This window comes from Endozoicomonas sp. 4G (genome assembly GCF_023822025.1).
Lineage (GTDB): Bacteria > Pseudomonadota > Gammaproteobacteria > Pseudomonadales > Endozoicomonadaceae > Endozoicomonas_A.
In genome coordinates this window covers 1,095,761-1,211,103 of sequence record NZ_CP082909.1, presented here as the reverse complement: position 1 = coordinate 1,211,103, position 115,343 = coordinate 1,095,761, and the positions used below count along the sequence as shown (strand labels likewise).

Below are 115,343 nucleotides of genomic sequence, written 5' to 3'. Positions count from 1 at the left end.
CCCTTGCCACCCAACTGCCCGGACCCGGTGGTATTTACCTGTCACAGGAAGTGAAGTTCATGCGTCCTGTCAAAATAGGCGACACGGTAACGGTTGAACTGGAAGTGGTGGAAATCAATGAACGTCGCAAGCGTGCCACTCTCTCCACCAACGTGGTCAATCAGAATGGTAAAACCGTGGTCAAGGGTAAGGCGGAAGTTATGCCCGCTACTGAAAAAGTCGTAGTGGATGAATACCCACTGCCTGATGTAGAACTGGTCAACAAAGCCTGATTATCCAGAAGCCGGGCAATATCCGGCTTTCCTTCTTCAAAGCCATATTGCCTGACTCATATGTACAATCTCCGCTCAGGATGAACGGGGTTAGCAAGAGCCCCGGAAGGTAAGACGATTGGTGAAATTTCACAGCAAGACTGGCAACTGACCTAAAGCAAGCTATTGTGAATTAGCTCAGAAATTGTAGCTATTCACAGGAGTCTGCTTTATGAGCTCTATAAGCTGTAACTCGGTAACGCCAAGCTCAACAATGAAACGGTTGTTGCTTCCCACCCTGATGACTCTGTCATTATTAATAAATGCAACGCCGGTCAGGTCTGAATTAGCTGATTGCTCTCTTACCGTCAAAGCTGGCGGGGCATCTGCCGGATACGGTCGATGCCCGGTCGATAAACGCTGTAGCTCTTCAGATAGTGCAAACGATTGTATACCGGAGTTCGGGCCTAAGCTGAAAAACGGCCTGTTCGGCCCTGCCATTCGTCAATGGGGCAGCTCCAGAATCGGGGGCCTGAATAAACCCTTAGCTTTAGCAGAAAACCCCAGGGCAAAAGGTCAGTTCTTTGTCGTCAACAGTGGCGATGACAGCCTGACCGTCTTTTACTGTCCCGGCGTGAAGACTCCGTATCCGCCGGAACATCGCCAGGACCTGGCTTCCTGTCATTTTATGCACCGACCTACTGATATCGCCTTTGGTGGCTCACCCACTCTGGGCGATGTCCCCGAATTTGAAGGACAGGAAGTTCACAACATCAGCTTTACCGGAACATTTGCTACCACAGGGGGCAGCTGTAATGACTACACGGCATCGGCTTTTATGGGCGATGATTTTACCCAGCGACCCTGCTCGGACTTTATGGGACCGGTGCTTTGGGAAAACAACCTGAAGACCTTTGCTATTAAAAATAATGATTTTTTTCCGGATGATCTCGCCACAAAACCTTTTGGCTCCCATATCGACATGCTTCATCAGGAACCTTTCGCAATGGGGATTGCCTGGGAAGGCAGGGAAGCGGGTTACTGGTCCTGGGACGCAGGCCCGGACTCTAAATATGGAAGCATTGTCTACAGCAATATTACTCGCTCCCATGGATACGGTGGACATGAACATACCTACGCCAACCTGTATCGGTACACCAATACAACCATGGCTATGAAGACTGGCCGCAATCTTGTTCCCGGACATATGGCCAGGTACGGTAAATACCTGTTTGTAGCCAATCCCGCAGGAAGCGTCATCAACATTCTGGATACAGAAAGCGGGACTATAGAAGGCGATGTAAAGCCCGAGAATGAATGGCGTGAAAAATATACCATCTATTCAAAAATAACCGGTGCCAGCTTCACTGAACTCAGTGTCACCGGGCTTGAACTAAAAAGCCCCAGCGGTCTGGTTATTTCTGATGACAAACTGTTTGTCAGCGACGCTGATACCGGAAAGATCCACGCTATTAAACTGGATGCTACAGGAAACCACACCTACATAGGCAGCATTCAAACACCTGCCGGCCAGATTGCCGGTCTCGAAATCGATGGAACCAAACGCATCTGGTTTGTTGACGCAGCAAGGCACACACTGAATGTGGTTGAGCCCCAATGTCAAAGTCGCGATGACTGTGTATCTGAGTCACCCTGGGGTCAGCAATGCGCTCCCGATATCGATGAAAGTGGCAAGACTGTCTGGGAGGTACATCGGGAAAAAGCGAAAAATTGGGAAAATTTTCGAGGTTGTGCCAGATACTACTTTTTGGCCTGCCCTGGCGGCGACTCACATAAAGACAGCAAACTTCCCGTTTGCAAGGCAGAAGGCGGTACATGGGAAGATGCGCAGGTAACCTGGGTTGATGGCATGAGTACCTGCCGATGCATGCCCCCTGAATCAGGCCTGTCCTCTGAAGCAAGGCAGGTCATTGCTTCCACCTGGCTGCCACTGGGTGCTTTGTCAGTACTGGCTCTTTATTACCAGTACAGATAATCATGCTTCACTGGCGGGCATGGCCTTCAATGCCCACCAGTGACCGCTGTGATTCAGATGACCTGACTCAGAAAGGCCTGCAGGCGTTGACTGGCAGGTCGACCACTTCACGGGCAAAGCCCATCATAGAAGACAAAAGCCTTATAAATCACTGACAAAGGCCAAACCGAACAAAGATGTAGTATGGTGTAGAGTTTGAACGCAGTGAAACCATCTGGAGCACACCTACCATGCTGAGTCTGATTCTATACTTCCTGATCAACGGTCTGGCTGTTTTTATTACCGCCAGACTCCTCAAAGGCGTGGAAATTAAAAACTACGGCAGTGCTGTATTGGTATCGATCCTTCTGGCAGTGGTCAACACCTTTGTTAAACCGATTCTGTTTTTCCTGACCCTGCCCATCACCGTATTGACTCTGGGTTTGTTTATCCTGGTACTGAACGCTCTGATGCTGATGATCGTTGATTACTTTATGGACAGTTTCAAGATTAACAATTTTGGCTGGGCGCTGGTCATGAGTATTGTTCTTTCTATTATCAACGCTGTGCTGTTCTTCCTGATACCCGGTGTGGTGATGCTGTGAAGCGAGGGAGCAGGGATTACCTGCTCCTGTTCAGTTTATTTCCCAAAAGCCGGTAACAAACCCAGGGCATCCATGCCGGCCAATGCCATGGCTAGAATACCGAAAGCAAATACCAGAACCATTCGAGGCATCCCACCCGGAACCTGATAACCTTCATCGGATTTTTGTCGTCCAATCCAGGCCATCAGCACGGGGGACAGGACACAGAAGATCACCATCACCAGCCCAGCAAAACCGATTGCCTTGATAAATCCATTGGGTAAGAGCACACCCAGCACTGTTGGCGGTACAAAGGTGACAGCTGCCGTCTTTAATCGCCCCAAGAAGTCGTCGCTGAAACCAAACAGGTCAGAGATATAATCGAACAGGCACAGGGCAACACCCAGAAATGAGCTGGCCACCGCCATATTGGAAAACAGTTGTAACAGGGAAGAGACTTTCAAGTCCAAACCCGTGCCAGCCAGTGCTTCCATGATGTTCCCGATATTACCGCCCGCGGCAATGATGGCAGGAAATTCACCGCGATCAATGTTACCGAAAACAGCTACCTGCCAGAGCACATAGATCGCCAGGGTCAGCAATGATCCCCAGAGCAGCGCGTTGCGTACTTTGCGGCCATCACGGTTGTAGTACTTGGTCAGGCTGGGAACCGCTGTCTGCATACCAAAACTGACGGCCAGGAAACTGATAGCCACCAGCGAATAAGGAATAGCCTCGGACAGACTCAAACCGGGAAACAGTTTTGCTGGTTGGGCGGCACCCACCAACCCGCCTGAAGTCCCAAGGAAAGTGATAATCATCCCCCCCAGCAATACCGTACTGACACGATCCACTGCCCGGGTTCCGGCAAAAACAATAACGGCCAGCACCACTGCAAAAATTAGGCTGGCGGTGCCTGCTGTCAGAGTAATGCCCGCTACCGATTTCAAACTGTAAGTGATGATCGAGCTGCCGCCAGAAATATAGGCGTAAGTCAGGATGTAACAGAGAAAGGCGACAGAGGCACCGTTAAGTATACGACCAATGTTGCCCATTGTAGCCTGCGCCATGGTGTCAAAACTGGCACCACGGGGAAACCGCAAATTGGTTTCCAATAAGTACAGGGCAGAACTGTACATACAGAACCAGGTCAACAGCATAAGTATTATGGAATAGCCAAACCACATGCCACTGGTAGCCACCGGCAGAGAAAACATACCGGCACCAATGGCCGTTCCCGCCACGATGACGGTCCCTCCCAGAAGACTTCCTTCCTGCTCCGGCTTCTGGGCCGGCAGACTTCCTATTACTGCTTCACTCATATATGGCTTCTAAGATCTGTTTGTCCTGTTGATCTAATCTTTTCAGGTAGTTGGAACAGCGAGTAACTTTGGCAATGCTGACGCCAAGGCGTGATGCAATCTCACGCTGCGAAGCTTCTCCTGCCAGCAGTGCTCTCATGATGGCCAGCCTTGAAGCGACGGCTTCTTGCTCTTCCGGAGTCAGTAATACTTCCAAAACCCTGTCCAGCGACTGTCTGCTTGACTGACTCTGGATCAGATCCAACACATCCGACCATGATTTTTCTGACATCTCTGCACATAACTACCTTCAAAGCGTACTGGCGTAACAGTACAGAAGTACAGCGCAATTCAATATTATGGATTCACGGAACCAAGCCTGAGCTTATACCTACGCAAATCCGCATATAACGCAGCACGACTTATGTTTTTTACCTTGCTGTCGAGACATAGTTGCAGAGACTTTGATGAAAGGAACCCTGATGAAAAGGATCACTCCGGTACTGGCCGGCCTCTGCGTCCTGATCATTTCAACACTGACCCAGGCCAGAGCCCAGGAAGCAGCCCTGAACTTTTATTTTCAGGAAGATCCCGCTACCGCGGGTTATGCGGTCACTCTGCCGCTGATGCTGAACCCCTCTTCCCGAGGCGAGCCTGTGGAATTCAATGAATTCCCGGCTTTCAGAGTCTCAATTCAACAGGGTATACAGGGATTGGATATTCTTTTTTTCGATAAACTTTCCGGCAAGCTACTGAACAAGATGCGTTACCCAACGGCAAACCGTCTGAAGAATACTTTTCAGACTCAGGGTTTTACCGGGCTTCAATACATCCACCACCCTAATGGCGCGGTACTGCAATTTATTGGGATGGTGAGATAAAACTCATTGTAAATCAGGAGGTTCATCACCTTCAGGCTCCCAAGACCCGTGAGGACGCTCGACTCTTGAGCAGTTATTGTCAATATGTGCCTGCATAGCGACATTATTACAGCCTTGATTAGTACGCGAACAGAATGGACAAATAGTCAGGCAATGGTAAGACGCCCAATGATTCATCAATGCTTCCAGCGAATCCAGTGGCAGATCAGCCCTAAAACCGGAATCTCCGCAAGGCCGAAGCTGGCCTCCCATCAAAAGCACTCTTAGCACGCTCCCCTCTCCCCCCTCCCCCTGACAGGGAGCGCAGCGGTAAGAATCAACATGAGTCAATAAATGGGCTCGCAAGCCTTGTTGGGTACTGAAGGCGTCAGGACAGAACCCACAGCTGAATCGCAAGTGTCTATTCATGTGGGAAGCAGAAGGTCGAATGTTGGTGAACCGATAAAAACGGCAATCTGTTACCGGACAACCGGCCTGCTCCTGATGAGAACTCTCAAAATGAGCCGAGTTGTCGGCTTCTGCTGTCAAAATATCCTCACAGTCGGTAAAAATACAAGGGGCAGAACAGTGTGATAACAGCGCACTCATAAGCTCTTGCAAAGGAAGATAGAGCGTTATGGGCTCATTACAATGTTGGCAGTGCCGATTGAATATTCCCATGGCCCGCTGATATAGATGCTCTGAACAAAGATGATTTATAACTCCATGCTGACCGAGCTCTATGAGCTGACGACCAGACGGATACAAATCACAGTAAACTCTGGGCCTTCTGCTCTTGCCGCAACATGGACACTCAGCAGGTGATTTTCCAAGCTTCTGATAACAATCCAGACAAACCCTCCTGCCACAACAGGAATATTGCCAGCAAACCCCATTTATCTGACAAAGCCAGCACAGATAAGGGCTTTTTTTATCTTCAGGCATGTCCTTGCGCTTATTGCCGTCATTGCCGTCACTGCCCCTTTGGTCATCGCCCCCAGCCGCAACCAGCATACCTGACTGAGACGCTGCTCCTTGCAGACTGCCGCCTTGAACATAAGCCCACCCAGTGTAACCAGAAGGTGAGTCCTCACCACTGATTCGGCTACTGCCAGCCCCCCACTGCAAGATTCCAGGCACGACGCCAGAAGCCTGAGGAGCGGATTCCTTCGTTTGGATGGTTTTTATCAGACCGGGTTGGACAGGAGCATGAAGGCTAATCAGAGGATGAAGAAAAACCAGCAGCAAGGCTTCGTAACAAGGCACTCCCGGCTGTTCTGCCATTGAAGCCTGAACAGAGTTCCAGCAGACCAGTAACAAAAACATCAGTACCTTCAAAACTGTGTGCACCATGGGAAAGTTGGATTATTTTAATGGGGCAGTGAATGGCAGTGAATATAGTTGCTGAGTTTTTACTCCGCCAATGCAAGTACACTTCTAAACCATCAATTTTCAAAAAATCCTACCAGTCCTTAACACCGACTATACTGCCTTAGCAAATAAAAACATTATCTAACAAAAACAATGGTACCTGCTTGACATTAGGCAGCAGGCATATTTCGAGATGAATAAGTGACTGTCTGTACTAACCGTTTTTGTTCTACGACACTTATTGTGTAATGAGGACGCCATGAAATACTTACTGTCTCTTTGCATTATCGCTTTTATAACGGCTTTGTTTGCTGAATCTTCTTCAGCTTTCCCTACCACCCCATCCAACCTGACCTCTATATCCAATACCTTCACCAACCCCTCCACTCCCCCTGAAACCACCGCCGCAACGGGTGAAATGAAGCTTAATGAACTGTGTTCCGGAACCATCGAACACCTTGATCTACTCACCACGGAGGCCATGAAACAGGCGGCTGTAAAAGCTCTGAAACAGGTTCTTGCCAACACTGAACAAGCCATTGACCGGTGTTTTATCATAACCCCGACTGAGGACAGCTATCTTGACGAGAGCATCAAAGGGTTCAATGATAGTGGACCACGGGAAGGGTCCACCACGGCTTTCCTGCTGGTGGGCTACGGCATGAAGTCACAACCCATCGCAGCCCGTGAGCACTGCGCTGCAAAAGAACCGGTCATGGCCGGGGGCGGCCCAGGCTCGGATTCGGTCCTGCCCGATGGCTGGCAAGAACATTTTCTGGTCAAAAAAACCATCCATCTGAACCCAAGACAGATGCTGATCGGGGTGCCACTGGACAGCAGCAATGGTTCCTTTGCAGAGGGTTATTTTGCTGCCCTGAAGAAAAAATTTGTGCCCACTTATGAATGTGTTCCAAGCTCGTACTGGCCGTGGCGCCACGCATCAATCAAAAAACCCACCTTTAACAAAGAAGAGCTGATTCACTTTAATGGCGCTGGCATCCTGATCACAGGTTTAACCACGTTACCTGCATTAAACAATAACTTTCAGGAATCCGTTGATATCTACACTCAATGTAAAGAAGGTTCGGGCAAAAAGGTTTTCAAAGCATACCCCCACGATGTGCATACCGAAATGCTGAAAGGAATGCTGAACCTGGAGTCACATGAAGTTCCTGCTAATGACTACATGGTCAATATTTTCAGAAATGAATTCTTCCAGATTCTTAAACCTGCCATCAGCCTGTCTTTCTCAGATGAATCCGTCGTAGATCCAAGGTCATTTAACAACAGAACCCTGGTCGGCTTTTCCAACAACAAAGTCTATTCCTGTTACTACAAGGCAAGTCCTGTTGAAACAGCCGTGGACATTAGTCTTGTCTACCGGGATGCTTCAGCACCGGACGAGTATATTCGGGCCATAAATTTCAAGGACAATCACATTCTGGGGAATGCGCCAAAGGCCGTGAACCTCACTCTCCCGGAACACGTTAAAGTCAGCATTGCCAACAGTGAGTTTGCGACGACAAAAGCCAGTGATGTGAATACAAAAGGCATCAGCATTGTTGGTCCAGACCATAGCAGCGAAAGCTGGCAGAACCCATTGACCGTCGATATGACAGGGAATAGCATCCTGGGTTATGACGTGGCACTGTCTTTGACCGGTTATCAAAAGCTGGTGTTGAAATCAAACAGGCTGCTTGGCTGGGATGTGTCCATAGAACGCCTGGGCGACTTGAGTCTGCCTGTCACACTGTCAGGCGACAGCAACAACGTGCCTGGTGAAACGGATGCCTGTCGCGGGCTTGAGTATACGAATATCATCGGTGGCTTTGTGTTTTCTGACGGAAGCACTTGTCCAAACGGGTTCAACATCTCGACAGCACCACCCACCGGAACGACCAGACCGTCGTTCACTTCCATCGACCCCTCTTCAGCCAGTCGTGACGTTTCAGAAAAATCCTCAAAAGCAAGCTATCTGAGCAGTGTTAGAGATTCAATATCACCCAGTACTTCAATGCCTGCTTCATCGTCTCAAAAGCTATACAGCTCCATAGAAACGGGAACACCATCGTCAACCCACTCAACGCCCTCTAAAAAGCGGAGTAACCGCACCAAGGATAAACTATCCGAACATGGCGAGGGTAACAGTACCAGACCTGAGCACCCCTCCATCAGAACCCTGCGCCCCCATTCACAAAGTCAAGTCTACAACCAATCGACTCCGGTACCTTTTGAGCTCTCGGTTGGCAAGAGAATAGGCAGTGCGTCAAGCTTTCCACCTTGGCAAAAAGCATTGGTTGTTTCCGGTGGCGTTTTGGTTTTTGGTGCAGGTATGTCCGCTATCGCCTATTATATGCTCAAAAAGAAACGCTCTTCCCAGCAGGAACCCCTTATCAAAAGCCCTAGTTATGATAGTTGTTCTGCATCTGAGTTAACCGAGCTCTCCCAGTTATAAACCCGTAAACAGAGTACCTGAGTCCTGCATGAAGCTTTCCACATTCGGCACAAAATTCACCCGTCATTCCGGCATACTCCAGCTCATGGACGATCTGGGGCATGCCCTGGCCGATGGTCGGGATACGATCATGATGGGAGGAGGCAATCCAGCCCATATTCCTGAAGTGGAAGAGACATTTCGGCGACGACTTCAGAAAATCCTGAACAGCCAGTCCGAGTTCACCCGCCTGATCGGCACCTATGATCCCCCCCAGGGAGAAAAGGAATTTATTCACGAGATGGCTCGTTTTCTGAACCGTCAGTTTGGCTGGCAACTGAAGTCAGAAAATATCGCCCTGAGCAACGGCAGCCAGGCCGCTTTCTTCATGCTGTTCAATATGTTTGCCGGTCATTATGACGACGGCAGCCATCGTCGTATTCAGCTACCATTGGCGCCTGAATATATAGGCTATGGCGATGCCGGCCTGAGTGATGACTTCTTTCTGGCCAACAAACCTGAAATCAAGATCATTAATGATCATATGTTTAAATACCATGTCGATTTCAGCAGCCTGAAAGTCAATGGGGAGACCGGTGCACTCTGCACTTCCCGTCCGACCAACCCCACTGGTAATGTGCTGACCGACCAGGAAATCAGTCGACTGGACACAATAGCCAGAAAGCATGATATTCCCCTGATCATCGACGGTGCCTACGGCACTCCGTTTCCAAACCTGATCTTCAGCGATGCCAACCCGGAATGGAATGAAAACACGATTCTCTGTCTCAGCCTTTCCAAGCTGGGCCTGCCTGCTGCCAGAACCGGTATCGTTATTGCCAACGAACAGGTTATCAGAGCATTGTCGGGTATTAACGCCATCATGAATCTGGCCCCCAACAGTTTTGGCAGCATGATCGTACTGGATATGATTCGTGACGACAGCATCATTGATCTCAGCAAAAATGTGATCAGACCCTACTATGAAGACAAGGTCAGGTTTGCCATTGCTTCATTGCAAAAGCATCTTGATGGCATCAACTGGAAGGTGCACAAGCCCGAAGGCGCCATGTTCCTGTGGCTCTGGTTTGAAGGGCTGCCCATCAGCAGCCAGAAACTCTACGAACGACTGAAACAACGCAATGTCCTGGTGGTCTCCGGCCACTACTTTTTCATGGGGATTGATGACGACTGGCGGCACAGGCACGAATGCCTGAGGATGACTTACTCTCGTGATAATAAAACCGTAGAGCATGGTATTGCTATTCTTGCTGAAGAAGTTCGCAGGGCTTACAAGGAGCCCGCCTAAAAAATACAATACCGGTGCCCACAAACGTAATTATACGTAGTGCTATCCAGTTTTTGCGAATATACCCTAGGACCTGTCGGAGTCGTATACCACATGAAAAGCAAGAGTAACGCGATGGATTTCAGACTACCCAACCACTCTTTCCTGAAACTGCTCGATTTCACTGCCCAGGATATTGCTTCGCTGCTCGAACTATCCACTCAGCTGAAGCAAGCCAAAAAAACTGGCAATGAGCCTCGCTTCCTTCAGGGTCGCAACATCGCCTTGATTTTTGAAAAAGCATCCACCCGGACCCGCTGTGCTTTTGAAGTGGCCAGCTTTGATCAGGGTGCTAATGTGACTTACATCGCCGGTGGCTCACAAATGGGCAGCAAAGAGTCGGTGAAAGACACCGCCAGAGTCCTGGGAAGAATGTACGACGGTATTGAATTTCGTGGCCACTCACAGCAACACGTAGAAGAATTGGCAGAATACTCAGGCGTCCCCGTTTGGAACGGCCTGACTGATGACTGGCATCCGACTCAGGTTCTGGCTGACTTTTTAACCATGCTGGAACACAGCAAGGGGCGCCCTCTCAGTGAACTTAAACTCTGTTATACCGGCGATGGCCGAAACAATGTAGCGAACTCACTTTTGGTGGGTTGTGCCAAGATGGGTGTTGACTTCAGCATTGCGGCCCCTGAAGGTTACACCCCGGCCCCCGAACTGCTGGAACTCTGCCAGCCACTGGCAGAACAATCCGGAGCCAGAATCACCGTCACCCAGTCCGTTGATGAAGCCGTCCAAGGATGTGACTTTATCTATACCGATGTCTGGGTTTCCATGGGAGAACCGGTAGCGGCCTGGGACCAACGTGTACGACTGATGACGCCTTATCAGGTCAATACCTCCATGCTGGAAAAAACAGGTAACCCTGACGTCCGGTTCCTCCACTGCCTGCCCGCCTTCCACAATGACGAAACCCATATTGGTCGTGAGATTGCCAGCAAATATGGCATGTCGGGTCTGGAAGTGACAGAAGAGGTTTTTGAGTCTGAACACTCTATTGTTTTTGATCAGGCAGAAAATCGTATGCACACCATCAAGGCCGTGATGGTGGCTACGTTGGCAACCTGACAAAATCTGGATACTGAAACATCTGAAATTGTCTACTATTGAGTAAATTTTGCATTGCATTCGGGTTGCTGGCTGACACACTCAAAACCTTCAGCAATCCGGCTATCCCTGGTCGCCAGTCCCTCAACTTTATGGGCGATTAACAGGCGACAGGTCACTGATGGTTGGCCGAGCTCCGAGGTTCTGGCTCGTTCGGTCAATCGTCCCGATTTCTCAGTTCCCAAGCCGTATAGAGGAGCAGCAATGCCCCAGAGTCTATTGCGATACACTAACATTCTCAGCATTGTTGGTGACTTGATTCGCGTCCAAGTGCCTAACCTGACGGAAGGCAATGCCCGGGCCAGCTATGGTGATCTGGCGATGATCGAGCAAAGCGGACAGGTTTACTCCCTGGCCCAGATCATCAAGATCGATCACGAAGAAGTTTCCCTTCAAGTGTTTGCCGGGACCAAGGGCCTGTCCACTCATGCCGCCGTCTGCTTTCTGGGTGAGCCTATGAAGGCTACCTATTCTCCCAACATTCTGGGCCGTATCTTCAACGGTGCCGGAGAACCCATTGATAACGGCCCGGCTCTTGAGCAGGACCCCAAGGTTGAAATAGACGGCCCGTCAGTAAACCCCGTCCGTCGTGTACTGGCGTCAAGAATGGTACGCACCAACGTCCCAATGATTGACGTATTCAACACTCTGGTTGAATCACAGAAGATCCCTGTTTTCTCCGTTGCCGGTGAGCCCTACAACTGTTTCCTGGCCCGTATTGCCATTCAGGCTGAAGCGGATGTGGTGGTGTTTGCAGGCATGGGCCTGATCTTCGACGATTACCATTTCTTCCGCACGGCTTTCGAGGAAGCCGGTGTCTCTTCCCGCACGGTCATGTTCACCAACCAGGCCTCTGACCCCACCGTAGAACGCCTCCTGACACCCGATATGGCTTTGGCAGTGGCCGAACATTTTGCTGTCAACGAAAGCAAGAAAGTTCTGGTGCTGCTCACCGACATGACCTCTTACGCTGACGCCATGAAAGAGATCGGCGTGGCCATGGATAAAATCCCGGCGAACCGGGGTTACATGGGCGACCTTTACTCCCAGCTGGCCAAGCGTTACGAAAAGGCCTGCGATTACAAGGGTGCCGGGTCTGTCACGATCCTTGCGGTGACCACCATGCCGGGCAACGACGTTACGCATCCGGTTCCGGATAACACCGGTTACATCACTGAAGGTCAGTTTTATCTGCACAATGGTGTCATTGATCCGTTCGGTTCCCTGTCCCGTTTGAAACAGATGGTTCAGGGTAAAGAAACCCGGGACGACCATGCTCACATCATGAACACCATGATCCGCTTCTACTCAGACTCGGTGAATGCCCAACAGAAACAGGCCATGGCCTTTGAACTGTCCAGCTACGACCTGAAAGCCATCGCCTTTGGTGAAAAATTTAAAAGCCGTTTCATGGTGCTTGATGCCCGGATGAGTCTGGAAGAAGCCCTGGACCTATGTTGGCAGACACTGGCTGAATGTTTTGAGCCGGAAGAAACCCTGCTGAAACAGAGCCTGTTGGACAAGTACTGGCCCAGCCTCGCCGGCGCAGAAAAGTCTGACTCAGATACCGCAGCTGTTGAGGCATAAACCATGGCCAAGGTAGCCCTCAACAAAAGCTCGCTGAACAAAGAGAAGCGCAGCCTTAAGACTTACAACCGTTATCTGCCGGCTCTGGAGTTGAAGCGCCAGCAATTGATGGCTGAGCGGAAAAAGGCCGAAGAGGCGCTGGCAGAAACCCAGTCCCAACTGGTGGACATCGAGCGTCTGGTCAGGGAACAGCTGCCGATGCTGGCCCGTGAAGACGTGCCTGTAGAAGAACTGGTGAGAGTCACCAACATCACCCTGATCGATGAGAATATCGTCGGTACCGCTGTGCCCAGAGTCAAGAATATCGCCACCAGCGTGAAACCCTACAGTGACCTGGCCAAGCCAGTCTGGGTCGACTTTCTGGTTGAACAGCTTCAGCAGATGGTACGCCTGCGTATTGAATACCAGGTGCGCGTGCTGCGCTATAAAGCACTGGACAAGGCCACCCGGACGACATCCCAGAGGGTCAATCTATTCTCCAAGGTACTGATTCCGCAGACTCAAAAAAGTATCCAGAAAATCCAGATCTACCTGTCGGACCAGGATCGCGCCAATGTCATGAACGCCAAGCTCTCCAAGGGTAAAGTGCTGGCCCAGGAAGCAAGAATGGCCAAGGTCCGGGAACAGGCAGCTGGGGAGGTAGACTTCAATGGCCATTAAACGACTGAACAAACTGACCCTGTACGGACCTGAAGCAGAAAAAACCAAAGTGCTTAAGGGACTTCAGGCGCTGGGATGCATGCATCTGATTCCACTGTCCGACAACACCGTCGATCAAAGCCTGCGTATGCAGCCCGCACAGGCCAGCGAAGCCCTGGCCTGGCTGGAACGTTCACCCCGTACCCGTCGACAGCTCAAAGACAAAAAACAGGCCTGTATTGACCAGATCGTTGCCGAGGTTCTGGACAACAAGGCTTCTGTTCGGGAGCTGTCCGACGCCCGTGACAAACTGACTGAGCGTATCCGTGAAGTTCGTCCGTGGGGGGAATTCTGCTTTCCCACGCTGTCCGACCTGGGTGGCCAGCGTTTCTGGTTCTATGTGGTTCCCTTGGGAGAAATGGAGACCCTCTGCGAGGTTCTGAAACAACATGACCTGCCCTGGGAAGAGATTCACAGGGATTCCCGCGAAGCTTATGTCATCGTTATTGCCAGCGATGAACCAGCCGAAGACCTGTTGTCAGTCCCTCGCTCCCATATCGGCATGGTGCCTCTTTCGAGGCTGGAAATGGAACTGGAAGAATCTGAACAGCTGCTGGAAGAACTGCTGGCGGAGCGTGAAGCGTTAACCCGCTGGAGCTATCTGCTGGGTCAGGCGGTTGCCGCCAGACAGGATAAGGCGGCCCTGGAAGAAGCCACCAGTGGCACCCAGGATGAGGAAACCTTCTTTCTGGTTCAGGGCTGGGTAGCGGTATCGGAAAAAAAAGCCGTGGCCGCTTTCTGTCTGGAAAACAACCTCGCCGCGCTCTTCGAAGAACCCTCTGAACAAGACAACCCCCCTACCCTGCTGGAAAAATCCGACAGCGTGGGTGGCGGTGCGGACGCACTGGGCTTTTTCCAGACGCCAAACTACCGTACCTGGGATCCGGGCAACCTGGTCTTTTACTCGTTCTCACTGTTCTTCGCCATGATCATGAGCGACGCCATGTACAGCCTGCTGTTTGGCGGCATCGTGTTCCTGTTCCGCAAGACTCTGAAAAAAACCGAGGCCGGTTCCCGGCTGATGAACCTGGCTTACTTTATGTCAGCCGCCGGTGTCGTCTGGGGTGTTCTGGTAGGCAGTTACTTTGGTGTCGCGCCGGGCTCGGGAGGTCTTCTCGGACACATGGCCCTGATCGACCTGAATGATTACAACGCCATGATGAAACTGTCCGTCTTTGTGGGTGTAACGCATTTGATCATTGCTAACATTATGACGGCAGTGGTCAATCGAAGGAGCAGCTACGCCCTCGCCCCGATCGGCTGGGCCATTATTATGGGGTCGGGTTTATCAATCTGGCTGGGCATGACCCATACCCTGTCGGCTGTTTTTGCCAATAAGGTTGGACCTGCGGGTTTGATAGTCGGTGCTTTGCTGGTGTTCCTGTTCACCAGTACCCGACCGGTTCGCTCCATCGGCAGTCTGTGCCTGAGAGGTCTGGACGGGCTGAAAGCGGTTTATAACATCACTTCCGCGTTCGGTGACGTGCTGAGTTACATGCGTTTGTTTGCCCTGGGTCTTTCTGGTGCCTCCCTGGCCATCACCTTCAACACTCTGGCTGTGGATGCCCTGGACTCCAGCCCGGTCATCGGGGTTCTGTTCAGCGGTCTGATTCTACTGCTGGGACACGCACTCAACTTTGCCCTTTGCATTATGAGCGGTGTCGTACACGGCATGCGCCTCAATGTTATTGAATTCGTTAACTGGGGTTTGTCCGACGAGGGCTACCCATTCAAATCTTTTAGAAAACAAGAGGATTAACCATGGAAAATCTGATCTTGGCCCTGGGCTGGATAGGCGTCTTTGCACCCGTTGCACTGGGAGCCGTAGGTTCAGCCATCGGCTGCTCAGTCGCTGGTCAGGCAGCCTGCGGCGCGATGCTGGATGTTGAAAGTGGTTACGGTAAATTCATCGGTCTGTCCGCTATGCCTTCTTCCCAGGTTATTTACGGCATCGTGATCATGTTCACTCTCAGCGGTATCGGTGTTTCCGGCAACAGTGCTCCTGGTCTGCTGGGTATTGGCCTGCTGACCGGCATTGCCCTGATGTACTCTGCCATCTACCAGGGTCAGGCGGTGGCCGCCTGCATCAATGCCTCCAAAAACAAACCTGAAGTCTTTGGCCTGTCCATTGCCCCTGCTGCAATCGTTGAAGGCTTTGCGGTATTCGCGTTCGTATTTGCCCTGGTTCTGGGTCAGCAGATTGTGGCCTGAGTGGGCTGTAAACAGTGAACGGTAGACCGTTAACCAGAGGAATACATTATGACAGCAGCAATCAATCCTGGCGGCCAGAACGTCTCTGTTGGCGTCCAGGAGCTGATCGAAAAACTACGTGACCAGGGCGTACAGGACGGTCGTAACCAGGCTGACCGGATTGTCAGAGAAGCCGAAGCCAATGCCGCCATTCTGATTCGCGAAGCCCAGGCCAAGGCCGACACCATCGTCAGCAAGGCCCGGGAAGAAGCGGACTTTATCACCAAAGCCGGTCAGGAAGCCCTGCAACTGGCGGAACGAAATGCCGTACTGGAACTGAAAGACTACCTGCTGGAAAAATTCTCCGGACAGATCGGTGCCCTGGTCAGTAACTCCCTGGAGCAAGAAGAAGTGCTCAAGCAGATGATTCTTGAAGTGGCAGGCGAAAACAACCTGCACAGCGAGAAACATCTGGAAGTCATTCTGCCACGCAGGGTGGTCGGTGTTGATGAACTCCGTGATCCTCCTGACCTGGTTAAACAGGGTCCTCTGCTGGACTTCGTCACCGGCCAGGCCGCTGAAATGCTACAGGAAGGTGTGACCTTCTCGGTTGGCCAGACAACCCAGAGCGGTATCAAACTGCGTCTGCACGACAAAAAGATCGAAGTAGAACTGAGCGACAAAACCGTCACTGCGGTTCTGCTGAGACACCTTCAGCCTCGCTTCCGGGCGTTGCTGGAAGGCATCGTCAAGTAATGAGTCAAGTGTTGGAAGTTAACAGTCAGGACTGAAGACTCCTGACTTTTTGGGAGAATGAAATGGCAGACCATGCCTATTACACTCTGGTGACTTCGCTGCCCCACATTGATTCGCTGTTTGACAGCAAGATCACCCCGATCTCACGTCTGCAACTGGATCGACGCCTCTCCATGCTGAACCAGGAAGACCAGGACACCCTGGTCAAGGTGGAGCAGCTGATGCACTGGAGCCATCTGGGCGATAATGTCGACGAGACCGCCCTGATCAAACTGGCCGCCCGCCTGCACGGGGAGCTTCCCAGCCAGACGCTGCGGGACCTGGTCAACTGGCGGCTGGACATGAGAACCGTCATGGCAGCACTGCGTCGTAAAAGACAGGGCAGGCAGGCACCGGGCGATCCTCAATGGAGCTTTGGTACCCGCTATGCCTACATTCGCCGCAACTGGAGCCATCCGACACTGGGCCTTCAGCACGCCTTCCCGTGGATTCCACAGGCCATTGATTGCCTGAACAGGCAGGATTATCTCACTCTGGAGAAAACCCTGCTGGAAGCCGTATGGCGGCGATTGGACGACGCTGGCAGACAGCACAGCTTCGACTTTGAAGCGGTCGTGATCTACATACTGCGCTGGAACCTGGTCGCCCGCTGGACGACTTACGACGGTGAGCAGGCATTGGAACGCTTTAACGAATTGACCGACCGGGCGCTGGGTGACTTTATCAACCGGTTGCCGGGAACAGCCTTTGGAACAAACTTATGAGTGAACAGACAAACACAGAACCGGAACAACAGGCTTCAGCCCGGGTCGTTGCCGTGATGGGTGATATCATCACCATCAGGAGTCTGGGCAGTAAGCCACTGACCAAAAACGAAGTCGTCTACGTGATGCCCAGCCGCCGTGCCAATGAGCAGGTGGAGGAGCAACTGATGGCGGAAGTCCTCAGAGTTCGCGGCGATATTGCTGACATTCAGGTCTACGAAGATACCCGGGGAGTGGCAGTAGGTGATGCCATTATCCAGACCGGGCAGCTGCTCTCTCTGGAGCTGGGCCCTGGCATTCTTTCCATGATCTACGATGGTTTGCAAAACCCCCTGGAAAGGCTGGCCGCCCTGCACGGTAAATTCCTGCAGCGCGGTGTTCAGATTGACGCCCTTGATCGCAGTCAGAGCTGGGCCTTTACGGCAGTCGCCAAGATTGGCGACAAACTGCACGCCGGTGAAACCTTTGGCACCGTCCCGGAAGGTCGTTTTACCCACAGGATCATGATTCCTTTTAACACCGAAGGTGAAGTGGAAGTGACCTGGATTCAGGAAGGCTCCTTCAGCGTTGACACCGTGGTGGCCAAAGTACGCAACCAGCAGGGTGCCCAGATCGATCTGACCATGGTCCAGCGATGGCCGGTACGTCACTCCATTTCTGAAACCCTGTCCAGAAAAGGTAAAACTGAACGTCAGTATCCTGATACTCCGCTGGTCACTACCCAGAGAATCGTGGACACTTTTTTCCCCATTGCCCGGGGTGGCACCGGTTGTATCCCCGGCCCATTCGGTTCTGGTAAAACCGTACTGCAACACTCTTTCTCCCGCTACTGCGATGCCGACATTGTCATCGTCACAGCCTGTGGTGAACGTGCCGGTGAGGTAGTAGAAACCATTGAAGAGTTTCCACACCTGCAAGACCCAACCACTGGCGGCTCCCTTATCGACCGTACCGTTATCATCTGCAACACCTCATCCATGCCGGTAGCCGCCCGTGAAGCTTCTATCTACACCGGTCTGACACTGGGTGAGTACTACCGCCAAATGGGCTACCACGTCCTCGCTCTGGCAGACTCCACTTCCCGCTGGGCCCAGGCCATGCGTGAGACGTCCAACCGGCTGGAAGAAATTCCCGGTGAAGAAGGTTTCCCGGCCTACATGGACTCTGCCATTAAAGGCGTCTACGAGCGTTGCGGTGTCATTCGTAACGAAGAAGGCGACGAAGGTTCTCTAACCCTGGTGGGCTCGGTATCCCCTGCCGGTGGTAACTTCGAGGAACCCGTGACTCAGGCCACCCTGAGTACGGTCAAAACTTTCCTGGGCCTGTCGTACGACCGCGCTTACAAACGTTTCTACCCTGCTATTGATCCACTGATCTCCTGGTCCCGCTACCTGGATCAGTTATCCCAATGGTACAGCAACAACCTGTCTCATGACTGGGTAGATACCGTTAAGGAGATGCAGGCCCTGCTGGTCAAAGGTGACAGCATTAACCAGATGATGCAGGTGACCGGGGAAGAAGGTATTACTCTGGAAGATTACGTCACTTTCCAGAAATCGTTCTTCCTGGATATGGTCTACCTGCAACAGGATGCCTTTGATGACGTTGACAGCAGTTGCCCACTGAGCCGCCAGCAGGCCTGCTTTGAACTGGTGGTCAGCCTGATCAATCAGCAGTACACCTTTAAGGATAAAGAAATCGCCCGTGACTACTTCGTGAAACTGACCGGCCTGTTCAAGAACCTCAATTACTCACACGACGGTTCCCCTGAATACAACGGCTATCTGCAGAAGATCGAAGAATTAAGAAATCAGTATACCGGGACTTCTGCCGCGGCCTGATGCTGCTGCGGCCTAATCAAAAAGTCGACACTCCCCCTGTCGACTTTTTTCTTGCACCTCACCAACGCTTATCCCATCAGAATTCAGATATTTAGCCTCTTGAACTTGCAGCTCTCCATTTAACTGCTAAAAGTTTTGGGTACTTAAAAATTCTCTCAACAGCATACTGGAACAGCCGTCAGCAACTAGCAGCAATGGCTTTCCTCAGTAATAAAAGCACTCAGCTCTGAGGTAGTAGAATGATCTGTACCCGCCCCAATGCTTTGAGCCTTGCAGTGACCGTTGCAATCAGCTCCTCAATGATTGCTACACAGACACTGGCCGATCGCAAGATTCAGACAAGGTCTGTTGATATTCCAAAGAGGGAATATGCAGAGTATACCCAGAGCGAGTCCGCCGTTAAGCCAACTTCAGGTGATGACCAACAACCCGTACCCAAATCTTTTACAACTACCTACCCTGATCAGAGTGAGGCCAGAGCAGGCTACCAGGTTCCTTCCGAAGGCTTTACAGACGTCCTTTCTGGCATTGCCGGTGGTGTCTCCAGTGTTGATCAGTTTCAAACATACGACGATGGTTCTGCCTGGGAATACGTCAAACTCCTAAAAGTCAGTAATGAGGAGGTCTTCAGGTTCACCCATTACCTTAAAGGCAACAAGCTGCTCATCGAAGTCCTGAAAGAAATGACCCATCCCGATTCCGTTGAGGCTGTTCGTGCTCAATTAGGTGACAACCTGCAATTAGAACCGCTAACGAAAATCGCCAACCCCGAACAACTGGCTGGCGTGCTCAGAGGTGCTTATCAAAGAGCAGAAAGCCTTAGTGCATGTCATTACTATGATGTCCTTGCCACCATTGAGGTAGAGCCCGTTGAAGTGAACGGTCGCACCTTCATGCGTCTTATCGCTGCCGGTGATCAGCCCCCTGAACTGAACAGCCTGGGGCAATCGATCTTTGTTAATGATGAGGCCCTTTTGGCAGCAGCCACCTCTGCCTACATTCAGGTTCATATTCTGGGAAACGACATACAACAGGGAGCCCTGAATGACCTGTTGTCTTACCACAAGCCCGTCGGCTACGTTGTCCACGTTGAGGATGACACACAGGCTTATCCTGTGCCTGCCGGTTACCCGAAACTGGAAGTGTATGAGGATCCGGGAGAGATTATTGTCTTCCACGGACAGAAGCAGAACCCGGCCGATATCGCTTTTGTACAAAACCTCATTAGCCTCGGAGAGCCAGATGAGAGTGATGATCCCATCCCACTAACAGCACAGATAAAAACAGATAAAGTCAAAAGTTACCAGTACATCATTCGCAGCAAGCAGCTGGCGCTGCTGGAAGAATTTGCTGCTGAACTGACTGCACAGCAAGACGCTGAATTCAGCGAAGATAAACTGAGGGCACTGGCATACTATGAATCGCTCCAGCAGGCGCTGGAAAGTGCGACTCCAGAAACAGAAGAGGTATTTGAGTTGAGACCATCACACATCGATTTTACTTCGTGGATCATCACTCCACAGTGGATGCGTACTCAACTCCAAAAATACTTCAGCTTCAAACCAGCACTGAGAGAACTTCTGGCCAGCGAGCATTTTTCTCAGAAATTTACACCTCTGGTAACCGCAGTCGCCGGGGATGTTGATAGCAGCGATGAAAAGTTTACCCGCAATGTCATTGGCACCCTGACCAGACAGCTGATTGAGATGGAATACGAGCTGGAAGCAGCTCGGAAAAAAGAAGTCAAAATCTTCGATCTTAAACGTCAGATAGAGCTTGAGGCGCAGAAAGCCAATGACAATAAAGAAGAGCTGACCAGAATAAAACGACTCTACGCAACAGCAGAGCTTGAGCTTATGGAAGTGAGTACTGAACGGGAAGATCTGGAAAATCGGGTAAACAACCTTCAGCGGGAAGCCGAACAGATTCCAATGCTGAAACAACAAGTGCTTGCTGCCAGAAATACCAGAAACGCTGAACTTGCAAAATACCTTGGCATTCCTGACTGGGATGAAACCATGGCTCCAGAAGATCAGGACAGGATCATAAAGGGCCGGATTAATGAAATATTCAAAGATGGTTTCACGGATGCACAGTCTTTGAAAAAAGCTGAAGAGTTTGTTCTGGCATGTATTGAAGCCGAGATTGCTATGGTTCAACTCGATGTAAACAACCCGACTATTGAAGAGAATACGAAAAAAACTATGCTGGAATATCTGTATACCTTTCCAGACCCGTTAAACGCATCGCTGCAAAAAAAGGCGCTCGCTATCGTTGAGCGTCGCCTTGGCCTGACCCCGGATGACCCAGAAAATATGGAAGCTCGCCTACAGGCCGTTCAATCTAGCTTTCTACCTCTGAGAGAAAAGTTCATCCAGAAACTAACCTCCGGCACAGGGGAAGATGAAATCAAAGCTCGCTTTGCAGCCATCGCCTCACAATTAAATATTGAGGAACTGGATAGCGATGCAGATATTGAAACTCAGCAGAAAACTCTGGTTAAGGCCATGAAGGAAGCCGATATTCAGCGATGGGAAATCCTGATGCAGGATGCCTATGAAGAGGCCCAGCTTCAAAAGCCTGACACACAGAGTACTCAGGGCGAAGAAACAGAGCTTAATCAAAGACCTGGGGTTGAGGATCTACATGAGCCGTTAGCCAAAAGCAATATCGACGGGGTTGACTACCTACTCTTGCATGCAGTTCTGGCCAAGGTTTATGGTCTGGAACTGGATGAGGTCAAACGTATTAAAGACCGGCGGCAACTGCTAGAAGCCGTTCGTAAGAAAGCCAGCAGGTTTAAATATTTGGAAGAGGAACTGGAACGCATCAGAACACCCAACGCCATCACCAGACCTGAAGTACTTGAGGCACTGGATGCCGTAGAAAAAGTTCTGAAGATCGATGACCAGGATAACGCCAATGACGTATATCTCCGTCGCCAGATCATTTTTGAACAAGTACAAAGAACCATGGAAGAAACCAGTCAACAGATTCATGAAGAGGCGCAGCGTGTACTGAAAGCCGCAGAGGAAGCACTCGAGATCAAGGTCAATGAAGGTGACACTAACTTGGAACGACTTAACAAAGTTCGTGCACAGGTTGAGAAGGATGGTGATGCCACCATAAAAATGCTGACTGACAAAGAAACTATCCTCTGGGAAGAAATCCCCCCACTTGAGCACGAAACTAAAATAGAAAAACTGACCAAGCTTCTCGAGCATCTTGCCTTTTATGTCGAGGACGCAGATAACCGAGTCCTGAAACAACAGGACGCAACGCTTAAAGCGTTAGAAAGCGCGCTGGGCATCGACCCGGATAAAACAATAGGTCAGCCCGATACTAATGAGCGTATCACAGCCATTAATGCTGAGCTTGACAGACAAGTAGCTGGCCTGGGAGCTAAACCCCGATACACGCTTGATCGTGAGTTAAACCGAGTCAAAAGTGCAAAACGAACCGCTAAAAATGAGTTGGATGATCTTCACCAAAAACTGAATGATATTCATCTCGACACGGACTCTACCGACGCCAGGGCTGTCATCGATGAAGGCGAGACAAAGCTTGATCAGGTATTAAAACAAATTCAGGCTGAATTCGAGCTGACATCGGACGATGAACAAACCACTTCAGAGCGGGTAGACGACATCAGAGACTTTATTCGGAATAAAGGCTCAGAAAGCCCGGATCAGGTCGTTGACAGGCTCATAGATGCCACCCCGGAACTGAGAATCTATGTTGAGGGTGACCCGGACAGCCTGACAGCAGAGGATTTATTTAATGTCATTGTCAGAAGCTTTGTTGGCAGGGATGAAGTCGATTACGGATCGGGCAAGCTGCCTGAAGCCCGACAAAAGTACGATCGGGGTATGAAATTTCTGGGTGAGCGCACTCTCAAAGAAGCACTGTTGCACAATGCTCAGGCTGAAGAAGAGCAGGCACAAAACCAACTGAAGCTTAAAAACCAGGATTTTGGCAATATCGAAGACTCCAGTGTGGACGATATCACCAAACTTAATCATCAGAGAGAGGTACTGACTTTAATCCTGAATCAGAAAAAAGAAATGACATCAGCCGCACAAAAAGATCTGCAGGCCCATGACGCAACGATTAAGGCTATAGAAGATGATCTGCACCTTAAACCAGACTCGACTGACATCAATGACAACCGAATTAATACCGTGAGAGCCGCACTGCTGGAACTGGGTGGGAATGATGGTACTGGCGGCAGGATCCTGGAACTGACCCAGGAGAAGAGCCGTCTGAAAAGGGAACTGGAAGCCAAGCAAACGGAAATAGAGGCGTTAAATAAAGCCCTTCAGGCAGCAGAGGCTGACATCGAAAATGAGGGAGGCCCTTACCAGTACTCGCCAAAACAGGCAGACATACGGACTGAGATACAAGCCTTCACGCAGGGTGACTCTCTCAAGCAACAAACTCTGAATGCCGTAATAGGTCTGGCAGAATCAGCAGAAAAAAACGGTAAGCTAAGACTGGACCTTCGGTTTTTTAACCTTGACGATGAATTTGCTCCCGTTCGCCTGAAGGGATTGGTCGGAGACGACCTGAGCTTTGATCAGGCCATACGGATCGTGGAAGTCTTCAAAAAATTCAAGCACACAGCCGCGCCCGAAACAGTAGCAGAGCAACCTCTGAACCCTCTGGAGGAAGTCCAGAACCTGGCAGACCGGGCGAGGGTTCAGATCGGAAAGGGGGCAGAACAATACGACCTTGAAATACGGAGTATGGGGGAAACCGCCATTAACTTCGTCGAGCATGAACCAAAGGACCTGAAAAGCTTCTCGGACTACCTGGCCAGCCATTCTGCCAATGGCAACAAAATCATCCAGTTACTGGCTGAGGGTCTGATCAGCAAGGTTGAACTTGAGAACTACATGAAGGCCGTCAGAGGTGTCGATGGTTATCAGGTAGTGGCTGAGTTTGAGCACTTCCTTGTTTACAAACACGGCGTTAATATGCCCCGGTTCAAGATGACTGTGCGGATGTTGTCCGACAAGGATGCTGAGGCGTTCATGCAGCGAGCCTTTACTCCTGTGACCGTCACCGCTACTGGCCCAATAGCCATGCAGGAATCGATTGCCGGTATGAAAGAGTATTCAACGGCGGTCATCGCTAACTACGTTCTTGACGATATCGCCTTTGACAATGGCCGCAAGACGGCAGCGTTCCTGACCAATATCCAGGATACCCTGACACCTTATGCCAATGCCGCTGGCCTAGCTGAATCGGACCTGATCACAATTATCCACAGCACATTGATGCAGGCTCACGCAGCAGCGGTTGAGCACCAGTTGAATGATTACTGGCTCAAGCCTTCAGCCTTCCTGGTACAGGCCGTCACCTGGTACTACACCAGCTACAAGCCGCTACTGGCAATCGATACCGCCTGGCAGGCAAGCAAACAGTCCCTCTCAAACATGGCATTCCTTTATCTTCTGGATCTGACCAACCGGGGTGATTACCTGCACCGGATGCTGACACCTTTTCAGAACTGGCTGGAACGCTACCATGCTGACCTTGACCGGACCGGGCAATATGCCTATCACAGCAGCATTGAACAAATCTCTGAACTAGGCGGGCTGGCCATGCCTGCCGGCAAAGCGGCTTCCTCGGTCATTCTGCTGAAAACCGGCTCCGGGCTGTTTGCCAGACAGCACAGCGCCAACCCCCATATGTATCGCAGCATTTTCCGTCTGGTGCCCGAAATCGTGAAATCCATGGCTTGCAGACAAGGAATACAGGTACCGCTGCTGCATCGGGCAACACCGGAAAAAGTAAAAACACTGGCTTCTGCCACTGCTGGCCTGGTACTGGGCCCGGTTGCCACTGTCGGAGCATACACCCACGGTCTTGTATCCGGGCTTACCCGCGCCCAGAACTTCGGACTTGTCCTGACGTCGACGCTTGCTTTCGACTTCTTTATGAACGACAACAAGATGCTCACTCAATGGCTGGGCGGCCCCCTGGGCCGTAGTCTTGACAAGCTCAGCCGCTGGTGGGGAGCCGGTGAAAAAGACGAGGACTTTGTGAAACGTACTGCCGTTGCCATGCCTCAACGCTTCGATGAAACGGATGATGCCTATGCGGCCCGTGTTCAAGCAACCAACATGATGCTTGGCTGGACTCGACAGGAAAATTACCTGCAATTCCGCGAACGCCGGGATCGCACCATGACACTATACGAGAATGGCTGGGAGAAATACTTCCGGGAAAATGTGCCTAAATGGTCATTCTCCCACGCAGAGAGTGTTCCTTACTCCTACGCTCTGGGAGTCTTCTACAAATGACAACAACGGCCACCCCCGCACCATGATCAATGCTCGCCCCAAGGCATTAATTGCAATAGCCGTTGCTATTGGCTCTTTTATCATTGCTACACAAACACTGGCCGAGTGTAAACTGCAGACACAGTCTGTGGTTTTTCAGGGCAAGGGACGTGTCGAATATATCCGGAGTGAGGTCGTCGTTCGGCCTACCTTAGATGATAATCAGCAACCCATCCCTCACTCTTTTACCACCACTTACCCTGGTCAGGCTCCAGCCACAGAGGGCTATGACGCTCCTTCTAAAGGCTTCACAGATGTGCTTTCTGAGGTCGACAACAGTGTTTCCAGTATTGACCTGTTCAAAACAGATGAGAATGGTGTTGCAAAGCAATACACCAAAGTCCTGAAAGTAGGCGATGAGAACGTCTTCAGATTCACCCATAACCTTGAAGAAGGCGGACTGTTCATTGAAATCAGAAAAGAAATGACCAGTAAATATTCAATTAAGTTTGTTCGTAACCAATTAGGCGTCGTAAAACCATTAGAACCGTTAACGAAAGTCGCCAGCCCGGAACAACTGGCCGGAGTGCTGAACGGTGCCAATGACAGAGCAGGAATGCTTGGTGACAGTGAAGACTATGTCTTCCTTGCCAGGGTCAAAGTAGCCCCCGTGGAAGTCAACGGGCGTACCTTCATGCGTCTTATCACTTCCGACGATCAGCCCCCTGATCCGGAGCGTCTGGGTCAGTCGATTTTTGTCAACGATGAAGCCCTTTTTGCCGCCGCCACCTCGGCTTATGCCCAGGCTTATTTTCTGGAGAACGAACTACAGCAGGAAGTGCTGGATGAACTCTTGTCATACCATCAACCCGTCGGCTACGTTGTCCACGTTAAGGATGACACTCAGGCCTACCCTGTACCCACGGGTTACCCGAAACTGGAAGTGTATGAGGCTCCGGGAGACGTTATTGTTTTCCATGGCCAGAAACAGAACCCGACCGATATCGCTTTTGTACAACGTCTCATTGACTTCAGAGAGCAAATTGAGAGAGCTCAAATCACCCCGGTAACCACAGAGATCAAAACAAACAGGGTCAAAAGTTACCAGTACATCATTCGCAGCAAGCAGATGGCGCTGCTGGAAGAATTTGCTGCTGAACTGACAACACAGCACGATGCACAACTCAGCAAAGATAAACTGAAGACACTGGCATACTATGAATCCCTCCAACAGGCATTGGAGAGTGCTACCCCGGATGCCCTAGATAAATTTGAGTTCAAATCAGCACATATCAGGCTTGCTTCGTGGATCATGACTCCAGACTGGATACGGACTCAACTCGAAAAATGCTTCAGCTTCAAACCAGCACTGAGAAATCTTCTGGTTAGCCAGCACTTTGTTCAGAAATTTACCCCGTTGATAACCGGAGTGGCTGGGGATGCTTATGACAGCGATGAGCAGTATACCAGCAAAATCATTGGCACCATGACCGAACAGCTGATCGAGCTGGAAAGCAAGCTGGAAACGCTACACGCAAAAGAAACCAATATCCTCCAGTTGAGAGAACAGTTAGATGGTGTAGAACATGAAATGACGTACTTAAGTTTCAGTGAACTGGATAAACTGAAAGCAAATCAAGTCAGTCAGCGATTAGAGCGTGAGCTTGCAAAGGTTTATAACGAAATGATACAGCTGTATAACCAGTTAAACTTTCTTAAGCAGCAAGCCAAAATCACCTCTGTGCTGGAACACCAAATTCGTGATGCCCGGAAAACTCACAATGCTGAAGCTGCCGCCCCAGCGACAGCGTCGTCCGGGCAAGAAGCCATTCAAGACCAGGCCAGCAGGCTTGAATACCTGGAAAATGAACTGGAACGCATCAGAACCATGGCCAGGCCTGAAGTACTTAAAAAACTGGGTGCCATAGAAAAAGCCCTGAAAATCAATGACCAGGATAACGAAAATGATGTGTATCACCGTCGCCAGATCATTTCTGAGCAAGTAAAAAAAGACTTGAAAGACATCAGCCAGCAGATTCATGGAGAGGCACAGCGTGTACTGAAAATCGTAGAAGAAGTACTCGAGATTAATGTCAATGAAGGTGATACCAACGCAGAAAGACTTGACAAAATTCGTGCACAACTAGTGAAAGACGACGATGTCACCATGAAAATGCTGACCGACGCAGACTATATGATCTGGGAAGAAATCCGCCCAGAGCACGAAACTAAAAATTTAAAAATTGCCAGGCTTCTCGCGCGTCTTAACTTTCATGTCGAGGATGCAGATCACCGAATTCGGGCCTATCAGGACGTAAGGCTTAAAGCGGTCGAAAGCGAGCTGGGCATCGACTTGAGTGAAAAAGACCAGGATGTCAAAGCTAAACTAATTCGACAGCTAAAACTGGAATATATGAAAGATGCCAGTCTGACTGATCAGAAGTATGCTCTTGAAGACGGAGTTTTGAGCTTGATAGATAAAGTAGAGGCAGACTATATCGATGAAAGTGCCAAAAGAAGCAGTAACAATAAAATTGCTCGTCAACTGGAGATTGAGAACTATGAAAGTGACGCCCCCGTCAAAGATCAGATCCTTCTGATTAAAGTTAAGCTCGAACAGCTGTTAGAACGAGTAGATACAATAGGTCGGCCTGATAATAATGAGCGTATCACAGCCATTGATGCTGAGCTTGACAGACAAGTGGCTCGCCTGGGAGCTAAACCCCGATACGCTTTTGATCTTGAGTTAGCCCGAGTCAAAAGTGCAAAAAGAATCGCTGAAAATGAACTGAAAGATATTCATCTCAACACGGAAGCTACTGCCGGCAAGCTGCCTGAAGCCCGGCAAAAGTACGATCGGGGTTGGAAATTTCTGCATGAGCGCACTTTCAAAGAATCGATGTTGCGCGATGCTCAGACTGAAGAAGAGCAGGCACAAGAGCAACTCAAGCTTAAAAGTCTGGAGATTGACAATACCCAAGGCGCCTGTTTGAGTGATAGCACCAAACTTAAGCACCAGAGAGAGTTACTGGCTTTAGCCCTGAATCAAAAAAAAGAAAAAACATTAAAAGCACAAAAAGCTCTGGCGGCCTATGACACATCGATTAAAGCCATAGAAGATGATCTGGATCTTAAGTCAGGCTCTACTGACAACTATGAAGAAAGGATTAATACCCTGAAAGCCAAACTGGTGGAACTGGGTGGGGATGATGGTACTGGCGGCAGGATCCTGCAATTGGCCTGGGAACAGAGCCATCTGAAAAAGGAACTGGAAGTCAAGCAAACGGAAATAGAGACGTTAAATAAAGCCCTTCAGGCAGCAGAGGCTGACATCAAAAATGAGGGAACCCCTTGCCAGTACTCGCCAAAACAGGCAGACATACAGACCGATATGCAAGCCTTCACCCAGGGTCACTCGCTTAGAAAACAAGCTCTGGAAGCGGCGATAGGCCTGGCAGAATCAGCAAAAAAAAGCGGTAAGTTAAAACTGGACCTTCAGTCCTTTGACCTGAACGATGAGTTTGCTTCCATCCGCCTGAAGGCATTGGCCCCAGACGATCTGACCTTTGATCAGGCCATACGGATCCTGGAGGTCTTCAAAAAATTCAAGCAAACAGCCGCGCCCGAAACGCTAGCAGAACAACCTCTGAACCCTCTGGCAGAAGTCCAGAACCTGGCGGACCGGGCGAGGGCCCAGATCGGAAAGGGGGCAGAAGAATACGACCGTGAAATACAAAGAATGGGGGAAACCGCCATTCACTTCGTCGGGCATGAACCAAAGGACCTGAAAAGCTTCTCGGACTACCTGGCCTCCCATTCTGCCAGTGGTAACAAAATCATCCATCTACTGGCTGAAGGTCTGATCAGCAAGAGTGAACTTGAGCACTACCTGAAGGCTGTCAGAGGCGTCGATGGTTATCAGACAGTGGCTGAATTTGAGCACTTCCTTGGCTACAAACACGGCGTCGATGTGTCCCGGTTCAAAACTGTTGTTCAGCTGTTATCCGACCAGGATGTTGAGGCGTTCATGCAGCGCGCTTTTACTCCTGTGACCGTCACCGCCACCGGCCCGATGGCAATGCAGGAATCCATTGCCGGTATGACAGAGTATTCAACGGCGGTCATCGCCAACTACGTTCTTGACGATATTGCCTTTGAAAATGGCCGCAAGACGGCAGCGTTCCTGACCAATGTCCAGGATACCCTGACACCTTATGCCAATGCCGCGGGCCTGTCTGAATCAGACCTGATCACGATTATCCACAGCACATTGATGCAGGCTCATGCGGCAGCGATTGAGCACCAGTTGCATGATTACTGGCTCAAGCCTTCGGCCTTTCTGGTGCAGGCCGTCACCTGGTACTACTCCAGCTACAAACCGCTACTGGCAACCGATACCGCCTGGCAGGCAGCCGAACAGTCCCTCTCAAACATGGCATTCCTCTACCTTCTCGATCTGACCCACCGGGGTGATTACCTGCACCGGATGCTGACACCTTTCCAGAACTGGCTGGAACGCTACGATGTTGACCTTGACCGGACCAGTCAGTATGCCTACCACAGCGTCATTGAACAAACCGCTGAAATAGGCGGGCTGGTAATGCCTGCCGGCAAAGCGGCTTCCTCATTCATTCTGCTGAAGACCGGCTCCACGCTGTTTGCCAGACAGTACAACGCCAACCCCCATATGTATCGCAGCATTTTCCGTCTGGTGCCCGAAATCGTGAAATCCATGGCTTCCAAACAAGGAATACAGGTACCGCTGCTGCATCGGGCAACACCGGAAAAAGTAAAAACGCTGGCTTCTGCCACTGCTGGCCTGGTACTGGGTCCGATTGCCACTGTCGGAGCATACACCCACGGTCTTGTATCCGGGTTTACCCGCGCCCAGAACTTTGGACTCGTACTGGCATCGACACTGGCTTTCGACTTCTTTATGAACGACAACAAAATGCTGACTCAATGGCTGGGCGGCCCCCTGGGCCGTGCTCTTGACAGACTCAACCGCTGGCGGGGAGTCGGTGAAAAAGACGAGGACTATGTGAAACGTACTGCCGTTGCTACGCCCCAATACCTCGATGAAACAGATGAAGAATATGCAAACCACGTTAAAGAAACCAACCTGATGCATGGCTGGACTCGACAGGAAAATTACCTGCAATTCCGTGAACGCCGGGATCGCACCATGAAACTGTACGAGGATGGCTGGGAGAAATACTTCCGGGAAAATGTGCCTAAATGGTCATTCTCCCACGCAGAAAGTACTCCTTACTCCTATACTCTGGGAGTCTTCTTCAAGCCACTCCCGCCGCCGTAAAGTCTACACAGGCTGATTCCAAGGAATACATACTGGCTTCCTCATGTGAGGTAGTTGAATGATAAATCCTCGCCCCAAGGCATTAATTGCAATAGCCGTTGCTATCAGCTCTTCCATTATTGCGACACCAACACTGGCCGAGCGTAAACTGCAGACAAGGTCTGTCGCTTTTTGGGGTAGTGAACGTGTCGAACCTATCCGGAGTGAGGTCACCGTTCGACCTACTCTGGATGATAATCAGCAACCCATCCCTCACTCTTTTACAACCACTTACTCTGATCAGACTCCGGAGGGCTATGACGTTCCTTTCAAAGGCTTCACCGATGTGCTTTCTGACGTCGACGGCAGTGTTGCCAGTGTTGATCTGTTTGAAACAGATGAGCATGGTGTGGCAGAGAAATACACCAAAATCCTGAAAGTAGGCGATGAAAGCGTCTTCAGATTCACCCATAACCTTGAAGAAGATAAACTGGTCATTGAAGTCAGAAGCGGCATGACGGATCCCGACTCTGTTGAGGCTGTTCGTAACCACTTGGGTGATAACCTGCCGTTGGAGCCTTTGACCAATGTCGCCAGTCCCGAACAACTGGTCGGTGTACTGAAGGGCGCAAATCAAAGAGCAGGCAACCTTGGTGCAGGTCATCACTTTGACGCCCTTGCCACGGTTAAAGTAGAGAGCGTTGAAGTGAACAGGCGCACCTTCATGCGTCTTATCACTTCGGGTGACCAGCCCCCTGAACCGGAAAGCCTGGGTCAATCGATCTTTGTCAATGATGAAGCCCTTTTTGCAGCGGCCACCTCCGCCTATGCCCAGGTTTATGTTCTGGATAAAGCATTACAACAGGAAGCTCTTAACAAGCTGTTGTTATACCATAAACCTGTCGGATACATTGTCCACGTTGAAGATGAGACTCAGGCCTATCCAGTGCCTGCCGGCTATCCAAAACTGGAAGTGCATGAGGCTCGTGAAGAGATGATTGTTTTCCATGGTCAAAAGCAAAATCCGGCAGACATCGCTTTTGTCGAAGATCTTATTAACCTCAGGGAAAACGTTGAGAGTACCCACCCCGATCCGGTCATAACAACGATAAAAAAAGACAAGGTCAAAAGTTACCAGCACATTATTCGAAGCAAACAGATGGCGCTGTTGGAGGAATTTGCTGCTGAACTGGCTGTACAGCACGATGCTGAACCAAGCGAAGAGAAACTGATAACGCTGGCAAACTACGAATCTATCCAGCAGACATTGGAGAATGCTGCTCCAGATGCAGAAGGTGTATTTGAGTTCAAATCAGCACACATCAGATTCGCTTCGTGGCTCATCAATCCAGTCTGGATGCAGTTTCAACTCGAAAGATACTTCCGCTTCAAACCAGTACTCAGAGACCTTCTGGCCAACGAGCATTTCGTTCAGAAATTTATGCCCCTGGTCAGTGCAGCGGCTGCGGATACCGATAACAGCGATGAAAAATTTGCCCGCAACATCATTGCCACCATCACCAGACAGCTGACCAGCAAGCTGGAAGCACTACAGGCGAGGGAAGCCAGAGACTCAGAGATTAAACATCAATTACCGCGCAATCTGGCAGCTGATGAAATAACCACTCGCTTTACCTCCAAAGCTGAAGTGCTCAGGAAACTGACTGCCGTAGAACAAGCCCTGACGATCGATGAGCTCGATGCAGAAGACGATGTGTATTACCGCCACGAGATCATTGCCGGGAGCATGCACAGACACATAAGAGAGGCCAGACAGCGGGTAGAGGAAGAGGCTTTGGAAGTACTGAAAGGTGCAGAAGCAATACTGAACATTGAAATCAGTAAAGGTGATGACAAAACAACAAGACTGGAGAGGGTTTGTGAAACACTTCACGACGACAGCACCACAGAATACCTACTGGATGATATGCAAACCAGACTCTGGAAAAAAAACACTATGCCCCTGAATGCCGATAAAGACACAAAGCTCCGGATACTTACTATACGTCTTAAGCATTATGTCTTAAACCTGGATGAGCGAGCCAAAAAACAACAGACAAGGCTACTTGAACTTATAGAAGATAAACTGGACATCAACACCAGCGAAAACGTTGCTGCCACAGAAAGAGGCGAGAATGTTGCTGAAAAACTGGCCAGGGTTCTAGAAGTAAAATTAAAAAAAAGTGCCCACCTGGATGAGAAGAAGGACAGTCTGAGAGGAAAAGTCTGGGCATTAATGTCTGCAATACACGAATTCTATGACGACGAAGATTCCATAAGAAATACAATCAATGCAATTGCTCGTCAACTCAACATTCAGGACTATAAACATGACGCCGCGGTCGATGATCAAATCAATCACATTGAAGAACATCTCGTACGGCTGGAACAAAAAATATACAGATTAGGTCAGCCCAAGGTTCGTGAGCGTGTCACAGCTATTGATGCTGAGCTTGCCAGACAAGTGAGGCAACTGGGACCCAAACCCCGATACGTTCTGGATCGTGAATTAGCCAGAGTCAGAAAAGCATTAATAGCCGCTGAAAGCGAACTGAAAGGTATTTATCAGAAACAGAAGGATACTTTTGCTAATGTCGCCCCTCCTGTCACAGAGGGCGGGGATGATAGTACGGACGGCAGTATCCTGGACTCCACCCGGGAACAGGATCACCTGAAAATAGCAGCAGAAACCAAGCAAGCAGAAATAGAGATATTAAAGGAAATCCTGAAGTCTGCACAGGACGCCGTCAAAAACGACGACGGCCCTTATCAGCACACGCCGAAACAAGCCAAAATACTAACCGATCTACGCGCCTACAAGCAGGAGAACCCTCTCAGGAGGCAAGCCCTGGAAGCCGCACTGGGTCTGGCAGAATCGGCAGAGCTGAGCGGCAGGCCAATACCAAATCTTCGGACTTTTGACTCAGACGATGAATTTGCCCCCCTTCGCCTGCGGACATTGGCCGGAGACGATCTGACGCTTGATCAGGCCGTACGGATCGTGAAAGTCTTCAAAAAACTTAAGCAAACAGACCCGCCCGTAACGGTAGACGATCAACCTCTGAACCCTCTGGATGAAATCCAGAATCTGGTAGACCGGGTGAGGGCCCAGATCGGACAGGGGGCAGAAGAATACGACCATGAAATACAGACCATGGGGAAAACCGCCATTCACTTCGTCGAGCATGAACCAGAGGATCTGAAAAGCTTCTCAGAATACCTGGCCTCCCATTCTGCCAGTGGTAACAAAATCATCCATCTACTGGCTGAAGGTCTGATCAGCAAGAGTGAACTTGAGCACTACATGAAGGCCGTCAAAGGTGTCGATGGTTATCAGACAATGGCTGAGTTTGAGCACTTCCTTGAATACAAACACGGCGTCGATATGCCCCGGCTCAAGGCTGTTCTCCAGAGGTTATCCGACAAGGCTGTTGAGGAATTCATGCAGCGTGCCTTTGCTCCTGTGACTGTCACCGCCACTGGCCCGATGGGTATGCAGGAATCGGTGATCGGTATGCAGGAGTACTCAATGTCTGTCATCGCCAACTACATTCTTGACGATATTGCCTTTGAACATGGCCGCAAGACGGCAGCGTTCCTGACCAATATTCAGGATACTCTGGCATCTTATGCCAATGCCGCTGGCCTGTCTGAATCAGACCTGATCAAGATTATCCACAGCACATTGATGCAGGCTCATGCCTCAGCGGTTGAGCAGCAGCTCAATAATTACTGGCTCAAGCCTTCGGCCTTCCTGGCACAGGCTGTCTCCTGGTACTACTCCAGCTACAAACCCCTACTGGTGGCCAGTACCGCCTGGCGGGCGACCAAACTATCCCTCTTAAACGTGGCATTCCTCTATCTTCTGGATCTGACCAGTCGGGGTGATTACCTGCACCGGATGCCAACACCTTTTCAGAACTGGCTGGAACACTACCATGCTGATCTTGACCGGACCAGACAATATGCCTACCACAGCAGCATTGACCAAACCTCTGAAATAGGCGGGCTGGCAATGCCAGCCGGCAGGGCTGCCTCGTCAGTCATTCTGCTGCAAACCGGCTCCATGCTGTTTACCAGACAGTACAACGTCAACCCCCGGATGTATCGCAGCATTTTCCGTCTGGTGCCCGAAATCGTGAAATCCATGGCTTCCAGACAAGGGATTCAGATACCACTGCTGCATCGGGTAACACCAGAAAAAGTAAAAACGCTGGCTTCTGCCACCGCCGGTCTGGTACTGGGTCCGGTTTCCACCGTCGGAGCGTACACCCACGGTCTTGTATCCGGGTTTAGCAGCGCGCAAACCTTCGGACTTGCCCTGACATCGACGCTTACTTTTGACTTTTTTATGAACGACAACAAGATGCTTACTCAATGGCTGGGTGGCCCCCTGGGCCGTGGTCTTGACCAGCTCAACCGCTGGCGGGAAGTCGGTGAAAAAGACGAGGACTATGTAAAACGTACTGCCGTGGCTACCCCTCAACGCTTCCATGAAACCGATGAACAGTATGCAAGCCGTGTTAAAGCAACCAACGTGATGCATGGCTGGACTCGACAGGAAAATTACCTGCAGTTCCGTGAACGCCTCGATCGCACCATGAAATTATACGAGGATGGTTGGGAAAAATACTTCCGGGAAAATGTACCTAAATGGTCATTCTCCCACGCAGAAAGTATTCCTTACTCCTACACTTTTGGAGTCTTCTACAAATGACGACATAGCGACGATAAAGATAAGAATGCCCGCAATGAACTGTGTTATCAGAAACCCGTAGAGGATCGAATTTTACTGGCACTGAGTTTTGCCAGTGCAAACTAAATTCACTCATTAGCTTACCGAATTTGCCACTGTGAACTAAATTGACTCAACAGCTTACCGAAACAGCCATTAGCGACTGGAAAGCCATTAGCGACTGGAAAGCCATTAGCGACTGGAAAGCCATTAGCGACTGGAAAGCCATTAGCGACTGGAAAGCCATTAGCGACTGGAAAGCCATTAGCGACTGGAAAGCCCTTAGCGACTGGAAAGCCCTTAGCGACTCAAAGCTTTTCCTCGCCTGGTGTGGAAATCACTTTTCACGGTAACAAAGGTAATCAGCTCTGAGGTAGTAGAATGACAACTGCTCGCCCCCATGCACTAAGCCTTGCAGTGACCCTTGCAATCAGTTCTTCCATCATCGGCACACAGGCACTGGCCGACACCATCGGCATGGCCAATCGCAGGCTGCAAATAAGGTCTGTCGACCCTGCGAACGGTCGTACGGAGTTTATCCGAAGTGAGGTCATGGTTAAGCCAACTTTAGACGACAACCAGCAACCTATACCTAAATCCTTTACCACCACCTATCCTGATCAGGCTCAAACCAGAACGGGCCATAAGGCTCCCTCTCCAAGCTTCACAAATGTTCTTTCCGGCATCGACGGTGGCGTTTCCACTGTGGATCTATTTGAAACAGACGACAATGGCTTTGCTCAGAAATACGTCAAAGTCCTCAAGGTAGGTAACGAGGGAATCTTCAGGTTCACCCATAACCTTGCAGAAAAAGAACTGTTCATTGAAGTCAGAGACGGAATGACCCATGAAAATACCATTGATACTGTCAGTGCTCAATTACTTGCAGTTGACATCGAACCATTTGATCCATTTGATCCATTAACAAAAATCGCCGGCCCCGAACAGCTGGCCGCATTACTGAAAGGTGCCCATCAAAAAGCAGGAAGCCTTGGCGATGCGGATGACTATATTCCCCTTGCTAACATCGACGTGGAACCCGTTGACGTCAAAAAGCGCACCTTCATGCGCCTTATCGCAGCAGCCGATTATCCTCCTGCCCTGCAGCGTCTGGGTCAATCCATCTTTGTCAATGATGAGGTGCTCTTTGCAGCAGCCACTTCAGCTTATGCCAAGGTTCATATCGAGGGAGAAGGTATACAACAGGAAGCTTTGAATCACCTGTTCATGGACGATAAACCCGTCGGCTACGTTGAATACGTCAAGGACAACACGCAGGCTCATCCTGCACCTGAGGGTTATCCAAAACTGGAAGTATATGAGGCTCCGGGGGACACGATTGTTTTCCACAGTCAGAAGCCAAATCCGAGCGATACTTCTTTCGTAGAAGGTCTTTACTACCTATGGCAAATGTACGAAAGAAATGAGAACGCCGACGAGACTGAGGCTCAGGATAAAGCCGAGACTGAGGTTCTGTCTCAGGCTCAGGTTAAAACAGAAAAGGTCAAAAGCTACCAGTACGTCCTTCAAAGTACTCAGATGAGGTTACTGGAGAACCTTGCTGCTGAACTGGCTGCTGATCCCGAAAAGCTTAATCACAATCACATGAGGATGCTGGCAGACTATGAAGTTCTTCAGTGGGCATTGAGCAGCGCCACTCAGGATGGCGCAGATGAATTTCAATTTACAGTAAAACAGATGCAAGTCGCTGAGTCGCTTGTCTCGGCTCCCTGGATCCGGGATCAACTGGCAAAACGCTTCAGCTTCAAACCTGCCTTTATAAACCTTCTGAATGACGAGCGTTTTATTAAGGCATTTTTACCCAGCTTCGGCTCACCGATGGTAGATGCTTTTAGCTCTGACGAAGCATTTGCGATCAAAATGGTTCAAGACATGGCCAGTCAAAAGTCTGATGAGAACGTTCAACAACATGCTCAGCGACGAGAACCGGAAAACCCAAAAATCTGGTTACAGAAACTTAATAAGGAAATCAACCGCATTCCAGGGCTGGAAAAACGAGTTCATGAGGTGGAAAAACGAGTTCATGAAGTGGAAATCGATACCACACTGGCTCACAATGCCAAAATGGCAGCAGTGCTTGGTATTAAAGACTGGGATAATTCCAAATCGCTGACAGAGCAAGACAGGCTCCTCCGGGAGCAGGCTCTTAAAATCCAGCAAACCAATGCCGCAATAGATCAGACCGATGCCGAAATGACAGAAGCAGGATCAGTAGCCATTGGCAGCAAGCGCGACATCACCTTAGTCAATGAAGACGATCTGGAAGTCCTTCAATCCATTCAACAGCAGCTGCAACAAATCACTGGACAACCCGATGAGGTAGTCCGGGAAAAGCTGTCTACCATTGAAGGTCATTTCTCAATAGTTCCACACGACGAAAACGACCTGGCAGCCCGCCACCTGGCTGTTCGGCAACACCTTAAGTTGCAAATCGGTGAGATCAGACAGCGGCACACTGATCACCATCAAGAAGTGGAGAAACAGGGGAACCGGTTGAAGCAAATACAAGATGAAGTCGATCTAATTCCAATAATAATGGAGCAAAAAGCAGATCAGGAAGCAAGAGCGGAAGCCAGGCGATCTATGAACAAAAAACTGGCAAAAGATCTGAGCATTTATGACTGGGATAGTAGTCAGCCACTAGCAAAGCAGGACGAAATCATCGACGCAAGAATCAAGGAATTCAGGCAATCGCCTGCCGCAAGATCGATGATCGCAACACCCAGTATCAGACCACTGATTAGCGCTACATCGATTGCTCCTACATCGATTGCTCCTACATCGATCGCTCCTACATCGATTGCCGCCACATCAATCATCGCCCGATCCATTGCCCCAACACCGGTTACAGCAACACCGGTTGCCACAAAATCGGTTGCTACCAAAGACACTCCAACAGGTACCGCTACAGGGAATTCTGAGGAAGAAGCTGTAAAAGGAACGCTGGCTCACTATGAAAAAAAATTCGGTCTTGTTACAGATAACGAAAACGATCTGAGCGCCCGCTACCAGCTCATTCAGCAGCACCTGCAAGACAATCAAAAACCTAAATCCATCCAGAACACTCTGACTAAAATTGAAGCTAAGCTCGGCCTGCCCTCAGGTAAAAAGAACCCTGAGGATACCCGTCATAAGGCCATTAGCGAGCACCTGAAAGCACAGAAAGAGCTGTTTGATCAAGCGCGCCAAAAACTTGCGGCAGAGGATGACAGACATGAAGAACTCCTTCAGAAAGTTGAGACTTTGAAATATGAAAATCCTTCAGAAGGCTCTGCAACCGATGGCGCAACCGATGGCGTAACCGATGGCGCAACCGATGGCGCAACCGATGGCAAAGAAGAGTATTCAAAAGGCTCTGCAACCGATGGCAAAAAAGATGCCCCGACAGTGACTCCTGAAAATGAGTTGGCTGAAATACCCACACAGGAACAATATTCACTAATGAGCTTGAAGCTGACTGGCAAGATCATCAGGATCGCAAAGCTGGAAGAGGAGCTGGATGATATCAGAACACCAGGCCACCCCAAGGCCATGCCTGATGTCCTTGAGACGATCAGTGATGTGGAAAGAGCCCTTGAGATGACTGACCTCAATGAAAACGATGATATCTACCTCCGTCGCGATCACATTTCTGAAGACATGCAGGAATTCATCAGGGAAGCCAGGGAACGGGTAGAGGAAGGGGCCCTGGAAATACTGGAAAGCACAGAAGAAATACTCTCCATCGAAGTCAATGAAGAGGATGAAAAAGCAACACGATTCAGTAAGGTGCTTGAAATCATTGACCGCGGCGACCTCCCGAATGACAAGATTGAGGAGACAGATAACGCGATATGGGCAGTATGGGTAGATAAAGACGCCGGCCTGGACGATAAGAATCCCAAGCTTATGAAGCTTATTGCCCACCTTCACTATAAAATTGAAGGTTCGGACCTGCATCAGCAAACCCCAGAGCAACAAACCGCCCTGATGAAAGCAGCAGCAGAAATACTCGACATCGAATTCAGTCAAAACGATGATGCAGCAGCAAGGTTTGCCCAGCTTCTTACAACGGTTAAGAGCTATGATGTACCAGAATACGCACTGGATCAGGTATATCAAGGCCTCTGGGAGAAAGACAGCAAAGCTCTCAGCGAGCAGGACCTCAAACTCAGGCAGCTTCGTGCGAGCCTTATCTATACAGTTGACGATTCGTTCCTGGATAAGCAAGCCAGGGAAGAACAGACAAGGATGCTTGACGCTATAGAAAGCGCACTGGAGATCGAAGCGAGTGATAACCGTGCCACCAAAGAAAGAGGCCAGGCTTCCGCTTACAAACCGTCAGACGAGTTAGAAATGGAATTTGAAGAAGGCTCCCTGACTGACCAGAAGAAGGTTTTGACAGCTAAAGTTGATGCTTTGATGGATAAGGCAGACAAAACAAACTATGACGATGCCACTCTCGTCGATCAGAACCGTAAGATTAAAGCAAAACTCAAACAGCTGCACAAAGACATTGCCAATATGGGTGGTAAGCCTGACGTTAATGAGCGTATCGCAGCCATTGAAAAGGCACTTGACAGAGAAATGGCTCATCTCGGGCTTAAACCCCGATACGCCTATGACCGTAAGCTGGCCAGAACCAGACAGGATTTGGAATACGCTGAAAAAGAGCTGTCAGCTGCGAATCACAAACTGAATAAACTTAGTCGCAAACAACTACCATTTTTGATTCGCTCTGATAACCAGCAAACTGACCTGGAGTCGATGAATCAGGAAGTAAAAAAAGTTCAGACCGATTTAGGCCTGCCCGCAGGCGATGAGCAAACCTGTCAAGAGCGAATTGACGATATCAAACAATACCTGCAGGAAAAGGCACCAGAAAGAACAGATGAAATCTATGAAAAACTGGAAGCTGCCGCAAAAGCTCACAACATCTTGACAGACAGTAACCAGGGCTCACTGGAAAAAGATGATGACTCTAATGCCCTTGAAAACCTCGAAGGTCGTCCTGGTCTGGAGGCTTCCCCTGAACCCGATGGCGAACTGACTTTAGCGAGGAAAAATTACGCCCAGGTCACAAGCTTCCTGCATGAGCACGACAGGAAAAATATAGAGGCAGAAAATGCCCGCCTTGCCGAGACGAGTGCACAAAACGACCTTAGCAAACAGCAAGAGGTTGAAGGAGCCGAAGGTTTTGAAAACCTCGATGACAAGACTCAGACCCTGCATAAAGAAGAGATAATCAAACTGACGACAGCCCTGGAGGAGAAAAAAGAAGCTACCTTAAAAGCAGAAAAGGCACTGGCGGATTATCATGAAGCCGCTCTTGAAGCCACTGAAAAAGCCATGGGTCTGACGGACGTTGCTGACACCAATGAAGATCGGATTAATACCCTGAGAAACAGACGGATGCAACTGGGTGGGAATGACGGTGCTGGTGGCAAGATCCTGCAACTCACCCGGAAACAGGATCGTCTGAAAGATGAGATTGCAACCAAAAGAGCTCATATTGAGAGATTAAAGCAAGTCATACAGGCTGAAGAGCAAGCTATCGAAAATGAAGGTGGCACCTTTCAGTACACACCAAGTCAGAAAAAAATACGTACCGAGATGCTCGCCTTCACGCAGTCACATCCGCTCAAGGAGCAGGCTCTGGAAGCGGCAATGGCCCTGACAGAAATGGCAGTAGAGAGCGATAAGGCAGCCTCTTTCATTGATGCTTTAGATTTTGACAATGAATTTGCACCCATTCGCCTGGTGGAAATGACCGGAGATAAGCTGGCGTTCGATCAGGCCGGCGGAATTGTAGAAATTTTCAAACGCCTGAAGGCTCTCCCTGAATACCCTGTTGAGCCCGTGGAAGACCAGCCAATGAATGCCCTGGGAGAAGTGCTGGATCTTGTGCGCAGGGCCAGGAATGAGATGAGAAACGGGCCTCAAGAATACGATGAGGACATTCGCAACATGGGCCTGAGGGTCATTCATTACGTCAGTCATGAACCTGGGGACCTGAACAGCTTCTCAGAATACTTTGCCAGTCATTCTGCCAGCGGTAACAAGATCATCCATCTTCTGCATGAAGGCCTGATCAGCAAGGTTGAACTTGAAAACTACATGAACGCCGTCAGGGGTGTCGCTGGTTATGAGATAGTGAAGGAGTTTGAGCACTTCCTTGACAACAAACACGGCATCGATACGCCTAAGTTCAAAGAGGTTGTCCAGAAGTTGTCCGACAAGGCGGCTGAAAATTTCATGCAGAGTGCCTTTGCCCCTGTGACCGTGACCGACACTGGCCCGACAGGTATGAAAGAATCGGTTGCCGGTATGAAAGAATACTCTGCGGCGGTCATCGCCAACTACATTCTTGACGATATTGCCTTTGAAGACGGTCGCAAGACGACTGCCTTCCTGACCAATATCAAGGATACCCTGACACCTTACGCCAATGCCGCTGGCCTGACTGAAACAACATTTCTTGAGGTTATCAACGACACACTCATGCTGGCTCATGCCGCAGCCGTCGAATATCAGTTACATGAATACTGGCTTAAACCTTCAGCCTCTCTGGTACAGGCGGCCACCTGGTACTTCACTAACTACCGACCTCTACTGGCGACCCGAAATGCTCTGGAAGCCAGCAAGCAATCTCTCGTCAACATGGCGCTCCTCTATCTTCTGGACCTGACCAACCGGGGTGATTACACCCACAGGATGCTGACACCTTTCCAACACTGGCTGGAACGCTATGGCTTTGATCTTGACCGAACCGGGCAATATCGCTATCACAGGGCAATTGAAAGGTTCACCGAGGTGGCCGGGCTGGCGATGCCATTTGGCAAGGCCGCTTCCTCAGTCATTCTACTGGAAACCGGCTCGTCGCTGTTTGCCAGACAGTACAACGCCAACCCTCATATGTATCGCAGCATTTACCGCCTGGTGCCCGAAATCGTGAAATCCATGTCGTCCAGACAAGGGGTTCAGATACCGCTGCTGCACCAGGTGACACCACAAAAAGTGAAAACGCTGGCCTCTGCCACCGCCAGCCTGGTGCTGGGTCCGGTTACCACTGTCGGAGCGTACACCCACGGTTTTTTATCCGGTTTGACCTACGCCCAAACCTTCGGGTTTGCCCTGGCCTCAACGCTCTCCTTTGACTTCTTTATGAACGACAACAAAATGCTGACTCAATGGCTGGGTGGCCCCCTGGGTCGTAGCCTTGACAAGATCAACCGCTGGCGGGGAGTCGGTGAAAAGCGTGGCGCCTATAAGAAACGTACTGCCATTACTTCGCCTCAACGCTTCAATGAAACGGATGAAGAGTATGCAAGCCGTGTTAAAGCAAACGACATGATGTATGGCTGGACTCGACACGAGAATTATCTGCACTTCCGTGAACGCCGCGATCGCACCATGAAACTGTACAAGCATGGCTGGGAGAAATACTTCAAGGAAAATGTACCTAAATGGTCATTCTCTCACGCAAACAGTCTTCCTTACTCCTACACTCTGGGTGCCCTTTACGGGTCTCAGGCTAAGGACTGACCCCTGTTCGAAAACGAACGCTTTCTTTGTCCCTGGGGAACCAGGGCAAAGAAAGTGAATTTTCATCAGAGAAAGCTTTAATCCTCCCGGATCGGGAGCCATACGACAGAACTCAACCATTCTTTTGCCCGGAGCCCTTGTTGCGTTAAGCGGAAAGTTGCGTTAACCGGAAAGTTGCGTTGACAGAAAAATACCGGTAAAAATAGGTTGTTGAGTGTTTAATAACTAAGAGAATAAGAAAGCGGCGCCCATGCCAATTCATTTCAGGGATCGACTGTCATTCAAACAGGCACGTAACACCGTCGCCGTTGCCTTTATCCTCGGGCTGTTCCTGAGTCTTTTCCAGGTCATAGCCGACTACCTGTCTCAGGATCAACAAATTGATGCCACGATAGAGACCCATATCGCCATCGCCAGGACTCCAGCTGCCCGTATTGCCTATAACCTTGATAAAGAACTGGGCAACGAACTGGTACTTGGGCTCATCAAATCACCCACCATCGTCAAGGCAGAAATTATTGAACCATCGGGTGCCATCCTTGCTACCGAGAGCAAAGAACCGCAACAGGATAAAGCCCGCCCCTTTACCAATATGCTGTTTGGGGCCAGCCGAACCTATATCAGGGAACTCAGGGTTCCTTTTGATGAAGATGAACAGCTCGGCTGGCTAAAAATTGTTGCCGATACTCGCCCTATCGGTATTCAGTTTTTTGATCGTTCCATCGTGACCATGGCGGCGGGGCTGGTCAAAACCTTTCTGTTTTCACTGGTGTTGTTCATCATGTTTTATCACATGTTGACTAAGCCGCTGCTGAACATGACGGACAAAATGGTTAAGCATCCGGAAGAGAGGCTGCCAGAGCCCAAAGGCCATGAGAGTGATGAAATCGGCCTACTCAACCGCACGATCAACCGTTATCTGAACAACATTCATCATCATCTGCATCACCGGCAACTGGCTGAAGAGCAGTTACGTGAACATTTGTCTGAACTGGAAACCATTATTGCCCAACGAACCAGAGAAATTCGCAACAACAACGAAATGCTCGAGAAAACCAACCGTCAGCTTGAGAAAGCACGCAGCCAGGCAATGGAGACGGCCAGTCAGCGGGCCAGACAGCTATCCAGCCTGAGTCACGAAATCAGAACACCGCTCAATGCACTGCTGGGCATGCTGAGTGTTGCCCTGGACGAAGAACTGACTGAAGTGCAACGTCAGCGTTTGACCATTGCCAGAGATTCTGGCTGTCATCTGATTCGCCTGCTTAACGATATTCTGGATCTTTCCCGGCTTGAATCTGGCAAGATGGTTCTTGAAGAAATCTCTTTTGACCTCAGGAGCTCACTGGAGGATGTTGTCGTTCTTGCAGGACAATCCACCTTCACTAAAGGGGTTCCGATCCATTGTGATATTGACCCCACCCTGCCAGAAGCAGTGGTGGGTGATCCAACCCGGTTCCATCAGGTCATTAGCAACCTGATCGGCAATGCCGCAAAATTTACCGATACGGGTGAAATTCGTGTCTGGCTCGACTACAGGAAAACCTCTGGAAAGTGCTGTGAAAAGTGCTGTAAAAAGTGCTCTGAAAAGCGTCTTGAAATCATGCTGAACATCAGTGACACCGGTATCGGTATCCCTGAATCCGCCCTGGACGAAGTTTTCAAACCCTTTACCCAGGCCAGCAGTGATACCAGTCGCCGCTTCGGGGGCTCGGGGATGGGGTTGTCTTTGACCCAGGCGATTGTCAATAACATGGGTGGACAACTGTCGGTCATATCAGAGCCCGAAAAAGGCAGCACCTTTTCTGTCCGGTTACCCTTCCGCTATGAGTCAGGAGCAGAAAAAGTGCCGGTGCCTGTGGGCGTCCTCAACAACCAGCTGGTACTCAATGGCTCAGAAGCCCTGCAAAGCTACTGCTCCCATCTCCTGACGCATTGGGGGATCAGCCATCGGCGAAGCTCTGATAACGAGATAGGTGAGCCATCCGCTGACTGGGCCGACATTCTGATTACTGAAAGTGAAGCTCTGGCTAAAAAAGCCAGTCAGGACAATCCTTCACTGAAAGTGATTTATGCTGCCCATACACCTTTGGACAACAGCCCGGACACTCTGGTTTGGTTACCACTCCCCCTGACCCGGTCAACGCTCATCCAGGCACTGGAAAAAACCCGGGGCTCCCTTGACCAGGACTCCCGGGCATTACCTGAACCCCTGAAAATTGAGGATAAAAAAAGCAGCGACTACTCAGTTCTGGTCGTCGAAGATAATTCCATTAACCGAATGGTGGCAGAGGGAATGCTTGAGCAACTGGGCTATAAGGTAGAGCTGGCCCATAACGGTGAGCAGTGCCTGGCAGCCTGTCAGCATAAACGCTATGACCTGATTCTGATGGACTGCAACATGCCGGTTATGGATGGATACACCACCACTCGCAGACTGCGGGACCAGATAGAAACCAGAGAGACGCCCATCATAGCCTTAACAGCCAACGCCCTGAATGAACACAAAAAGCAATGTCTGGATGCGGGAATGAACGACCACCTGGCTAAACCCATTAACAAGGAACAGCTTGAAAGCACTCTGACCCGCTGGTTAGCGGCCTGACATTGAGGGTTGACCGTTGATACGCAATTCAGCTGTCTTCCTTAAACTGAAGAGCAACCGAATTCATACAATACCTCAACCCTGTGGGCTCCGGCCCATCAGGGAACACATGCCCCAGATGGGCATGGCAGGCTGAGCACACCACTTCTATCCGATCCATGCCCAGACTGTCGTCTTTAAGGTATTTTACCGCCTCTTTATCCACCACTTCCCAGAAACTGGGCCAACCACAACCGGCATCGAATTTGGTCGTGGATTCGAACAAAACCTGATCACAGCAGACACAGCTATAACGACCCTTACCATCAAAATGGACGTATTCACCGGAAAATGGCCGCTCGGTACCCTTTTGCCGACAGACATGATACTGCTCATCCGTCAGCTCTTGCTGCCACTGGGCATCGGTTTTTTCAATTTTCATAGTACCTCCAGCTGTTTTAACGAAAATGTCAGAGTTTGAATCGTGCACTGTTGCCCTAAAGCGATCATAATGATCGTCTGATTCCCTGCCAGAGAAAACACTGTTTACTTATTCCTGTCTATTGATGGTTGAGTTGATGATATTCAGGGGAATCATGTAACGACCAAAGAACAAATGCTACTCACTGATGGAAAAATACTCAGGCTGCCCCGAGTAATAACAACTTACATAAAAGACAATTGGCCTGACATCGGCCCACTGGAAAGCACCCATGAAGGATATTGAGAAGTCTCTGAAACTGGAAAACGTCTGCTACGAAATACGTGGCCCGGTGTTGCGTGAAGCCAGAAGATTGGAAGAGGAAGGCCAACGTGTACTGAAATTAAACACCGGCAACCCTGCACCGTTCGGCTTTGATGCACCTGAAGAGATTATTCAGGACGTCATTCTCAACCTCCCTGACTCCCAGGGTTATACCGACGCCAAAGGCTTGTTTTCAGCGCGCAAGGCGGTGATGCACTATTGCCAGCAAAAAGATTTTCCCGGTGTCGAGCTGGAAGACATTTTTATCGGTAATGGCGTCAGCGAACTGGTGGTCATGGCGATGCAGGGCTTACTGAATAACGGTGATGAAATGCTGATCCCGGCGCCGGACTACCCGCTCTGGACTGCCGCTGCCAATCTTTCAGGAGGCAGAGCCGTCCACTACCTTTGTGACGAACACGCTGACTGGTATCCGGACCTGGATGATATTCGAAGCAAAATTACCGCCAAAACCCGGGGCATTGTAATCATCAACCCTAACAATCCAACGGGTGCCGTTTACCCACCCCAGCTGCTACAGGAGATCATTGAGATTGCCCGCCAGCACAGCCTGATTATTTTTGCCGACGAGATTTACGACAAAATTCTTTATGACGGTGCCGAGCACACGGCCATGGCATCCCTGGCAGATGATGTGTTTATGATCTCATTCAACGGACTCTCCAAATCCTATCGTGCGGCTGGCTTTCGTTCTGGCTGGATGGTCGCCAGCGGCCCCAAGCATAAAGCCAGAGATTATCTGGAAGGTCTGGAGATGCTGGCCTCCATGCGCCTGTGTTCCAACGTTCCTGCCCAGCATGCTATTCAAACAGCACTGGGAGGCTATCAGAGCATCAATGACCTGATCCTGCCCGGCGGCAGACTTCTGGCGCAGAGAGATGCCATCCATGAACGCCTGAATCAGATACCCGGTGTCAGCTGTGTAAAACCCAAAGGGGCACTGTACGTATTCCCGAAACTGGATCCGAAAAAGTATCCGATTCACGATGACGAACAGCTGGTGCTGGACTTGTTAATTCAGGAAAAAATCCTGCTGGTGCAGGGTCGTGCCTTCAACTGGCCGGACCCGGACCATCTCAGGATTATTACCCTGCCCAGAATTGAAGATCTGGAAATGGTGGGCGATAAACTAGAACGATTCCTGAGTCGTTACAAACAATAGTGAAGACTAAAGTTCTGAACATGGCTGATATTCACATAGATGACTTTTTTCATGATTGCGCCAGGACGCTGGTGCATCTCTACAATGTCTTTCCAAGACTGACTTCACTGTACGTCGATGACATCATTACCCCCGAGCCAGTGGATGAATTCGGATTACCCGGCAAACGACATCAAGCCTGTTTTGACAGTTTTCTCTGGCTGGCCAGGGAAGGTTATATACACTATTGCGAAAGAGTTCGACTGGAAGGTCTGGATCAGGTGGTGCTGACTGAAAAAAGCTTCCTCAGGCTCTGTATGCCGAGCCTGACCACCGAACCTGAAAGTCTGCCAGAACCGGTGCTTCAGAAACAAAGAACGCTGGGCTGGCAGTTTCGTGAAACATTAAAATCCGGGACCAGCCACCAGCTGAACCAGCTCTGCCAGCACTTTTTTACCGACATTCACCACCCTAATCAGGAATAAATCAACCAGTCCGTGTCAATACATACTGAAACAGACTGCTGCCGTGTGGCCTGACAATGTCCCAATTTTTTTAAATTCTGTTTTCTGTCATTAGCAACCAATGTTCAAGTGTATTTTCCAATTTTTCAAGTTGCTGTTGATGCTTATCCCTGTTTTTAGACAAGCGTTGAATATTCATCAGCTTCCAGCGGATAGCAGGAAGTTTTGCAGCAGAAGGCTCGTCAAATAATGCCCAGTTCGGTTTACCCTGTTTGAAAGATAACAGAAAATCATGATCTCTCTTGGTGAAGCGAGCTTGTAAGGCTGCCACCATACGAGAGCGGGTTTCTATCAGCTCGTTCAATTCCACTGGTTCGTTCGTCATGCCGACAAACTCATCGTAAAAAGTTTGCTCCAACTCTTTCCAGCGTGGCGACATGACTTCATGTATTGGGCGTGGGTGGCTCAGTGTGTAGGTTAGAAAGCCAGTAAATATCTCTCTGGAAATACCACCTGCATTCAGTAGTTGTTGTACATCATACAGGTCTCGTGGGTGTTGGCGATCCATGGCGGCACAGAGTTTTCCGCCATATAAATCAGCCTGACTGACAACAGGTATTTCAGTATAACCAAATTCTTCTTCTACTGATTCGACCACGGGTAGCAGCTCTGGGTCATGCAGTGTGCCTCTGGCAACAGGAGAGACTTCGATTTTGATGGTTGCGGATTCTGTAGTGACAATAATTCTTAATTCGTCTTGCCGATTGCCCTGAAGAACTGCACGGGTTGAAGGCTGTGTATTAATCCGCTCAGCTATACGTTCGAGTGCTGAGCGAACATTTTGCAGGGCTTCATCTCTTGGTTCGAGAGGAAGGTAGGCAAGGTCAATGTCTACAGAAAGTCTGGGGAAATCCTGAACAAACAAATTAATGGCTGTTCCGCCTTTCAAAGCGAAGACAGGCTCGATTGCCACAACCGGAAGCATTCGGATCAACAGGGAAACCTGTCGGTAATAAGCGGATGTTTTGTCCATTAATCTGATCTTCTTTTGCGATGCAGGTTAAGGCAGAGATTGAGGAACAGTGATCTGGTAACGCTCATCGTATCGACCATTAATAACCACCTGACGTTTACCTGAGCCAAGTTGTATTTGAGATTCATCAAGTCTGCCAAACCATTGATGGTCACAGTAATGACTCAAGAATAGAAAAATGCGGTTGGTTTTAACAGCACTGCTGCGATTGAGAAGAGACTGCACTTTTCTTGGACTCAGGTTAACTAATCCCTGAAATAATTCAGCTGCGTGCTCAAAACGAATATTTTTTCCGATAGCGTCGACCACTTCATAAGCTGCAAGTTCCGGGCAGCTGGCTCGAAGCTCCTTTCTTTTTACGGTTACTGTGGTGAAATCTTTGTCATTTAGTTCACCAAGCTTATGGTTGCCACTATATAACCAGGGCCGTTCAGAAAACTCACGAAACCATTTGGGCAGGGCTTGTTTACTTCTGGTTCCAACCCAGACCTGTTCTGAATTCAGTTGCAGGTAATGGCTAAGTCCCTGGTGAGTCAGACTGCTGAGTCCTGCAAGGTGTACCGGCAGTTGTAGCTGTTGAGTGAGAGCTTGTATTGCATCCGGCCATTCAGGTTTGATCTTGCCACTGCTGGGTTCCGGACGATAGTAAACACCAGGGCTGAGCCTCTTCAGCCAGCCGCTTTGGGTATATTTTTGAGCCAGAGAATAACGGATGCCGTTCTCTGTCAGCCATTGCTGGAGCACCAGGGAGCCAGGAGAGGTATGGTTTATTAGCCAGTTTATTTTAGATGACATATTAATACCTAGGGTGTTAATTTTTATTCTATGTTAAACCAAAATAAAAGGACACCCTTATGTTGACAAACAAACCAGCTTGCCTGCTTTCTTCCTGTTGCTGATTTTTAGTTCTGGCAGGAGAGGTTATGACACGTGCGCGAAGTTCTCTGTGGGCAGGCTGGAAGACATGAAAACTTTTGCCATATCAGCCTCACTGGGTTCTTTTATCCTAGGCACCAATGAACTGGACCAAGATAGTTTGAATGCCTCTGAGCTGCTGTCTACCTGCAAGTCACAACAACAGGTTGAAGGTGGCTTCCGGTTCCTGTCGGTGTATTCCTGATAGGGGTGGTGAAAGACGGCTTTATCCACAAAAATCAAAATTTTTAAAATGGCCGGGGACGTTGAAATTCGAACTCAACGCCTCCATATTTACACTCTCTAACTAACAAAGGTAACCTCGGGCAATGAAAAGAATTCTGCTATTTCTGGCGACTAACCTTGCTGTCATCGCAGTTGCCAGCATCACCCTGAACATCCTGGGCGTGGGTAGTTATATCTCAGCCCAGGGACTCAATATGAGTTCCTTACTGGTTTTCTGTGCCGTTTTCGGTTTTGCTGGTTCTTTTGTTTCTCTGCTCCTTTCCAAAACCATGGCAAAAATGGGCACCGGCACTCAGATCATTGATCAACCCCGCACCGCCCAGGAACGCTGGCTGATGGATACGGTTAAGGAATTATCTGAAAAAGCCGGTATTGGCATGCCGGAAGTGGGTATTTTCCCCTCGCCGGAAGCCAATGCTTTTGCCACCGGCTGGAACAGGAATGCCTCACTGGTTGCCGTCAGCCAGGGTCTGCTGGACCGTTTCAGCCCCAGGGAAGCCAGGGCCGTTATCGGTCATGAAATGGGTCACGTGGCTAACGGTGATATGGTGACTCTGGCGCTGATTCAGGGCGTAGTGAACACCTTTGTTATGTTCTTTGCACGCATCATCGGCTATGCCGTTGACAGTTTCCTCCGCCGTGGCGAAGACAGCAGTGGTCCCGGCATTGGCTTCTATGTGGTCAGTTTTATTGCCGAGATTGTCCTGGGTATTGCCGCCAGTGCCATTGTTATGTGGTTCTCCCGCAAACGTGAATTCCGTGCCGATGAAGCCGGTGCCGAACTGGCTGGTCGTGGCGACATGATTGCTGCCCTGGAGAGACTCAGGGCTGAATACGACGCACCCAGTGTCATGCCAGCCACTATGACAGCCTTCGGTATTCGCAAGAATGGTCAGGGCGGATTGGCCGCCCTGTTCTCCAGCCACCCTCCTCTTGAAGATCGGATTCAGGCTTTGCAATCCCACCGCTGAGGGTGTTTTTTACTCATCGCCCACTGCAAAAGGCTCGCTGGCTCGAGCCTTTTTTAAAACCAGAGAGCAAAGAATATTAATTTGGCTTCAGAGACAAGCCCTTTATAATAAGCTTTTATTTCTAATCCAGCTGCTTATATGCCTATTGAACATCCTGATCCCATCTGGGTCCTCGACAGCGAAAGCCTGAACCATTATTGCCAGCAGTGGCTTGAGCTGGATGCCATTGCACTGGATACCGAGTTTATTCGCACCGACACCTTTTATCCGATTCCCGGACTGATTCAGGTGGGTACGGGTGCTCAGGTCTTCCTGGTTGACCCATTAAGTGTTCATGACTGGAGTGCTTTTGGTCGGGTTCTGCAATCCGAATCTGTCGTCAAAGTCCTTCACGCCTGCGGAGAAGATCTCGAAGTTTTCAATATCCTGACCGGCTGCCGTCCTGTTGCCTTACTGGATACCCAACTTGCTGCGGCTTATGCCGGACTGGGACATTCATTAAGCTATCAAAACCTGCTGAAAGCCCTTCTGGCAGTAGACCTGCCCAAGGATGCGACTCGTTCAGACTGGCTTCAGCGGCCATTGACTGAAACCCAGGTCAGCTATGCCACGCTTGATGTCGTTCATCTGCTGGAAGCCTATGAGTTATTACTTAAAAAACTGAGAAACAAACCTCAGTTGCAATGGCTCAGGGAAGATTGTGCTGCTCTGGTCAGTTCGCCATTATTTCCAGACCCCAGCGAAATCTGGAAAGATGTTAAACGAGCCTGGCAGTTGCGACCCCAACAACTGGCTGTTTTGCAGAAGATCTGTGAATACCGTGAGCAGGAAGCCCGAAAGAGTAATACGCCACGCAACCGGATCATCCCCAAGGGTAGCCTTTGGCCCATTGCCTGTTATATGCCAGACAATATACGTTCACTCTCTTCTATTCAGGATATGAAACCCAGGACCCTGCGAAAATACGGAGAGATTATTCTGAACCTGGTCAAACAAGCCAAAGACGCTCCGGAAGCAGACTATCCTGAACAACTCCCTGCTCCTCTGCCTAAAGCTGCCCGCGACTATGGCAAACTGATCAAGGCCTGGGTGCATCACAAATCAGATGAGTTGGATGTGCCTGCAGAACTGCTATTCCCGGGAAAAATGTCTACCGCACTCTTACGCCAGTGGCAGATCAGTGGCCGTTTTTCGATACCAGAGAACATTCAGGGCTGGCGACGGCTGGAAATTGCCGACCCCTTGATTCTGGCACTGAAAGAGCATAAAGAAGACCAGAGATAACACAGGCACACAACCTGTGTATTTTCTGATCCTGAATATTTTCAAGTGACTATTGATATTATGTCTAAAATCCTCGTCTCCATTTTCAAAAGCAGCAAACGCAACGAGATGTACCTCTACGTTGACAAACGTGACCAGCTGGAAAAAATACCCGAAGCACTGCACCAGGCCTTCGGCAAAGCCACCCATGTCATGGATATGCTACTGACACCTGAGCGTAAACTGGCCAGGGCAGACATTGAAAAAGTGATGTCCGAGATTGCGGAAAAGGGTTTTTACCTACAGATGCCCCCGGCTGAAGAAGACTATATTCAGCACCTTCCTGAAGAACTGCTGAGCTTTAACGACCCGGTATGACAACACCTTTCTGGCAGGCCAAACCCCTAAACCAGATGACCACTGAAGAATGGGAGAGTCTTTGTGATGGCTGCGGTCGCTGCTGTCTGCAAAAACTGGAAGATCAGGACACAGGTGAGGTTCACTATACGTCCCTGGCCTGCCAGCTACTGAACCTTCACAGCTGCCGGTGTTCAGACTATCAACACCGCAAGGAAAAAGTCCCTGAATGCCTGAAGCTGACAGTCCGTGATATCCCTCATTTTCACTGGCTGCCGGACACCTGTGCTTATCGACTACTGGCAGAAGGAAAGGCTCTCTTCGACTGGCATCCCCTGATCTCCAAAAATCCGGACAGCGTTCATCGGGCGGGGGTTTCTGTCAGGGGGTTTGCTCAATCTGAAACTTCTGTGCCTGAAGAGGACTGGGAAGATTGCATTATTCCTTTGTTGTCTGTCGAGGGTTGAGCTGAAAGGCCAAACTCCGCTCAGGGTGAACGGAGTTTGGGTGCCATTGATAATCTGGTGCGTGGGAACGAGAGAACTCAGCGGCTACAGAAGGCTGATACCCTACTGCTATTTTTGTTTGGCACTGATCTCAAATAGTTAGTATTCCTAGCATACTTTTTTCTATTCATGGAACTCTTTGGCAAAAGCATAGTCAAACTAATCCTTAACAATAAAATCGCTAATAGCTAAAGCCGATCTCCCAGATTTTTCAGGGCCTGTTTCTATAAAGCTTAAAGCAGATACGACTAACGATGCTCCTATCATTTTTCAGCTACCATGCTTGTTTTTTTATGAGATAAGTACAATGAAAAAATATACTTTAATAATCGCAATATGTTGTTCACTAGTAACTCAATATGCAAAGTCAGCCCCTCTCCTAAATAAAGAGGATGAATTGAGCACTTTGCACGCATTAATTAATATGACCCTCACAGATTCAGTAACTATTGCAGATAAAGAATCTAATATAACGGTCGTTATTACAAAGTCGGATGCACCTCTCCTAAAAACAGAGGATGAATTGAGCACATTACACGCAGTAACAAATATGACCCTCACAGATTCAGGTTCAATGAATATTGAAGATAAAGAGCCTTACGGAATAGTCGATTTTTTAAAGGAGTATGATATTGATAAGCAAATTTATTATGGATTATTATTAGGCGCAATACATTTTACACAGTATCAAATTTTGTATTTTTGCGTTTTACGCCCTCTGTCATTAGAACATGACCCATACAATGGAAAATTAACATTTTTGCCTCGTCAGTAAAATCTGTGGGTCATTTCTGGTTCAGGCAGATGGCCCAGTGCATGATATAAAGCAATTTCTGCACATTTGTAGGTCCTAAAACCGTACGATTTTCTCGTAGTGAGTTTTACCTTGGTGTTCAGACCTTCAACAATTCCGCTGGAAAATGCCTTTTTTGCCTTGAACCAATTCAGAATCAACGGCCTGTGTCGTCGAACAGTTTTGGCTACTTTCTTCATGGGTTCTATCTTTGACCTCATGACTCTTGTGCACCACCGATCCAGATACTTCCCTGCCCAGTGTGGTGATATGTAGTCCCAGAACACTTGAAACTCTTCCTTGAGCAGATAAGCCTTGACACTTTTGAGGTTATACTGGAGTACCGTATTTAACTTGATCTCCTCTTTCTCGGTCAGGTTCTCCTTCCGTTTGAGGAGACACCAACGAGTCTTCTTCAAAACAGGCTCATAACCATCAGCCTGAAGCTGTTTTTGTTCTGATGCCCTGACCTCATCGATAGCTTTGTTCAGCATGGAGACAATATGAAATCGATCCAGAATATGCAGCGCCTGACTGGCAAACTCAGTGATTGCTTTTACGTAGGGCTTCCACATGTCAGAGCAGACATACTCCAATCGCTCACTACGTTCGGGGCCAAAGAAAGAGAAAAAGCTACGAATCGTCGCTTCTGTACGGTCCTTACCAACCCACAACAGCCGGGTACAACCACGATCAATCTGGTAAACCACTGTCAGGTATTTGTGCCCAACCTGGTAAGACACTTCATCAACCCCAATAGCCTTGATATGGTCGAGTGAGCGATTTGCTTTGCCCCACTCAACCATGTACTCCACAGCATGAAATACTTTTTCCCACGAAGTATTGAAAGTACTGGCAACCTCCTTCCAGGAAAGTTTTCTGGCCCAGTTTGCCAGGAATTGCATGTAGACTTTGGTCAGTTCCTTTTTACCTTCAGCCCATGGAACTTGCTCAACCTTTACGCCGCATGTCTTACATTCCACTCGGCGCATTCTATAGAGCAAGAAAACTCTGATTCCCCAGAGGGGAACAAACTCGAAACGGCGTTCAGTAAGGTGATCATAGCCTGGTGCTGGTTTTTGGCAGCCAGAGCAGAGAGCCCGACTGTTCTTCCTTGGAACCACGGTGACATTGAACACATCTTCACCCTGATAATTGCCGAATTGGACATCCTGATAAACAAATGACTTGAGTTTATGCACTTTATTTAGGATAGTTTTTATTAGCATCAGCGGTCTCTTCTGTTTTTTTGTCTGCTAACAAAAAACTACCAGAAATCAGCCGCTGGTGCTTCGTAAGCGCTCATTTGAGGACGTCTTCAAAAATCACAACCTGACTGCCAGTCTTTCTCCTGCAAACAACGCAGGAGATGCGAAGCATGAATCAACCAACAAAACCCTTTACCCGTCTCACCCCCGAACAGTGGCAGCAGATTATTGACCAGCAAATGGCCAGCGGCTTGAGCCAGAAAGCTTTTTGCCAAACTCAAAACATCAGCCTGGCTACCTTCACAAACTGGAAACGTAAACTCAAGAGCGATGCAGGCATTAACTCTGCCAATGTCATTCAGACTTCTGGTCAGGAATGGATCGAACTCCCAAATGAGCTTACTGAACCTCCAGCCAGCCCGGACAGGCATATCGAGCTGGAGTTACCCGGTGGTGTTATTCTTCGTATGCGTCATTAATCATGTTTTACCCAGAATCACAGGTGCGGGTCTGGCTCTATAACCGCCCCACCGATATGAGAAAGTCATACGATGGCTTGTCTGCACTGGTGAGAAACAAACTGGAAGAAGATCCTCTCAGTGGCCAGCTATTCGTGTTCATCAACCGCAAGCAGACGCAATGCAAGGTCCTGTATTTTGACCGCAGTGGTTACTGTATCTGGAGCAAACGCCTGGAACAGGGACAGTTTCATGCCCACGCCGGGGAGGCCCACAAGAAGCGCTTGGAATGGACCGATTTGAAACTGATTCTTGAAGGCATTGATACCCGCTCTGTTCAGCAATATAAACGCTACAAACATCAACAGTCTGGTTACACAACTGAAGCATAAAACCGCTATCTTTAGTCGTCATGAATTTACCTGCTCCCACCACCGCGCCTTCCAGCCTGCAACTGCTTCAGCAGATGCAGGCGCTGTTAGTGGAACGGGATCAGAAGTTGGTGGAACGGGATCAGAAGATCGCCTCCCTTGAGCAGCAGTTAGCCTGGTTTAAACAACAGCTGTTCGGTGAAAAATCGGAAAAGCGCCTGATTGAGAACCCCGACCAGCTGCCATTAGGTGAAATCCTCCAGGACAAACCGGAAGAGCAGGAAGCCCCTACTGAAACCATCACTTACGAGCGGCGGAAAAAGAGTCACCCGGAAGACTGCGTGACTGATCAGGGTCTGCGTTTTACTGAAGATGTACCAGTCGAACTGATACCTATGCCTGCTGTCGAAATGCAGGGAGAAGATGCAGACCAATACGAAGTCATTGATTACAAATACACCTATCGCCTGGCACAGCGCCCCGCCAGTTATGTCATCCTGAAATACCAGCGCGAAGTCGTACGCCACAAGCCCAGCCAAACCCTGACGACAGTAGCCGCCCCCTCCGGCCTGTTTGATCGCAGCTTTGCCGACGTCAGTTTTATCGCAGGCCTGCTGGTCGAAAAATACCGTTTCCATGCGCCTCTTTATCGCCAGCACCAAAAGCTTGAATCCAGCGGTATTACCATCAGCCGTGGAACCCTGACACACCTTGAACAACGCGCCGGAGACCTGCTCAAGCCCATCGCTGATGAAGTACTCAACAGCTGCCTGGAAAGCCGGGTTCTCGCTCTGGATGAAACCCCTGGCAAAGCAGGCCGTAAAAGCAAAGGCAAGATGCAGAAAGGATACTTCACCAGATCATCCATGCCCAGTGCTGGACACACAGCAGGAGATACTTCGTCAAGTCACAGGATGCAGAGCCGGAAGCCACCAAAGAGGCGCTGGACTGCATAGGTGCGATCTATAAAGTCGAAGACGAAATTCGCAAGGCAGAACTGCAAGGTGAAGAAAAACGGGAATACCGTCAACAGAAAGCCAAACCTCTGGTTGACCAGTTCTTTAACTGGCATGAGAAACAACTGCAACGCCTTGATCTGGTGAAAAGCAACCCACTGAGTAAAGCCCTGGGCTATGTAAACAAACGGGAAAAAGAGCTACGGGTCTACCTGGATGATCCGAATGTTGCCATTGACACCAATCACCTAGAGCGTGGCCTCAGATGCATCCCAATGGGGAGAAAGAACTGGATGTTCTGTTGGACAGAGGAAGGCGCAGAGAATGTTGCCGTGTTCCAGACGTTAATCGTCAGTTGTCTTCTTGCAGGCATTGATCCTTACAAGTACTTCGTCGATGTGCTCCAGCGTATCAGTCTCCATCCGGCTCGAGATATCCGAGAGCTAATCCCGCGAATTTGGAAAGAGAAATTCGGGGCAATCCGTTAAAATCCGATCTCGACAAGTAGGGGGAGTCTGCCCCCTGTTTGAACGGTTACCCAAGTCCTACCTTGTGGGCTTTACAGCAGTTTTTGAGAAATTATGGATAATTTACCGATTTACCACTATGTAGGCCTTGACAAATGAGGCATAATTACTTTAAAAAATTGGCTATAAATATATTTTGGTAAGTGCATGGATGACTTGTGATCAGTATTATAAAAATATTATTACTCTTATCTTTAATGTTATGGGCCGGAATCAAGTGGTTCAAGAATAAAAAAAGGTTACAAGATCAGTTACGATGGATCGGTGGCTTTGCATTTCTTTGTGTTGTGATTATTGTCATTACTTTTACATGGGGTCCTCAAAGAAAACAGATTTTTACGGATCTCGGGGATGTTAGGAATAATCTCTATTATGGATGGGAGATAAATCCACTACTTCCTTTTCCATCATTAGCTACACCGAAATCTTTCCGTTATGTGAATGGACAAATAGAGGCCGAAGACTTAGATGCTGGAGTTCGTTTATATGTAGAAAAAAATGCCCCCTATCAACCGCTACCCCCTGGTAGACAGTATATATTTTTAGAGTTACTAGCATTTGTACTATTAATCCTAATAAGACGAAAAATAAGACATATGCGAGCTATTAACATGAGCTGGGCTGATGTTAAGTCCAAAAACAGCATTATTGCATACCAGGATTGGATAGATAGAGAAAATACACGTTGGTGGACATTTAGGGCGTTGAATTCTGAGAATATAAACTACGCTCAGTCAAAAATAAATAAAGGAATGATAGCATCTGGAGCCGCATTATATACCCTGCAATCGAGCATGGGACAGCTCTTAAAAGAGCAAATCCTTGCTGATGACACAAAGACGGAGGAACAGAAAGATAATATCCTTAAGGACAGAGATAGAAGAGTGAAGAACCAGCTTATCCTGCCTTGGATGGCTAAAGTGATTACAATAGGACACCGTAGGGTCTGGTTGAAAATAGAAGAAGCTGATACTTTTTTAGCAACTAGTTATTGGGAAGACTGTATAACAGCAGCAGGCCCAGATGGTGACTACAAGGCGCTAATTGAAAACACACAACAATCTATAAAACTCTGCCATGGCACCCTTGGAAGTAGATGCGAAAAGGTCATTCCACTTCGCACAGAACTATCCACAAGTGATAGTATTGACTTTTTATCAGAAAAATTACCTAAAGCTCTGACGACAATTATTAACCGATACTTACCAGAAAATCTAGTATCAGTAAAGCTTCTTGGCAAGAATGAAAATGCACCTAAGGGTGAACCATGTATTGAGCTAAATGTGATTCGTTATGTCAAATTAGAGGAAGACCCATCTACGGCTAAAGCATTACCTAAATTGAAATATAATTTTGATTCAGTGTGCATTCAAACGGGTGCAAAAGATGTGTTGAAACTTGTCGCTAAAATAAAAGCAGATATGCTCTTTACGGGAAGATTGGTCTGTGATGGATTAACTACAGTTCATTTAGAATATTTTCTTGAATGTACGAGTCTACCAAATTATGAGATATTAAAAAATAGAAAGATAAGAAATAACGAAATTATTGGAAAAGTATTAGATAAAATGGAATTGCAGTCTATGCTAGAAAATTGGCTAAAACGGGAGGTATTATTAATTACAGGTAATTACAAAAAGAAGGAACGCGTTTTTACAGAGCACGAAGCGGATCAGTCGAAAGTGATTGATAGTATCTATAACAAAATTCGAAATGAAATTGGTCAAGAAGCTAAAGAAGAGTTGACAACTGAAATTGCATTTCAGATCGCTAAGGCAGCCATTGACAAACATCCAGAAGAGTTGCTGGGTTGTTGTAAAATGGCAATAGAAGAGCTTGATGCATTAGGATTAGATCCATTGCTTATATTAGACGCGATTAAGCTTGGTGTGGATATTGATCTCATTGATAGTTCATTCTTGGAGGAGCTTGAGAGCACTCTCGACCTGCTTGATACTTTTGGGGAGACAGCATGATGAAAGGCTCAAAGCATAAATCACTAATAATAATGACTATGTGTTTGATAACGGCATCTTCGTTAGCACTGGGGACAACGGTTAGACAGCGAGTAGCAGATACAGCTTTCGAAGAGATTCTTGGTTGGATTTTATCACTGCCAGGTTTGTCAAAACTGGAGACACGGTTAGAAAATAATTATATTCAGTGGATAAGTAATAGTGATAATGGTAGAGAAAAATTGCTATTTGAGCTTGAGTCAATGTCGGTCTCAGATTTTAATCTGGTATTCAAAAGGATAGATTTAGATTGGATGCCAATAAACGGCAGTATGACACTTAATAAAAAGTATAAATATAAGATTGGGTTTGAGCGTCATGGAGTGGTCACTGGTCAGAGACAACTAATATATGATAAAAAACTCACACAGATTCTTGAGCCTGCTCACCCGTTAAAGGCGGATAATCAGAATAGTGCATTGCACATTAAGCCCTACCCTGAGGATGCAAGAATTAGGATTCTCAATATTAAGCCAATTTATAAAGAGGGGATGATGCTAAGACCAGGAAAGTATAGAGTTGAACTGAGTAGGAGTGGGTATAAAAGTAAAGTTTATACAATCAGGCTAACCAGTTTTCCTTCAGTTTTCCACCTGGCACTGTGACTTAGTGCCTGTCCGAAAACCCTCAAGCACTTGAATACAAAAGCCTTCAGCCCCATATAGTCCTTGAAGATTTCCCAAGACAGGCTGTTTCCACATTTATGCGCCAAACCATCAACCCACAAATACAGCTGGGAGAGGTTGAAGTCTCCATCCGGCTCGAGATATCCGAGAGCTAATCCCGCGAATTTGGAAAGATAAATTCGGGGCCAATTCGTTAAAATCCGATCTCGGCAAGTAGGGGGAGTCTGCCCCCTGCTTGAACGCTTACGTTCTAATAGCTGTTATGCGGCTAAATCGTGTTTATTGTAAATAACTTTGACCATTGAATGGCTGCCCGGAGCGACCGGGCTTTTATCTTTAGCTCGATATCATCTCAATAAGATCGAGAGCTTTTGAAGAACCAACCAAGATAAAGTTTTGGTCAACCCTACGAGTATCACCGTTTTCATCATCGTGAAATATTGAAAACCAGACTGATTCTTCATTTTTTATATATCTTGTCAATTTCACAATATCATTTTCGTTGTTACCATTAATTAATATTGTTCCATTTGAATATACAGCTGAATAGTGATCTATTTTTCCACTATCAGTCTCTAATTCAACAACAACATCCTTGTTAAAATCAAATCCCTTGAATTTCTCAGAATAAATTACGAAAACCCAGTGATTTAATTTCATATCATATAACGAATATATATAGCTACCATCTTCATTTGATAGATATGCTATAAGTTCACTCATACCGGTATCCATATTATTGTATGGATTTTTTATTACATTCCACTCATAGGTATTAAGTTCCATTCCTGGTAAAAGAGATGATTTTGCTCCAAAAGAAAGACACAGCATAAGGACAGATAATAACTTTTTCATATCACCTAACTTTTAATCAATTATTCCATATTGTTTGGTCTCATTCGATTAATTTCTAAATTCGTATGCCGAAAATTCAGTGAAAAATCTGATGACTAAACATATCCGATTAGTAACAAATGGTATGATAAAGTAATTCTTAAGGGATTGATAGTAGAACTTTATTGTTGCTGATAATGATAAACTAGTATCTCTGACAACTTTCGCTTATCAATTATTGATAATACCTATCTTCGAATGACTCATACAGATGTTGGTGTCTGCTTTGTCAGCTACTCCCGCTTAATATACGTCTAAAGACGTGTAAGTGATGCAGGCCAATATATATTTAATTTGTTCAAAAGGCTAGCTTCGCTCCCAGTGAATATTGAATGACCAAAAATTTTTGCCTCGAGAGCAAAATCTGTGGCTCATTTCTGGTTCAGGCAGATGGCCCAGTGCATGCTATAAATCAATTTCTGCACATTTGTAGATCCTAAAACCGTACGATTTTCTCGTAGTGAGTTTTATCTTGGTGTTCAGACCTTCCACAATTCCGCTGGAAAGTAAGCGCTCATTTGAAGACGTCTTCAAAAATCACAACCTGACTGCCAGTCTTTCTCCTGCAACCAACGCAGGAGATACGAAGCATGAATCAACCAACAAAACCCTTCACCCGCCTCACCCCCGAACAGTGGCAGCAGATTATTGACCAGCAAATGGCCAGTGGCTTGAGCCAGAAAGCTTTTTGCCAAACTCAAAACATCAGCCTGGCTACCTTCACAAACTGGAAGCGTAAACTCAAGAGCGATGCTGGCATTGATTCTGCCAACGTCATTCAGACTTCTGGTCAGGAATGGATCGAACTCCCAAATGAGCTTACCGAACCTCCAGCCAGCCCGGACTGGCATATCGAGCTGGAGTTACCCGGTGGTGTTATTCTTCGTATGCGTCATTAATCATGTTTTACCCAGAATCCCAGGTGCGGGTCTGGCTCTATAACCGCCCCACCGATATGAGAAAGTCATACGATGGCTTGTCTGCACTGGTGAGAAACAAACTGGAAGAAGATCCTCTCAGTGGCCAGCTATTCGTGTTCATCAACCGCAAGCAAACGCAATGCAAGGTCCTGTATTTTGACCGCAGTGGTTATTGTATCTGGAGCAAACGCTTGGAGCAGGGACAGTTTCATGCCCACGCCGGAGAGGCCCACAAGAAGCGCTTGGAATGGACCGATTTGAAACTGATTCTTGAAGGCATTGATACCCGCTCTGTTCAGCAATATAAACGCTACAAACATCAACAGTCTGGTTACACAACTGAAGCATAAAACCGCTATCTTTAGTCGTCATGAATTTACCTGCTCCCACCACCGCGCCTTCCAGCCTGCAACTGCTTCAGCAGATGCAGGCGCTGTTGGTGGAACGGGATCAGAAGTTGGTGGAACGGGATCAGAAGATCGCTTCCCTTGAGCAGCAGTTAGCCTGGTTTAAACAACAGCTGTTCGGTGAAAAATCGGAAAAGCGCCTGATTGAGAACCCCGACCAGCTGTCATTAGGTGAAATCCTCCAGGACAAACCCAAAGAGCAGGAAGTCCCTACTGAAACCATCACTTACGAGCGGCGGAAAAAGAGTCGCCCCGAAGACTGCGTGACTGACCAGGGTCTGCGTTTTACTGAAGATGTACCGGTCGAACTGATACCTATGCCTGCTGTCGAAATGCAGGGAGAAGATGCAGACCAATACGAAGTCATTGATTACAAATACACCTATCGCCTGGCACAGCGCCCCGCCAGTTATGTTATCCTGAAATACCAGCGCGAAGTCGTACGCCACAAGCCCAGCCAAACCCTGACGACAGTAGCCGCCCCCTCCGGCCTGTTTGATCGCAGCTTTGCCGACGTCAGCTTTATCGCAGGCCTGCTGGTCGAAAAATACCGTTTCCATGCGCCCCTTTATCGCCAGCACCAAAAACTTGAATCCAGCGGTATTACCATCAGCCGTGGAACCCTGACACACCTTGAACAACGCGCCGGACAGCTGCTCAAGCCCATCGCTGATGAAGTACTCAACAGCTGTCTGGAAAGCCGGGTTCTCGCTCTGGATGAAACCCCTGGCAAAGCAGGCCGCAAAGGCAAAGGCAAGATGCAAAAAGGATACTTCTGGTGTTTTTATGGTGACCAGGATGAGATGGCCTTTACCTTCTCTACCAGTCGTTCTGGCAGAGTCGTAGAACCCTATCTGAAAGAGTTTGAGGGCACCTTACTGACGGATGGTTATCCGGAATACGACCGCCTGTGTGTAAAATACCCCCAGATCACCCATGCCCAGTGCTGGACACACAGCAGGAGATACTTCGTCAAGTCACAGGATGCAGAGCCAGAAGCCACCAAAGAGGCGCTGGACTGCATAGGTGCGATCTATAAAGTCGAAGACGAAATTCGCAAAGCAGAACTGCAAGGTGAAGAAAAACGGGAATACCGTCAACAGAAAGCCAAACCTCTGGTTGACCAGTTCTTTAACTGGCATGAGAAACAACTGCAACGCCTTGACCTGGTGAAAAGCAACCCACTGAGTAAAGCCCTGGGCTACGTAAACAAACGGGAAAAAGAGCTACGGGTCTACCTGGATGATCCGAATGTTGCTATTGACACCAATCACCTGGAGCGTGGCCTTAGATGTATCCCAATGGGCAGAAAGAACTGGATGTTCTGTTGGACAGAGGAAGGCGCAGACAATGTTGCTGTGTTCCAGACGTTAATCGTCAGTTGTCTTCTTGCAGGCATTGATCCATACAAGTACTTCGTTGATGTACTCCAGCGTATCAGTCTCCATCCGGCTCGAGATATCCGAGAGCTAATCCCGCGAATTTGGAAAGAGAAATTCGGGGCCAATCCGTTAAAATCCGATCTCGACAAGTAGGGGGAGTCTGCCCCCTGCTTGAACGGTTACGGTGCTTCTACCTTTAAGTTTGATCATTCTTACCCGCGGATACCTCTTAAGAACTGGTTTGCTAACCTCAGGGCGCTGATAGCGTTGCAAACTGGTTTGCAGAGTCAGCGGTTTCCAATCCTTCATGTGCCGACTATTTGTTTCCAACTTAGAGGTTACTCTGTAGCTTTATCCTCACAGGCTGGCTGGTTTTACCCACAGATATCCCTGAAGAGCCACATTTTTAGACGCTATTGCAGGAGCTATCATTGAAGAGTCTATATTTAATGGTTTGTTACTCCCTTTAATCAATTACTCTATAGAATTAGCAACTAATAGTAGCACCAAGTTTGATGGAAAAGTATTTATTTTAACTGACAACCATCATCATGATAAAAAAATATTTATTATGAGTAACATCATCAAATCCACAGCATTTGGACTTATACACCTTGCCAACAAGAACCCATTAATGTCACAAGTCCTGATATCAATGATCAACTCATTCGTAAGAGGGCAATTTACTAAAAATTATGGTTTACTAAGTGCGACTGTAGCTCATGTTACTTTAAATTCTATGAGTTATTTAGTCTACATCTATAATGGACGAGAGTCCTTCGGTGCTTGTCATAGATGTCCCGGAAACTGAATTTTAGGCTGCCTGTTTCAGGCGCGCCTCCGACACCGGAACTCTCTCTGGGTTCAATATGACCAAGGTCAAAATCGATGGTTTTTTGGGTAATAAAGTCTGGCTTCCCAGTCATTGAACGGTTTATTGGAAAGTCAGGTTAGTCAAAATCTGGAGGGAGGTCGGGAGTTTCTTTGAGGTGGGTTGGGAGGCGGGTCATTCTTTATCACCCTTCTTTCTTTTCTTGTTAGGTGGCAGCTGGTCATAGGCTTTCCTTTTGGCTCTCTGGTCGGCAGGCAGGTGGATCTGTTTGTGTTTGTTCAGATTACTCACCTGGTCGGTGCTGTAGTTGCAGTCCTCATGGTCACACTGGTAAACCTTGGGTCTCTTGGATCTCTGGTTGGCAAGCAGGTGGGTCTGCCGGTGCCTTTTCAGATTAGACGCATGGTTGGTGCCGTAGTCGCAACCCTCATGGTCACACTGGTGAACTTTGGGTTTCTTGGGTCTCTTAGGTCTCTTGGGCCTCTGGTCGACAGGCAGGTGGGTCTGTTTGTGCGTTTCCAGATTACTTGCCCGGTTGGTGCTGTAGTTGCAACCCTCATGGTCACACTGGTGCCGCTTGGGTCTCTGGTCGGCAGGCAGGTGGATCTGTTTGTGTCTGTTCAGATTACCCACCTGGTCGGTGCTGTAGTTGCAGTCCTCATGGTCACACTGGTAAACCTTGGGTCTCTTGGATCTCTGGTTGGCAAGCAGGTGGGTCTGCCGGTGCCTTTTCAGATTAGACGCATGGTTGGTGCCGTAGTCGCAACCCTCATGGTCACACTGGTGAACTTTGGGTTTCTTGGGTCTCTTAGGTCTCTTGGGCCTCTGGTCGACAGGCAGGTGGGTCCGTTTGTGCGTTTTCAGATTGCCTGCCTGATTGGAACTGTAGTCGCAACCCTCATGGTCACAGTGGTGCACCTTGGGTCTCTGGTCAGCAGGCAGGTGGGTCTGTTTGTGCTTTTTCAGATTGCCCGCCTGGTTGGAACTGTAGTCGCAACCCTCATGGTCACAGTGGTGCACCTTGGGTCTCTGGTCGGCAGGCAGGTGAGCCTGTTTGTGCTTTTTCAGATTGCTTTTGTTGTCGGTTCTGTATTCGCAGCCCTCATGGTCACACTGGTGCACCTTGGGTCTCTGGTCGCCAGACAAGTGGGTCTGTTTGTGTATTTTTAAATGGCCCTTATGACCGGTGCTGTAGTTGCAGCTCTCATGGTCGCACTGGTACACCTTGGGTCTCTGGTCGTCAGGCAGGTGAGTCTGTTTGTGTCTGTTCAGATTACTCGTCAGGTCGGTGCTGTAAGTAAGTATTTCACTGTCTGAAACCGGATCCTCCTTAATCTTTTTCAGTTCCAGAGTCGCACCATACTGACTGATTTCATTGGCTACTCGAAAGGGATTTAGTGTCGTGGTTTCATACTGAACATCAGATTCGCCTTTGTTTAAACGGTTGTCGATGCGTTCATCAGAGCTGCCGTTAGTGGCTATTTCAATGCCTGAAATGGGCTCCTGCTTAATCTCTTTCAGTGCTGGAGCCGCACCATACTCACTGATTTCATTGGATACTCGAAAAGGATTAATTGTTGTGGTTTCATACTGAACATCAGATTCGCCTTTGTTTAAACGGTTGTCGATGCGTTCATCAGAGTTGCCGTTAGTGGCTATTTCAATGCCTGAAATGGGCTCCTGCTTAATCTCTTTCAGTGCTGGAGCCGCACCATACTGACTGATTTCATTGGATACTCGAAAAGGATTAATTGTTGTGGTTTCATACTGAACATCAGATTCGGCATTAGCTTCGTTTTCATATTCGTTTGAACGGTTGTCGTTGCTTTCATCAGAAGTGCTGCTATCTTCACTGTCAGAACCATTATCAGAGGCTGCCCGACTGTGAACCTTCAACTCCCACCATTCAATGGCCTCGCTCTCTTCTTCAATATCCGTAACGTAGACTCTTTTTATGGATAAGACCTCAATAAAGGGCTTTGGGACATTGATCAGCGCCTTGCCGACAGCCAGAGCGACCAGCAAAGGCGACCTGTTTTCCTGAGCGCGACCATTAAGGCAATGCATAGAAAAGGCAATGACCAAGGTCAAAATCAATGGTTTCTTGGATATCAAGGCCTGGCTTCCCAGTCATTGAACTGTTTATTTGAAATTCAGGTTAGTCAAAATCTGGAGGGGGTCGGAGGTTTTTTTGAGATGGATTGGGAGGCGGGTCATTCTATATCGCCTTTCTTTCTTTTCGCGTTAGATGGCGGCTGGTCATAGGCTTTCCTTTTGGCTCTCTGGTCAGCAGGTAGGTGGGACCGCTTGTGCGATTTCAGATTGCCCGCGCGGTCGGTTCTGTAGTTGCAGCGTAAGCGCTCATTTGAGGACGTCTTCAAAAAACACAACCTGACTGCCAGTCTTTCTCCTGCAAACAACGCAGGAGATGCGAAGCATGAATCAACCGACAAAACCCTTTACCCGTCTCACCCCCGAACATGCCTGAAGAGGAGTGGGAAGATTGCGTTATTCCTTTGTTGTCTGTCGAGGGTTGAGCTAGACGACCATTGACTATCGTCGGCATTCTCTGCACCGGAAATGTCGGGTTGGGTGATCTAGCCCGCTCCCTTACACGCCGGTGTGATGTGAGGGAGCATGAGAAAAACCCGCTCTTATCGGATTTAGGTTTTGTTCTGGAAGTTACTCCAATCTATTGAAGAAATATTAAGTAGAGGCGGGATACTGTCAACTGCTTGTAAAAACAAATCGCTTTGAGTAAAAATGTCAGTCAAAGTAAGGAGGTAAATTTTATCCCTATCCAAGTCTGTATGCTTATCAAGTCTGGTATAAAAAGTATCCTTAAACCCGACACCCGACAACATTACACTCCACTCTGCTTGATGTGCTTTTATGTCAGAGTAGTACTTTCTTGCTTCATCTTTATCCAATGCTGAACGACTCATTTTAGACTGAAAATGGCAGAACAACCCATTGTGTAAAAATCTACCATCAATCCCATCATCAGGACCAAGAGGTCCTGGGGTGAAGCCCAGCCTATACGCAAACCTCCGACCAATTTCTTGTTTGCTTCTATTATCTAATGCAATTATGGAGTCGGCCATTATAATTGCTTGGGCTTTAGAAAGTTTAATCATAATAAGCTTTGGCTCATTTTTATTAAACCAAAAACTGTTATGAGTTCATTCGTATACTCAGGGTGCTTTTCAAGCTCAGTTTCTGATTCAGTTGACACACTAAAATCAATTGTTAAACCCTCCATGGAAGATGGAAATTCCGTTTCATTAAAGTCATCTTTAGAACAGTAATATGCACCATAGTTAGCAAGCGTATTAAAAAATACATTTTTTGACAGCCGCAATACATTTTGTAGCTTTGCTGCCATTTCTATCTGTTGCTCATTCAATTTGATTCTTATGACACTATCTTCATTATCAACCAAATCATCTATGTCAGAAAGAGCTTCATTTATAAACTTACTATCATTGCTCATCGGTATGCTCCTACCTATATGCTATTAACTGCGTTCCAGAGGATATTCCCCCCTCACTCCCACGCTCCAGATTATCAATGGCACCCAAACTCCGTTCACCCTGAGAGCCCTTCGACTCCGCTCAGGATAAACGAGGGGGCTGTATGGATATCAAGGCTTAGCTGCACTAGCTTGTTAGGTAAGGTATGCATTCCCACGCAAAGCGTGGGAACGAGGGATAGTCTCAGGCCTGTCGAAGTTTTTCATTCCACCACTTTGGTCGGGGTTCCGGCTCATGGCCAAGAATATTTTTCAATTGATTGACCAGATCAAAGGACTTTTTACCATCAATATGAGTTTTTAGATCACTATCAACATTACCCCAAAGCGGGTCAAGAACCACATCGACACCATGCGTTCTGGCCAGTTTTGCGACGGGTACAAAGTCTGCATCGCTAGCGAATAGAACAATAGTGTCAGCGTAGTGGTTGAGAGTAAGGGTTGTAATATCGACGCCTATTCGAGTATCCACACCCTTTTGCTGAACACTGTAATAGAAATCTTCGTTTGTAAGGTCCGAAAACTGCTTTTTATTGGCCAGTAGCTCCTCCAACGCCAGATCCTTTACCTGCCACTGGCCAGAATTGGATAACTTCCCCATGCGCAGTGCCAGCTTTCGGGAAGCTCGCAACTGTTTGTGGAGTTCTGTCTGGAAAATATATCCGGGTTCATTCTTACTATTCCATGTGCCGGGTGTTTGGTGGCCGGGGGCTGGCCGAGGGTATCTGATCTGTTTTTCGAGTGGCGGCGCATCATAATAGTAAATCCGGTATAGTTCATCCCGCCCGAGATTTTCCTGATGCTTTCTGACAAGGTTGTACGTTGCAGTGACTATATGCTGAGGTTCTAATGCGTGCGCTTCAAAATGTTTGCGGTGATAAAACTTGATCCGTCGAACAAAGTAGCCACCATCCACAAAGAAAGCAATTTTCTGCATTACATACCCCTAAACGCAAAAAACCTGGAACCGTGGCCACTCGCTACGTATTAGAATGGGCACCGTTGCAGGTCTGTGAACCAATATAGCAACTTGGTCGGAAAACGCAAGCCGCAGTCTCTTCCAACATGAAATGAGCCTAAAGGGGACTCCTGTTTCTAGCATGAAATGAGCCTCACGCTTTTGGATCTTTCGTCCATTATTACTGGATGAAAATCATCATGAACACGAGGCTAATTAGTACCCTCCAGCAGGTTCAAGAACTGCTTAATCAAGCACCATTGATAGAGCCCGGTTGGGAGTCAAAAGACGAGTGTTATCAATGGGTTGAAGAAGTTTTGAGGCACTTCCGATATCGATCACTCACTCGGTCAGAGAAAGGGATTATTAAGCGGTATCTGACAGTTGCCACAGGCTACTCAAGAGCTCAAATCAGCCGCCTTATCAAGGCATACCTCTCAGCAGGTCATTTGAAGCGCAAACAGCGGACCAGCAATGGGTTCAGCAATCAGTACACCAAGGCCGATATAAGGCTCCTCGCTGCGACAGATCAGCTTCATAATGGTCTAAATGGGGCTGCTATCAAAAAGCTCTGTGAAAGGGCGTATGTGCAGGGTGACCAGAGCTATGAACGCCTGAAAGATATTTCCGTCTCACACATATACAACCTGAGAAAGTCACAGACATACCGTAACATCCGGTCACCTAAAGACGTCACCAAACCGACAAAACGAGCAATTGGTGTACGGCGAAAACCAAGGCCAGAAGGACAGCCAGGCTTTATACGCATCGACACTGTACACCAGGGTGATCAGGATAGAGTCAAAGGCGTGTACCATATCAATGCTGTTGATGAGGTGACACAGTATCAGGTTGTTTGCTCTGTTGAGAAGATTAGTGAGACATTTTTGATTCCTGTTTTGGAGGAGCTGCTGGCTTCATTTCCCTTTAAATTAAGGGGTTTTCATTCTGATAACGGTTCTGAATACATTAATGGTCGTGTATCAGAATTACTTGAAAATCTTCGTATAAATTTTACGAAATCAAGAGCAAGAAAGACGAACGACAATGCACTTGTAGAAAGCAAGAATGGTGCGATCATCAGAAAAATACTTGGGTATGCTCATATTCCTCAGAAGTATGCGACAGAAATAAATGAGTTCAATAAAATCTATCTTACCCCATACCTAAACTTTCATCGTCCGTGCTTCTTCCCGGAAACAGAGGTAGACGCAAAGGGCAAGGAAAAGAAAAAGTATCACTATGAAAACATGATGACCCCCTATGAAAAATTCAAAAGTCTCCCCGACTTTAAGAAATATTTGAAAAAGGGAGTCACCCTCGAAGAACTTGAGGCAAGAGCTACAAGCATGAGCGATAATGAGTCAGCAAAGCAGTTGCAGGCTGCCAGAGAATTACTGTTTCAATCAATTTTTGAACGAAAGGCCTGAAAGCACTGGCTTGACGCCCCTTCAGGCTCATTTTGGGATTAGAAAATACTGCCGCTCAAAAAACTGTGACTCGTTCCCACGCTCTGGAGCTGGTAACCAGAGTTTTGCAGCAGCCTCGCAGAGCGTGGGAACGAGGGAGCCCGATCACGATTCTCTGCCCCGGAATTTAATCGCCTGATTTATCTCTTTAATTGAAACGTGACGATTGGATTTGACCATGCCTTTCAGGGATTTGACATCATTACAGGCCACCAGCATTTCAAATCGTCCCGGCGTTACTTCAACGAATTGAATTTGATCGCCGGGGCTGATCTTCAGTGTATTGCGGATAGTGGCTGGTATGGTGACCTGACCTTTACTGGTCACCGTGGCAGAAACAATATTTATTTCCATACCTTTTCCAAAACACCTTACATTTAATCGACAGTAGGTCTCTGCAAGGAATTATTCCACCTTACGCCAGGTAGTGATTGGCCAGGACGACGGAGAGAAGTAATCCAGTACTTCTGTATAGTGGACGCAGCCCCGAATCATAATCCCGATATGACTGGGAAAGAATCGTGTTGGAGCAGGGTAGCTCTGCACCAGAAGGGGGAGAGTCTGTTGCCCCGCTTCCCAAAGAACACCCCATCCGTGTGATATCAGCACAATAGTAGTCACTGAACTTTGATCATAAGGATTGCGGATAACATAGCCTGTGGCAAAACTCTTACAGGAAAGGCAAAGAGCAGTGAGAGCTATATATTTTTTCATATCAGTAAAAAACCTCCATATACCGATTAATATATATGGACTAGTTCACCGATCTTGCAACCTGATATATCACTTCACTGTCTGATCAGACGTCCGTCATCCTGCCCGGCCTGCTCAGTACTGCGCCATGGATTAATGTCCAGCCCCCCCCGGCGCACATAGCGGGCATAAACGGTCAACGATTCCATTTTGAAACGGGACTGTATCTCAGTGAACACCCGTTCCACACACTGCTCATGAAATTCCTGATGCCCCCGGAATGAGCAGATAAATCTCAGGAACGATTCATGGCTAATGGCTTCACCTTTATATTGCACAACCACGGTCCCCCAGTCTGGCTGCCCGGTGACAGGACAGTTGGACTTTAACAGATGAGAGTGAAGGATTTCTTCCCGGACGCCTTCAGCCTTTTGCAATAGATCGGGTGTGTAGTCATAGCAATCAATGGCTACATCCAACTCATCGACTCCGATACCGGGAGCCGCTTTAAATCCGAAAGCCTCCATGTGTGCAATCGTCATCAGCTTTACTTTAACCGGTGCACCTGCCGCCCGACTGAGATCCTTTGCCATGACCGCCTGAACCTGTGCCACAGAATCAAACTGAGTCTGATTAAATGAATTCAGGTAGAGCTTGAAAGACTTGGATTCAATCAGGCTGGGAGAATCGCAGGGAAGCTCAAAGCGACCGATCATTGCCAGCGGCTTACCCTTGGCATCGAGCCAGGACAACTCATAGCCAAACCAGACATCACTCCCTTTGAAAGGCAGGTTTTCCGGATCCAGCCCTAACTCCAACTGTTTCTCCCTGCGGGGAATGGGAAACAACAGCTCCGGGTTATACTTCGCCTGGTATTCACTGTTTTTCCCCAGTGGGGAAGCATTCACTAATTCACTCATAATTTCACTCTCAACCAATCCTGTCAGTCCCATAATCCGACCAGACGACTTCAATCAGCTTCCTCAGACAAACTGAACGGTTTTGCACCCTGAATTGTGGCCGTGGAATCATACGCAGATGTAGCGAAGACTGCCACAGCTTCAGTTTCGCAGGCCTTTACCTACTCGCAGAAGATGAAGCGCCCATGCCGCCATGATGACAATAGCCAGAACCATCACAACAAAAGCCCAGCCAATACTGATACCACTGTCCTGACCCAGGATGCCATAACGGAAAGCATTCACCTGATAGAGGATAGGGTTCAACAGAGAGATGGATCGGAATGGCTCAGGAAGTACGTCTACTGAATAGAAGACACCGCCCAGATAAGTGAGTGGCGTCAACACAAAGGTCGGGATGATGGCCACATCGTCAAACTTTCTGGCAAACACAGCATTGATAAAACCACCCAGGGCAAACAGCGTTGCCGTCAGAAAAACGGCCAGCAGGGTAATAAAAATATGATGAACCTGAAGCTCCACGAAGAAAGCGCCCAGCAGCATCACCAGAATACCGACATAGAGCCCCCTGACCACACCACCCATGGTGTACCCGGCCAGAATGACCCAGTTTGGTACGGGTGATACCAGCAACTCTTCAACACTTTTCTGAAACTTGTTGCTGAAAAAGCTGGAGGCGACATTACTGAAGCTATTGGTGATCACCGCCATCATAACCAGACCGGGTACGACAAAGGTCATATAGTCAAAGCCGCCCATTTCGCCCACCCGGGAGCCAATCACAGCACCAAAAATAACGAAATACAGGGACATGGTGATCGCCGGTGGCAACAGAGTCTGCGGCCAGATGCGCATGAAACGACGAATTTCTTTACTGAAGATGGTATTAAACGCAACCAGATTATACTTCCATTCACTCACTGTGCGCTTCTCCCCTTTTCAACTGCACTGTCTTTAGTTTGTCCCGAAGCCTCGACGCCCCTGCTATCAGAAGTCAGATTAACAAACAACTCTTCCAGCCGGTTGGACTTGTTTCTCATGCTGGCCACTTCAATACGATATTCACTCAGTTGCCGGAACAGGTCATTAACCCCCTGATGCTTGCCAACCTCAACTTCGATACTGTGGTTATCCAACTTCTTGACGTTATAACCCGCAAAGGTTGGCAGGTCTGCAATCGGCTCGTTCAGATCCAGTACAAAGCTCTCTTGCTGAAGCTTGCTCAGCAGTGCCTTGGTGCTGGTATTCTCGACAATCTCACCACTATCAATGATGCCGACATGACGGCAGAGCTGCTCCGCTTCTTCCAGATAGTGCGTGGTCAGGATAATCGTGGTGCCCTGCTCATTAATCTCTCTGAGAAAGTCCCAGAGCGAGCGACGCAGTTCAATATCAACACCGGCAGTAGGCTCATCAAGAATCAGTAGCTTTGGCTGATGAATCAGAGCCCTGACAATCATCAAACGGCGTTTCATACCGCCGGACAACATTCTTGAGACACTGTGTCGTTTATCCCACAGGCCCAGCTGCCTGAGATAATGCTCAGCACGCTTACGAGCCTCTTTGGCAGGTATGCCGTAATAACCAGCCTGGGTTACGATGATATCTTCAACTTTTTCAAACTGGTTAAAGTTGAATTCCTGGGGAACCACTCCCAGCATCCGCTTGGCCTTGACAAGATCGGTATCAATATCGTGCCCGAATACTGAAACCTTGCCTGAGCTTTTGCGAACCAGTGATGAAATGATACCGATAGAGGTTGACTTGCCAGCACCGTTAGGACCCAGCAGAGCGTAAAAATCACCTTCTTCAACAGAGAGTTCAATCCCTTTCAGGGCTTCAAAACCATTGTCGTATTGTTTTCGTAAATTCTGTATTTTCAGTGCCTGAGGCATGTTTTTTATAATCCGTATTATGCAGAATTTCTTCTCCATCAGAGCCACTGCACCGTTTCACTTTTAGAGTTACTCTGCTCTTTTTCATCCATCCAGTGAAGTTAAACAGAGTCGACCTGTCATGACTGTTACTCTGAACGTTTTTCCATCATTAGGAAATAGAAAAATACCCTGCTACTCGTAGCCTTTAATAGTTACATTACGAATAGTAGTTACATTACGAAGAATTAGACGGCATTGATCAACTGAGTCAGTGCCGGTTGCAATTGTGGATGGGTGAATTGATAGCCTTCAGCCAACAGCCGTTCGGGGTAAACATTCTGGCCTTTCAATACCATTTCAGAAGACTCTCCCAACAGACACTTCAGCACCATAGCTGGCATTTTCAGGAGGGCGGGACGGTTAAGAACACCAGCCAGTGCTACCGCAAAATCCTTATTGCTGACAGCTTCGGGAGCGGTTGCATTAAAAACACCTTTGGCAGAGTCATTTTCCAATAAGAAGATCAGCGTATTCACCATATCTTCCATGTGAATCCACGACATCATCTGTTTACCAGAACCCAGCGGTCCACCAGCCCCCAAACGGAAAGGAAGCATCATTTTATGCAATGCACCTCCTTCAGGGTGCAAGACGACACCGGTTCTGACCGTACAAACCCGCGCTCCCAAACCCTCTGCACGTCTGGCGGCCTGCTCCCAGCGTAGACAAAGGTCGGCAGCAAAATCATTCCCTGCCCCGGAAGACTCGTCCAGACGGACAGCATCATCCCTGCCGCCATAAAACCCGATGGCCGAGCCACTGATCAGACAGCGGGGGCGGTTTTCCATGCGCTCAATCAGGTCAACCAGTTCTGAAGTCAGGGTAATCCGGCTATTGAGCAGCTGGCTTTTTCTGAAGGATGTCCAGCGTTCATCCATCACCCCCTCACCCGCCAGGTTGATAATGGCATCGAAAGCCACGGCAGGATTGACTGCCGATAGTGACTTTACAGACTTAACTTCATTACTCAGCAGACGGTGTACATCCTCAGCATCCCGCCTGCTCAAAACAGTCAGTCGATGCCCTTTTGACAAAAGCCTCGCCACCAGCCGTCGACCAATGAACCCTGTTCCCCCGGTAATCAGTATCTGCATGATATGAGCCCTGAAAAAAACTTTATGAAAGTATGGAAACGTCTTGAGCCTCACGGGATACAACCCCATGGTTCCATATTAAACAGCCATGGGCGTAAGAAACAATTTTTCACGACAAAAAAAATACCCTGGGTCCCCTCAAACCCGGGTATTCGATCGACTGGCTATGAATGGCTCCTGCTTCTCTTTTTTATATCCTTTGCACTCTGGCGCTGTTTGTTATTTTTCTTGGCTGACCCGAGTGACTTCATAGTACGTATTTGCCACTACCAAAACATTGACTTATATCAATAAACTTCGGTTTACACCTATTTTTTTCGAAAGTACCGAGTTCACCAAAGGCTGCATGTTCTTTAGCATTCGCTGCCAATGCTGGGCAACTTGGTTTTTTGACTTAGGTCAACCATAATGTAACCGGTTTCAGTAACCGGTTACATCTGCGAACACACAGTGTAGACTGAGCTTCGTAACTATTTTTACTGTGACCTTGCATACCCGACAGGAGTAAGACCATGGATCTAGAGTCCGCCGTAATGGAGATCATCATCAACTCTGGCCAGGCCCGCAGCTGTGCTTACGAAGCCTTGTCCAAAGCAAAAGCCGGGGACTATGAAGGAGCCGAAGAGATGATGGCTCACGCCCAGGAAGCCGCAAAAGGCGCTCACAGGGTCCAGACACAACTGATCGAACAAGATCAGGGCGAAGGCAAAGACCCAATGACCCTGATAATGGTTCATGCCCAGGATCACTTGATGACTTCCATGCTGGCCCAGGAAATGGTTCAGGAGTTGATTACGCTTCACAAAAAAGTTGATCAAAAGTAACAATGGCCACCATAAAAGACGTCGCAGAGCGAGCAAAAGTATCCCGGGCGACGGTATCCAGAGTACTGAACAACACCGGGCAGGTAACGGAAGCCACTCGTCTGCGAGTGAAGTCCGCCATGGACGAGCTGAAGTATCGCCCAAACCCGGTCGCCCAGTCTCTGGCCAGCAACACCACCAATACCATCGGCTTGATGATCTCATCTTTCCGGGGTGGTTTTTTTGGTGACCTGATGGCCGAAGTCCAGCAGGTTGTAGACGCTGCCGGTAAAGTGATGATCGTCACCCAGGGTAAGTACCATGCTGAAAGTGAGCGCGCCGCCATTGATCACCTGATCAATATGCGAGTCGACGGCCTGTTATTGCACGCTCGCTACCTGAGTGATGATGAACTGATTGCCATTGCACAAACGGCTCCCCCCTTTGTACTTCTGGATCGTTATGTCGACGCCCTGGCCGACCGCTGCATCACCTTTGATCACGTCAAAGCCAGCGACAGAGCCGTAGAAGTGCTTCTCAAAAATGGCCACACCCGCATTGCCTGTCTGGCTGGCAAGCTCACTAAACCCAAAGCCAAAGAACGTTTTCAGGGCTACGCCAATGCCCTGAGCCGACACAATATTACGCTGGATGAAGATCTGGTCACCGAAGGCAACTATACGAGAAAAGCCGGATACGAAGGTGTCAGACAGCTGCTCTCGACCGGTAAACCGTTTACCGCCGTATACGCCTGCAGCGAAGAGATGGCGGCAGGTTGTATGGACGCCTTTCGTGAAAACAACATCCGTGTGCCCGAAGACGTTTCCCTGATCAGTTATGACAGTGTGGATCTGTGTACATTTCTCACGCCTCATGTCACAGCCCTGCATTTCCCAATGCCTGAGATGGCCAGCGTCGCCGGAACACTGTTAATGAGCCAACTCAGGGAGGAGGGTTTCAGCAGGCCGGAAAGCACTCATTTTGATGGGGAGCTGCGCCTGAGACAGTCGGTAAGGAAGCTCAATTAGTTTTTGTCCGGATTCAGACAAAAACGTTTTACAACCAGAAACCTGCCACAGCCTCTCAAAGAGGACAGGTATCAGGCAGGTCATGACACCATTTGGAAGTGAAGGTATCCCGATGAAAAAGCTAAAACTCGCCGTCATTGGTGGTGGTAGTAGTTATACTCCGGAACTGATTGAAGGGGTAATCAAAAGAGTCGACCGCCTGCCTGTAACTCAGATCGACCTTATGGATATTGACGCTGGTCGCGAGAAACTGGAGACCGTTACCAGTCTGGCCCAGCGCATGGTAGCCAAAGCAGGCCTTGATATCACCGTCAAAGCCACACTGGATCGTCGTGAAGCGATCAAAGATGCTAACTTTATCATGACTCAGCTGCGTGTCGGTGGACTGGCAGCCCGTGCCCGTGATGAGCGCATTCCCCTCAAGTACAATGTTCTAGGTCAGGAAACCACCGGGCCCGGCGGTTTTGCTAAAGCACTCAGAACCATTCCTGTACTGCTCGACATCTGTCGTGATATTGAAGAGCTAGCTCCAGAAGCCTGGCTGATTAACTTCACTAATCCTGCCGGCATGGTGACCGAGGCCATCAGCAAATACACCAGAGTCAAAGCTCTGGGTCTGTGTAATGTGCCCATTCACATGCACCATGATGTTGCCAAAGCGTTCAATGTCGATTTTGATCGTATCAAGACCACGTTTGCCGGTCTCAATCACCTGGTTTGGATGAGTGATATCCGCCTTGATGGCAAAGTTATTACCGGTGATATGATTGAAAAACTGTGCGACGGCGCTCACATGAATATGAACAATATCCACGAGTCGCCCTGGGATCCCGACTTCCTCCGCGGGCTGGGCGTAATCCCCTGCCCTTACCACCGTTACTTCTACATGCAGGATGAAATGCTGGCAGAAGAGCTGGAAGCGGCCAAGTCTGAAGGCACCCGCGCCGAACAGGTCATGAAGACGGAAGAAGAACTCTTCGAGCTTTACCGTGATCCTGACTTGGACATCAAACCACCTCAACTGGAAAAACGCGGTGGCGCCTACTACTCAGACGTATCCCTGAATCTGGTTGACTCCCTGTACAACGACACTGGCATGATCAATGTGGTCAACACCGTGAACAACGGTGCTATCAGCAATATGCCTGACGACTGTGTTGTTGAGATCAGCTCTGTGATTGACAGCGGCGGTGCCCATCCAATAGCCATGGGCGAACTGGCTGAAAACCAGATTGGTCTTGCTCGCGCAGTGAAGTCCTATGAATCTCTGGCGGTTGAGGCCGCTGTTCATGGCGACTACCGCAAAGCACTGCAAGCGTTGACGGCTAACCCGCTAATCCCCAGCGCCAGAATTGCCAAGTCTATTCTGGACGACATTCTGGAACAGAATGCTGACTACCTGCCACAGTTTGACCTGAAAAAATAATTCAGAGCGACAAAGTGGCACACTTCCCGGTACACTTACCGGGAAGTTAACAGTGTTTTTACCAACTATTTTCACCCGCTGCTTTTACGAGAGAATTCATGAAACTGATTGCCAACGCCGACGACTTCGGCCTGTGCGACGGGGTCAACTATGGCATCATCGATGCCTATCAAAAAGGTATCGTTCGCTCTACCACCATGATGGTAGGGATGCCGGGAGAAGCCCATGCCGTTGAACTGGCCAGGGCGAACCCAGGTCTGAAAATTGGTGTTCATCTTCGTCTCACAGCCGGTCAATCCCTGTGTGATAACCTGAAAACACTGACCGATGAAACTGGCCGGTTTCACTCCCAGACTGATTTTTATGGCAATGAAAATATCTGCCCTGAAGAAGTGGAAAGAGAGTTCCGTGCCCAGATCGGTCGCTTCCTCTCCCAGGGTTTAAAACCAACTCACCTCGACGGCCATCACCATTGTTACGGCCACCCAGGGGCCTATCCTGTGGTAAAAAAAATCGCCGCAGAACTCGGCATCCCGTTTCGAACGGTGGACTCCAGAGAAATTTCCAAGGTGGGTAAGTTCAAATACCGTTTCAGCGATGCGTTTTACGGTGATGTCAGTGAAGCAATGCTGCTTGAGATCGTCGACCAAGAAATCGCCGAACGAGGCCAGAACTGCATTCTGGAACTTATGTGTCATCCAGCCTTCATCGACCCTGCCCTGAACCGGATGAGTTCATACTGCATTGAGCGTGTCAGGGAAACAGAAATTCTTAACTCTGAATCACTAAAACAAGCGCTGACCGAGCGTGGCGTCGAACTGACTGCTTACGATTTCGTTACTCAACAGTCCCTGGGAGCCTGACCGAGAATAGCTGCCCTACCGGCAACTGCTCCTGCGTTGCTCTAGCTCCTGCATCCATGCAGTCGTACGGCGACAGCAAATTGGTCTGAAAATCCGCTTTTGTTCGTCAAATAGCTAGAACCGAGTTTTTATCCTCAATTTTCTGCCGTCCTCGCTACAGGCGCCATTCTCGGTCAGGCTCCAAGGCTGAGTGGGACTCTGCCCGGCTTTTGCTGCTTCTGGCGGCAAAAGCTTTTATGCCAGCAAACACCGCTGCTTTTACGCTCAGGGCTATTTAGTCTATCCTTCCTTACATTCACAAACCTTCCGTTTACCCCAAGACTAAAATCTTCTCTTCGGAGTATCTCCAATGGTTAAATCTGCATTCGGCACACTTCAGCAGATAGGTCGGGCACTGATGTTGCCCGTGGCGGTTTTACCCGTTGCCGGTATATTGCTGGGCGTAGGCAGTGCCGGCTTCAGTATTATTCCGGAAATCGTCTCCAGCATCATGGCCCAGGCTGGCGGAATGGTGTTTGGAAACCTGCCTCTTATCTTCGCCATTGGTACGGCCATTGGCCTCACGGATAACGACGGTGTTTCCTCATTAGCAGCCACCGTCGGCTACGTGGTCATGCTGGGCACCATGGGCGTCATGGCCACAGAGCTGGGGGTTGAACCCAGTTCCATTCTGGGCGTAAACACCATTGATACGGGTGTTTTTGGTGGGATTATTGTGGGCATTCTGGCGTCATGGATGTTCAATCGCTTCTACAAGATCAAACTTCCGGATTATCTGGGCTTCTTTGCAGGCAAGCGTTTTGTTCCCATCGTCACAGCCATCGGGTCGATCTTTCTCGGTATTCTCCTCAGCTTTATCTGGCCACCCATACAAGAGGCTATTGACACCTTCTCACAATGGTCAGTGACAGAAAACCCGGTCATGGCAGGCTTTGTCTATGGAGTGGTTGAGCGTGCCCTGATTCCGTTTGGCCTGCATCATATCTGGAATGTCCCCTTTCATATGGAGATGGGTGAGTTTATTGGTCCCTCAGGTCAGGTTTATACAGGCGACATCGCACGCTTCTTTGCTGGCGATCCCACCGCTGGATTTCTGGCTGGCGGCTACCTTTTCAAAATGTTTGGCTTGCCTGCTGCCGCCATTGCCATGTGGCATTGCGCCAGGCCCGAAAATAAACACAAAGTGGCTGGCCTTATGCTTTCCGCCGCTCTCACTTCGGTGCTCACAGGCATCACAGAACCTATAGAATTCTCATTCCTGTTTGTCGCTCCGATACTCTATGTCATTCACGCCCTGCTGGCTGGACTGGCCTACGCCATCACCAATTACCTTGATATCAAGATGGCCATGTCATTTTCCAACGGCCTGATCGACTACCTCCTTTATTACGGCATTGCTACCAAACCGGCCTGGATTATTGGTCTGGGGCTCATGTATGCCGTTCTCTATTATGGAATCTTCAGGGTCATGATCACGCTGCTGGACCTGAAAACCCCCGGCCGTGAAACTGAAACGGAACTGGCGGCCAAAGTCGTGGTATCCAGCAACCTTGCCAGAAACCTTATCCTTGCTTTTGGAGGTAAAGGAAATATCAAGAATCTGGATGCCTGCATCACTCGTTTAAGAGTCACCGTTAACAACCCCGATCACGTTGACCAGGAAGCCATTAAACAACTGGGGGCCACTGCAGTGGTAGTGGTGGGTCAGAATATGCAGGCCATTTTTGGCACTCAGTCCGACAATATTCGGACTGAGATGGAAGAAGCCATAAAAGCTATGTGAAGCTAATGAAAAGATTCTACCGCTGAACAGAGGGAACGGACTCTCTCTACCGATACCTCTCCTGTTTCAAGAACGCTGCTGTAAGCATGAATGCTGGTTGCATGATTTTCTACAGGCAGCTGCTGGAGGATCTTGCCGATATTCTCCGGACTAACCCCGCCACCGACCACCAGCTCCAGTTTGTTTTCAGCTTTCAACATCAGCTGCGCAAGCATCCTGACGCCTTCGGAGGCTCCATCGGCAGAACCCCAGGTGGTACCACTGCTGAGGATACGATCGACGCCGTATTGAATCAGCACATCGAGACTTTCAAACATATTGGGCGTCGCATCCAGCGCACGATGAAAGGTCACAGACAGATTGCGGGTCTTGGCGGTATCCACCAATTGACCCAGGACATCACGATTAATGGTATTGCCGGGAAGGGCAAGAGTACCAATAACGACACCGTCAGCGCCCGCCCTGGCCGCATCACAGATTTGCTGCTCCATGAGCAGAACCTCTTCATTGCCGTATGAAAAATAACCACCCCGTGGGCGAATCATGCACAATAAACCACGACGATCCCGGAAAGCCTCACGGGCAGCCTCCAGTGCTGTCATCGTCGGAGTGATGCCTCCCACGGACATATCACCGCACAACTCTATCCGCGCTGCTCCCCCTTCATAGGCGGCTGCAACAGAACGATAAACATAGTCTGGGTTCAGACTGTTAACACAGATCTCAACAGGGATTGGCAATGTATGACTCCTGAATGCTCATAGCACAAAAACGACACTAAAAGCCTGTTATGGCCCGCCACTTAACGTGGCTGAAGACACAGGCAGAAAAACTCTGATAATAATAACCAGAGTGTCACAGATCGTTCAGGAAAACATGCTCTTTACAAAGAAAATTTCATGAAATTAAACGTCGTATTTAAGGTAAGCTACCCGTCATTCTCAGCACATCATCGATCAGCATCTTGTCCAGCTTCTGTTTTTGCTTAAGCATTTCCATCTTGCCCGGACTGACCCAGACCTTAAAACTTTCAGGCTCGTCATCGCTAATCGCTGCTGGCATGGTAACGGTGTATTCCTCATGAGTCGGATCCATAAAAAAATAAGGTACAGGAGGAGGAAAATCATCAAAACAACCCCCTGACTGATACCTGAGAAAATCATCATAATAAGACGACATATAAGAGGAATAAGCTGATCGTGCTCCTGCACAGCCCGGGCCTTTTCTGACGGAGTCCTCCAAACCCCAGGTTTCACTGGCTTCCTCCTGCCCGGGCAGAAGGATACCAGCAAGACGGGCAGCCTGGCGGATATGCTCAGTTTCCAGACGCCTGAGCTCTGCCAGTAGCTCCTGATGGGTCATCCGGTTCAGGCGAGCATTGCGCGCCTGATCATAAGACTGGTAACTGTTCCCGTTTAATACCGAGTCGCCATCGAGGTATCGGGCAACCGTTTCTTTTCTGACAGAGTCCAACTGGTCAATAACAACCTGTAATTGCTCAGACTCCTGATGCTCTTTCGGAGGCGTAGATACCTCTTGAAATGAAAAAATCAGCAGCAGAAACCCGGTAACCACCAATACTAAAAGTGACACAATTCCTTTCATACACACCTCCCTTATCCCACAGTTTTTTAGGTGAGACCACGAATTAGCCGGACGGTTCAATCGGGAACAGCTTAGAAGAAGGGAGGAAAATCGTCACTAACAAGTTGATCAGGGATACTAACCTGCTGGGGAAGATCGGGATAGGGCGTAGCCTCACAGCTACGCTCCTCCCACAACACCCAGCATACGGGTCCGTACTGGGCGTTTCGGTCAGTTAAGCAGCCAATAATCTAATCAAACCTAATTCATCGAACCAACTATTCGGCAATGCTAAGTGCAGCGCAGGACTCCGGCTTATCCGCCAGTACCCTTTGCTCGATCCTACTGTCTGCCTCGTCAGCTCTTCACTGACTCCTCGCCTTCTTAGCTCCGCATATCGCTTCGGACTTTTCTTCCATTGATACCAGAGCAAACTTCTCAATCGTCGCCTGATCCAGCAGTCAAAGTTTTCAAACTCCGAACGGGTTTCAACTTCTCGAAAGTAGTTCTTCCAGCCCCGTAAATAGCGATTCAGAGACTCCAATCTCTGCTCCAGTGACCGCCCGCCTTTGCGGGTTAGTTGTTTGACCTTGTCCCTGAACCGCTTGCAGGTTTTATCTGCCAGCTTCTTCCTGCCATCTCTGGTAAAGCTGTATCCCAGGAACGCCCGCCTCCATGCCTTGTCAACTGCACTTTTCGCAACGTTGACTTTCAGCTTCAGCTTACTTTCGATGTAACGAGTCAAACTTGCCATCACTCTCTCGCCTGCTTTCTTGCTTCGCACAAACACCCGACAGTCATCAGCGTAACGTACAAATCGTAAATCACGCTTTTCTAACTCTTTATCGAGTTCATCCAGTACGATGTTAGACAACACAGGTGAGAGCGGCCCTCCCTGAGGCACTCCTTCCGTCTGCGGTTTTACCAGCCCGTTCTCCATCACTCCGGACTGTAGGAATCGTCGAATTAAACGTAATACATCCTTGTCATCTGTGTGAACTGCCAGTTTTGCCATCAGTCGATCATGGTTAACCCGATCGAAGAATTTCGACAGGTCAATGTCCACAACCCAGTTATATCCTTCTCGGATATACGACTGAGCCTGATTAATCGCCTGATGAGCTGACCGGTTCGGCCTGAACCCGTAACTGAAAGATGAGAACCTTAGTTCCCACTCGGCCTGCAATACTTGCTGTATCGCTTGCTGCACCATTCGGTCTAAGGCGATTGGTATACCCAACTGCCTTTCTCCTCCGTCCGGTTTGGGAATCAGTACTCGCCTTACGGGAGCAGGACGCCATTCTCCCTGCAAAAGACATTGTCGCAGTTCATGACCATGTTCTTGTAGATGGGTGTACAACCCTTCCACTGTCATACGGTCGATCCCTGCTGCGCCTTTATTGCGTTTAACTCGCTGAAAGGCTCTTGTTAAATTATTGGGGTTGGCGATACGCTCCATCAGTCTAGTACCACCCGCCGGGCTTTCGTAATCCTGTGATACCGACACGACCTCAGCTCTCATAGCCTTGCAGCCTCCGGTTCCGCCGTGACCACTTGGCATGAGTTCCAGTGTTTGCTGGATTTGTCTGCGTCCAGTGTATCGAATAACAGAAACTACTCACCACTCTGTACCGTTCAGGCCTTCACTGACATACGCCAGCTACTATGCCATCTGCTGACTTCTGTGTGGCGGTCAAGTCACCTTACGATGACCTCAGTCCGAAATATCAGACACCACACAGACCTCCCGAGGTAAGTCACACCGCCTTCGCCGCACAACCGCCAGATCTACTGCCTGAATGTCCGGATGAGTATGGACTTCGTCATCATACGCTGACTCGTCCTCACGCAAACAGCCTCATATCTGATTTCTGTTCGTCGGCTCGCGGTTTTGCTCCACACTGCCTTCAGCCTGCATCTCACGATACAAACCTTGTGCTTCACTAGTCCTTCGCCCTCATCTGGCTGGACAGGGGACTTTCACCCCCAAGCTGTGTGACATGCTCGGCACACGTATGCATTCCCACGCAAAGCGTGGGAACGAGGGGGAATGCACGGATGGCTGTACTACCTCATTTTTACAACCAGCAGGTCATCACTGCCCTGAACAACAGAGCCTGAAGATTTTTCCAGAGAGGCGACATCGTCCATATTAGAGATCACAACAGGCGTAATAACGCTCTTGGCTTTCTCTTTCAGTAACTTCAGATCCACTTCGATGATCGGATCTCCGGCCTTGACCTGTTGGCCTTCGCTGGCAATACGCTTGAAACCTTCGCCCTTCAGCTCAACTGTATCAATACCAAAGTGAACGAATAGCTCGACGCCGGTAGGTGTCTCCATGCTGAAGGCGTGATTGGTTTCAAAGATCTTGCCAATTTCACCATCACAGGGCGCTACCATGACGCTGCCGGTAGGATTAATGGCAATACCGTCACCAACCACTTTATCCGCAAAAACAGGATCAGGTACTTCTTCAATCGGTACAATATCACCGCTCAGTGGTGCTTTGATCACCGTTCCCTGATCGGCGCTCAGCCCCACGCTTTTTTTGAAAGAGTCAAAAAGGCTCATCGTTTTCACCATTTACTTGAACGCATTGATTTTAGGAGCCAGGCCTGTTGACCTGATTACGCCATTTATACTGTGACGATATCCGCCACTTTCAGCAGATGGCTATCAATCGCATTGTGTTTACTGATGGCTTCTTTCAGTGGTGTATGAACAATCTTCTGATCACGAACACCCACCATGACACCGCTGACACCATCACGCAGAGCTTCTACAGAAGCCACGCCAAGGCGACTGGCCAGGACCCGGTCATAACAGCTGGGCTTACCACCCCGCTGAATATGACCCAGCACGGTCACTTTGACTTCATAAGCCGGGAAGTTTTCTTCCACCGCCCTGGAGAGTTCAAAGACACCTCCGGATTTATCACCTTCTGAAACCACAACGATGCTGGATGTTTTCCCAGCCCGGCCACTGCTTTCAAGAGAGCTCATCAGCTGATCAATGGGCTTCTGGTCTTCTGGAATCAAAATCTCTTCTGCACCCGCGGCAATACCAGCATTCAATGCAATAAAGCCGGCATCCCGACCCATCACCTCGATCAGAAACAGACGATTATGAGAAGTGGCGGTATCACGAATCTTGTCAATCGCCTCCACCACCGTATTCAAAGCGGTATCATAACCGATGGTGTAATCGGTTCCGAAGATATCATTATCAATGGTACCGGGCACGCCAATACAGGGAAGACCGTGCTCTTTTTCCAGCAGCATGGCCCCCGTGAACGAACCATCGCCGCCAATAACAACCAGTCCATCCAGTCCTGCGGCCCGGGCATTTTCGTAGGCGGCAGCACGACCCTCTGGGGTACGGAACTCCTGACAGCGGGCAGACTTCAGGAAAGTCCCCCCCTGATTGATAATATTGGCCACTGAGCGCGCATTCATCACTTTCAGGTCGTTATCAATCAAACCTTTGTAACCTTCATAAATGGCTACCGGCTCAATCCCGTAAAAGATACAGCTGCGAACTACGGAACGAATGGCAGCATTCATGCCTGGCGCATCACCACCTGAAGTCAGCACACCCACTTTTTTCAGTTCTGCTTTCAGTTCTGCCATGATCTGCTCGTCTCCTAAATCCCGTCAGGGGAAACAACAGGCATGCCTGAAAAACATGCCTGTACTTAACTGAAATTATTTAACCGTAACAATCTGCATGGTGTTGGTGCCGCCTTCGACTTCACCGGACTCACCCTTGGTCAGGATGATGCGGTCACCGGATTCCAGCAGGCCACGAGCTTTCAGTTCATCAATAGCCCTTTCATTCACTTCAGGGCCGTAATGACTGCCGCTGTCAAAGGCTACCGATTCAACACCACGGTAAAGTGCCACACGACGCTCGGTGGTTTTATAGCGAGTCATGGCAAAAATAGGCAGACTGGTGTTAACCCGGGACATCCACAGAGGCGTAGCACCGGTCTTGGTCAGACAAACAATCGCTGTTACCCCTTCCAGACGATTAGCAGCGTGCATGGCAGCCAGGGCGATAGCGGCATCGGTTTCACCGGCATAGGCTTTGTCCAGACTGCTTCCGGAGATCATTTCAGGATGTTTCTCGGCACCCTGACAGATACGGGCCATAGCCTTAACGACCTCATGGGGACGCTTGCCTGTCGCCGTTTCACCAGACAGCATAACAGCGTCGGTGCCATCCAGAACCGCATTGGCCACGTCAAACACTTCAGCACGGGTTGGCTGAGTGTTGTGAATCATGGATTCCATCATTTGTGTAGCGGTAATAACCGGACGGTTAAGACGACGAGCGACGTTGATCATTTGCTTCTGAACACCAATCAGTTCAGCGTCGCCGATCTCTACTCCCAGATCACCACGAGCCACCATGACCGCATCAGAAGCCCTGATCACTTCTTCCAGCAATTCAAAGCTTTGAACCACTTCCGCACGCTCAATCTTGGACAGAATGGCAGCCGTACCACCGGCTTCACCCAGGAGCTTGCGAGCCAGCTCAACATCCGCAGCACTGCGAACGAAAGACACCGCCATGAAATCGACCCCCAGGGCGGCGGCCAGCTTGATATCTTCCTTATCTTTGTCGGTCAGGGCATCGGCAGACAGACCACCACCGGCCAGGTTGATACCCTTGTTATTGGACAGCTCACCACCATCCAGAGTAGTGGTTACAATGCGGGAACCTTCAATAGATTTAACCTGCAAACTCAGACGACCATCGTCCAGTAACAGGACATCGCCTACCTTGCAGTCATTGGGCAGATCTTTGTAAGCCAGACCAACCTGTGTTTCATCACCGGCATCGAAAGGCAGTTCAGCATCCAGAATGAATTCAGCACCATCTGGCAGAAAGATCTTCCCATTCTGGAAACGACCGATACGAATTTTAGGCCCCTGCAGGTCACCCAAAATCGCAACACTGCGACCCAGTCGGGCAGCGATACTGCGAATGCGCTCTGCACGGATACGGTGATCATCTGCGTCACCGTGGGAGAAGTTCAGTCGAACAACGTTGACACCGGCTTCGATCAACTTGGTGAGCTGTTCTTCGGACTCTGTGGCAGGTCCAAGTGTGGCAACGATTTTTGTGCGTCTGAGCATGATATCCTCTCGCGAATTCGCCACGGATCGACCCAGCACGATGAAACTACTTGAACGGAGAGTCGACCGGGGCATAAATGCCATACGGCAGTTTGACAACAGTAGTCTTTAATTCAATCTTGAAAGCAACAAAAAGGAGAGTGTGTACCTGAGAAACCAGTCCGCCAATCTGAACCCATTATAGTTGGCCTGCTCATTTCTACATATTCGGAAGAGAAGTTAAGCTGTCGATGCTTAGCCAGCTCCCCATACACCTTCTTCTTTTTGCTGCCTGGAATGCCCTGCTGTGAAAGCATAGGCATCAATCTGAAAAGCCTCACATCAGCGAGGCTTTTCAATAACCTGAAATCAGGCGCTCAGCAGAGCTTTTGCGGTATCCAGCATACGGTTGGAGAAGCCCCACTCGTTGTCATACCAGGACATCACCTTCACCAGGTTACCCTGAACGCGAGTTTGGGTCGCATCAAAGCTGGAAGAGAATGGACTGTGGTTGAAGTCCATGGAAACCAGAGGCTCATAGTTCACGTGCAGAACCTTGCTCATCGCTTCAGAAGACTTGGCTGAAGTAGCAATGATTTCGTTGACTTCTTCAACAGTCGTCTCACGGCTGGCGACAAAGTTCAGGTCAACCAGAGATACGTTAACGGTAGGCACCCGAACCGCCATACCATCAAACTTGCCTTTCAGCTCAGGAACTACCAGACCCACGGCAGCAGCAGCACCAGTAGCGGTTGGAATCATGTTCTGTGCAGCAGCACGGGCCCGATACAAATCGCTGTGGTATACATCGCTGAGACGCTGGTCATTGGTGTAGGAGTGGATAGTGGTCATCAGGCCTTTTTCAATACCCAGGGCATCATTCAGAGGCTTGGCAACAGGAGCCAGACAGTTGGTGGTGCATGATGCGTTAGAGATAACGGTCATGTCAGCAGTCAGGGTGTCATGGTTAACACCGAAAACGATGGTGGCGTCTACTTCCTTGCCCGGAGCAGAGATAATAACCTTCTTGGCACCCGCATTCAGATGGGGTTTGCAGGCTTCCTTGGAACGGAATACACCGGTGCATTCAAAGACAACGTCAACACCCAGGCTAGCCCAGGGCAGGTTGGACGGATCACGCTCAGAGAATGTCTTGATTTCGTCACCGTTAACAAACAGTGCACCTTCACCTTCTTCAACTTGAGCGTCGAAGCGACCGTGTACGGTGTCGTACTTGGTCAGGTGAGTATTGATTTTCGTATCACCCAGGTCATTAATAGCAACAATCTGGAATTCTTCGCGACGACCGGCTTCGTAGAGCGCACGCAGAACGTTGCGACCGATACGACCATAGCCATTGATTGCGATTTTGATCATGACAACTCCAATACTCTTAGTCACAGCGGGACAGCCCGCTACTTCATTAGTAAATAGGATTCTCAGTGTGAATTCAGCTTCGTGAAAATACCTAAACTCCCTGCTATACAAGGGATCACAGGCTTTTTCAAAAAACGACAGAAATTATATTTCTGCCCAACACACTGTCACACCAAAGGACACTCTTATTCAGGAAACACGACAAAAGTTATCCCTGTTGAACCATCAGGGGTTGACACAGGATTGGAACGACGTTACAAATATGCTCAACAAAACACACAAAGTCGCACGCTTGCAAACATCACCCTCCACCAATCCTTCTGAAGGTTCGTTGTGTATCTATCAAAGAGTACACAAGCAGCGGGGTTTCTTCATACAGACGGCCATCTGAAGAGGAAACCGAGCCTGTTCTAACAGGTAACAACGCCTGACAATCTGATCTGCCGTTGCGCGTTACCTGACTGCTACCCACTCAACCTATCCGAAAACACGTATCAGTAATGCTTTGTGGATAGCACCGTCCCGATGCATTCGTTGAAACACACCCGGTACGTGATACTCGCTAGAGAATACCCGCAACTGTTTTAGTATTACAGGCATTTTTTCACCAGAAAACGACTCGTCAGAGGACGACCTAATTACTTTCTGATTCATTGCGAAAGACAGCTCTGCTAAAGGCTGGGCTAGAAAAGAACTTATTTCAGTGTCACGATAAACTCTGCCAGGTGCTGCACAGCCTTCTCAGCGCCCTCACCTTCGCCAATGATGGTCACTGTCGAGCCTTGAGTCAGGCCCAGGGTCTGGAGCTTGAACAGGCTTTTGGCACTGGCCTGTTTGCCACCGGCCTCCAGCTTGATATCACACTCAAAAGTCTTGGCTTCTTTGACGAACTGAGCAGCCGGACGAGTATGAAGGCCATTCTCAGCAGTGATTACAACATCTTTCTTAAACATATTCGGTCTCTCTGTAACTTGAGCACCTGCCAGGCAGTAAGAGGCTGGACAGACCTGACTCTGAAACGGATGCGCCAGAGTAAAGATACGCCTGACTGCTTTAATTCAGAAGCCCGGCCTGAATGTCAAAACAAAAGCCGACAGGAAATATTGATGAACCCAGTCATTTGGCGGTAGGTAAACCCCACACTATGACCGAAGAATCGAACAGCCCTGACCAAAAAGCTATCCGGATTTTCCACTAAACCACCTTGCAGGGGAAGAAAATCAGAAGCTTCTTTACGCCAGGGCAAAATAGCCAGTGTTAACGCGCCATTTTAGCGTTTATTTCACCGGCAATGATTTCAGCCTGAGGGCCGAGAATTACCTGCAGGTTATTTTCACCCAGCCTCACCACACCTTTAGCACCCATGGCTTTCAGACCGGCTTCATCAATCAGGTTACGGTTAGCCAGAGTCAGGCGCAGTCGGGTAATACAGGCTTCAACAGAGGTCAGGTTGGCCTCACCACCCAGCAGTTCGATATAACGCAGGGCGCGTTCTGAACCATTGGCAGCTTCAGATGCTACGGTAACGGGCTCTTCATCTTCACGACCCGGTGTCTTCAGGTTGAAAACCTTGATGGTAAAATAGAACACACAGAAGTAAATAACAGAGAATGTCAGACCAATGAATACCAGCGTCACAGGCTTGGTAGCCAGACCCCAGTTCAGCACCAGATCCAGCGCACCGGCGGAGAAGCCAAAGCCGTGCAGCACACCAAAAATATTGGTGATCACCAGAGACAGTCCAGTCAGTACTGCGTGAACAGCGTAGAGACCAGGCGCCAGGAATACAAACAGGAACTCCAGAGGCTCAGTAACACCGGTCAGGAAGGCGGTAGCACCGACAGACAGCAGCACACCACCAACACGGGCACGGTTTTCTTTAGGCGCAGCCAGATACATAGCCAGTGCACCCGCAGGCAGACCGAACATCATGACCGGGTAGAAACCTGCCATGAAAGTACCGGCAGTGGGGTCACCAGCAAAGAAACGCGGCAGATCGCCGGTTACCACCTCACCGGCGGCATTGGTAAATTCACCAAAACCAAACCAGAACACAGAGTTCACAACATGGTGCAGACCTACTGGAATCAGACCGCGGTTCAGTACCCCATAGGCAAACTGTCCAACAGAGCCAGATTCGGAGATACCCATAGCAAAGGCATCAATCGCAGACTGAATGACCGGCCATACGTAACCTGCCGCCACAGAGACCGCCAGGGCAATCAGACCGGTCATGATCGGCACCAGACGCTTGCCACCGAAAAACGCCAGGTAGGGAGGCAAAGCCACCGCATGGAAGCGATTGTAACTATGACCAGCAATAATACCGGCGATAATGCCACCAAAAAATGACATATCAATATCAGCATTGATGGTCTTGGCGCCGGCAGTCAGCACAAAATAGCCAACAGCACCCGCCAGCACCGCTGCACCAGCGTCGTCTTTTGACAGACCCGTAGCAATACCCATGGCAAACAGCAACGGCAGGTTACTGAAAATAGCGTTACCCGCTTCTGCTACAAATTTAATATCCAGCAGATCGGGCTGCCCCAGACGCAGCAATATTGCCGCAATAGGCAGAGTAGCGATGGGCAGCATCAACGCCTTACCCAATCTCTGCATATAGCCAAGAATGTTCAAAATAGTCACCCCTTAAATATGAATGTCACTCCACAAACCTCAATCAAAACTCCGCCGAACTCAATCAGACAGACCCGTGACGGGCAGTGTGAAATTTGGGAGGAATGTAACCGGTTACAGGGGTCCGGTTCAACCGCATTGTGAGGATTTCGTAAAGAGATTAACCAGTTATTGACCCAGAGCAAAAAAACACACAGAACCAGCAGGAGGCAACAGAACCCCCTTACAAACACAAAAGTGCGCCGACAACCCAGATTGTCAGCGCACAGTTTTAGCGGCTAAAAACAAGATCACTCGCCGTAATAAGCCTTCTTCAACAACCCTTCCAGCTCAGAGACCAGGGGCATTCTTGGGTTAGCCGTGGTGCACTGATCTTCAAAAGCATGATCAGCCAGCATTTTGACTTTTTCCATAAACCCTTTTTCAGAAATACCCAGCTCTTTAAGGGATAAAGGCATCCCCACCTGCGTCATCAACTGACGCACCGCATTGGCCAGGGATTTAACCCCTTCTTCCGCCGTTTTGCAGGGCAGGTCCAGCGCCTTGGACACTTCGGCATACTTCTCATGGGCAATGTAATGATCGTATTTCGGGAATGAAGCCACCTTGGATGGATTCGGGCATCCGTTGTACTCAATCACGTGGGGCAGCAGGAGCGCATTAGCTAATCCATGGGGAACATTGAACTCGTGACCTAATTTATGAGCCATAGAGTGGTTAATGCCCAGGAACGCATTAGCAAAGGCCATACCGGCGATACAGGAGGCATTATGCATCTTTTCCCTGGCCACTTTGTCCGCTTCTTCATAGGACTTGGGCAGATATTTAAAGACCATTTGAACCGCTTTCATCGCCAGTGCGTCGGTGTAATCAGACGCCATCACAGAGACATAAGCCTCCAGTGCGTGAGTCAGCACATCCAGACCGGTGTCGGCAGTCACTTTTTTAGGCACGGTCAGCACCAGGTTGGGATCCAGAATCGCCACATCCGGTGTTAACTCATAGTCCGCCAGAGGATACTTGATGCCTTTCTCTTTATCGGTAATAACGGCAAAAGACGTCACTTCAGAGCCGGTTCCGGAAGTCGTAGGAATCGCCACCAGCCTGGCTTTCTTACCCAGTTTCGGGAACTTGTAGACCCGTTTGCGGATATCGAAGAACTTCTGGGCCATACCGGCAAAGTCTGCTTCTGGCTGCTCATAGAACAGCCACATGCCTTTGGCTGCATCAATGGGTGAGCCGCCACCCAGGGCAATCACCACATCCGGATTGAAACGCGCCATATCCTCAGCACCGGCACGAATCGTTGCCAGGCTCGGATCAGCCTCAACCTGGTTAAACACTCTCATCTGCACCGGCACCGGGCGCTTTCTCAGGTGGTACTGAACCTTTTCCACATAACCCAGACTCTGAATCACTTCGTCTGTCACAATAAATACACGAGAAATGTCGGGCATTTTCTCGAGGTACTGGAGCGAGTTGGCTTCGAAATAGATTTTCCTGGGCACCTTGAACCACTGCATATTAACCCGACGCTTGGCAACACGCTTGAGGTTGATCAGGTTAACAGCAGAAACATTGGACGTTGTACTGTTACCCCCGTAGGTGCCACAACCCAGAGTCAGGGAAGGCATGTTGGTGTTATAGATATCACCAATAGCGCCATGGGTGCTTGGCGAGTTAATGATGATACGACCGGCCTTCATCGCCAGAGAGAACTGATCAACCACTTCATCACTCAGGGAGTGCAGAACCGCGGAATGCCCGAGACCGCCAAAGTTCAGCATCTGATCAGCCAGCTCAATGGCATGTCGGGTATCTCTGGCCTTGAGAAAGCCCAGCACCGGAGAGAGCTTCTCACGGGACAGAGGAAACTCCGGCCCAACCCCTTCAATCTCAGCCGCCAGCACCCTGGTCTCTTCCGGCACGGTAATACCGGCCAGCGCCGCAATATCGGCGGGCTTCATACCCACAATCTTACTGTTGACATGACCATCAATAATGACCACCTCAGCCAGACAATCGGTCTCCTTAGGAGATGTGAAATAGACATTCAGCCGCTTCATTTCTTCCTTGAAAGACGCGTAAACTTCGTCGTGTACTATGGCAGCCTGCTCGGAGGCACAGATCATGCCGTTATCAAAACTCTTGGACAGCACCAGATCATTGGCGGCCTGCTTGATATTGGCAGTGCGATCAATAACACAAGGCACATTACCCGGCCCCACACCCAGGGCCGGCTTGCCAGAGGAATAGGCGGCCCGAACCATACCTGAACCACCGGTTGCAAGAATGACTGAGATCTCGGGATGCGTCATCAGCTTTTGCGTGGCCTCCAGCGATGGCTGCTCTACCCAGAGCACACAATCTTCCGGCGCACCTGCTTCAATGGCGGCGTCGCGAACAATTCTTGCCGCCTCCGTTGAACACTGCTGAGCCGAAGGGTGAAAAGCAAACACAATGGGGTTACGTGTCTTGGCAGAAATAATGGATTTGAACATGGTGGTAGACGTTGGGTTTGTCACCGGCGTAATACCACAGACAACCCCGACCGGCTCGGCCACCAGCATATAATCCTCTTCCTCATTATCCTCAATCACACCGACGGTCTTGTCGTATTTGATAGAGTGATAGATGGACTCCGTCGCAAAGATATTCTTGGTGACCTTATCTTCGAGGATTCCCCTCCCGGTTTCTTCAACGGCCATTCTGGCCAGCTCCATATGGGCAGACTGCCCTGCCAGAGCCATGGCCCGGGTAATCCGGTCCACGCCTTCCTGGTTCAGCTCCAGATATTTTTCTCTGGCTATCCGGGCCCGCTTCAGCAGACCATCAAGCTGCGCATCAACGCTGGAAACACTGTCCTGTTTTTTTTCCTGAGCCTTAACTGCCGGTTTACCTGCCATGAGAATCACCTCACACTGTCGTTTATTAAAACACGGTTCGTTCGAATATTCTTTAACCCTTCGGCTCTGTTCGAATGTTCGGACCCTATCCCGCAAATGCTGAGCCAGTGACTTTTTGAGCCTTAAAAAAAGGGGGAGCTAATGCCCCCCTCTGTGTTACTCAATAAATGCATCAAGGATTGCTTTAACATCCTCAGTAGTAGGCTGATTCACCACCTGATCAGCCAGTTTCTGCAAGGCTTCGTAACCTTGTTCTCTGAGCACTCTCTTAACCCTGGGAATAGAGGTGGCACTCATACTGAACTCATCCAGACCCAGACCTGCCAATATCAGGGCTGCCCGTTCATCGCCAGCCATTTCTCCACACATGCCGGTCCACTTGCCCGCTTTATGGGAGCAATCAATAACCCGCTTGATGGAGCGCAGCACGGCAGGTGCCAGAGGGTCATAGAGATCAGCAATCATTTCATTGCCACGGTCCACGGCCAGAACGTACTGGGTCAAGTCATTGGTACCGATACTAAAGAAGTCCATCTCTTCAATTAGCAGGTCAGCAACCATCACAGCAGCGGGAGTTTCTACCATGATGCCTACTTCAACACGGTCATCAAAACGGACACCTTCATGAGTGAGTTCAGCCTTGACAGCTGCCACCATGGCTTTCAGGCGACGGGCTTCTTCCACGGAAATAACCATGGGGAACATAATCTTCACCTTGCCAAAAGCACTGGCCCTGAAAATGGCACGCAACTGGGTGTTAAGAATTTCAGGCTTGTCAAAGCACATTCGAATGGCACGCCAGCCGAGAAACGGATTCAGCTCTTTAGGCAGGTCCAGATAGGGCAGCTCCTTGTCACCGCCGATATCCAGAGTACGGATAATCACCGGACGACCGGTCATAGCCTCAGCCACGCCCTTATAAGCCTCGAACTGCTCTTCTTCCGTAGGCATATGAGTGCGATCCATAAACAGAAATTCAGTTCTGTAGAGACCTACGCCTTCAGCACCATGACGATCAGCGCCCTCAACATCCTTGACCGTACCTATGTTGGCACAGACTTCGAAGACCTTACCGTCTCGGGTTTCGCAGGGAAAATCTTTAAGCTTGGCCAGCTCAACGCGTTCTTTATCCAACTGTTCCTGAAGAGTTCGGTATTCATCCAGGGCAGCAGCGTCCGGATTCACCAGCACTTTATTGTTGATGGCATCCAGTACCACCTGGTCACCATTCTGAATTCTGTCAGTAGCCACTTTAGCCCCGACAATGGCAGGCAGTTCAAGAGAGCGCGCCATAATGGCAGAATGGGAAGTACGACCACCGACGTTCGTCACAAAACCCCAGACCCTGTCGAGATCAATCTGGGAAGTATCAGAAGGAGTCAGGTCATCGGCAATAATAATAGAGCCTTTTTCCACGTCCTCCAGAGAAGCGACAGGAATACCCAGCAAATTCTTCAGCATCCTGTGACCGACATCCTTGATATCTGCAACGCGCTCACGCAGATACGGGTCGTCCAGCTCTTCGAGCATACTGACATTGGCCATAATGGCCTCATTCAGTGCTGAGTCTGCGGACTTCAGCGAGCGGATGGCAGAAATAACTTCTTCTTCCAGCTCTTCGTCCGTGGCCACCAGGATGTGACCTTCAAAGACCTCAGCCTCTTCTTCCCCCAGCTTGGCTGCCGTTTTGTCACGGATGGCCTCAAGCTGCTCAACTGTAAGGTCTCTGGCCTGCCTGAAGCGAGCGATATCCGCCTCTACCTCAGAGTTATCCAGAACGCCACCGCTGATCTGTATTTCGGCCTCTTTCAGCACAAAGGCGTTACCAATCGCCACGCCCGAAGAAGCAATGATGCCTGAAAACATGATCCTACCCACTCAAAAAATTATTGACTGAGAAAACAGTTTGCCCGGCCTCTTCTCATAACGAAGGACACCCAGGCTGTTTTCTCAGTTTATGACTGCTCGGCGACCGGAGTATCAGTTCTTCACCGCTGACAACCGGATCAACCCCAAGATAGTGCATCATCGAATTAATCGCCTGCCGTTTAATAAGTTAGCCTTGGCAGAACAAAAAACATAAACAATTTTTTTCAAAAACCTTAAGAAGGTATGAAACAAATTGTTATACAATGTTTTTTTCATTAACAAGCGAATTAATATCAAAGCTTGTCTTCAGGAGGTGATGTTAATTAGTACTTTAATGCTAAAAAAGCGGTGCAACACACATTTTCAGGAAGTACCAAAAACCATCGACACTCTCACGAAAAATTGCTTCACACCTTAATAGGATTGACCTCCAGCCAACATACGCATTACTACCTAAGATCATAAAAAAGTATTAAAAGACACTTTGTACGACGCACGTCAATAAAACACCCAGATTTTTTAAATACTATACCCTTAACCTCTTTTCATTAAACGACAAAATCACTTTAATGAAGAGGATACGATGCTTGCTCTGACAGGTTTCTTGAATAAACTCAAGTGCCAGTCAATTGAAATAACTCTTAAACTCTCTTTCTTTATAACTGGAGAAAGATAAAGTTTTTTTGTTAGACTTCAGGCAAGCTAGACACCCAACCTCTGAATCAGCTTACGACGCGGTAGAACCATTCAGCCTGCACGATCCGGACAAGAAGGTATCACCCAGCACTACTACTGAGCAGTGCTTAAACTGATTTAGAGCCCCCTCCCTACCACTGATCGAGGAAACTTTTATGACACTGGTATCCATGACCGACATGCTGCAAAAAGCTCTGGCAGGCAAATACGCAATTGGTCAGTTCAACATCAACAATCTGGAGTGGACCCAGGCTATCCTGAGTGCTGCCCAGAAAACCCAGTCTCCTGTGATTCTCGGCGTGTCTGAAGGCGCTGCTCGTTACATGGGCGGCTTTAAAGTCATTACTACCATGGTGAACGCTCTGATCGAGAGCATGGACATCACCGTGCCGGTTGCCATCCACCTGGACCACGGCTCCAGCATTGAAAAATGCAAAGAAGCCATCGAAGCCGGCTTCTCTTCCGTCATGATCGACGGCTCCCACGGCCCATTCGAAGAGAATGTTGCCATGACCAAAACCGTAGTTGAGTTTGCCCATGCCCGCGGTGTATCCGTTGAAGCAGAGCTGGGCGTTGTCGGCGGTCAGGAAGACGACGTTGTTGCAGACAGCTGCATCTACGCCGACCCACAGGAATGCAAGGAACTGGTTGAACGCACCGGCGTAGACTGTCTGGCCCCGGCCCTGGGCTCTGTTCACGGCCCTTATAAAGGTCTGCCGAACCTGGGCTTCGAAGAAATGTTACAGGTTAAAGAACTGACAGGTATTCCCCTGGTTCTGCATGGCGGCACAGGCATTCCAACCGCCGACATCCAGAACGCTATCAGCCGGGGCACCGCCAAAATCAACGTCAACACAGAAAACCAGATCGCCTGGGCAGACATGGTTCGTAAGGTGCTGGCCAACGATGCCGAAGTTTACGACCCACGTAAAATCATCGGCCCAGGTAAAGAAGCCATTGTCGAGACCGTTATAGGTAAAATCCGCGAGTTCGGCTCTGAAGGCAAAGCCTGAATGGATCAGTCCGGTAGCCAAGAGGCTACCGGACTGATTTTCAGCCTCTCAATCGGCTGAGGTTTTCGCAATCACACACTTTTTATCTTTCGTTAGTGTGAATGTATATTTGCCAGAATAAGGCATAACATCGTCCCCACAGGCTATATATTTGACAGCGTAAGGATCAAAGAACCCTATTTGTATATTTGAACCAGGCTTTATACCCAAATCGATTAATAGAAAATTGTCTTCAGTGTACACTCTGGAGTCTTTTGGATAGAGGAACCCTCGCAGACTATCAGCGGCAAAGCCGTCCTTAACGCTGGCAACGGCCGGATAGACAGGGATGCCTTTTTTGGTTGGATCACTTGGATCGTCGGTGTCGTTTTTGGTGGTAAACAGAGGCGAATCAGCTTTTAAATGATCCTGACCTTTCGTGCAGGGAAACTCACCACCAATAAAAGCCCATCCATTTTCCTTGCTCAGCGAAAAGCTGTAATTGCAACCACCCTTATAGAAATTTTTGTTCAAAGAAGTATTTAATATAAGGTTTATAGGAGTAGTGAACTCATCCACCCTTACCGTAAAATCATTGCTTTTAGGATTTCGACCAAAATAAACACCTTTTTCCTCCTTGTCATACAAAAGCGAGTCGCCATCAAATACCTTTATATTGTACTTATTCGGGTTGTCGAATATAAAAGAATCAGCAAACAAAGAAGACGAACAAAATAGCATTAGAGAAGTTAAAAAGGAGACAATTAATTTCATGGTTTTACCCTCGCTACTACTTATCTCATGGAAAATCACACGGAGTTGACCCTCAACCAAACCACTGAGGGCTTGACCAATGACTACAGTAGGGAACCAAATGGAGAATGATGTAACTGACACACCGAAGGCTCATTTAATGGATAGGGCTAAGTACCTCTACGCTGTCGACTATCTATCAAATACACAATATAGCCCCCTTTCCACAGATCTGTAAAAAAATCAAAGAAATCGATTTCACAACCAGACAGACACTCCCCCCACCAGAACCTCCCCCCCCACCAGCCCCCCCAACGAACCCTAAAGAAAAGCACAGCCCACAGATGCTTTGCACCACTCCCAAGAAACAGGGATAATAGCCGCCGAATCCACCACCCCTTTGATTAGCAGGAGCAGGCAATGGCCCTGATCAGCTTGCGTGAAATGCTCGACCACGCCGCAGAAAACAACTACGGCGTACCCGCGTTTAATGTCAACAACCTGGAACAGATGCGCGCTATTATGGAAGCTGCCGACGAGACAGACTCCCCTGTCATCGTTCAGGCTTCTGCCGGTGCCCGTAAGTATGCCGGCGCCCCCTTCCTGAGACACCTGATTCAGGCAGCCACCGAAGAATTCCCTCACATTCCGGTCGTCATGCATCAGGATCATGGCACCAGCCCCGCTGTCTGCCAGCGCTCCATCCAGCTCGGTTTCACCTCCGTGATGATGGATGGCTCCCTGAAAGATGATGGCAAAACCCCCTCTTCCTACGAATACAATGTTGACGTAACCCGTCGTACAGTAGAAATGGCACACGCCTGTGGTGTTTCTGTAGAGGGTGAGCTGGGCTGTCTGGGCTCTCTGGAAACCGGACAGGCCGGTGAAGAAGACGGCGTCGGTGCCGAAGGCACCCTGTCCCACGACCAGTTGCTGACAGATCCGGATGAAGCAGCAGAATTTGTAAAAGCCACCCACGTTGATGCCCTGGCCATTGCCTGCGGTACCAGCCACGGTGCTTATAAGTTCACTCGTCCACCGACAGGGGATATTCTGGCGATTGACCGCATTCGTGAAATCCACCAGCGCATCCCGAACACCCACCTGGTGATGCACGGCTCCTCTTCTGTTCCACAGGAGTGGCTGAAAGTCATCAACGAAAACGGCGGCCAAATCCCTGAAACTTACGGTGTACCGGTGGAACAGATTCAGGAAGGCATTCGTCACGGCGTTCGCAAAGTCAATATTGATACCGACCTTCGTCTGGCTTCCACAGGTGCCATTCGCCGCTTCCTGACTGAAAACCCTTCCGAATTTGACCCACGTAAATATTTCGCCGCGGCCACCAAAGCCATGAAAGATATCTGCATCCAACGTTACCAGGCGTTCGGCTCGGCAGGACAGGGGTCAAAAATCAGCAGCACCAGCCTGGAAGGCATGTTCGTCCGTTACGGTAAAGGCGAGCTGGATCCGAAAATCCAGTAAAACAATCGTTACTTGACCAAGCCAACCTCATCGGTTGGCTTTTTATATGCAGCCATTAAAACAGATTCAGGAGTGACCCATGCTGTACGGGGTGGATATTGGTGGCACCAAGATGGAACTGGCCGTTTTTGATCATGAGCACAACAAACTCGCCAGCAAACGTATACCCACACCGACTGACTCCTATGATGCATTTAAACATGCCATCCAGGAGCTGGTTTTCGAAACCGATCGTGAATTAAACACACGGGGCAGTGTCGGTATTGGTATTCCGGGATTTATTAATCCGGATACCGGCAAGGCACAGTGCGCCAATGTGCCCTGTGTAAACGACCAGAACCTGCAAGTTGATCTTGAATTGATTCTGGATCGTCCCATCAAAATAGAAAACGATGCCAACTGCTTTGCCCTGTCAGAAGCGATTGGCGGTGCTGGCGATAAAATCCCTACAGTATTTGGCGTGATTCTCGGCACCGGTTGCGGCGGCGGACTCTACATCAACGGCAAGCTTCATGATGGCAGAAATAATCTGGCTGGCGAATGGGGGCATACACCATTGCCCTATCATGTTTTCAAGCTGGCTGGCGAAGACTTTCCCATCGTTAAGTGCGGTTGTGGCATGCATGGCTGCCTGGACAACTACCTGTCAGGCAGAGGTCTGGAGCTGATCTATAAGCATGTTGCTGACCAGACCCTGTCAGGCAAGGAAGGACCCCTGTCAGGCAAAGAAATAGTTCAACTATTCCGCCGTCACGATACCCAGGCAGAGCGGGCTGTTGAGATTTATTGTGAACTGCTGGCTTCTGGATTAGGCGCCATGATCAATATTCTGGATCCGGGTGTCATTGTTCTGGGCGGCGGACTGTCGAACTTTGACGAACTCTATGAACTGGTCCCCCCGCTGTTGTCAAAATACACCCTGAACATCGGACAGCTGCCCGAGATTCGCAAGGCAGAATTCGGCGATGCCGGGGGTGTACGTGGCGCCGCCATGCTTAATGCCTGAGTTCTAAACAGGAACCATTCTTTTTTTACCTTCTCTTTTTACCTTCTCTACCTATAGACAGAAAGCAGACACTTTCTGTGTATAGGTACATTTCCTGAGTAAAAAACTCAATCCTGACCATCAACTTAACTTTATCATGGTGACTCTGAAGATCATGATAAGGCCAATTGAATGAGCCAACACCAGCGATTGGGTCAGGAACCCATCGACAAGTTATTGCTCAGCATGATGATGTCAGCCAGCGCCGGTATGCTGACCATCATGCTGTACAACACCGTTGATACTATTTTTATCGGGCACTTTGTAGGAAGCCAGGGCATTGCCGCGGTCACCCTCGCCTACCCCATCAGCCTGCTTTTGCCCACCCTCGGGATGGCCATTGGTGCCGGGGCCGGATCACTGATGTCCCGTAAACTCGGTCAGGGAGATGTGCATAATGCACGACACACTTACGGTAATGGCTTCTCCCTGGCTCTGGTCCTTTGCCTGCTCGCCAGCACGCTGGCTTATCTCTTCACCGATCCGATTCTCACCCTCTTCGGTGCCAATGAAGAAACCCATGAACTGGCCAAAAGCTATTACCATATCGCCCTGATAGGCATCCCCTTTCTGGGCAGCTGGATGAGCATGAATCAAATGCTCAGGGCTGAAGGTCTGGCCCGACTTTCCATGAACAGCATGTGGCTGTCGTCTTTTCTTAACATCATTCTGGATGCCATATTCATTGCCCTGCTGGACATGGGTCTGGAAGGCGCTGCCCTGGCAACGGTCATCTCCCAGATATCTGGCTGGGTTTTCAGCATTTCCATCTACCTGCGCAAAAAAAGCAGTATGCGGCTGCAGACAAAGTTCTTCTCCTGGCAAAAGTCGCTGATTAAAGAGATCGTGGCCCTGAGCGGCATAGCCTTTGGTCGCCAGGTCGGGGATGCCATTTTGCTGATTGCCCTGAACAAGTTCCTGTTGATGTACGGCGGCCCTCTGCTGATTGCTGCCTACGGCATTATTAACCGCCTGCAAACCCTGATGATGGTTCCTATCATTGGCCTGAACCAGAGTTTTATCCCCATTGCCGGTTACAACTTCGGGGCAAGACGTTATGACCGGGTGATCTCAGCCTTTATCAAGTCTATCCTCTACGGGCTGGTATTCAGCTATATTTTGGTGGCCATTGTCTGGCTGGCGCCAGAATTTTTTATCGGCTGGTTCACCACCGAAGCAGACCTGATAAACGCCACCCTGTCAGGCCTTAAGCTGATTATCCTATGTATGCCCCTGGTGATATTTCAAACGGTAGGTGCCGCTTATTTTCAAGCGATGGGAAAACCTCTGGCCGGCCTGGTGATGACCAGCAGCCGACAACTGCTACTGATGACCCCTCTGCTTTTCCTGCTAACTCCCGGTCTTGGCCTGAAAGGTATCTGGTTATCCTTCCCGGTAGCCAATACGATTGGCGCTGTTCTCGTTATTTTGCTGTTCAGATATATTCTGGCTGGATTGAAAAATAAACACAGGGCGCTTGAGCAGGAAGAACAACTTCGGGGTCAGGCAGATAAAACCGTGAATTGATTCCTCCCAACCGAGACTGCACTTCCGAGTATCCCAAGCACGCACCGGAAGGCCAGAACACCAGGAACAAGTGGTAACGGGTACTCAAAATTTCGAAATTGTGCAACGCACCGTTGCACAATCTAGCGCAGTATTTGGAAAGCCTCTACCCCATTGTCTACCTTGATGGCACGGCAAAGAAAACACCGACCTCTCTCCAGATTTTGACTAACCTGACTTTCCAATAAACACTTCAATGACTGGGAAGCCGGGCCTTGCTATCCAAAAAACCGTTGATTTTGACCTTGGTCATTGCTTTTTCTGTGCATTGCTCCAATGTCCACGCTCAGGGAGCCTACGTTTCGGGCGTTGAAACTATTCTTCTCCCTCTTTTCCCGGTCCGAGATGGACTACCAGAACTTGACTCTTCGGCTAAAGCTATCGCCACTGAGATAAACGACAGCGATATGCCACGAATTTATTTCGGTGATGACATCGTCTTAAAGCCTGACAATCGCTATTGCTTTTCTACTTATTGCTTTTCTACTTATTGTTTTTCTCCTGCTCCTGGCGTCGAAGTTACGGTTTGCAGTCAGGCAGCCTCTGATGAGGATTCTGACAGTGAAGACAGCGGTTCCTCTGATGAAACCAGCGACAACGGTTCAAACGAAGATAAAGACGAAGTTAATGCTGAATCTGATGTTCATTACACAACCACGACACTTAATCCTTTTCGGGTATCTGATGAAATCAGTGAGTATTGTGCAGCTCCGGCACTGAAAAACATTAAGCAGGAGCCCGTTTCAGACAGTGAAACACCCACTGAGTCAGAGGTAGACGCGACAGAAGCAGACTCTTCTGACAATCAGAAAATCATCTTATTTGCTTGCAGTACCGACCAGAGACCCAAGATGCACCAGTGTGACCATCAGGACTGCAACTACCGCTCTAACCACAGGGGTCATCTGGAAGCGCACAAACAGACCCACCTGCCTGCTAACCAGAGATCCAAGGTGCATCAGTGTGACTATGAGGGCTGCAACTACGGCACTCAACATGCGAGCCATCTGAAAATGCACAAACAGACCCACCTGCCGACCGACCAGAGACCCAAGATGCACCAGTGTGACCATCAGGGCTGCAACTACAGCACTCGTCAGTTGGGTCATCTGAAAACACACAAACAGACCCATCTGCCCGCCGACCAGAGACCCAAGATGCACCAGTGTGACCATCAGGGCTGCAACTACAGCACTCGTCAGTCAGGTCATCTGAAAATACACAAACAGACCCACCTGCCCGTCGACCAAAGACCCAAGGTGCACCAGTGTGACCACGAGGGCTGCAACTACATCACTGACCGTAAAGGCAATCTGAAAGCTCACAAACAAACTCACTTGCCTGCTGATCAGAGACTCAAAAGGAAAGCGTTTGACCAGCTGCCATCTAAGAAGAAAAGAAAGAAGGATGATAAAAAGTGACTCGCCTCCCAGCTCACCTCAAAGAAAACACCGACCTCTCTCCAGATTTTAACTAACCTGACTTTCCAATAAACAGTTCAATAACTGGGAAGCCGGGCCTTGCTATCCAAAAAACCGTTGATTTTGACCTTGGTCATTGCTTTTTCTGTGCATTGCTCCAATGGCCACGCTCAGGGAGCCTACGTTTCAGGCGTTGAAACTATTCTTCTCCCTCTTTTCCCGGTCCGGGATGGGCTACCAGAACTTGACTCTTCGGCTAAAGCTATTGCCACTGAGATAAACGACAGCGATATACCACGAATTTGTTTCGGTGATGACATCGTCTTAAAGCCTGACACTCGCTATTGCTTTTCTACTTATTGCTTTTCTACTTATTGCTTTTCTACTGCTCCTGACGTCGAAGTTACGGCTTGCAGTCAGGCAGCCTCTGATGAGGATTCTGACAATGAAGACAGCGGCTGCTCTGATAAAACCAGCAACAACGGTTCAAACGAAGACGAAGTTAATGCTGAATCTGATGTTCAGTATGCAACCACGACACTTAATCCCTTTAGAGCATCAAATGAAATCAGTCAGTATGGTGCGACTCTGGAACTGAAAAAGATTAAGGAGGAACCTGTTTCAGGCAGTGAAATACTTACCGATTCAGAGGTAAACCTGACAAAAGTGGACGCTGCTCAGCACCAGTGTGACCATGAGGGCTGCAACTACAGCAGCGACCAGAGAAGTTATTTGAAAAGGCATAAAGAGACCCACCTGCCTGCCAACCAAAGAACCAAGTTTCAGTGTCACCATGAGGACTGCAACTTCAGCACTTACCACACGAGCAGTCTGAAAATGGACAAACAGTCCCACCTGCCTGCCGACCAGAGACTCAAGATGCACCAGTGCGGCCATGAGGGCTGCAACTACAGCACCCCTCAGGCGAGCGATCTGAAAAAGCACAAACAGACCCACCTGCCCGCCGACCAGAGACTCAAGATGCACCAGTGTGACCATGAGGACTGCAACTACATCACCGACCTGACGAGTAATCTGAACAGACACAAACAGACCCACCTGCCTGCCGACCAGAGACCTAAAAGGAAAGCGTATGACCAGCTGCCATCTAAGAAGAAAAGAAAGAAGGGCGATAAAAAATGATCTGACTCCCAACCTACCTCAAATGTTCATGACCTTATTTCCGGTCACCCCGCACAATGAAAATGATGCATTCGGGCATTTTCACGGCAAAGAAACCTACGACCTTAGAAAACCGCTATCGACCACTTTACAGGAAAGATTGTCGATACCTTGTCTCGTCTGACACTCCCGGTCTTGGCCTGAAAGGTATCTGGCTATCCTTCCCGGTAGCCAATACTATTGGCGCTGTTTTCGTTATTTTGCTGTTCAGATATATTCTGGCTGGATTGAAAAAGAAACACAGGGCGCTTGAGCAGGAAGAACAGGTTGCGTAACCTTGACAAGCGGTTGCAGAAGATGGAGCAGCGCCAGAAGGGTTAGCTTTCTGGCAGGCTGTTACAAGGTCGCCAGTTTTTAGTGACCGTTTTATCTCCGTTTCAAAATAGGCCAAGAATTATCCATTACCTGCTCAAAACTCCAAGGACACTGTTCAGGAAAACTATTTTTATTGAGTTTTTGGTTGTCGTGTCGTGCATACCTATTCATTTCATCAATGGCTTTTTGTTTTGCCCTGGGATAAATCCGGGCTAAAGCATCATCGGTTCTATAGTTTAAGCATGGATTTTGTTCTATTAATGATCTTTAATCCCCACTTCTAATTCCTCAATCAAGTTTTCAACATCTAACTGATCTAATTGACCTTGAATGAGATGTTCTCGTTGCTGACTCAACCACTGGTGGTAATCAGTCTCGTATAAGCTGTTCATCGTTTTACCTCAACTTGATACCCTGTTAATACTCCATTGCCCTACCACTGTAGGCAAATAACAGAAAGGACGCAAAATGAATTACCAAAGCACAGATGCCTTTGCCCGGGTCGGCCTGGTCAACTCAGCCATCGAAAGCAAAGAGAACCGTCAGTATCGTAAAGAAATGATGGGGATGCACCGGGTTGAGCATGATCGCAAGATTCGTAAGGAAGATATGCTGGATAAAGTCAATGTGCTCCGGTCATTGCAGCATTTGAGCCAGAGCGACGATCCGGCAGAACGGCAACTGGCACAGGATATTTTTACCAAAGCCAGCAATGACAAGGTCAACGAGTTTAACCGCCGGGTAAAAGTGGAAACACAGGAGGCCACCTGATGAGCAAAAGCCAGCACGACAAGCTGCTTAACAATATCCGTGAGCTGCTGACCCAAGGTCGCCAGCAGGTGGTAGCGGCGGTCAATGCCGCCATGGTACAGACCTACTGGGAAATTGGTCGCCTGATTGTTGAGGATGAGCAGCAGGGCGAGAGTCGTGCGGCTTATGGGAAAGAGGTCTTAAAAAGGCTCTCCGACAGCCTCAGCCAGGAGTTTGGCAAGGGGTTTGATCTCACCAATCTGCGCAAAATGCGGGCTTTTTACCTTTGTTTTCCAAAACGAGACGCACTGCGTCTCGAATTGTCATGGACCCACTACAGAACACTGACACGCATCGAAAATGAACAGGCTCGCCAGTGGTATATGAAGGAAGCTGCTGAGCAATGCTGGAGCGCCCGTGCCCTTGAGCGTCAGATGGGGACACTGTACTACGAGCGCCTGCTGGCGACCCAGCACGGAAAGCAGGGTTTGCAGCCTGTACTGGCAGAAGCCGAACAAAAGACCTCGGTTCTGCAAGACACACCGCAGGACTACCTGCGTGACCCCTATATTCTGGATTTTCTCAATCTGCCTGCCGGTTCAGTTCAGGAAAATGAGCTTGAGCAAGAGCTGATCAACAATCTGCAAAAATTCCTGCTGGAACTGGGCAAGGGGTTTGCGTTTGTCGAGAGGCAGCAACGCATCAGCACGGACGATGGCGATTATTTTATCGATCTGGTGTTTTACAACTTCCATCTCAAGTGCTTCCTGCTGATCGACCTGAAAATGCACAGGCTCACCCATCAGGACGTGGGGCAGATGGACATGTATGTGCGCATGTATGAAGAGAAAAAGCGCCGTGGGGATGATAACCCCACCATTGGCCTGATTCTCTGCTCCGAAGGCAATCACACTGTCGCCAAATATTCCGTGCTGAACGACAGTCAGCAACTGTTTGCTTCCAAGTACAAGCTGGAGTTGCCCAGTGAAGAGGAGCTGCGCCTGCAACTGGAGCAGCAGCGACAGCTGTTGAGCCAAAAGTCTGAATAACGAGCCATTGGTCACTCTCTGACCACCCCCTGTTTAGTAGGAAAAATCAAAAGAGGCGACAACTATCCTGACACAGGGGGTTAAAAAGAACCTTGAAATATATGGCAAAATTTGCCGCCAGCTGGCCTGATTTCGAAATTGTGCAACGCACCGTTGCACAATTGCCCTGGCAAAGCCTCTAGCCCATTGTCTACCTTGATGGCACGGCAAAGAAAACACCGACCTCTCTCCAGATTTTGACTAACCTGACTTTCCAATAAACAGTTCAATAACTGGGAAGCCGGGCCTTGCTATCCAAAAAACCGTTGATTTTGACCTTGGTCATTGCTTTTTCTGTGCATTGCTCCAATGGCCACGCTCAGGGAGCCTACGTTTCAGGCGTTGAAACTATTCTTCTCCCTCTTTTCCCGGTCCGGGATGGGCTACCAGAACTTGACTCTTCGGCTAAAGCTATTGCCACTGAGATAAACGACAGCGATATACCACGAATTTGTTTCGGTGATGACATCGTCTTAAAGCCTGACACTCGCTATTGCTTTTCTACTTATTGCTTTTTCTACTTATTGCTTTTCTACTGCTCCTGACGTCGAAGTTACGGCTTGCAGTCAGGCAGCCTCTGATGAGGATTCTGACAATGAAGACAGCGGCTGCTCTGATAAAACCAGCAACAACGGTTCAAACGAAGACGAAGTTAATGCTGAATCTGATGTTCAGTATGCAACCACGACACTTAATCCCTTTAGAGCATCAAATGAAATCAGTCAGTATGGTGCGACTCTGGAACTGAAAAAGATTAAGGAGGAACCTGTTTCAGGCAGTGAAATACTTACCGATTCAGAGGTAAACCTGACAAAAGTGGACGCTGCTCAGCACCAGTGTGACCATGAGGGCTGCAACTACAGCAGCGACCAGAGAAGTTATTTGAAAAGGCATAAAGAGACCCACCTGCCTGCCAACCAAAGAACCAAGTTTCAGTGTCACCATGAGGACTGCAACTTCAGCACTTACCACACGAGCAGTCTGAAAATGGACAAACAGTCCCACCTGCCTGCCGACCAGAGACTCAAGATGCACCAGTGCGGCCATGAGGGCTGCAACTACAGCACCCCTCAGGCGAGCGATCTGAAAAAGCACAAACAGACCCACCTGCCCGCCGACCAGAGACTCAAGATGCACCGGTGTGACCATGAGGGCTGCAACTACCGCACTAACTATAGGAGTCATCTGAAAGCGCACAAACAGACCCACCTGCCTGCTGACCAGAGAACCAAGGTGCATCAGTGTGACTATGAGGGCTGCAACTACAGCACTCGACAAAGGGGCCATCTGAAAATACACAAACAGACCCATCTGCCCGCCGACCAGAGACCCAATATGAACCAGTGTGACCATGAGGGCTGCAACTACAGCACTCTTCAGTCAGGTCATCTGAAAATACACAAACACACCCATCTGCCCGCCGACCAGAGACCCAATATGAACCAGTGTGACCATGAGGGCTGCAACTACATCACCGACCAGAAAAGTAATTTGAAAAGGCACAAAAAGACCCACCTGCCTGCCAACCGGAGACCCAGGAAACCCAGGAAACCCAAGGTGCACCGGTGTGATCATGAGGGCTGCGACTACGACACCAAGCAGTCGATCGATCTGAAAAGGCACAAACGAACCCACCTGCTTGCCAACCAGAGAATCAAGGAGCACCGTTGTGACCATGCGGGCTGCAACTACATCACCGACCTGACGAGTAATCTGAACAGACACAAACAGACCCACCTGCCTGCCGACCAGAGACCTAAAAGGAAAGCGTATGACCAGCTGCCATCTAAGAAGAAAAGAAAGAAGGGCGATAAAAAATGATCTGACTCCCAACCTACCTCAAAGAAACCTACGACCTTAGAAAACCGCTATCGACCACTTTACAGGAAAGATTGTCGATACCTTGTCTCGTCTGACACTCCCGGTCTTGGCCTGAAAGGTATCTGGCTATCCTTCCCGGTGGCCAATACTATTGGCGCTGTTCTCGTTATTTTGCTGTTCAGATATATTCTGGCTGGATTGCAAAAGAAACACAGGGCGCTTGAGCAGGAAGAACAACTTCAGGGTCGGGCAGATAAAACCGTTAATTGATTTTTCCCAACCGAGACTGCACTGCCGAGTATCCCAAGCACGCACCGGAAGGCCAGAACACCAAGAACAAGTCGTAACGGGTACTCAAAATTTCGAAATTGTGCAACGCACCGTTGCACAATTGCTCTAGCGCAGTATTTGGAAAGCCTCTACCCCATTGTCTACCTTGATGGCACGGCAAAGAAAACACCGACCTCTCTCCAGATTTTGACTAACCTGACTTTCCAATAAACACTTCAATGACTGGGAAGCCGGGCCTTGCTATCCAAAAAACCATTGATTTTGACCTTGGTCATTGCCTTTTCTGTGCATTGCTCCAATTGTCATGCTCAAGAAAACAGGTTGCCTTTGCTGGTCCCTCTGGCTGTCGGCAAGGTGCTTTTCCCGATTTGGGATGGGCTACCAAATGAAGAAAAGAGTGAAGCCATTGAATGGTGGGAGTTGAAGGTTCACAGTCGGGCAGCCTCTGATAATGCTTCTGACAGTGAAGGCAGCAGCACCTTTGATAAAAGCAATGACAACCGTTCAAACGAAGATGAAGATGAAGATGAAGATGAAGATGAAGACGAGGCTAATGCCGAATCAGATGTTCGGTATGAAACTACAACACTTAATCCTTTTCGGGTAGCCAATGAAATCAGTGAGTATTGTGCGGCTCCGGCACTGAAAGAGATTAAGCAGGAGCCCGTTTCAGACAGTGAAATAGCCACTAACGGCACCTCTGATGAAAGCATCGACAACCGTTCAAACGAAGATGAATCTGATGCTCGTTATGTAACCACAACACTTAATCCCTTTCGAGTAGCCAATGAAATCAGTCAGTATGGTGCGACTCTGGCACTGAAAAAGATTAAGGAGGAGCCTGTTTCAGACAGTGAAATACTCACTTACAGCTCAGACGACCAGAGAATCAAGAGAGCCAAGAAACCCAAGATCCACCGGTGTGAGCATGAGGGCTGCGACTACAGCACCAACCAGACGAGTAATCTGAACAGACACAAACAGATCCACCTGCCTGCCGACCAGAGACTCAAGGTGCACCAGTGTGACCATGAGGGCTGTGACTACAGGACCGGGCGGGCGGAACATCTGAAAGAGCACAAGAAGACCCACCTGCCTGCGGACCAAAGACCTAAAAGAGCCAAGGTGCACCAGTGTGACCATGAGGGCTGCGACTTCAGGAGCAAGCGGTCGGAGAGTCTGAAAAGGCACAAACAGACCCACCTGCCTGCCGACCAGAGACCTAAGGTGCACCAGTGTGACTATGAGGGCTGCAACTACAGGGTCGAACAAGCGTACAAACTGAAAAGGCACAAACAGACCCACTTGCCTGCCGACCAGAGAGTCAGAGTGCACCAGTGTGACTATGAGGGCTGCGATTACGACACCGACCAGGCGAGCGATCTGAAAAGGCACAAACAGACCCACTTACCTGCCGACCAGAGAGTCAAGGTGTACCGGTGTGATCATGAGGGTTGCGATTATGACACCAACCAGGCGGGCGATCTGAAAAGGCACAAACAGACACACCTGCCTGACGACCAGAGACTTAAAAGAAAAGCCTATGAGCGGCCGCCATCTAACGCTAAAAGAAAGAAAGGTGATAAAGAATGATACGTCTTCAAACCGAGCTCAAATGTTCATGACCTTATTTTCGGTCACCCCGCACAATGAAAATGATGCTCTGCCAAAATAGATCTGAGGCAGAGCCTGACAGTGGTATATGAAGGAAGCCGCCGAGCACTGCTGGAGTGCCCGCGCCCTTGAGCGCCAGATGGGGACACTGTACTACGAGCGCCTGCTGGTTTTATTGATCAGCTATCGCTTTTTACCAGTTAGCCGCAGCACTTCTTATACTTTTTGCCACTGCCACAAACACAGGGGTCGTTACGGCCCGGTGTTTTTTCTACCACTTTGGTGGTTGGCAGGTTCTTCAGCAGTTCCAGGTCAGAGATATCTTCCTGCTGTTCTTCGTCGACCTCAATAGTGTAAAACCAGCCATTTTCTTCAAAGATGGCCGACAGCTCCTGCTCTCGCTCTTCATTCTGAACAACGACGCTGGCAGGGTTTTTCTCAGTACCCAGCCGGGCTGTTTTCTTGCGCTCGAACCCTCGGTTGTGTTTGTCCGCAACGTTCATCAGACGATTGCCTTCGGCATAAAGCATAGGTAGCCCACCACTCTTGATCGTAAATTGGGCATCCGCACCTGATGAACTCAGAGCAGGGATAGCCAGTAAAACCGACGTAATCTACTGGATTTGAAAGAATTTAGCCAGAAGCCTGATAAATTTATGATCCCCTGGGCGCACAAAGAAGCACAAATGTACCAAAAAAACCGGAATTTTCGTCAATATCCAGTTTAAAAAGGTCAAGGAAGTGTCAGAACCCATAAAAAACACTCTGAAAAGTTCAATTAACACAATCTCTGTGCCATTATTCATTGTTTGTTAATCGAGACAGGGGGTCTACCCCTTCTTTTCCGGGTCTAAGCCCTTGACTGGCAGGACTTTGACCAACTCATTGGAGAAAAATAGTGAAAAAGGTTCTCAAAGTGACCACGTTGGCCGCAGTAGTTGCTCTTGCCGCAGGTTGCACCGAAAAAACCCAACCCGTTACTGAAGAAGTCAAGCTGGAAACCCCAGAGCAGAAAGCCGCCTACGCCATGGGCGCGTCTCTGGGTAACTACGCTGATCAAACTCTTAAGCAGCAGGAAGAAATGGGTATCACCATTGACCGCGAACTGCTCAAGAAAGGATTTATGGACGCCCTGGGTGGCCAGAGCAAACTGAACGATGATGAGATTCGCAGTGCCCTGCAGGGTCATGAAGAGCGTATCCGCCCCATCATCGAGAAGAAAGTTCAGGAGCGTCTGGATGAAGACCGCAAGAAGGGTGAGGAATTCCTGAAAGAAAACGCCAAGAAAGAGGGCGTGAAAACCACCGAATCCGGTCTGCAGTACGAAGTGATTGAAGCCGGTGAAGAAGGCGCTGCCAAACCCGGCCCTGAAGATGAGGTTACTGTCCACTACACAGGCACCCTGATCGATGGCACCGTGTTCGACAGCAGCGTTGAGCGTGGCCAACCCGCTACCTTCCCTCTGAACGGCGTCATCAAAGGCTGGCAGGAAGGCCTGCAATTAATGCCAGTAGGCTCCAAGTACAAACTGTATATCCCTTCCGAACTGGCTTATGGTGATCAGGCTGCGGGCACCATCCCACCGGCTTCTACTCTGGTCTTCGACGTTGAACTGCTGGATATCGCAGACGACAAAAAGAAAGAAAAAGCCGGCAACGACAAGAAGTAATTTCTGATTGTTGTTTGCATTCAGTCAAAAAGGCCGGAAATCTTCCGGCCTTTTTTTTGGTCAACCAACAGCCCCGAGACTGTCCTATACTGGAACCCTGCTGAGAAAATTGTTAATTCATCTCTGTTGAGGAACCAGAATGCGCTTTTCAGGTTTAGCTCTCGTATTCACTCTTCTTCTCACAGCAACCGGCAGTTATGGCCATAACTTATCCGACCCTGCTCTTGTTGAGATTTATAACCCTTACCGGCAAAAGCCTTACATTACCAAGTACTATTACCCCGATTGGCTAAGTGCTTCACAAAACCTTTCCGGATCCTGGCTGTCCCTTACCCGAGATTGGGTCATAGGCCACGGGAGTATTGATGAACAGGTTGAGATCGTCAAAAGCCAGTTAGTCATGACCGGCATAAGCCCTGAAGACCCCGTGCTTTTCTCTGAGGCAGAGTTAGCATCTCTCAGTCTCAATGCAGGTATTGCGGACAAACCTCAACGGGCACCTTTTGAGCTAATCCCTTCTGAAGAAAAAGGCTCTGCTGGCAGCCCAACTGTCAGGATATCCGAACTTTTTGGTCGTGCCGGTGGCATTGATGAGATTCAGCAATGGTTTGCAGAACAAAAAATAAGCCCTTCCATCTTGGTTGAAATTATTTATTACTGGTACGAAAAAGGGCTGCCACCAGGCATGAAGGATATACTGATTGCGCGAAACAAAGACCAGGCCATGAGTATGGCCAAGGTCTCCGATCAGCGGTGGTTAAAGTGCATTTCAGAGTACAAAGGGAATATTGAAGTCTGTAAAAAGCAAGGGATTATCAGCGAGCTGGAAGGTATTCCTATTGCCGTAAAATCAGAAATCAATGTTGCAGGCTATCACGCAACCGCTGGCGCTGACCTTAAAAAAATAACCGATCAATCGCTTTTTCCCATTATTACTGAAGAGACTGAATCTGAAGTGATACGACTGTTAAAGCGTGAGGGTGTTATTATCCTGGGGCTAACCAATCAACATTTTTTCGGGCTTGGGGCAACGGGAGAAAACCCTCACTTTCCCAGGACCGCCAATCACTTCAACCCTTTCCATGTCGCGGGTGGATCATCCACTGGCAGCGCCCTGATGGTTGCCATTGGCATGTCACCCTTAACGGTAGGGACTGATGGTGGCGGGTCTGTCTCCATTCCTGCTTCATTAAATGGTTTACCCGGCCTTAAGCCCACGACTGATAAGCTGTCCACCAAAAATTATGTCAACGCTGCGTTAAGTCTGGTGGCTATTGGACTTATCGGTAAGCGTTTTAAAGATATTGCCCTTGGTTATCAGGTTTCAAGCGGACGCCATCCCACCCTTCAGGTAGCTGAGGCTTTGAAGACCCTGAAAATAGGCCTCGATCGTGATTGGCTGGAACATGCAGACAAAGAAGTGTCAGAGAAAACATTTGAATGTCTTGACCGGCTGGGAACCCGACTCAAAAAACTGCAAAATCGCAAAGACAACATTTTCGTCAAAATGCATTTTACCTCTGAGAACTTCAGAAAACGGCTCTGGGCAACCCATATCATCCTGTTTGGGAGCTGGGCAGCGGAGGGGAGTCTCAAGTTTTTGGGGAAAGGCATACCCTATGAAACTGAAATGGCCCTGTTGATGGGCAAAGCCCTTACTAATGAGCAGGCCGAGCGAGCCAGACAGAACCAGAAAATACTGGCCGATCATTTTGAAAAAAATATATTCTCAAAGGTTGATGTGATTGCCATGCCAACCACGTTAATCCCTGCTCCAGAAAAATTGGCATACTTGCTGAATAATACCGCGGGCGAGTTGAATTTAGCCAAAGCCTACCTTCTGTCATTTAACACTTCCCTGGCCAACCTGACAGGAGGCCCCAGGGTCACCATTCCCTGCGGCTTTAACCATGAAGACCTGCCTTTTGGCCTTCAGCTAATGGGGGCTGTGGATAGCGAATATCTGCTGCTTGCCCTTGGCAGTTTGCTCGAGGAGGAGATGCATGAGGAACTGAGCAAAAAGGCAGATCAACACGCTTTTCAACCGCTTAAAGCCTACACTGGTGCTATCCGCA

The 115,343-nt window shown here is 49.0% G+C and carries 89 protein-coding genes and 1 pseudogene (2 of these 90 running past the window's edge); 56 read left to right on the top strand and 34 right to left on the bottom strand.

Annotation, left to right across the window (positions count from 1 at the left end; genetic code table 11):
• The 3 genes from K7B67_RS04470 to K7B67_RS04460 form a co-directional block, all read left to right on the top strand.
• On the top strand, positions 1–272 hold the 3' portion of the coding sequence (locus tag K7B67_RS04470) for a MaoC family dehydratase (protein ID WP_252179172.1). The gene continues 211 nt to the left of window position 1, outside the view; 272 of the gene's 483 nt are visible here — the last part of the coding sequence; its start codon lies off the left edge, out of view; its stop codon occupies positions 270–272.
• 211 nt (positions 273–483) lie between these two features.
• Positions 484–2,247 (top strand): hypothetical protein, encoded by a 1,764-nt coding sequence (locus K7B67_RS04465; protein ID WP_252179171.1) that lies wholly within the window; start codon positions 484–486, stop codon positions 2,245–2,247.
• Positions 2,248–2,477: 230 nt separating this feature from the next.
• Positions 2,478–2,831 (top strand): phage holin family protein, encoded by a 354-nt coding sequence (locus K7B67_RS04460; protein ID WP_252179170.1) that lies wholly within the window; start codon positions 2,478–2,480, stop codon positions 2,829–2,831.
• A gap of 35 nt (positions 2,832–2,866) precedes the next feature.
• Here K7B67_RS04460 and K7B67_RS04455 read toward each other — a convergent pair whose 3' ends face one another.
• Both K7B67_RS04455 and trpR read right to left on the bottom strand, forming a co-directional pair.
• Positions 2,867–4,132 (bottom strand): aromatic amino acid transport family protein, encoded by a 1,266-nt coding sequence (locus K7B67_RS04455; RefSeq protein WP_252179169.1) that lies wholly within the window; start codon positions 4,130–4,132, stop codon positions 2,867–2,869.
• The gene (gene trpR / locus K7B67_RS04450; protein ID WP_252179168.1) at positions 4,125–4,403 is read right to left on the bottom strand and encodes a trp operon repressor; all 279 of its coding nucleotides are present in this window, start codon (positions 4,401–4,403) and stop codon (positions 4,125–4,127) included. The genes K7B67_RS04455 and trpR overlap by 8 nt, the downstream gene beginning before the upstream one ends.
• A gap of 175 nt (positions 4,404–4,578) precedes the next feature.
• On the opposite strand from trpR, the gene K7B67_RS04445 reads away from it, so the two are divergent.
• A complete protein-coding gene (locus tag K7B67_RS04445; RefSeq protein ID WP_252179167.1) occupies positions 4,579–4,992 on the top strand; it encodes a hypothetical protein in 414 nt (137 codons plus the stop codon).
• A gap of 1,195 nt (positions 4,993–6,187) precedes the next feature.
• Here K7B67_RS04445 and K7B67_RS04440 read toward each other — a convergent pair.
• Positions 6,188–6,427 carry a hypothetical protein gene (locus tag K7B67_RS04440; RefSeq protein ID WP_252179166.1) on the bottom strand — a complete coding sequence of 80 codons (240 nt, stop codon included), beginning with the start codon at positions 6,425–6,427 and terminating at the stop codon, positions 6,188–6,190.
• A gap of 174 nt (positions 6,428–6,601) precedes the next feature.
• Here K7B67_RS04440 and K7B67_RS04435 point away from each other — a divergent pair, with 174 nt between their 5' ends.
• The 16 genes from K7B67_RS04435 (at position 6,602) to K7B67_RS04360 (ending at position 45,545) form a co-directional block, all read left to right on the top strand.
• Entirely contained in the window at positions 6,602–8,797 is a 2,196-nt protein-coding gene (locus K7B67_RS04435) for a hypothetical protein (RefSeq protein ID WP_252179165.1), read from the top strand.
• Positions 8,798–8,825: 28 nt separating this feature from the next.
• Positions 8,826–10,085 carry a valine--pyruvate transaminase gene (locus K7B67_RS04430; RefSeq protein ID WP_252179164.1) on the top strand — a complete coding sequence of 420 codons (1,260 nt, stop codon included), beginning with the start codon at positions 8,826–8,828 and terminating at the stop codon, positions 10,083–10,085.
• 114 nt (positions 10,086–10,199) lie between these two features.
• Positions 10,200–11,201, top strand: coding sequence for an ornithine carbamoyltransferase (argF, locus tag K7B67_RS04425; RefSeq protein WP_252180524.1), 1,002 nt, complete (start codon positions 10,200–10,202; stop codon positions 11,199–11,201).
• 243 nt (positions 11,202–11,444) lie between these two features.
• Positions 11,445–12,827: a V-type ATP synthase subunit B gene (locus K7B67_RS04420; protein ID WP_252179163.1), complete on the top strand. Its 1,383-nt coding sequence runs from the start codon at positions 11,445–11,447 to the stop codon at positions 12,825–12,827.
• 3 nt (positions 12,828–12,830) lie between these two features.
• The gene (locus tag K7B67_RS04415; RefSeq protein WP_252179162.1) at positions 12,831–13,487 is read left to right on the top strand and encodes a V-type ATP synthase subunit D; all 657 of its coding nucleotides are present in this window, start codon (positions 12,831–12,833) and stop codon (positions 13,485–13,487) included.
• On the top strand, positions 13,477–15,285 hold the full coding sequence (locus tag K7B67_RS04410) for a V-type ATP synthase subunit I (protein ID WP_252179161.1): 1,809 nt from the start codon (positions 13,477–13,479) through the stop codon (positions 15,283–15,285). Before K7B67_RS04415 ends, K7B67_RS04410 begins: the two co-directional genes overlap by 11 nt.
• 2 nt (positions 15,286–15,287) lie before the next feature.
• Entirely contained in the window at positions 15,288–15,737 is a 450-nt protein-coding gene (locus K7B67_RS04405; protein WP_252179160.1) for an ATP synthase subunit C, read from the top strand.
• Positions 15,738–15,785: 48 nt separating this feature from the next.
• Positions 15,786–16,472 carry a hypothetical protein gene (locus K7B67_RS04400; protein WP_252179159.1) on the top strand — a complete coding sequence of 229 codons (687 nt, stop codon included), beginning with the start codon at positions 15,786–15,788 and terminating at the stop codon, positions 16,470–16,472.
• 62 nt (positions 16,473–16,534) lie between these two features.
• Entirely contained in the window at positions 16,535–17,236 is a 702-nt protein-coding gene (locus K7B67_RS04395) for a DUF2764 family protein (protein WP_252179158.1), read from the top strand.
• Entirely contained in the window at positions 17,233–19,077 is a 1,845-nt protein-coding gene (locus tag K7B67_RS04390; protein WP_252179157.1) for a V-type ATP synthase subunit A, read from the top strand. The genes K7B67_RS04395 and K7B67_RS04390 overlap by 4 nt, the downstream gene beginning before the upstream one ends.
• A gap of 239 nt (positions 19,078–19,316) precedes the next feature.
• A complete protein-coding gene (locus K7B67_RS04385; RefSeq protein WP_252179156.1) occupies positions 19,317–25,385 on the top strand; it encodes a hypothetical protein in 6,069 nt (2,022 codons plus the stop codon).
• Entirely contained in the window at positions 25,345–30,681 is a 5,337-nt protein-coding gene (locus K7B67_RS04380) for a hypothetical protein (protein ID WP_252179155.1), read from the top strand. Before K7B67_RS04385 ends, K7B67_RS04380 begins: the two co-directional genes overlap by 41 nt.
• A gap of 58 nt (positions 30,682–30,739) precedes the next feature.
• Positions 30,740–35,377 (top strand): hypothetical protein, encoded by a 4,638-nt coding sequence (locus tag K7B67_RS04375; protein ID WP_252179154.1) that lies wholly within the window; start codon positions 30,740–30,742, stop codon positions 35,375–35,377.
• 146 nt (positions 35,378–35,523) lie between these two features.
• Positions 35,524–35,748 carry a hypothetical protein gene (locus K7B67_RS04370; protein WP_252179153.1) on the top strand — a complete coding sequence of 75 codons (225 nt, stop codon included), beginning with the start codon at positions 35,524–35,526 and terminating at the stop codon, positions 35,746–35,748.
• Between the two features lie 28 nt (positions 35,749–35,776).
• The gene (locus K7B67_RS04365) at positions 35,777–42,940 is read left to right on the top strand and encodes a hypothetical protein (RefSeq protein ID WP_252179152.1); all 7,164 of its coding nucleotides are present in this window, start codon (positions 35,777–35,779) and stop codon (positions 42,938–42,940) included.
• A 250-nt stretch (positions 42,941–43,190) separates the two neighbouring features.
• The gene (locus K7B67_RS04360; protein ID WP_252179151.1) at positions 43,191–45,545 is read left to right on the top strand and encodes a response regulator; all 2,355 of its coding nucleotides are present in this window, start codon (positions 43,191–43,193) and stop codon (positions 45,543–45,545) included.
• Positions 45,546–45,573: 28 nt separating this feature from the next.
• Here K7B67_RS04360 and msrB read toward each other — a convergent pair whose 3' ends face one another.
• Positions 45,574–45,966 carry a peptide-methionine (R)-S-oxide reductase MsrB gene (gene msrB / locus K7B67_RS04355; RefSeq protein ID WP_252179150.1) on the bottom strand — a complete coding sequence of 131 codons (393 nt, stop codon included), beginning with the start codon at positions 45,964–45,966 and terminating at the stop codon, positions 45,574–45,576.
• A gap of 271 nt (positions 45,967–46,237) precedes the next feature.
• Between msrB and K7B67_RS04350 the strand changes: the two genes are divergently transcribed.
• Positions 46,238–47,452 carry a pyridoxal phosphate-dependent aminotransferase gene (locus K7B67_RS04350; protein WP_252179149.1) on the top strand — a complete coding sequence of 405 codons (1,215 nt, stop codon included), beginning with the start codon at positions 46,238–46,240 and terminating at the stop codon, positions 47,450–47,452.
• The gene (locus K7B67_RS04345; RefSeq protein WP_252179148.1) at positions 47,452–47,916 is read left to right on the top strand and encodes a hypothetical protein; all 465 of its coding nucleotides are present in this window, start codon (positions 47,452–47,454) and stop codon (positions 47,914–47,916) included. Before K7B67_RS04350 ends, K7B67_RS04345 begins: the two co-directional genes overlap by 1 nt.
• 70 nt (positions 47,917–47,986) lie before the next feature.
• On the opposite strand, the gene K7B67_RS04340 is transcribed toward K7B67_RS04345, so the two are convergent.
• A complete protein-coding gene (locus K7B67_RS04340) occupies positions 47,987–48,928 on the bottom strand; it encodes a nucleotidyl transferase AbiEii/AbiGii toxin family protein (RefSeq protein WP_252179147.1) in 942 nt (313 codons plus the stop codon).
• A 27-nt stretch (positions 48,929–48,955) separates the two neighbouring features.
• On the bottom strand, positions 48,956–49,723 hold the full coding sequence (locus K7B67_RS04335) for a type IV toxin-antitoxin system AbiEi family antitoxin (protein ID WP_252179146.1): 768 nt from the start codon (positions 49,721–49,723) through the stop codon (positions 48,956–48,958).
• Positions 49,724–50,172: 449 nt separating this feature from the next.
• Here K7B67_RS04335 and htpX point away from each other — a divergent pair, with 449 nt between their 5' ends.
• From htpX to K7B67_RS04310, 5 genes are all read left to right on the top strand, one after another.
• A complete protein-coding gene (htpX, locus tag K7B67_RS04330) occupies positions 50,173–51,060 on the top strand; it encodes a protease HtpX (protein WP_252179145.1) in 888 nt (295 codons plus the stop codon).
• 138 nt (positions 51,061–51,198) lie between these two features.
• Positions 51,199–52,344: a ribonuclease D gene (rnd, locus tag K7B67_RS04325; protein ID WP_252179144.1), complete on the top strand. Its 1,146-nt coding sequence runs from the start codon at positions 51,199–51,201 to the stop codon at positions 52,342–52,344.
• A gap of 60 nt (positions 52,345–52,404) precedes the next feature.
• Positions 52,405–52,701, top strand: coding sequence for a YcgL domain-containing protein (locus K7B67_RS04320; protein WP_252179143.1), 297 nt, complete (start codon positions 52,405–52,407; stop codon positions 52,699–52,701).
• Positions 52,698–53,147, top strand: a complete 450-nt coding sequence (locus K7B67_RS04315) for a YcgN family cysteine cluster protein (protein ID WP_252179142.1) — start codon at positions 52,698–52,700, stop codon at positions 53,145–53,147. The genes K7B67_RS04320 and K7B67_RS04315 overlap by 4 nt, the downstream gene beginning before the upstream one ends.
• A 346-nt stretch (positions 53,148–53,493) precedes the next feature.
• Complete coding sequence (locus K7B67_RS04310) at positions 53,494–53,961, top strand: hypothetical protein (RefSeq protein WP_252179141.1); 468 nt, start codon at positions 53,494–53,496, stop codon at positions 53,959–53,961.
• Here the strand turns inward: K7B67_RS04310 and K7B67_RS04305 are convergent.
• On the bottom strand, positions 53,955–55,208 hold the full coding sequence (locus K7B67_RS04305) for an ISL3 family transposase (protein WP_252179140.1): 1,254 nt from the start codon (positions 55,206–55,208) through the stop codon (positions 53,955–53,957). The two genes, K7B67_RS04310 and K7B67_RS04305, sit on opposite strands and share 7 nt — an antisense overlap.
• Before the next feature lie 149 nt (positions 55,209–55,357).
• On the opposite strand from K7B67_RS04305, the gene K7B67_RS04300 reads away from it, so the two are divergent.
• The 6 genes from K7B67_RS04300 to K7B67_RS04275 all read left to right on the top strand — a co-directional run bounded on the left by K7B67_RS04300 (position 55,358) and on the right by K7B67_RS04275 (position 60,119).
• Positions 55,358–55,666 (top strand): transposase, encoded by a 309-nt coding sequence (locus K7B67_RS04300; RefSeq protein ID WP_252179139.1) that lies wholly within the window; start codon positions 55,358–55,360, stop codon positions 55,664–55,666.
• Between the two features lie 2 nt (positions 55,667–55,668).
• Positions 55,669–56,037 carry an IS66 family insertion sequence element accessory protein TnpB gene (gene tnpB, locus K7B67_RS04295; protein WP_252176771.1) on the top strand — a complete coding sequence of 123 codons (369 nt, stop codon included), beginning with the start codon at positions 55,669–55,671 and terminating at the stop codon, positions 56,035–56,037.
• Positions 56,038–56,057: 20 nt separating this feature from the next.
• Positions 56,058–56,972, top strand: a complete 915-nt coding sequence (locus tag K7B67_RS04290) for a transposase (protein WP_346658251.1) — start codon at positions 56,058–56,060, stop codon at positions 56,970–56,972.
• Complete coding sequence (locus tag K7B67_RS23970) at positions 56,864–57,460, top strand: transposase (protein WP_346658271.1); 597 nt, start codon at positions 56,864–56,866, stop codon at positions 57,458–57,460. Before K7B67_RS04290 ends, K7B67_RS23970 begins: the two co-directional genes overlap by 109 nt.
• Positions 57,461–57,657: 197 nt before the next feature.
• Positions 57,658–59,475 carry a hypothetical protein gene (locus K7B67_RS04280; RefSeq protein WP_252179138.1) on the top strand — a complete coding sequence of 606 codons (1,818 nt, stop codon included), beginning with the start codon at positions 57,658–57,660 and terminating at the stop codon, positions 59,473–59,475.
• Positions 59,472–60,119: a hypothetical protein gene (locus K7B67_RS04275; protein WP_252179137.1), complete on the top strand. Its 648-nt coding sequence runs from the start codon at positions 59,472–59,474 to the stop codon at positions 60,117–60,119. The genes K7B67_RS04280 and K7B67_RS04275 overlap by 4 nt, the downstream gene beginning before the upstream one ends.
• Before the next feature lie 357 nt (positions 60,120–60,476).
• Here K7B67_RS04275 and K7B67_RS04270 read toward each other — a convergent pair whose 3' ends face one another.
• Complete coding sequence (locus tag K7B67_RS04270; protein ID WP_252179136.1) at positions 60,477–60,995, bottom strand: hypothetical protein; 519 nt, start codon at positions 60,993–60,995, stop codon at positions 60,477–60,479.
• 444 nt (positions 60,996–61,439) lie between these two features.
• Positions 61,440–61,541: pseudogene (locus K7B67_RS04265) on the bottom strand (transposase); the annotation flags it as partial.
• An 83-nt stretch (positions 61,542–61,624) separates the two neighbouring features.
• Here K7B67_RS04265 and K7B67_RS04260 point away from each other — a divergent pair.
• Genes K7B67_RS04260 through K7B67_RS04250 form a run of 3 tightly spaced genes read left to right on the top strand, consistent with a single transcriptional unit; the run spans position 61,625 to position 63,896 of the window.
• A complete protein-coding gene (locus tag K7B67_RS04260; protein ID WP_252179135.1) occupies positions 61,625–61,933 on the top strand; it encodes a transposase in 309 nt (102 codons plus the stop codon).
• A gap of 2 nt (positions 61,934–61,935) precedes the next feature.
• Positions 61,936–62,304, top strand: coding sequence for an IS66 family insertion sequence element accessory protein TnpB (gene tnpB, locus K7B67_RS04255; protein WP_252176771.1), 369 nt, complete (start codon positions 61,936–61,938; stop codon positions 62,302–62,304).
• 20 nt (positions 62,305–62,324) lie between these two features.
• Complete coding sequence (locus K7B67_RS04250; RefSeq protein WP_252179134.1) at positions 62,325–63,896, top strand: IS66 family transposase; 1,572 nt, start codon at positions 62,325–62,327, stop codon at positions 63,894–63,896.
• An 853-nt stretch (positions 63,897–64,749) separates the two neighbouring features.
• On the opposite strand, the gene K7B67_RS04245 is transcribed toward K7B67_RS04250, so the two are convergent.
• The 5 genes from K7B67_RS04245 to K7B67_RS04225 form a co-directional block, all read right to left on the bottom strand.
• A complete protein-coding gene (locus K7B67_RS04245; protein WP_252179133.1) occupies positions 64,750–66,690 on the bottom strand; it encodes a hypothetical protein in 1,941 nt (646 codons plus the stop codon).
• A 98-nt stretch (positions 66,691–66,788) separates the two neighbouring features.
• Entirely contained in the window at positions 66,789–66,956 is a 168-nt protein-coding gene (locus K7B67_RS04240; RefSeq protein WP_252179132.1) for a hypothetical protein, read from the bottom strand.
• A gap of 282 nt (positions 66,957–67,238) precedes the next feature.
• The gene (locus tag K7B67_RS04235; protein ID WP_252179131.1) at positions 67,239–67,712 is read right to left on the bottom strand and encodes a hypothetical protein; all 474 of its coding nucleotides are present in this window, start codon (positions 67,710–67,712) and stop codon (positions 67,239–67,241) included.
• A complete protein-coding gene (locus tag K7B67_RS04230; protein ID WP_252179130.1) occupies positions 67,709–68,068 on the bottom strand; it encodes a hypothetical protein in 360 nt (119 codons plus the stop codon). Before K7B67_RS04230 ends, K7B67_RS04235 begins: the two co-directional genes overlap by 4 nt.
• Positions 68,069–68,291: 223 nt before the next feature.
• Complete coding sequence (locus K7B67_RS04225) at positions 68,292–69,044, bottom strand: NYN domain-containing protein (RefSeq protein ID WP_252179129.1); 753 nt, start codon at positions 69,042–69,044, stop codon at positions 68,292–68,294.
• A gap of 221 nt (positions 69,045–69,265) precedes the next feature.
• On the opposite strand from K7B67_RS04225, the gene K7B67_RS04220 reads away from it, so the two are divergent.
• Positions 69,266–70,495 (top strand): transposase family protein, encoded by a 1,230-nt coding sequence (locus K7B67_RS04220; RefSeq protein WP_252179128.1) that lies wholly within the window; start codon positions 69,266–69,268, stop codon positions 70,493–70,495.
• Between the two features lie 144 nt (positions 70,496–70,639).
• On the opposite strand, the gene K7B67_RS04215 is transcribed toward K7B67_RS04220, so the two are convergent.
• The 6 genes from K7B67_RS04215 to K7B67_RS04190 form a co-directional block, all read right to left on the bottom strand.
• Complete coding sequence (locus tag K7B67_RS04215; protein ID WP_252179127.1) at positions 70,640–70,888, bottom strand: AbrB/MazE/SpoVT family DNA-binding domain-containing protein; 249 nt, start codon at positions 70,886–70,888, stop codon at positions 70,640–70,642.
• A gap of 51 nt (positions 70,889–70,939) precedes the next feature.
• Positions 70,940–71,248: a hypothetical protein gene (locus K7B67_RS04210; protein WP_252179126.1), complete on the bottom strand. Its 309-nt coding sequence runs from the start codon at positions 71,246–71,248 to the stop codon at positions 70,940–70,942.
• A 74-nt stretch (positions 71,249–71,322) separates the two neighbouring features.
• Positions 71,323–72,147 (bottom strand): NADPH-dependent 7-cyano-7-deazaguanine reductase QueF, encoded by an 825-nt coding sequence (queF, locus tag K7B67_RS04205; protein ID WP_252179125.1) that lies wholly within the window; start codon positions 72,145–72,147, stop codon positions 71,323–71,325.
• Between the two features lie 141 nt (positions 72,148–72,288).
• Entirely contained in the window at positions 72,289–73,068 is a 780-nt protein-coding gene (locus tag K7B67_RS04200) for an ABC transporter permease (RefSeq protein WP_256484712.1), read from the bottom strand.
• Entirely contained in the window at positions 73,065–74,042 is a 978-nt protein-coding gene (locus K7B67_RS04195; protein ID WP_252180521.1) for an ABC transporter ATP-binding protein, read from the bottom strand. Before K7B67_RS04195 ends, K7B67_RS04200 begins: the two co-directional genes overlap by 4 nt.
• Positions 74,043–74,269: 227 nt before the next feature.
• The gene (locus K7B67_RS04190; protein WP_252179124.1) at positions 74,270–75,178 is read right to left on the bottom strand and encodes a TIGR01777 family oxidoreductase; all 909 of its coding nucleotides are present in this window, start codon (positions 75,176–75,178) and stop codon (positions 74,270–74,272) included.
• 512 nt (positions 75,179–75,690) lie between these two features.
• On the opposite strand from K7B67_RS04190, the gene K7B67_RS04185 reads away from it, so the two are divergent.
• The 5 genes from K7B67_RS04185 (at position 75,691) to ptsG (ending at position 81,081) form a co-directional block, all read left to right on the top strand.
• Complete coding sequence (locus K7B67_RS04185; RefSeq protein ID WP_252179123.1) at positions 75,691–76,002, top strand: PTS lactose/cellobiose transporter subunit IIA; 312 nt, start codon at positions 75,691–75,693, stop codon at positions 76,000–76,002.
• A gap of 2 nt (positions 76,003–76,004) precedes the next feature.
• Complete coding sequence (locus tag K7B67_RS04180; RefSeq protein ID WP_252179122.1) at positions 76,005–77,009, top strand: LacI family DNA-binding transcriptional regulator; 1,005 nt, start codon at positions 76,005–76,007, stop codon at positions 77,007–77,009.
• A 112-nt stretch (positions 77,010–77,121) separates the two neighbouring features.
• On the top strand, positions 77,122–78,435 hold the full coding sequence (locus K7B67_RS04175) for a 6-phospho-beta-glucosidase (protein ID WP_252179121.1): 1,314 nt from the start codon (positions 77,122–77,124) through the stop codon (positions 78,433–78,435).
• 98 nt (positions 78,436–78,533) lie between these two features.
• Positions 78,534–79,298 carry a chitin disaccharide deacetylase gene (gene chbG / locus K7B67_RS04170; protein ID WP_252179120.1) on the top strand — a complete coding sequence of 255 codons (765 nt, stop codon included), beginning with the start codon at positions 78,534–78,536 and terminating at the stop codon, positions 79,296–79,298.
• 349 nt (positions 79,299–79,647) lie between these two features.
• Complete coding sequence (gene ptsG, locus K7B67_RS04165) at positions 79,648–81,081, top strand: PTS glucose transporter subunit IIBC (RefSeq protein ID WP_252179119.1); 1,434 nt, start codon at positions 79,648–79,650, stop codon at positions 81,079–81,081.
• Between the two features lie 2 nt (positions 81,082–81,083).
• Here ptsG and K7B67_RS04160 read toward each other — a convergent pair whose 3' ends face one another.
• The 11 genes from K7B67_RS04160 to ptsI form a co-directional block, all read right to left on the bottom strand.
• Entirely contained in the window at positions 81,084–81,821 is a 738-nt protein-coding gene (locus K7B67_RS04160; RefSeq protein ID WP_252179118.1) for a copper homeostasis protein CutC, read from the bottom strand.
• A gap of 178 nt (positions 81,822–81,999) precedes the next feature.
• Positions 82,000–82,686 (bottom strand): hypothetical protein, encoded by a 687-nt coding sequence (locus K7B67_RS04155; protein WP_252179117.1) that lies wholly within the window; start codon positions 82,684–82,686, stop codon positions 82,000–82,002.
• A gap of 214 nt (positions 82,687–82,900) precedes the next feature.
• A complete protein-coding gene (ltrA, locus tag K7B67_RS04150; protein ID WP_252176896.1) occupies positions 82,901–84,226 on the bottom strand; it encodes a group II intron reverse transcriptase/maturase in 1,326 nt (441 codons plus the stop codon).
• Between the two features lie 506 nt (positions 84,227–84,732).
• Positions 84,733–85,239, bottom strand: a complete 507-nt coding sequence (gene crr / locus K7B67_RS04145; RefSeq protein WP_252179116.1) for a PTS glucose transporter subunit IIA — start codon at positions 85,237–85,239, stop codon at positions 84,733–84,735.
• Between the two features lie 65 nt (positions 85,240–85,304).
• Positions 85,305–86,297, bottom strand: coding sequence for a 6-phosphofructokinase (pfkA, locus tag K7B67_RS04140; RefSeq protein WP_252179115.1), 993 nt, complete (start codon positions 86,295–86,297; stop codon positions 85,305–85,307).
• Between the two features lie 75 nt (positions 86,298–86,372).
• Positions 86,373–87,809: a pyruvate kinase gene (pyk, locus tag K7B67_RS04135; protein ID WP_252179114.1), complete on the bottom strand. Its 1,437-nt coding sequence runs from the start codon at positions 87,807–87,809 to the stop codon at positions 86,373–86,375.
• A 348-nt stretch (positions 87,810–88,157) separates the two neighbouring features.
• Positions 88,158–89,165: a type I glyceraldehyde-3-phosphate dehydrogenase gene (gap, locus tag K7B67_RS04130; protein WP_252179113.1), complete on the bottom strand. Its 1,008-nt coding sequence runs from the start codon at positions 89,163–89,165 to the stop codon at positions 88,158–88,160.
• A gap of 695 nt (positions 89,166–89,860) precedes the next feature.
• Positions 89,861–90,118: an HPr family phosphocarrier protein gene (locus K7B67_RS04125; protein ID WP_252179112.1), complete on the bottom strand. Its 258-nt coding sequence runs from the start codon at positions 90,116–90,118 to the stop codon at positions 89,861–89,863.
• A 304-nt stretch (positions 90,119–90,422) separates the two neighbouring features.
• On the bottom strand, positions 90,423–91,805 hold the full coding sequence (gene nagE / locus K7B67_RS04120; RefSeq protein ID WP_252179111.1) for an N-acetylglucosamine-specific PTS transporter subunit IIBC: 1,383 nt from the start codon (positions 91,803–91,805) through the stop codon (positions 90,423–90,425).
• A gap of 290 nt (positions 91,806–92,095) precedes the next feature.
• Entirely contained in the window at positions 92,096–94,711 is a 2,616-nt protein-coding gene (gene adhE / locus K7B67_RS04115) for a bifunctional acetaldehyde-CoA/alcohol dehydrogenase (protein WP_252179110.1), read from the bottom strand.
• A 156-nt stretch (positions 94,712–94,867) separates the two neighbouring features.
• On the bottom strand, positions 94,868–96,577 hold the full coding sequence (ptsI, locus tag K7B67_RS04110; protein WP_252179109.1) for a phosphoenolpyruvate-protein phosphotransferase PtsI: 1,710 nt from the start codon (positions 96,575–96,577) through the stop codon (positions 94,868–94,870).
• Positions 96,578–97,431: 854 nt separating this feature from the next.
• On the opposite strand from ptsI, the gene fba (K7B67_RS04105) reads away from it, so the two are divergent.
• Positions 97,432–98,289, top strand: coding sequence for a class II fructose-1,6-bisphosphate aldolase (gene fba / locus K7B67_RS04105; protein WP_252179108.1), 858 nt, complete (start codon positions 97,432–97,434; stop codon positions 98,287–98,289).
• Positions 98,290–98,337: 48 nt separating this feature from the next.
• Here fba (K7B67_RS04105) and K7B67_RS04100 read toward each other — a convergent pair whose 3' ends face one another.
• A complete protein-coding gene (locus K7B67_RS04100; protein WP_252179107.1) occupies positions 98,338–99,165 on the bottom strand; it encodes a hypothetical protein in 828 nt (275 codons plus the stop codon).
• A 276-nt stretch (positions 99,166–99,441) separates the two neighbouring features.
• On the opposite strand from K7B67_RS04100, the gene fba (K7B67_RS04095) reads away from it, so the two are divergent.
• From fba (K7B67_RS04095) to K7B67_RS04070, 6 genes are all read left to right on the top strand, one after another.
• Positions 99,442–100,506, top strand: a complete 1,065-nt coding sequence (fba, locus tag K7B67_RS04095) for a class II fructose-bisphosphate aldolase (RefSeq protein ID WP_252179106.1) — start codon at positions 99,442–99,444, stop codon at positions 100,504–100,506.
• A 79-nt stretch (positions 100,507–100,585) separates the two neighbouring features.
• Positions 100,586–101,512, top strand: a complete 927-nt coding sequence (locus K7B67_RS04090; protein ID WP_252179105.1) for an ROK family protein — start codon at positions 100,586–100,588, stop codon at positions 101,510–101,512.
• A 171-nt stretch (positions 101,513–101,683) separates the two neighbouring features.
• Complete coding sequence (locus tag K7B67_RS04085; protein ID WP_252179104.1) at positions 101,684–103,078, top strand: MATE family efflux transporter; 1,395 nt, start codon at positions 101,684–101,686, stop codon at positions 103,076–103,078.
• 254 nt (positions 103,079–103,332) lie between these two features.
• Positions 103,333–104,538, top strand: a complete 1,206-nt coding sequence (locus K7B67_RS04080) for a hypothetical protein (protein ID WP_252179103.1) — start codon at positions 103,333–103,335, stop codon at positions 104,536–104,538.
• A gap of 99 nt (positions 104,539–104,637) precedes the next feature.
• Positions 104,638–105,681, top strand: coding sequence for a hypothetical protein (locus K7B67_RS04075; protein ID WP_252179102.1), 1,044 nt, complete (start codon positions 104,638–104,640; stop codon positions 105,679–105,681).
• A gap of 56 nt (positions 105,682–105,737) precedes the next feature.
• Positions 105,738–105,995 carry a hypothetical protein gene (locus K7B67_RS04070; protein ID WP_252179101.1) on the top strand — a complete coding sequence of 86 codons (258 nt, stop codon included), beginning with the start codon at positions 105,738–105,740 and terminating at the stop codon, positions 105,993–105,995.
• 297 nt (positions 105,996–106,292) lie between these two features.
• Here K7B67_RS04070 and K7B67_RS04065 read toward each other — a convergent pair whose 3' ends face one another.
• Entirely contained in the window at positions 106,293–106,427 is a 135-nt protein-coding gene (locus K7B67_RS04065; protein ID WP_252179100.1) for a DUF29 family protein, read from the bottom strand.
• A gap of 76 nt (positions 106,428–106,503) precedes the next feature.
• Between K7B67_RS04065 and K7B67_RS04060 the strand changes: the two genes are divergently transcribed.
• The 5 genes from K7B67_RS04060 (at position 106,504) to K7B67_RS04040 (ending at position 111,578) form a co-directional block, all read left to right on the top strand.
• Positions 106,504–106,806 carry a hypothetical protein gene (locus K7B67_RS04060; protein WP_252179099.1) on the top strand — a complete coding sequence of 101 codons (303 nt, stop codon included), beginning with the start codon at positions 106,504–106,506 and terminating at the stop codon, positions 106,804–106,806.
• A complete protein-coding gene (locus tag K7B67_RS04055; RefSeq protein WP_252179098.1) occupies positions 106,806–107,834 on the top strand; it encodes a PDDEXK nuclease domain-containing protein in 1,029 nt (342 codons plus the stop codon). Before K7B67_RS04060 ends, K7B67_RS04055 begins: the two co-directional genes overlap by 1 nt.
• A gap of 287 nt (positions 107,835–108,121) precedes the next feature.
• Complete coding sequence (locus K7B67_RS04050) at positions 108,122–108,418, top strand: hypothetical protein (protein WP_252179097.1); 297 nt, start codon at positions 108,122–108,124, stop codon at positions 108,416–108,418.
• Between the two features lie 271 nt (positions 108,419–108,689).
• The gene (locus tag K7B67_RS04045; protein ID WP_252179096.1) at positions 108,690–109,694 is read left to right on the top strand and encodes a C2H2-type zinc finger protein; all 1,005 of its coding nucleotides are present in this window, start codon (positions 108,690–108,692) and stop codon (positions 109,692–109,694) included.
• Between the two features lie 528 nt (positions 109,695–110,222).
• On the top strand, positions 110,223–111,578 hold the full coding sequence (locus K7B67_RS04040) for a hypothetical protein (RefSeq protein ID WP_252179095.1): 1,356 nt from the start codon (positions 110,223–110,225) through the stop codon (positions 111,576–111,578).
• 221 nt (positions 111,579–111,799) lie between these two features.
• Here the strand turns inward: K7B67_RS04040 and K7B67_RS04035 are convergent, their stop codons facing one another.
• Positions 111,800–112,129 carry a PBPRA1643 family SWIM/SEC-C metal-binding motif protein gene (locus K7B67_RS04035; RefSeq protein ID WP_252179094.1) on the bottom strand — a complete coding sequence of 110 codons (330 nt, stop codon included), beginning with the start codon at positions 112,127–112,129 and terminating at the stop codon, positions 111,800–111,802.
• A gap of 368 nt (positions 112,130–112,497) precedes the next feature.
• Between K7B67_RS04035 and fkpA the strand changes: the two genes are divergently transcribed.
• Both fkpA and K7B67_RS04025 read left to right on the top strand, forming a co-directional pair.
• A complete protein-coding gene (gene fkpA, locus K7B67_RS04030) occupies positions 112,498–113,268 on the top strand; it encodes an FKBP-type peptidyl-prolyl cis-trans isomerase (RefSeq protein ID WP_252179093.1) in 771 nt (256 codons plus the stop codon).
• Between the two features lie 139 nt (positions 113,269–113,407).
• Positions 113,408–115,343, top strand: the 5' portion of a protein-coding gene (locus K7B67_RS04025; protein WP_252179092.1) for an amidase. Its footprint extends 11 nt past the window's final position; 1,936 of the gene's 1,947 nt are visible here — the first part of the coding sequence; it begins with the start codon at positions 113,408–113,410; its stop codon lies off the right edge, out of view.

Bases quoted from the DNA above. Each gene is read 5' to 3' on its own strand.
- K7B67_RS04465 (WP_252179171.1), top strand. From the start codon at position 484: ATGAGCTCTATAAGCTGTAACTCGGTAACGCCAAGCTCAACAATGAAA.
- K7B67_RS04460 (WP_252179170.1), top strand. From the start codon at position 2,478: ATGCTGAGTCTGATTCTATACTTCCTGATCAACGGTCTGGCTGTTTTT.
- K7B67_RS04455 (WP_252179169.1), bottom strand. From the start codon at position 4,132: ATGAGTGAAGCAGTAATAGGAAGTCTGCCGGCCCAGAAGCCGGAGCAG.
- trpR (WP_252179168.1), bottom strand. From the start codon at position 4,403: ATGTCAGAAAAATCATGGTCGGATGTGTTGGATCTGATCCAGAGTCAG.
- K7B67_RS04445 (WP_252179167.1), top strand. From the start codon at position 4,579: ATGAAAGGAACCCTGATGAAAAGGATCACTCCGGTACTGGCCGGCCTC.
- K7B67_RS04435 (WP_252179165.1), top strand. From the start codon at position 6,602: ATGAAATACTTACTGTCTCTTTGCATTATCGCTTTTATAACGGCTTTG.
- K7B67_RS04430 (WP_252179164.1), top strand. From the start codon at position 8,826: ATGAAGCTTTCCACATTCGGCACAAAATTCACCCGTCATTCCGGCATA.
- argF (WP_252180524.1), top strand. From the start codon at position 10,200: ATGGATTTCAGACTACCCAACCACTCTTTCCTGAAACTGCTCGATTTC.
- K7B67_RS04420 (WP_252179163.1), top strand. From the start codon at position 11,445: ATGCCCCAGAGTCTATTGCGATACACTAACATTCTCAGCATTGTTGGT.
- K7B67_RS04415 (WP_252179162.1), top strand. From the start codon at position 12,831: ATGGCCAAGGTAGCCCTCAACAAAAGCTCGCTGAACAAAGAGAAGCGC.
- K7B67_RS04410 (WP_252179161.1), top strand. From the start codon at position 13,477: ATGGCCATTAAACGACTGAACAAACTGACCCTGTACGGACCTGAAGCA.
- K7B67_RS04405 (WP_252179160.1), top strand. From the start codon at position 15,288: ATGGAAAATCTGATCTTGGCCCTGGGCTGGATAGGCGTCTTTGCACCC.
- K7B67_RS04400 (WP_252179159.1), top strand. From the start codon at position 15,786: ATGACAGCAGCAATCAATCCTGGCGGCCAGAACGTCTCTGTTGGCGTC.
- K7B67_RS04395 (WP_252179158.1), top strand. From the start codon at position 16,535: ATGGCAGACCATGCCTATTACACTCTGGTGACTTCGCTGCCCCACATT.
- K7B67_RS04390 (WP_252179157.1), top strand. From the start codon at position 17,233: ATGAGTGAACAGACAAACACAGAACCGGAACAACAGGCTTCAGCCCGG.
- K7B67_RS04385 (WP_252179156.1), top strand. From the start codon at position 19,317: ATGATCTGTACCCGCCCCAATGCTTTGAGCCTTGCAGTGACCGTTGCA.
- K7B67_RS04375 (WP_252179154.1), top strand. From the start codon at position 30,740: ATGATAAATCCTCGCCCCAAGGCATTAATTGCAATAGCCGTTGCTATC.
- K7B67_RS04365 (WP_252179152.1), top strand. From the start codon at position 35,777: ATGACAACTGCTCGCCCCCATGCACTAAGCCTTGCAGTGACCCTTGCA.
- K7B67_RS04360 (WP_252179151.1), top strand. From the start codon at position 43,191: ATGCCAATTCATTTCAGGGATCGACTGTCATTCAAACAGGCACGTAAC.
- msrB (WP_252179150.1), bottom strand. From the start codon at position 45,966: ATGAAAATTGAAAAAACCGATGCCCAGTGGCAGCAAGAGCTGACGGAT.
- K7B67_RS04350 (WP_252179149.1), top strand. From the start codon at position 46,238: ATGAAGGATATTGAGAAGTCTCTGAAACTGGAAAACGTCTGCTACGAA.
- K7B67_RS04340 (WP_252179147.1), bottom strand. From the start codon at position 48,928: ATGGACAAAACATCCGCTTATTACCGACAGGTTTCCCTGTTGATCCGA.
- K7B67_RS04335 (WP_252179146.1), bottom strand. From the start codon at position 49,723: ATGTCATCTAAAATAAACTGGCTAATAAACCATACCTCTCCTGGCTCC.
- htpX (WP_252179145.1), top strand. From the start codon at position 50,173: ATGAAAAGAATTCTGCTATTTCTGGCGACTAACCTTGCTGTCATCGCA.
- rnd (WP_252179144.1), top strand. From the start codon at position 51,199: ATGCCTATTGAACATCCTGATCCCATCTGGGTCCTCGACAGCGAAAGC.
- K7B67_RS04320 (WP_252179143.1), top strand. From the start codon at position 52,405: ATGTCTAAAATCCTCGTCTCCATTTTCAAAAGCAGCAAACGCAACGAG.
- K7B67_RS04315 (WP_252179142.1), top strand. From the start codon at position 52,698: ATGACAACACCTTTCTGGCAGGCCAAACCCCTAAACCAGATGACCACT.
- K7B67_RS04310 (WP_252179141.1), top strand. From the start codon at position 53,494: ATGAAAAAATATACTTTAATAATCGCAATATGTTGTTCACTAGTAACT.
- K7B67_RS04305 (WP_252179140.1), bottom strand. From the start codon at position 55,208: ATGCTAATAAAAACTATCCTAAATAAAGTGCATAAACTCAAGTCATTT.
- K7B67_RS04300 (WP_252179139.1), top strand. From the start codon at position 55,358: ATGAATCAACCAACAAAACCCTTTACCCGTCTCACCCCCGAACAGTGG.
- tnpB (WP_252176771.1), top strand. From the start codon at position 55,669: ATGTTTTACCCAGAATCACAGGTGCGGGTCTGGCTCTATAACCGCCCC.
- K7B67_RS04290 (WP_346658251.1), top strand. From the start codon at position 56,058: ATGAATTTACCTGCTCCCACCACCGCGCCTTCCAGCCTGCAACTGCTT.
- K7B67_RS04275 (WP_252179137.1), top strand. From the start codon at position 59,472: ATGATGAAAGGCTCAAAGCATAAATCACTAATAATAATGACTATGTGT.
- K7B67_RS04270 (WP_252179136.1), bottom strand. From the start codon at position 60,995: ATGAAAAAGTTATTATCTGTCCTTATGCTGTGTCTTTCTTTTGGAGCA.
- K7B67_RS04260 (WP_252179135.1), top strand. From the start codon at position 61,625: ATGAATCAACCAACAAAACCCTTCACCCGCCTCACCCCCGAACAGTGG.
- tnpB (WP_252176771.1), top strand. From the start codon at position 61,936: ATGTTTTACCCAGAATCCCAGGTGCGGGTCTGGCTCTATAACCGCCCC.
- K7B67_RS04250 (WP_252179134.1), top strand. From the start codon at position 62,325: ATGAATTTACCTGCTCCCACCACCGCGCCTTCCAGCCTGCAACTGCTT.
- K7B67_RS04235 (WP_252179131.1), bottom strand. From the start codon at position 67,712: ATGATTAAACTTTCTAAAGCCCAAGCAATTATAATGGCCGACTCCATA.
- K7B67_RS04230 (WP_252179130.1), bottom strand. From the start codon at position 68,068: ATGAGCAATGATAGTAAGTTTATAAATGAAGCTCTTTCTGACATAGAT.
- K7B67_RS04225 (WP_252179129.1), bottom strand. From the start codon at position 69,044: ATGCAGAAAATTGCTTTCTTTGTGGATGGTGGCTACTTTGTTCGACGG.
- K7B67_RS04220 (WP_252179128.1), top strand. From the start codon at position 69,266: ATGAACACGAGGCTAATTAGTACCCTCCAGCAGGTTCAAGAACTGCTT.
- K7B67_RS04215 (WP_252179127.1), bottom strand. From the start codon at position 70,888: ATGGAAATAAATATTGTTTCTGCCACGGTGACCAGTAAAGGTCAGGTC.
- K7B67_RS04210 (WP_252179126.1), bottom strand. From the start codon at position 71,248: ATGAAAAAATATATAGCTCTCACTGCTCTTTGCCTTTCCTGTAAGAGT.
- queF (WP_252179125.1), bottom strand. From the start codon at position 72,147: ATGAGTGAATTAGTGAATGCTTCCCCACTGGGGAAAAACAGTGAATAC.
- K7B67_RS04195 (WP_252180521.1), bottom strand. From the start codon at position 74,042: ATGCCTCAGGCACTGAAAATACAGAATTTACGAAAACAATACGACAAT.
- K7B67_RS04190 (WP_252179124.1), bottom strand. From the start codon at position 75,178: ATGCAGATACTGATTACCGGGGGAACAGGGTTCATTGGTCGACGGCTG.
- K7B67_RS04185 (WP_252179123.1), top strand. From the start codon at position 75,691: ATGGATCTAGAGTCCGCCGTAATGGAGATCATCATCAACTCTGGCCAG.
- K7B67_RS04180 (WP_252179122.1), top strand. From the start codon at position 76,005: ATGGCCACCATAAAAGACGTCGCAGAGCGAGCAAAAGTATCCCGGGCG.
- K7B67_RS04175 (WP_252179121.1), top strand. From the start codon at position 77,122: ATGAAAAAGCTAAAACTCGCCGTCATTGGTGGTGGTAGTAGTTATACT.
- chbG (WP_252179120.1), top strand. From the start codon at position 78,534: ATGAAACTGATTGCCAACGCCGACGACTTCGGCCTGTGCGACGGGGTC.
- ptsG (WP_252179119.1), top strand. From the start codon at position 79,648: ATGGTTAAATCTGCATTCGGCACACTTCAGCAGATAGGTCGGGCACTG.
- K7B67_RS04155 (WP_252179117.1), bottom strand. From the start codon at position 82,686: ATGAAAGGAATTGTGTCACTTTTAGTATTGGTGGTTACCGGGTTTCTG.
- ltrA (WP_252176896.1), bottom strand. From the start codon at position 84,226: ATGCCAAGTGGTCACGGCGGAACCGGAGGCTGCAAGGCTATGAGAGCT.
- crr (WP_252179116.1), bottom strand. From the start codon at position 85,239: ATGAGCCTTTTTGACTCTTTCAAAAAAAGCGTGGGGCTGAGCGCCGAT.
- pfkA (WP_252179115.1), bottom strand. From the start codon at position 86,297: ATGGCAGAACTGAAAGCAGAACTGAAAAAAGTGGGTGTGCTGACTTCA.
- pyk (WP_252179114.1), bottom strand. From the start codon at position 87,809: ATGCTCAGACGCACAAAAATCGTTGCCACACTTGGACCTGCCACAGAG.
- gap (WP_252179113.1), bottom strand. From the start codon at position 89,165: ATGATCAAAATCGCAATCAATGGCTATGGTCGTATCGGTCGCAACGTT.
- K7B67_RS04125 (WP_252179112.1), bottom strand. From the start codon at position 90,118: ATGTTTAAGAAAGATGTTGTAATCACTGCTGAGAATGGCCTTCATACT.
- adhE (WP_252179110.1), bottom strand. From the start codon at position 94,711: ATGGCAGGTAAACCGGCAGTTAAGGCTCAGGAAAAAAAACAGGACAGT.
- ptsI (WP_252179109.1), bottom strand. From the start codon at position 96,577: ATGTTTTCAGGCATCATTGCTTCTTCGGGCGTGGCGATTGGTAACGCC.
- fba (WP_252179108.1), top strand. From the start codon at position 97,432: ATGACACTGGTATCCATGACCGACATGCTGCAAAAAGCTCTGGCAGGC.
- fba (WP_252179106.1), top strand. From the start codon at position 99,442: ATGGCCCTGATCAGCTTGCGTGAAATGCTCGACCACGCCGCAGAAAAC.
- K7B67_RS04090 (WP_252179105.1), top strand. From the start codon at position 100,586: ATGCTGTACGGGGTGGATATTGGTGGCACCAAGATGGAACTGGCCGTT.
- K7B67_RS04085 (WP_252179104.1), top strand. From the start codon at position 101,684: ATGAGCCAACACCAGCGATTGGGTCAGGAACCCATCGACAAGTTATTG.
- K7B67_RS04070 (WP_252179101.1), top strand. From the start codon at position 105,738: ATGAAAATGATGCATTCGGGCATTTTCACGGCAAAGAAACCTACGACC.
- K7B67_RS04065 (WP_252179100.1), bottom strand. From the start codon at position 106,427: ATGAACAGCTTATACGAGACTGATTACCACCAGTGGTTGAGTCAGCAA.
- K7B67_RS04060 (WP_252179099.1), top strand. From the start codon at position 106,504: ATGAATTACCAAAGCACAGATGCCTTTGCCCGGGTCGGCCTGGTCAAC.
- K7B67_RS04055 (WP_252179098.1), top strand. From the start codon at position 106,806: ATGAGCAAAAGCCAGCACGACAAGCTGCTTAACAATATCCGTGAGCTG.
- K7B67_RS04035 (WP_252179094.1), bottom strand. From the start codon at position 112,129: ATGCTTTATGCCGAAGGCAATCGTCTGATGAACGTTGCGGACAAACAC.